The organism is Aurantimonas litoralis, assembly GCF_026153195.1.
Lineage (GTDB): Bacteria > Pseudomonadota > Alphaproteobacteria > Rhizobiales > Rhizobiaceae > Aurantimonas > Aurantimonas coralicida.
This window is the reverse complement of the sequence record NZ_JAPFBM010000006.1, coordinates 1-106,978: the sequence shown is the minus strand read 5'-3', so window position 1 is coordinate 106,978 and position 106,978 is coordinate 1. Positions and strand designations below refer to the sequence as shown.

General features: G+C 65.5%; 130 protein-coding genes, 1 tRNA gene and 1 pseudogene (1 of these 132 cut by a window edge). 54 read left to right on the top strand and 78 right to left on the bottom strand.

Annotated elements, in window-relative coordinates:
• Positions 1-34: the 5' end (the start) of an AI-2E family transporter gene (locus N7I30_RS14365; RefSeq protein WP_498639749.1), read on the bottom strand. The gene continues 1,127 nt to the left of window position 1, outside the view; 34 of the gene's 1,161 nt are visible here — the first part of the coding sequence; it begins with the start codon at positions 32-34; its stop codon lies beyond the left edge, outside the window.
• On the bottom strand, positions 31-636 hold the full coding sequence (locus N7I30_RS14360; RefSeq protein WP_498639747.1) for a CDP-alcohol phosphatidyltransferase family protein: 606 nt from the start codon (positions 634-636) through the stop codon (positions 31-33). Before N7I30_RS14360 ends, N7I30_RS14365 begins: the two co-directional genes overlap by 4 nt.
• A 92-nt stretch (positions 637-728) precedes the next feature.
• On the opposite strand from N7I30_RS14360, the gene purM reads away from it, so the two are divergent.
• The 4 genes from purM (at position 729) to N7I30_RS14340 (ending at position 4,337) form a co-directional block, all read left to right on the top strand.
• Positions 729-1,793, top strand: coding sequence for a phosphoribosylformylglycinamidine cyclo-ligase (gene purM, locus N7I30_RS14355; protein WP_498639745.1), 1,065 nt, complete (start codon positions 729-731; stop codon positions 1,791-1,793).
• Positions 1,790-2,491 carry a phosphoribosylglycinamide formyltransferase gene (gene purN, locus N7I30_RS14350; RefSeq protein WP_498639743.1) on the top strand — a complete coding sequence of 234 codons (702 nt, stop codon included), beginning with the start codon at positions 1,790-1,792 and terminating at the stop codon, positions 2,489-2,491. The genes purM and purN overlap by 4 nt, the downstream gene beginning before the upstream one ends.
• Positions 2,492-2,655: 164 nt before the next feature.
• Positions 2,656-3,093 (top strand): PACE efflux transporter, encoded by a 438-nt coding sequence (locus N7I30_RS14345; RefSeq protein ID WP_498639741.1) that lies wholly within the window; start codon positions 2,656-2,658, stop codon positions 3,091-3,093.
• Positions 3,094-3,518: 425 nt separating this feature from the next.
• On the top strand, positions 3,519-4,337 hold the full coding sequence (locus N7I30_RS14340; RefSeq protein ID WP_498639739.1) for an outer membrane protein: 819 nt from the start codon (positions 3,519-3,521) through the stop codon (positions 4,335-4,337).
• A 225-nt stretch (positions 4,338-4,562) separates the two neighbouring features.
• On the opposite strand, the gene N7I30_RS14335 is transcribed toward N7I30_RS14340, so the two are convergent.
• Together N7I30_RS14335 and N7I30_RS14330 are read right to left on the bottom strand one after the other, a co-directional pair.
• Positions 4,563-6,695 (bottom strand): molybdopterin-dependent oxidoreductase, encoded by a 2,133-nt coding sequence (locus tag N7I30_RS14335; protein WP_498639737.1) that lies wholly within the window; start codon positions 6,693-6,695, stop codon positions 4,563-4,565.
• Positions 6,696-6,836: 141 nt separating this feature from the next.
• Positions 6,837-7,949: an alkene reductase gene (locus N7I30_RS14330; RefSeq protein ID WP_498639735.1), complete on the bottom strand. Its 1,113-nt coding sequence runs from the start codon at positions 7,947-7,949 to the stop codon at positions 6,837-6,839.
• Positions 7,950-8,133: 184 nt separating this feature from the next.
• Between N7I30_RS14330 and N7I30_RS14325 the strand changes: the two genes are divergently transcribed.
• From N7I30_RS14325 to N7I30_RS14315, 3 genes are all read left to right on the top strand, one after another.
• A complete protein-coding gene (locus N7I30_RS14325) occupies positions 8,134-8,979 on the top strand; it encodes a 23S rRNA (adenine(2030)-N(6))-methyltransferase RlmJ (protein WP_498639734.1) in 846 nt (281 codons plus the stop codon).
• Between the two features lie 62 nt (positions 8,980-9,041).
• A complete protein-coding gene (locus tag N7I30_RS14320; RefSeq protein WP_498639732.1) occupies positions 9,042-9,575 on the top strand; it encodes a hypothetical protein in 534 nt (177 codons plus the stop codon).
• Between the two features lie 14 nt (positions 9,576-9,589).
• Positions 9,590-10,195: a glutathione S-transferase gene (locus N7I30_RS14315; RefSeq protein ID WP_498639730.1), complete on the top strand. Its 606-nt coding sequence runs from the start codon at positions 9,590-9,592 to the stop codon at positions 10,193-10,195.
• A gap of 18 nt (positions 10,196-10,213) precedes the next feature.
• On the opposite strand, the gene N7I30_RS14310 is transcribed toward N7I30_RS14315, so the two are convergent.
• Positions 10,214-10,885: an outer membrane protein gene (locus tag N7I30_RS14310; RefSeq protein WP_498639728.1), complete on the bottom strand. Its 672-nt coding sequence runs from the start codon at positions 10,883-10,885 to the stop codon at positions 10,214-10,216.
• Between the two features lie 369 nt (positions 10,886-11,254).
• Between N7I30_RS14310 and uvrC the strand changes: the two genes are divergently transcribed.
• The 4 genes from uvrC (at position 11,255) to N7I30_RS14290 (ending at position 14,824) form a co-directional block, all read left to right on the top strand.
• The gene (uvrC, locus tag N7I30_RS14305; RefSeq protein ID WP_498639726.1) at positions 11,255-13,327 is read left to right on the top strand and encodes an excinuclease ABC subunit UvrC; all 2,073 of its coding nucleotides are present in this window, start codon (positions 11,255-11,257) and stop codon (positions 13,325-13,327) included.
• A gap of 91 nt (positions 13,328-13,418) precedes the next feature.
• Positions 13,419-14,000 carry a CDP-diacylglycerol--glycerol-3-phosphate 3-phosphatidyltransferase gene (gene pgsA / locus N7I30_RS14300; protein ID WP_024350518.1) on the top strand — a complete coding sequence of 194 codons (582 nt, stop codon included), beginning with the start codon at positions 13,419-13,421 and terminating at the stop codon, positions 13,998-14,000.
• Between the two features lie 72 nt (positions 14,001-14,072).
• A complete protein-coding gene (gene moaD, locus N7I30_RS14295; protein WP_024350517.1) occupies positions 14,073-14,324 on the top strand; it encodes a molybdopterin converting factor subunit 1 in 252 nt (83 codons plus the stop codon).
• A 2-nt stretch (positions 14,325-14,326) separates the two neighbouring features.
• Positions 14,327-14,824 carry a molybdenum cofactor biosynthesis protein MoaE gene (locus N7I30_RS14290; protein ID WP_277022830.1) on the top strand — a complete coding sequence of 166 codons (498 nt, stop codon included), beginning with the start codon at positions 14,327-14,329 and terminating at the stop codon, positions 14,822-14,824.
• Between the two features lie 92 nt (positions 14,825-14,916).
• Here N7I30_RS14290 and ndk read toward each other — a convergent pair whose 3' ends face one another.
• On the bottom strand, positions 14,917-15,339 hold the full coding sequence (gene ndk, locus N7I30_RS14285; RefSeq protein ID WP_009209396.1) for a nucleoside-diphosphate kinase: 423 nt from the start codon (positions 15,337-15,339) through the stop codon (positions 14,917-14,919).
• A 127-nt stretch (positions 15,340-15,466) separates the two neighbouring features.
• Between ndk and N7I30_RS14280 the strand changes: the two genes are divergently transcribed.
• The 3 genes from N7I30_RS14280 to N7I30_RS14270 all read left to right on the top strand — a co-directional run bounded on the left by N7I30_RS14280 (position 15,467) and on the right by N7I30_RS14270 (position 18,977).
• Positions 15,467-15,976 (top strand): DinB family protein, encoded by a 510-nt coding sequence (locus tag N7I30_RS14280; RefSeq protein ID WP_498639723.1) that lies wholly within the window; start codon positions 15,467-15,469, stop codon positions 15,974-15,976.
• A gap of 99 nt (positions 15,977-16,075) precedes the next feature.
• A complete protein-coding gene (locus N7I30_RS14275) occupies positions 16,076-17,986 on the top strand; it encodes an ABC-F family ATP-binding cassette domain-containing protein (RefSeq protein WP_498639721.1) in 1,911 nt (636 codons plus the stop codon).
• A 322-nt stretch (positions 17,987-18,308) separates the two neighbouring features.
• The gene (locus N7I30_RS14270; RefSeq protein WP_498639719.1) at positions 18,309-18,977 is read left to right on the top strand and encodes a hypothetical protein; all 669 of its coding nucleotides are present in this window, start codon (positions 18,309-18,311) and stop codon (positions 18,975-18,977) included.
• A gap of 23 nt (positions 18,978-19,000) precedes the next feature.
• Here N7I30_RS14270 and N7I30_RS14265 read toward each other — a convergent pair whose 3' ends face one another.
• Positions 19,001-19,453 carry a DNA polymerase III subunit chi gene (locus N7I30_RS14265; RefSeq protein ID WP_009209392.1) on the bottom strand — a complete coding sequence of 151 codons (453 nt, stop codon included), beginning with the start codon at positions 19,451-19,453 and terminating at the stop codon, positions 19,001-19,003.
• Positions 19,454-19,465: 12 nt separating this feature from the next.
• Positions 19,466-20,965 (bottom strand): leucyl aminopeptidase, encoded by a 1,500-nt coding sequence (locus N7I30_RS14260; RefSeq protein WP_498639717.1) that lies wholly within the window; start codon positions 20,963-20,965, stop codon positions 19,466-19,468.
• 286 nt (positions 20,966-21,251) lie between these two features.
• On the opposite strand from N7I30_RS14260, the gene N7I30_RS14255 reads away from it, so the two are divergent.
• The 6 genes from N7I30_RS14255 (at position 21,252) to rsmA (ending at position 29,146) form a co-directional block, all read left to right on the top strand.
• Positions 21,252-22,430, top strand: coding sequence for an LptF/LptG family permease (locus tag N7I30_RS14255; protein ID WP_024350511.1), 1,179 nt, complete (start codon positions 21,252-21,254; stop codon positions 22,428-22,430).
• Positions 22,427-23,509: an LPS export ABC transporter permease LptG gene (gene lptG, locus N7I30_RS14250; protein ID WP_498639715.1), complete on the top strand. Its 1,083-nt coding sequence runs from the start codon at positions 22,427-22,429 to the stop codon at positions 23,507-23,509. The genes N7I30_RS14255 and lptG overlap by 4 nt, the downstream gene beginning before the upstream one ends.
• 143 nt (positions 23,510-23,652) lie before the next feature.
• Positions 23,653-26,100: an LPS-assembly protein LptD gene (locus tag N7I30_RS14245; RefSeq protein ID WP_370194912.1), complete on the top strand. Its 2,448-nt coding sequence runs from the start codon at positions 23,653-23,655 to the stop codon at positions 26,098-26,100.
• A gap of 205 nt (positions 26,101-26,305) precedes the next feature.
• Entirely contained in the window at positions 26,306-27,250 is a 945-nt protein-coding gene (locus N7I30_RS14240) for a SurA N-terminal domain-containing protein (RefSeq protein ID WP_024350508.1), read from the top strand.
• Positions 27,251-27,275: 25 nt separating this feature from the next.
• On the top strand, positions 27,276-28,310 hold the full coding sequence (pdxA, locus tag N7I30_RS14235) for a 4-hydroxythreonine-4-phosphate dehydrogenase PdxA (protein WP_498639712.1): 1,035 nt from the start codon (positions 27,276-27,278) through the stop codon (positions 28,308-28,310).
• Complete coding sequence (gene rsmA / locus N7I30_RS14230) at positions 28,307-29,146, top strand: 16S rRNA (adenine(1518)-N(6)/adenine(1519)-N(6))-dimethyltransferase RsmA (protein ID WP_498639710.1); 840 nt, start codon at positions 28,307-28,309, stop codon at positions 29,144-29,146. The genes pdxA and rsmA overlap by 4 nt, the downstream gene beginning before the upstream one ends.
• Positions 29,147-29,192: 46 nt before the next feature.
• Here rsmA and gmk read toward each other — a convergent pair whose 3' ends face one another.
• From gmk to fabD, 7 genes are all read right to left on the bottom strand, one after another.
• The gene (gene gmk / locus N7I30_RS14225; protein ID WP_024350505.1) at positions 29,193-29,858 is read right to left on the bottom strand and encodes a guanylate kinase; all 666 of its coding nucleotides are present in this window, start codon (positions 29,856-29,858) and stop codon (positions 29,193-29,195) included.
• Positions 29,855-30,742, bottom strand: a complete 888-nt coding sequence (locus tag N7I30_RS14220) for a YicC/YloC family endoribonuclease (RefSeq protein WP_498639707.1) — start codon at positions 30,740-30,742, stop codon at positions 29,855-29,857. Before N7I30_RS14220 ends, gmk begins: the two co-directional genes overlap by 4 nt.
• Before the next feature lie 40 nt (positions 30,743-30,782).
• Positions 30,783-31,874, bottom strand: a complete 1,092-nt coding sequence (mltG, locus tag N7I30_RS14215; protein WP_029703065.1) for an endolytic transglycosylase MltG — start codon at positions 31,872-31,874, stop codon at positions 30,783-30,785.
• A 103-nt stretch (positions 31,875-31,977) separates the two neighbouring features.
• Entirely contained in the window at positions 31,978-33,243 is a 1,266-nt protein-coding gene (gene fabF, locus N7I30_RS14210; protein ID WP_498639705.1) for a beta-ketoacyl-ACP synthase II, read from the bottom strand.
• A gap of 40 nt (positions 33,244-33,283) precedes the next feature.
• Complete coding sequence (locus N7I30_RS14205) at positions 33,284-33,520, bottom strand: acyl carrier protein (protein WP_009209380.1); 237 nt, start codon at positions 33,518-33,520, stop codon at positions 33,284-33,286.
• 184 nt (positions 33,521-33,704) lie between these two features.
• Entirely contained in the window at positions 33,705-34,442 is a 738-nt protein-coding gene (gene fabG, locus N7I30_RS14200) for a 3-oxoacyl-[acyl-carrier-protein] reductase (protein ID WP_188076882.1), read from the bottom strand.
• Positions 34,443-34,510: 68 nt separating this feature from the next.
• On the bottom strand, positions 34,511-35,443 hold the full coding sequence (fabD, locus tag N7I30_RS14195) for an ACP S-malonyltransferase (protein ID WP_498639702.1): 933 nt from the start codon (positions 35,441-35,443) through the stop codon (positions 34,511-34,513).
• 408 nt (positions 35,444-35,851) lie between these two features.
• Between fabD and rpsF the strand changes: the two genes are divergently transcribed.
• The 7 genes from rpsF to alr all read left to right on the top strand — a co-directional run bounded on the left by rpsF (position 35,852) and on the right by alr (position 42,690).
• Positions 35,852-36,292, top strand: a complete 441-nt coding sequence (gene rpsF / locus N7I30_RS14190; protein WP_009209377.1) for a 30S ribosomal protein S6 — start codon at positions 35,852-35,854, stop codon at positions 36,290-36,292.
• A gap of 6 nt (positions 36,293-36,298) precedes the next feature.
• Positions 36,299-36,547, top strand: a complete 249-nt coding sequence (gene rpsR / locus N7I30_RS14185) for a 30S ribosomal protein S18 (protein ID WP_024350500.1) — start codon at positions 36,299-36,301, stop codon at positions 36,545-36,547.
• 165 nt (positions 36,548-36,712) lie between these two features.
• Positions 36,713-37,678: a hypothetical protein gene (locus tag N7I30_RS14180; RefSeq protein ID WP_187391863.1), complete on the top strand. Its 966-nt coding sequence runs from the start codon at positions 36,713-36,715 to the stop codon at positions 37,676-37,678.
• 33 nt (positions 37,679-37,711) lie between these two features.
• Entirely contained in the window at positions 37,712-38,320 is a 609-nt protein-coding gene (rplI, locus tag N7I30_RS14175; RefSeq protein ID WP_024350498.1) for a 50S ribosomal protein L9, read from the top strand.
• A 214-nt stretch (positions 38,321-38,534) separates the two neighbouring features.
• On the top strand, positions 38,535-39,824 hold the full coding sequence (locus N7I30_RS14170) for a cyclopropane fatty acid synthase (RefSeq protein ID WP_498639697.1): 1,290 nt from the start codon (positions 38,535-38,537) through the stop codon (positions 39,822-39,824).
• A 212-nt stretch (positions 39,825-40,036) separates the two neighbouring features.
• Complete coding sequence (locus N7I30_RS14165; RefSeq protein ID WP_024350496.1) at positions 40,037-41,524, top strand: replicative DNA helicase; 1,488 nt, start codon at positions 40,037-40,039, stop codon at positions 41,522-41,524.
• Between the two features lie 38 nt (positions 41,525-41,562).
• Complete coding sequence (alr, locus tag N7I30_RS14160) at positions 41,563-42,690, top strand: alanine racemase (RefSeq protein WP_498639696.1); 1,128 nt, start codon at positions 41,563-41,565, stop codon at positions 42,688-42,690.
• Here the strand turns inward: alr and N7I30_RS14155 are convergent.
• A complete protein-coding gene (locus N7I30_RS14155; protein WP_498639694.1) occupies positions 42,687-43,004 on the bottom strand; it encodes a DUF1294 domain-containing protein in 318 nt (105 codons plus the stop codon). The two genes, alr and N7I30_RS14155, sit on opposite strands and share 4 nt — an antisense overlap.
• A gap of 173 nt (positions 43,005-43,177) precedes the next feature.
• On the opposite strand from N7I30_RS14155, the gene radA reads away from it, so the two are divergent.
• The 4 genes from radA (at position 43,178) to N7I30_RS14135 (ending at position 47,653) form a co-directional block, all read left to right on the top strand.
• Positions 43,178-44,566, top strand: coding sequence for a DNA repair protein RadA (gene radA / locus N7I30_RS14150; protein WP_498639692.1), 1,389 nt, complete (start codon positions 43,178-43,180; stop codon positions 44,564-44,566).
• Between the two features lie 120 nt (positions 44,567-44,686).
• Positions 44,687-45,301: a CvpA family protein gene (locus N7I30_RS14145; protein ID WP_475363827.1), complete on the top strand. Its 615-nt coding sequence runs from the start codon at positions 44,687-44,689 to the stop codon at positions 45,299-45,301.
• A gap of 122 nt (positions 45,302-45,423) precedes the next feature.
• Complete coding sequence (gene purF / locus N7I30_RS14140) at positions 45,424-46,875, top strand: amidophosphoribosyltransferase (protein ID WP_009209368.1); 1,452 nt, start codon at positions 45,424-45,426, stop codon at positions 46,873-46,875.
• A 37-nt stretch (positions 46,876-46,912) separates the two neighbouring features.
• Positions 46,913-47,653 carry an SDR family NAD(P)-dependent oxidoreductase gene (locus N7I30_RS14135; RefSeq protein ID WP_498639689.1) on the top strand — a complete coding sequence of 247 codons (741 nt, stop codon included), beginning with the start codon at positions 46,913-46,915 and terminating at the stop codon, positions 47,651-47,653.
• Positions 47,654-47,661: 8 nt separating this feature from the next.
• On the opposite strand, the gene N7I30_RS14130 is transcribed toward N7I30_RS14135, so the two are convergent.
• From N7I30_RS14130 to N7I30_RS14115, 4 genes are all read right to left on the bottom strand, one after another.
• Entirely contained in the window at positions 47,662-48,492 is an 831-nt protein-coding gene (locus tag N7I30_RS14130; protein WP_024350491.1) for a CDP-alcohol phosphatidyltransferase family protein, read from the bottom strand.
• 5 nt (positions 48,493-48,497) lie between these two features.
• The gene (locus N7I30_RS14125) at positions 48,498-49,196 is read right to left on the bottom strand and encodes a phosphatidylserine decarboxylase (RefSeq protein ID WP_187391868.1); all 699 of its coding nucleotides are present in this window, start codon (positions 49,194-49,196) and stop codon (positions 48,498-48,500) included.
• A gap of 111 nt (positions 49,197-49,307) precedes the next feature.
• Complete coding sequence (locus N7I30_RS14120; protein WP_498639805.1) at positions 49,308-51,122, bottom strand: ABCB family ABC transporter ATP-binding protein/permease; 1,815 nt, start codon at positions 51,120-51,122, stop codon at positions 49,308-49,310.
• 230 nt (positions 51,123-51,352) lie between these two features.
• The gene (locus tag N7I30_RS14115) at positions 51,353-54,091 is read right to left on the bottom strand and encodes a LysM peptidoglycan-binding domain-containing protein (protein ID WP_498639687.1); all 2,739 of its coding nucleotides are present in this window, start codon (positions 54,089-54,091) and stop codon (positions 51,353-51,355) included.
• Between the two features lie 258 nt (positions 54,092-54,349).
• Here N7I30_RS14115 and N7I30_RS14110 point away from each other — a divergent pair.
• From N7I30_RS14110 to N7I30_RS14095, 4 genes are all read left to right on the top strand, one after another.
• Positions 54,350-54,439, top strand: a tRNA-Ser gene (locus tag N7I30_RS14110).
• Between the two features lie 142 nt (positions 54,440-54,581).
• On the top strand, positions 54,582-54,857 hold the full coding sequence (locus N7I30_RS14105) for a hypothetical protein (RefSeq protein ID WP_498639685.1): 276 nt from the start codon (positions 54,582-54,584) through the stop codon (positions 54,855-54,857).
• Positions 54,854-55,087, top strand: a complete 234-nt coding sequence (locus tag N7I30_RS14100; RefSeq protein WP_498639684.1) for a hypothetical protein — start codon at positions 54,854-54,856, stop codon at positions 55,085-55,087. Before N7I30_RS14105 ends, N7I30_RS14100 begins: the two co-directional genes overlap by 4 nt.
• A 77-nt stretch (positions 55,088-55,164) precedes the next feature.
• On the top strand, positions 55,165-56,349 hold the full coding sequence (locus tag N7I30_RS14095; protein ID WP_498639803.1) for an acyltransferase family protein: 1,185 nt from the start codon (positions 55,165-55,167) through the stop codon (positions 56,347-56,349).
• A 141-nt stretch (positions 56,350-56,490) separates the two neighbouring features.
• Here N7I30_RS14095 and N7I30_RS14090 read toward each other — a convergent pair whose 3' ends face one another.
• The 15 genes from N7I30_RS14090 to N7I30_RS14020 form a co-directional block, all read right to left on the bottom strand.
• Positions 56,491-56,937, bottom strand: a complete 447-nt coding sequence (locus tag N7I30_RS14090) for a hypothetical protein (RefSeq protein ID WP_498639682.1) — start codon at positions 56,935-56,937, stop codon at positions 56,491-56,493.
• Positions 56,915-57,358 (bottom strand): hypothetical protein, encoded by a 444-nt coding sequence (locus tag N7I30_RS14085; RefSeq protein ID WP_498639680.1) that lies wholly within the window; start codon positions 57,356-57,358, stop codon positions 56,915-56,917. Before N7I30_RS14085 ends, N7I30_RS14090 begins: the two co-directional genes overlap by 23 nt.
• A 238-nt stretch (positions 57,359-57,596) precedes the next feature.
• Positions 57,597-57,953: a hypothetical protein gene (locus N7I30_RS14080; RefSeq protein WP_498639678.1), complete on the bottom strand. Its 357-nt coding sequence runs from the start codon at positions 57,951-57,953 to the stop codon at positions 57,597-57,599.
• Positions 57,954-57,956: 3 nt separating this feature from the next.
• Positions 57,957-58,271 (bottom strand): ubiquitination-like system serine protease family protein, encoded by a 315-nt coding sequence (locus tag N7I30_RS14075; protein ID WP_498639675.1) that lies wholly within the window; start codon positions 58,269-58,271, stop codon positions 57,957-57,959.
• A 2-nt stretch (positions 58,272-58,273) separates the two neighbouring features.
• Complete coding sequence (locus N7I30_RS14070; RefSeq protein ID WP_498639673.1) at positions 58,274-58,975, bottom strand: NlpC/P60 family protein; 702 nt, start codon at positions 58,973-58,975, stop codon at positions 58,274-58,276.
• Positions 58,976-59,066: 91 nt separating this feature from the next.
• Positions 59,067-59,843 (bottom strand): hypothetical protein, encoded by a 777-nt coding sequence (locus N7I30_RS14065; RefSeq protein ID WP_498639671.1) that lies wholly within the window; start codon positions 59,841-59,843, stop codon positions 59,067-59,069.
• Entirely contained in the window at positions 59,843-60,394 is a 552-nt protein-coding gene (locus tag N7I30_RS14060) for a DUF4376 domain-containing protein (RefSeq protein ID WP_498639801.1), read from the bottom strand. Before N7I30_RS14060 ends, N7I30_RS14065 begins: the two co-directional genes overlap by 1 nt.
• Before the next feature lie 5 nt (positions 60,395-60,399).
• On the bottom strand, positions 60,400-61,527 hold the full coding sequence (locus N7I30_RS14055) for a DUF2793 domain-containing protein (RefSeq protein ID WP_498639669.1): 1,128 nt from the start codon (positions 61,525-61,527) through the stop codon (positions 60,400-60,402).
• 39 nt (positions 61,528-61,566) lie between these two features.
• Positions 61,567-62,265: a baseplate wedge 1 family protein gene (locus tag N7I30_RS14050; RefSeq protein WP_498639667.1), complete on the bottom strand. Its 699-nt coding sequence runs from the start codon at positions 62,263-62,265 to the stop codon at positions 61,567-61,569.
• The gene (locus N7I30_RS14045) at positions 62,255-63,154 is read right to left on the bottom strand and encodes a hypothetical protein (RefSeq protein ID WP_498639665.1); all 900 of its coding nucleotides are present in this window, start codon (positions 63,152-63,154) and stop codon (positions 62,255-62,257) included. Before N7I30_RS14045 ends, N7I30_RS14050 begins: the two co-directional genes overlap by 11 nt.
• Positions 63,154-63,528 carry a contractile injection system sheath initiator gene (locus tag N7I30_RS14040; protein WP_498639663.1) on the bottom strand — a complete coding sequence of 125 codons (375 nt, stop codon included), beginning with the start codon at positions 63,526-63,528 and terminating at the stop codon, positions 63,154-63,156. Before N7I30_RS14040 ends, N7I30_RS14045 begins: the two co-directional genes overlap by 1 nt.
• Positions 63,525-64,193, bottom strand: coding sequence for a Gp138 family membrane-puncturing spike protein (locus N7I30_RS14035; RefSeq protein WP_498639661.1), 669 nt, complete (start codon positions 64,191-64,193; stop codon positions 63,525-63,527). Before N7I30_RS14035 ends, N7I30_RS14040 begins: the two co-directional genes overlap by 4 nt.
• 2 nt (positions 64,194-64,195) lie before the next feature.
• Positions 64,196-65,122: a baseplate hub protein gene (locus N7I30_RS14030; protein ID WP_498639659.1), complete on the bottom strand. Its 927-nt coding sequence runs from the start codon at positions 65,120-65,122 to the stop codon at positions 64,196-64,198.
• Complete coding sequence (locus N7I30_RS14025; protein ID WP_498639657.1) at positions 65,122-65,457, bottom strand: phage baseplate plug family protein; 336 nt, start codon at positions 65,455-65,457, stop codon at positions 65,122-65,124. Before N7I30_RS14025 ends, N7I30_RS14030 begins: the two co-directional genes overlap by 1 nt.
• Positions 65,454-66,065 carry a phage baseplate protein gene (locus N7I30_RS14020; protein WP_498639655.1) on the bottom strand — a complete coding sequence of 204 codons (612 nt, stop codon included), beginning with the start codon at positions 66,063-66,065 and terminating at the stop codon, positions 65,454-65,456. Before N7I30_RS14020 ends, N7I30_RS14025 begins: the two co-directional genes overlap by 4 nt.
• 2 nt (positions 66,066-66,067) lie before the next feature.
• Here N7I30_RS14020 and N7I30_RS14015 point away from each other — a divergent pair, with 2 nt between their 5' ends.
• Positions 66,068-66,472 (top strand): hypothetical protein, encoded by a 405-nt coding sequence (locus N7I30_RS14015; protein ID WP_498639653.1) that lies wholly within the window; start codon positions 66,068-66,070, stop codon positions 66,470-66,472.
• On the opposite strand, the gene N7I30_RS14010 is transcribed toward N7I30_RS14015, so the two are convergent.
• Entirely contained in the window at positions 66,405-66,851 is a 447-nt protein-coding gene (locus N7I30_RS14010; RefSeq protein WP_498639651.1) for a hypothetical protein, read from the bottom strand. The genes N7I30_RS14015 and N7I30_RS14010 overlap by 68 nt on opposite strands.
• 9 nt (positions 66,852-66,860) lie before the next feature.
• Entirely contained in the window at positions 66,861-68,792 is a 1,932-nt protein-coding gene (locus tag N7I30_RS14005) for a tape measure protein (RefSeq protein WP_498639649.1), read from the bottom strand.
• 59 nt (positions 68,793-68,851) lie between these two features.
• Here N7I30_RS14005 and N7I30_RS14000 point away from each other — a divergent pair, with 59 nt between their 5' ends.
• Positions 68,852-69,169, top strand: a complete 318-nt coding sequence (locus N7I30_RS14000; RefSeq protein ID WP_498639647.1) for a hypothetical protein — start codon at positions 68,852-68,854, stop codon at positions 69,167-69,169.
• A 184-nt stretch (positions 69,170-69,353) separates the two neighbouring features.
• Here N7I30_RS14000 and N7I30_RS13995 read toward each other — a convergent pair whose 3' ends face one another.
• The 7 genes from N7I30_RS13995 to N7I30_RS13965 form a co-directional block, all read right to left on the bottom strand.
• On the bottom strand, positions 69,354-69,770 hold the full coding sequence (locus N7I30_RS13995; RefSeq protein WP_498639645.1) for a phage tail assembly chaperone: 417 nt from the start codon (positions 69,768-69,770) through the stop codon (positions 69,354-69,356).
• 8 nt (positions 69,771-69,778) lie between these two features.
• Entirely contained in the window at positions 69,779-70,207 is a 429-nt protein-coding gene (locus N7I30_RS13990) for a phage structural protein (RefSeq protein WP_498639643.1), read from the bottom strand.
• Positions 70,208-70,222: 15 nt separating this feature from the next.
• On the bottom strand, positions 70,223-71,386 hold the full coding sequence (locus N7I30_RS13985; RefSeq protein WP_498639641.1) for a DUF3383 family protein: 1,164 nt from the start codon (positions 71,384-71,386) through the stop codon (positions 70,223-70,225).
• Between the two features lie 65 nt (positions 71,387-71,451).
• Positions 71,452-71,946 (bottom strand): phage neck terminator protein, encoded by a 495-nt coding sequence (locus N7I30_RS13980; RefSeq protein WP_498639639.1) that lies wholly within the window; start codon positions 71,944-71,946, stop codon positions 71,452-71,454.
• Positions 71,943-72,275, bottom strand: a complete 333-nt coding sequence (locus tag N7I30_RS13975; RefSeq protein ID WP_498639637.1) for a phage head completion protein — start codon at positions 72,273-72,275, stop codon at positions 71,943-71,945. The genes N7I30_RS13980 and N7I30_RS13975 overlap by 4 nt, the downstream gene beginning before the upstream one ends.
• Before the next feature lies 1 nt (position 72,276).
• A complete protein-coding gene (locus tag N7I30_RS13970) occupies positions 72,277-72,972 on the bottom strand; it encodes an HNH endonuclease signature motif containing protein (protein WP_230789415.1) in 696 nt (231 codons plus the stop codon).
• Complete coding sequence (locus N7I30_RS13965) at positions 72,969-73,625, bottom strand: hypothetical protein (RefSeq protein ID WP_498639635.1); 657 nt, start codon at positions 73,623-73,625, stop codon at positions 72,969-72,971. Before N7I30_RS13965 ends, N7I30_RS13970 begins: the two co-directional genes overlap by 4 nt.
• Positions 73,626-73,710: 85 nt before the next feature.
• On the opposite strand from N7I30_RS13965, the gene N7I30_RS13960 reads away from it, so the two are divergent.
• Entirely contained in the window at positions 73,711-73,917 is a 207-nt protein-coding gene (locus tag N7I30_RS13960) for a hypothetical protein (RefSeq protein WP_498639633.1), read from the top strand.
• Here N7I30_RS13960 and N7I30_RS13955 read toward each other — a convergent pair.
• Genes N7I30_RS13955 through N7I30_RS13925 form a run of 7 tightly spaced genes read right to left on the bottom strand, consistent with a single transcriptional unit; the run spans position 73,914 to position 77,906 of the window.
• Entirely contained in the window at positions 73,914-74,402 is a 489-nt protein-coding gene (locus N7I30_RS13955; protein ID WP_498639631.1) for a hypothetical protein, read from the bottom strand. The two genes, N7I30_RS13960 and N7I30_RS13955, sit on opposite strands and share 4 nt — an antisense overlap.
• Complete coding sequence (locus N7I30_RS13950; RefSeq protein ID WP_498639629.1) at positions 74,402-74,809, bottom strand: DUF4054 domain-containing protein; 408 nt, start codon at positions 74,807-74,809, stop codon at positions 74,402-74,404. The genes N7I30_RS13955 and N7I30_RS13950 overlap by 1 nt, the downstream gene beginning before the upstream one ends.
• Positions 74,810-74,811: 2 nt before the next feature.
• Positions 74,812-75,219 carry a hypothetical protein gene (locus N7I30_RS13945; protein WP_498639627.1) on the bottom strand — a complete coding sequence of 136 codons (408 nt, stop codon included), beginning with the start codon at positions 75,217-75,219 and terminating at the stop codon, positions 74,812-74,814.
• A gap of 12 nt (positions 75,220-75,231) precedes the next feature.
• Positions 75,232-76,155 carry a DUF2184 domain-containing protein gene (locus N7I30_RS13940; protein ID WP_498639625.1) on the bottom strand — a complete coding sequence of 308 codons (924 nt, stop codon included), beginning with the start codon at positions 76,153-76,155 and terminating at the stop codon, positions 75,232-75,234.
• 12 nt (positions 76,156-76,167) lie between these two features.
• Positions 76,168-76,626 carry a structural cement protein Gp24 gene (locus N7I30_RS13935; RefSeq protein ID WP_475365118.1) on the bottom strand — a complete coding sequence of 153 codons (459 nt, stop codon included), beginning with the start codon at positions 76,624-76,626 and terminating at the stop codon, positions 76,168-76,170.
• On the bottom strand, positions 76,627-77,739 hold the full coding sequence (locus tag N7I30_RS13930) for a DUF2213 domain-containing protein (protein WP_498639623.1): 1,113 nt from the start codon (positions 77,737-77,739) through the stop codon (positions 76,627-76,629).
• Complete coding sequence (locus N7I30_RS13925; protein ID WP_498639621.1) at positions 77,739-77,906, bottom strand: hypothetical protein; 168 nt, start codon at positions 77,904-77,906, stop codon at positions 77,739-77,741. The genes N7I30_RS13930 and N7I30_RS13925 overlap by 1 nt, the downstream gene beginning before the upstream one ends.
• Positions 77,907-77,941: 35 nt before the next feature.
• Here N7I30_RS13925 and N7I30_RS13920 point away from each other — a divergent pair, with 35 nt between their 5' ends.
• The gene (locus N7I30_RS13920; RefSeq protein WP_498639619.1) at positions 77,942-78,214 is read left to right on the top strand and encodes a hypothetical protein; all 273 of its coding nucleotides are present in this window, start codon (positions 77,942-77,944) and stop codon (positions 78,212-78,214) included.
• On the opposite strand, the gene N7I30_RS13915 is transcribed toward N7I30_RS13920, so the two are convergent.
• From N7I30_RS13915 to N7I30_RS13790, 26 genes are all read right to left on the bottom strand, one after another.
• A complete protein-coding gene (locus N7I30_RS13915) occupies positions 78,211-78,405 on the bottom strand; it encodes a hypothetical protein (protein WP_498639617.1) in 195 nt (64 codons plus the stop codon). The genes N7I30_RS13920 and N7I30_RS13915 overlap by 4 nt on opposite strands.
• Positions 78,405-79,208: a phage head morphogenesis protein gene (locus tag N7I30_RS13910; protein ID WP_498639615.1), complete on the bottom strand. Its 804-nt coding sequence runs from the start codon at positions 79,206-79,208 to the stop codon at positions 78,405-78,407. The genes N7I30_RS13915 and N7I30_RS13910 overlap by 1 nt, the downstream gene beginning before the upstream one ends.
• A gap of 27 nt (positions 79,209-79,235) precedes the next feature.
• Positions 79,236-79,463, bottom strand: coding sequence for an Acb2/Tad1 domain-containing protein (locus tag N7I30_RS13905; RefSeq protein ID WP_498639613.1), 228 nt, complete (start codon positions 79,461-79,463; stop codon positions 79,236-79,238).
• Between the two features lie 2 nt (positions 79,464-79,465).
• A complete protein-coding gene (locus N7I30_RS13900; RefSeq protein WP_498639611.1) occupies positions 79,466-81,292 on the bottom strand; it encodes an anti-CBASS protein Acb1 family protein in 1,827 nt (608 codons plus the stop codon).
• 141 nt (positions 81,293-81,433) lie between these two features.
• On the bottom strand, positions 81,434-82,720 hold the full coding sequence (locus tag N7I30_RS13895; protein ID WP_498639609.1) for a phage terminase large subunit: 1,287 nt from the start codon (positions 82,718-82,720) through the stop codon (positions 81,434-81,436).
• Positions 82,707-83,216, bottom strand: coding sequence for a terminase small subunit (locus N7I30_RS13890; protein WP_498639607.1), 510 nt, complete (start codon positions 83,214-83,216; stop codon positions 82,707-82,709). The genes N7I30_RS13895 and N7I30_RS13890 overlap by 14 nt, the downstream gene beginning before the upstream one ends.
• 148 nt (positions 83,217-83,364) lie before the next feature.
• A complete protein-coding gene (nusG, locus tag N7I30_RS13885; protein ID WP_498639605.1) occupies positions 83,365-84,000 on the bottom strand; it encodes a transcription termination/antitermination protein NusG in 636 nt (211 codons plus the stop codon).
• A 77-nt stretch (positions 84,001-84,077) separates the two neighbouring features.
• Entirely contained in the window at positions 84,078-84,470 is a 393-nt protein-coding gene (locus N7I30_RS13880) for a hypothetical protein (RefSeq protein WP_498639603.1), read from the bottom strand.
• 313 nt (positions 84,471-84,783) lie between these two features.
• A complete protein-coding gene (locus N7I30_RS13875; protein WP_498639601.1) occupies positions 84,784-85,083 on the bottom strand; it encodes a BstA C-terminal domain-containing protein in 300 nt (99 codons plus the stop codon).
• Positions 85,007-85,462 carry a KilA-N domain-containing protein gene (locus N7I30_RS13870; protein ID WP_498639799.1) on the bottom strand — a complete coding sequence of 152 codons (456 nt, stop codon included), beginning with the start codon at positions 85,460-85,462 and terminating at the stop codon, positions 85,007-85,009. The genes N7I30_RS13875 and N7I30_RS13870 overlap by 77 nt, the downstream gene beginning before the upstream one ends.
• Before the next feature lie 398 nt (positions 85,463-85,860).
• Positions 85,861-88,221, bottom strand: coding sequence for a bifunctional DNA primase/polymerase (locus tag N7I30_RS13865; RefSeq protein WP_498639599.1), 2,361 nt, complete (start codon positions 88,219-88,221; stop codon positions 85,861-85,863).
• A 2-nt stretch (positions 88,222-88,223) separates the two neighbouring features.
• Positions 88,224-88,607 carry a hypothetical protein gene (locus N7I30_RS13860; protein WP_498639598.1) on the bottom strand — a complete coding sequence of 128 codons (384 nt, stop codon included), beginning with the start codon at positions 88,605-88,607 and terminating at the stop codon, positions 88,224-88,226.
• Positions 88,591-89,061 carry a helix-turn-helix domain-containing protein gene (locus N7I30_RS13855; RefSeq protein WP_498639596.1) on the bottom strand — a complete coding sequence of 157 codons (471 nt, stop codon included), beginning with the start codon at positions 89,059-89,061 and terminating at the stop codon, positions 88,591-88,593. Before N7I30_RS13855 ends, N7I30_RS13860 begins: the two co-directional genes overlap by 17 nt.
• Positions 89,061-89,657 (bottom strand): hypothetical protein, encoded by a 597-nt coding sequence (locus N7I30_RS13850; RefSeq protein WP_498639594.1) that lies wholly within the window; start codon positions 89,655-89,657, stop codon positions 89,061-89,063. The genes N7I30_RS13855 and N7I30_RS13850 overlap by 1 nt, the downstream gene beginning before the upstream one ends.
• Entirely contained in the window at positions 89,657-90,340 is a 684-nt protein-coding gene (locus tag N7I30_RS13845) for a hypothetical protein (RefSeq protein WP_498639592.1), read from the bottom strand. Before N7I30_RS13845 ends, N7I30_RS13850 begins: the two co-directional genes overlap by 1 nt.
• Entirely contained in the window at positions 90,340-91,977 is a 1,638-nt protein-coding gene (locus N7I30_RS13840) for a DEAD/DEAH box helicase (RefSeq protein ID WP_498639590.1), read from the bottom strand. Before N7I30_RS13840 ends, N7I30_RS13845 begins: the two co-directional genes overlap by 1 nt.
• Complete coding sequence (locus N7I30_RS13835; protein WP_498639588.1) at positions 91,974-92,282, bottom strand: TSCPD domain-containing protein; 309 nt, start codon at positions 92,280-92,282, stop codon at positions 91,974-91,976. The genes N7I30_RS13840 and N7I30_RS13835 overlap by 4 nt, the downstream gene beginning before the upstream one ends.
• The gene (locus N7I30_RS13830) at positions 92,279-93,178 is read right to left on the bottom strand and encodes a DNA-methyltransferase (protein ID WP_498639586.1); all 900 of its coding nucleotides are present in this window, start codon (positions 93,176-93,178) and stop codon (positions 92,279-92,281) included. The genes N7I30_RS13835 and N7I30_RS13830 overlap by 4 nt, the downstream gene beginning before the upstream one ends.
• On the bottom strand, positions 93,175-94,596 hold the full coding sequence (locus N7I30_RS13825) for a helicase-related protein (RefSeq protein WP_498639584.1): 1,422 nt from the start codon (positions 94,594-94,596) through the stop codon (positions 93,175-93,177). The genes N7I30_RS13830 and N7I30_RS13825 overlap by 4 nt, the downstream gene beginning before the upstream one ends.
• Complete coding sequence (locus N7I30_RS13820; RefSeq protein ID WP_498639582.1) at positions 94,593-95,555, bottom strand: hypothetical protein; 963 nt, start codon at positions 95,553-95,555, stop codon at positions 94,593-94,595. Before N7I30_RS13820 ends, N7I30_RS13825 begins: the two co-directional genes overlap by 4 nt.
• Positions 95,555-96,100, bottom strand: a complete 546-nt coding sequence (locus N7I30_RS13815) for a winged helix-turn-helix domain-containing protein (protein ID WP_498639581.1) — start codon at positions 96,098-96,100, stop codon at positions 95,555-95,557. The genes N7I30_RS13820 and N7I30_RS13815 overlap by 1 nt, the downstream gene beginning before the upstream one ends.
• The gene (locus N7I30_RS13810) at positions 96,100-96,399 is read right to left on the bottom strand and encodes a hypothetical protein (protein ID WP_498639579.1); all 300 of its coding nucleotides are present in this window, start codon (positions 96,397-96,399) and stop codon (positions 96,100-96,102) included. Before N7I30_RS13810 ends, N7I30_RS13815 begins: the two co-directional genes overlap by 1 nt.
• Positions 96,400-96,496: 97 nt before the next feature.
• Positions 96,497-97,027, bottom strand: a complete 531-nt coding sequence (locus N7I30_RS13805; RefSeq protein WP_498639577.1) for a DUF669 domain-containing protein — start codon at positions 97,025-97,027, stop codon at positions 96,497-96,499.
• 11 nt (positions 97,028-97,038) lie between these two features.
• Entirely contained in the window at positions 97,039-97,866 is an 828-nt protein-coding gene (locus tag N7I30_RS13800; protein WP_498639575.1) for an ATP-binding protein, read from the bottom strand.
• On the bottom strand, positions 97,847-98,377 hold the full coding sequence (locus tag N7I30_RS13795; RefSeq protein WP_498639573.1) for a RusA family crossover junction endodeoxyribonuclease: 531 nt from the start codon (positions 98,375-98,377) through the stop codon (positions 97,847-97,849). Before N7I30_RS13795 ends, N7I30_RS13800 begins: the two co-directional genes overlap by 20 nt.
• Positions 98,378-98,827 carry a hypothetical protein gene (locus N7I30_RS13790; RefSeq protein ID WP_498639571.1) on the bottom strand — a complete coding sequence of 150 codons (450 nt, stop codon included), beginning with the start codon at positions 98,825-98,827 and terminating at the stop codon, positions 98,378-98,380.
• A gap of 83 nt (positions 98,828-98,910) precedes the next feature.
• On the opposite strand from N7I30_RS13790, the gene N7I30_RS13785 reads away from it, so the two are divergent.
• Complete coding sequence (locus N7I30_RS13785) at positions 98,911-99,063, top strand: hypothetical protein (RefSeq protein WP_498639569.1); 153 nt, start codon at positions 98,911-98,913, stop codon at positions 99,061-99,063.
• Between the two features lie 23 nt (positions 99,064-99,086).
• Here N7I30_RS13785 and N7I30_RS13780 read toward each other — a convergent pair whose 3' ends face one another.
• On the bottom strand, positions 99,087-99,281 hold the full coding sequence (locus N7I30_RS13780; protein ID WP_421461688.1) for a helix-turn-helix domain-containing protein: 195 nt from the start codon (positions 99,279-99,281) through the stop codon (positions 99,087-99,089).
• Positions 99,282-99,365: 84 nt separating this feature from the next.
• Between N7I30_RS13780 and N7I30_RS13775 the strand changes: the two genes are divergently transcribed.
• From N7I30_RS13775 to N7I30_RS13710, 14 genes and pseudogenes are all read left to right on the top strand, one after another.
• The gene (locus N7I30_RS13775; RefSeq protein ID WP_498639567.1) at positions 99,366-100,073 is read left to right on the top strand and encodes a S24 family peptidase; all 708 of its coding nucleotides are present in this window, start codon (positions 99,366-99,368) and stop codon (positions 100,071-100,073) included.
• A 389-nt stretch (positions 100,074-100,462) separates the two neighbouring features.
• Positions 100,463-100,762 (top strand): hypothetical protein, encoded by a 300-nt coding sequence (locus tag N7I30_RS13770; RefSeq protein ID WP_498639565.1) that lies wholly within the window; start codon positions 100,463-100,465, stop codon positions 100,760-100,762.
• A gap of 52 nt (positions 100,763-100,814) precedes the next feature.
• Entirely contained in the window at positions 100,815-101,135 is a 321-nt protein-coding gene (locus tag N7I30_RS13765; protein WP_498639563.1) for a hypothetical protein, read from the top strand.
• Between the two features lie 57 nt (positions 101,136-101,192).
• A complete protein-coding gene (locus tag N7I30_RS13760) occupies positions 101,193-101,426 on the top strand; it encodes a hypothetical protein (protein WP_498639561.1) in 234 nt (77 codons plus the stop codon).
• Between the two features lie 44 nt (positions 101,427-101,470).
• On the top strand, positions 101,471-101,788 hold the full coding sequence (locus N7I30_RS13755) for an XkdD/Y8K6 family phage-associated protein (RefSeq protein WP_498639559.1): 318 nt from the start codon (positions 101,471-101,473) through the stop codon (positions 101,786-101,788).
• Positions 101,788-101,922, top strand: a complete 135-nt coding sequence (locus tag N7I30_RS13750; protein ID WP_498639558.1) for a hypothetical protein — start codon at positions 101,788-101,790, stop codon at positions 101,920-101,922. The genes N7I30_RS13755 and N7I30_RS13750 overlap by 1 nt, the downstream gene beginning before the upstream one ends.
• Before the next feature lie 10 nt (positions 101,923-101,932).
• Entirely contained in the window at positions 101,933-102,697 is a 765-nt protein-coding gene (locus N7I30_RS13745; RefSeq protein WP_498639556.1) for a hypothetical protein, read from the top strand.
• Positions 102,698-102,745: 48 nt separating this feature from the next.
• Positions 102,746-103,450: a hypothetical protein gene (locus tag N7I30_RS13740; RefSeq protein ID WP_498639554.1), complete on the top strand. Its 705-nt coding sequence runs from the start codon at positions 102,746-102,748 to the stop codon at positions 103,448-103,450.
• Between the two features lie 23 nt (positions 103,451-103,473).
• Positions 103,474-103,815, top strand: coding sequence for a hypothetical protein (locus tag N7I30_RS13735; protein WP_498639553.1), 342 nt, complete (start codon positions 103,474-103,476; stop codon positions 103,813-103,815).
• Positions 103,815-104,141, top strand: coding sequence for a hypothetical protein (locus tag N7I30_RS13730; protein WP_498639551.1), 327 nt, complete (start codon positions 103,815-103,817; stop codon positions 104,139-104,141). Before N7I30_RS13735 ends, N7I30_RS13730 begins: the two co-directional genes overlap by 1 nt.
• Positions 104,138-104,290, top strand: a complete 153-nt coding sequence (locus N7I30_RS13725; protein WP_498639549.1) for a hypothetical protein — start codon at positions 104,138-104,140, stop codon at positions 104,288-104,290. The genes N7I30_RS13730 and N7I30_RS13725 overlap by 4 nt, the downstream gene beginning before the upstream one ends.
• A gap of 188 nt (positions 104,291-104,478) precedes the next feature.
• Positions 104,479-105,531, top strand: coding sequence for a tyrosine-type recombinase/integrase (locus N7I30_RS13720; RefSeq protein ID WP_498639547.1), 1,053 nt, complete (start codon positions 104,479-104,481; stop codon positions 105,529-105,531).
• Positions 105,532-105,672: 141 nt separating this feature from the next.
• A pseudogene (locus tag N7I30_RS13715) lies at positions 105,673-105,837 on the top strand (DUF6538 domain-containing protein); the annotation flags it as partial.
• Positions 105,838-106,111: 274 nt separating this feature from the next.
• Positions 106,112-106,780, top strand: a complete 669-nt coding sequence (locus tag N7I30_RS13710) for a site-specific integrase (protein WP_498639813.1) — start codon at positions 106,112-106,114, stop codon at positions 106,778-106,780.
• Positions 106,781-106,978 lie beyond the last annotated feature (198 nt).

Here is a 106,978-nt window from a genome sequence, read left to right as displayed (position 1 = left end):
CCTGCCGCCGGATGAGCGCGCTTCGATCGGTCATTGGGGGTCGCCTCTGCGGTCGGACGGATCGTCGTTGGGGTTCATGTGTCGAAGCCAATCAACGAGATAGGCGGCGGCCGACACACCGGTCAAGACCACGGTGACCGCCACCAGGAATTCGATTTCGGCGGCCAGCGACAGGCCGAAGGCCGGCTCGCCGAGGGCCACGCCGGCCAGCACAATCTGCGACACGGTATTGAGCTTGGAGACGAGCAGCGGCCGCACCGTGACCGGCCGCCCCATGACGTAGGACAGGAGCACCGCGGCGACGATCAGGAGGTCGCGGCTGACCACCGCGATCGCCAGCCAGCCTGGCAAGCGCTCCAGCAGTGCCAGGCCGACGAAGACCGAGACCAGCAGCACCTTGTCGGCAATGGGATCGAGATAGAGGCCGAGGTCGGATTGCTGGTTCCAGCGCCGGGCGATCACGCCGTCGACCGCGTCGGAGAGGCCGGCCACGACGAAGATCGCGAAGGCCAGCGTCCAGTCGCGTTCGATCAGCGCCCAGATCAGCACCGGCACGCCGCAAAGCCGGGCAATCGTGATGATGTTCGGCAGGGTCAGCGGGTGCCCGGGCCCGTGTTTTGGTCCGTCGCCGGTCATTGTCGTACCATGGCGACAATCCTTAGCATTGGAAGCCGGGTCTTGCTCACAGCCGGCGATCATGTCAACTCGACCAAAACGGTGCGGGGACCATGGCCGAAACGACTCCACTGACCTATCGCGACGCCGGCGTCGACATCGACGCGGGCAACGATCTCGTGCAACGCATCAAGCCGCATGTACGCTCCACGGCGCGGCGCGGCGCCGATGGCGAGATCGGCGGGTTTGGCGGCCTGTTCGACCTGAAGGCTGCCGGCTTCAACGACCCGCTGCTGGTCGCCGCCAATGATGGCGTCGGCACCAAGCTGCGGATCGCCATCGAGACCGGGCTGCACGACACGATCGGCGTCGATCTCGTCGCCATGTGCGTCAACGATCTCGTCGTGCAGGGCGCCGAACCGCTCTTCTTCCTCGACTATTACGCCACCGGAAAGCTCGATCCGAGCGAGGGCGAGGCCATCGTCAAGGGCATTGCCGAGGGCTGCCGGCAGGCCGGCTGCGCGCTGATCGGCGGCGAGACCGCGGAGATGCCGGGGCTCTACGCCGACAAGGATTACGATCTGGCCGGCTTTGCCGTCGGCGCGGTCGAGCGCGACCGCCTCCTGCCGGCCGGCAACATCGAGTCCGGCGACATGATCCTCGGCCTCACCTCGTCGGGCGTCCATTCCAACGGCTACTCGCTGGTCCGCCGTATCGTCGAGCGCTCCGGCGCCAGCTATTCCGATCCGGCGCCCTTCGATGCCGATCGCAGCCTCGGCGAGACCCTGATCGCGCCGACCCGCATCTATGTGAAGCCGCTGCTCGCCGCCTTTGCCGAGACGCGCGGCATCAAGGCCCTCGCCCACATCACCGGCGGCGGCTTCGTGGAGAACATCCCGCGCGTCCTGCCCGACACGATGCGCGCCGACATCGACCTCTTCGCGGTTCCCGTGCCGCCGGTCTTCAGCTGGCTCGCCCAGACGGGCGGCGTCGCCGAAGCCGAGATGCTGCGCACCTTCAACTGCGGCATCGGGATGATCGTGGTGGTCTCCGATGCGGACGCGGCCGCCGTCAGCGCCATTCTCCAGAGCGCTGGCGAGACGGTCGTGCCGCTCGGCCGCATCCGCCCGCGCCAGGACGCCGCGGTGACCTTCAATGGCGCACTGGCGCTGGCATGAACGCGGTGCGGCGCAAGAAGATCGCGGTGCTCATTTCGGGCCGCGGCTCGAACATGAGTGCGTTGATCGCCGCCTGCATGGACCCGGGCTACCCCGGCCAGATCGCCGGCGTCGTGTCCAACCGGCCGGACGCGCCCGGGCTCGACACCGCGCGGCGCTACGACATTCCGGCTGTCGCCATCGCCCAGACCGCCTATGCGGACCGGGCCGCCCACGAGGCAGCGCTGATCCGGGCGCTCGACGAGATGGCGCCGGACGTGGTGTGCCTCGCCGGCTACATGCGGCTGCTGTCGGCCGATTTCGTCCGTCGCTTCGAGGGCCGGCTGATCAACATCCACCCGTCCCTGCTGCCCCTGTTTCCCGGCCTCGACACCCACAAGCGCGCCATCAATGCCGGCATGCGCATCCATGGCTGCACGGTGCATTTCGTCACCGACCGCATGGACGAGGGCCCGATCATCGCGCAGGCGGCCATCGCCCTCGTGCCGGGCGACACGCCGGAGACCGTCGCCGAGCGGCTGTTGCGGGCCGAACACCGGCTTTATCCGCATGCCCTGAGGCTGGTTCTGGACGGCGCGGTGCGCATGTCCAACGGACGCGCCATCGTCAAGCCGGCGCCGCCGGTGGAAGACGAGACCATGCGCCTCGGCGATGGCGACCCGATCCTCGTGTCGCCGGATGCCCGCCGCAACGGCTGATCCGTCGCGACGCAACGCCGTGCCGATGACGGCCTGACCCGGTTCGTGCCGGGCATGCCCGTTGCGATCGGCGCGCCGCGGTGCCATATGCGCCGTGAAGGACGACCTTCCTTTCCTCCCATCATATCGCCGGGACGACCCGGCACAGGACAAGCAGGGTCGCCATGCGCTCAACTCCCGATCGTATCCGTCACGCCGTCAGCTTCGAGATCGTCGGGCTGGCCCTCGTCACCCCGGCGGGGGCCTGGCTCTTCCACGTACCCTTCGCCGATATCGGCGTCGTCACGGTCATCGGCGCGACCATCGCGACGCTGTGGAACTACGTCTACAATCTGGGCTTCGACCATCTGATGCAGCGCGTGCGGGGCACCACCCGCAAGACGCCGCTGATCCGGGTCGTCCATGCGATCGTGTTCGAGGCCTGCCTGCTCGCCTTCCTGCTGCCGGTGATCGCGCTCTATCTGGAGATCGGCATCCTGCAGGCGTTCCTGATGGATGCGAGCTTCGCGGCGTTCTATGCGGTCTACGCCTTTGCCTTCAACTGGGCCTATGACCGGATCTTCCCGCTTCCCGAATGGCGGGAGGCGGCGGCCGAAGGCTGAGAGCCGCGGCTGCGTGCCGGACCATTCGCGCGCGGATCGTCTGTGCGTCCGCGAAGCGGGATCGCCCCGGCACATCCGTCAGTCCCGACTATTCCCTGAGTTCCCGCCGCGCGACGACGGCGTGAGCATATGGCTGGCCGCGCAGTTCACGCCTTGGGCCACGCGGCCTTCGCTATGCGCCGTTACAAATATTGCTTAGGCAGGAACACTTCAGCTCACGCCTCGATAGCAAGAATGTGATCGCCGTTTTACTTTTCTTTCCGGTCTTCCGCCTTAGGGCGCAGCTCGGCATTCGAGTGCTTTATTTCCTCATCACACATCAGTGATGAATTTCCAGCTGGCGAATACATAGGTGTGGCAAAGCGGGCATAGGCGAACCAAGTACAACGCCGCATAAGCATGGACATCAACAAACGAGGAATTCCATGCGCACCTACCTTCTCTCGATCCTGACCGCCTCCACCGCCCTGACCTTCGCGACCTACGCCCAGGCCGCCGACGTGATCTACGAAGAGCCGATGGCTCCGGCCCCGATGGAGATCAGCCCGGTCGCATCCGGCTGGACCGGCATCTATCTCGGCGTCCAGGGCGGCGGCGCGTTCAACCCGCAGGATCCCGACAATGTCGACCTGCGCACCAACGGCTTCGCCTTCGGCGGCTCGGCCGTGCAGAGCGCCTTCGGCTCGAACTTCGACTCGAATGTCGACTCCAGCTTCCTCGGCGGTGCGCATATCGGTTACGACTACCAGATGGACAGCGTCGTCTTCGGTGTCCTCGCCGACATCAACGCCATCGACCTCACCCGCTCGTCCAACGCCGATTCCTCGACGCCGGCCTATTACCGGACCGACCGCGAGCTGAACTATCTGGGCACCGTGCGCGCCCGCGTCGGCTATCTCGTGACCCCGGGCGCCCTCGCCTATGTCACCGGTGGTCTGGCCTATGGTGACGTCGACTATTCGTTCTCGACCAACTCCCCGGCCGTGACCGGCGCGACGCCGGCCGTCGTCTCCGAGGACGAGGACAGCTTCGGCTACACCGTCGGCGGCGGCATGGAAGTGAAGTTCACCGACAACATGTCCTTCGGTGCCGAGTATCTCTACACCAACCTCGGTGGTTCGGGTTACACGCGCCTGAACGGCGGCCCGTTCGCCGGTGGCGTCGGTGGCTCGACCGATTTCGCCGTCGACGACGATTTCGACTTCCACACCGTGACCGCCAAGGTCTCCTACAAGTTCAACTGATTACGGCGGACCGTCCGGTCCGTCCGAACAGGAAAGCCGGCGCTCTTCGCGCCGGCTTTTTTGTGTCCAGATGAAACCGGGTGGCATCGAGAACGCAAGTATGGTCTGTATTTTCAGCGCGTTACCGGCATGAACGGACTCTGATTCAGAACCTCAGCTTCACTGCCCAAGCCACTGAAGACGGCGCGAGACTCTGGCCTCGACGCCGCGCGCCTACCCGGCCGGCTATGCCCGGGCGGTCCGCAGCCAGACCCGGTTGTCGTGGAACGCCGCGCCGCCGAAGGGGGCGACGGGATCGGCTCCGGTCAGGACGTTGATGCCCTCGCCGTCGAGAAAGTCGGTATTCGCCCACAGGCCCTCGTGGATCAGCACCCCGGGTTTGACCGTATCGCTGACCTTGACCGGCAGCCGGACAATGCCGCGGCTGTTGCCGATGGTGACGATCTCGCCGTCGCCAAGACTCTCGCGCAGCGCATCCTCGGGATGGACGAGCAGCTCCGGCGCCCCCTCGCGCGAACGCGATCCGCGGGTTTCCGCGAAGGTCGAGTTGAGGAACTGCCGCGCCGGCGACGTCGCCAGCCGGTAGGGATGCGTGTCGTCGACGGTTTCGATCAGCGTGACATGGTCGGGAAATTCCGGCAGACCGGCAACCGGCCCCTGCGGGCCCATGCTGTCCGGCGGCCGGTTCGGCGCCTGTCCCCCGGTCCAGTCCGGCCTGAAGCGGAACCTGCCGTCCGGCCAGGCGAAGCCGTTCAGGAAATGCGCTTCCTCGAAGGGCGGTTGCCGGTCGATCCAGCGCTCGCGCTGCAGGCCGTCGAAGCCTTCCGTATCGCCCGCGGCCTTCAGCATGTTGTCGATCAGCGTGCGCTCGTCCAGGCCGAAGCCCGGATGGTCGGCGACGCCGAGGCGCTTGGCCAGTTCATCGATGACGAAATGATTGGTGCGCACCGTCTCCGGCGCATCGACCAGCTTGGGCCCGAGAACGATATGGTTCTGCCCGCCGCCGCGATAGATGTCGTCATGCTCCAGGAACATCGTTGCCGGCAGCACCAGATCGGCGATCTGCGCCGTGTCGGTCATGAACTGCTCGTGGACGCAGGTGAACAGGTCCTCCCGCAGCAGCCCCTGCCGCACCAGCCGCTGCTCGGGGCAGACATTGGCCGGATTGGTGTTCTGGATCAGCATGGCCGCGACCGGCGGACCGCCGGCGAGCGCGTCGGCGTCGCCGGTCAGGACGGCGCCAATGCGTGACTGGTCGAGATAGCGGATCGAGGGATCGCGATCGGCTGCCCCCATGATCTCGGACTTGTCGAGGCCGAAGATATCGGAATTGGAGTGGAACGCGCCACCGCCCTCGTGGCGCCAATGGCCGTAGACCGCCGGCACCGACATGGCGGCGTGCATCGCCACCGCGCCGTTGCGCTGGCGGGTGAAGCCGTAGCCGAGCCGGAAATAGCTGCGCGGCGTTTGCCCGACCAGCGCGGCGAAGGCTTCGATGTCGGCGACGTCGAGGCCGGTGATCGCGGCGGCCCATTCCGGCGTGCGGGTCGCCAGATGCGCCTCCAGCCCGGCCGGATCGTCGGTGTAGCGGGCGAGATAGTCCCGGTCCGCCGTGCCGTCCCGGAACGCGATGTGCATCAGCGCGCAGGCGAGCGCCGCGTCGGTGCCCGGCCGCAGCTTCAGGGCCATGTCGGCCTGCTTCATCGTGGCGTTGTCGTAGATGTCGATGACGACGATCTTCGCGCCGCGCTCCTTGCGGGCCTTTGCGGCGTGGGTCATCACATTGACCTGGGTGGCGACCGCATTGGTGCCCCAGATGATGATGCAGTCCGACTTCGACAATTCGCGCGGATCGGCGCCGCGCATGGCGCCGGCACCGACGAACCAGCCGGTCCAGGCCATGTTGGTGCAGATCGAGTCGAACTGGCCGGAATAGCGCTTGGCATGGCGCAGCCGGTGAATGCCGTCGCGCTGCACCAGCCCCATCGTGCCGGCATACTGGTAGGGCCAGACCGCCTCCGATCCGTAGCGGGTCTCGGCCTTCACGAACTGTTCGGCGACGAGGTCGAGCGCGTCGTCCCAGGCGATCTCGCGCCAGCCGCCCTCGCCCTTCGCACCGACCCGCTGCCGCGGAGTCACCAGCCGGTCGGGATGATGGATGCGCTCGGCATAGCGCGCGACCTTGGCGCAGATGACGCCGGCCGTGTAGTCGTTCGCCGCCGCCCCGCGCACCCGGCCGATCGTCCGGTTTTCGAGGATCTCGACGTCGAGCGCGCAGGTGGAGGGGCAATCATGCGGACAGGCGGAATGTCCGATGGCGACGGGAAGCGGTTTGTTCATGGCGCGACGATACCGCAAGAGCGGGTCGCGCCCCAATTCATTTTCACGATCAAGACCATCGCCGCCGGCGATCGGCTGTGCCCCGGACGCAAGGAAGGGCCGGACCCGACGGCCCGACCCTTCTCTTGTCTACGTTCGCTGTGCTGAGTTCGGCGCCGATCAGGCCGCCTTGGCCAGTCGCGAACGCTCGTCCTCGCTCAAGGCCGGGTAGTCGATGAACCCCTTCTCGTCGCCGCCATACATCGTCGCCTGGTCCCATTCGGCCATCGGCGCGTCGAGCTTCAGCCGTTCGACGAGGTCCGGGTTGGAGATGAAGGGCCGGCCGAAGCAGGCGAGATCGGTCTCGCCATTCGCCACGCGCTCGATCGCCATCGTGCGGTCATAGGCGTTGTTGCCCATGTAGAGACCGTCGAACTTGTCCTTCAGCGACCAGGCCTTGAACTCCTGCGGATCGCGGGCCCCGCCGGTCTCGCCCTCGACGACGTGGAGATAGACCAGCTTGCGCTTCGACAGCTCCTCCACATAGCGGGTGAACAGCGGCTCGGGATCGCTGTCGGTCAGGTCGTTGGCCGGGCTGACCGGCGAGATGCGGATGCCGACGCGCTCCGCGCCCCAGACGCCGACCACGGCATCCACGACCTCGAGCGGGAAGCGGATGCGGTTCTCGATGGAGCCGCCATATTCGTCGCTGCGCTGGTTGGCGCCGTCCCGCAGGAACTGGTCGAGAAGATAGCCATTCGCCGAATGCACCTCGACACCGTCGAAGCCGGCGGCCTTGGCGTTCTCGGCGGCCTTGACGTAGTCGGCGACGACACGCGGCAGCTCGTCCTTGTCGAGCGCCCGCGGCGCCGGAATGTCCTTGAAGCCGTCGACCGTGAAGGCCTTCATGTCGGGCTTCACCGCAGAAGGAGCCACCGGCAACGCGCCGCCCGGCTGCAGATCCGGATGCGAGATGCGGCCGACATGCCAGAGCTGCAGGAACATCTTGCCGCCCTTCGCGTGGACGGCATCGGTCACCTTCTTCCAGTCCGCCACCTGGCGGTCGGTGAAGATGCCCGGCGTATAGGCATAGCCGCGCGCTTCCGCCGAGATGTTCGTCGCCTCGGTGATGATCAGGCCGGCGCCGGCCCGCTGGCGGTAATATTCGACATGGATGTCGCGCAGATCGCCTGCGTCGGTGGCGCGGCTGCGGGTCAGCGGCGCCATGACGACGCGATTGGCCAGATGGGTGGGGCCGAGATCGAGCGGCTCGAACAGTTTCTCGTCAGCCATTGCGGTGTCCTCTTCCGGATGCAAAGACGGCCGGCATGTGCCGGCGTTGCCGCGAGAGATGGGGACTTGCCGCAGCGCGGTAAGGCGGATGAACACAGCGTTCGCCAGGCGCGATCCGGCATCGCCCCACGCCGCTGGAGAGTGTTCGCGCGCGGGCACCTGCACCGAAGGAACACGACGCTCGATGAACTATCGCCACGCCTATCACGCGGGCAATTTCGCCGACGTGGTCAAGCACGCCCTGCTGACCCGGCTGATCGCCTATCTGAAACGCAAGGAGAAGCCGTTCCGCGTCTTCGACACCCATGCGGGCCGCGGCAGCTATTCGCTCACATCCGACGAAGCACAGCGGACCGGCGAGCATGCGGATGGCGTCGGCCGGCTGGTCCAGGCCGCGGCCGACGTCATGGACGATCCGCTCCTGGCCGAATACCGCGAGGCGCTGGCCTCCGATCTCTCCGAAGACCGCTATCCGGGCTCGCCGCTCATCGCCCGGCGCCTGCTGCGCCCGCAGGACCGGCTCTCCGCCTATGAGCTGCATCCCGCCGATGCCGCGGCGCTGAAGACGCTCTTTGCCGGCGACGTCCAGACCAAGGCGATCGCCCTCGACGGCTGGCTGGCACTCGGCTCCCACGTGCCGCCGAAGGAAAAGCGCGGCCTCGTCCTGATCGACCCGCCCTTCGAACGCACCGACGAGGTCGACGCCATTGCTGAAGGACTCGCCAAGGCCCTGCAGCGCTGGGCCGGCGGCATCTACGCCGTCTGGTATCCGCTGAAGCGTCCGACCCTGGTCGCGGCCCTGCACGAGCGTCTCGATGCCCTGCCCGTCAGCGAGCGCGTGACGGCGGAATTCTTCCGCGAGCCCTATTCGGCCGACGAACGCTTCGTCGGCACCGGCCTGACCGTCATCAACCCGCCCTTCGTCTTCGCTGCGGAGGCCGAAGCGGTGCTGACGACCCTCGCGCCGTTGCTGGGAAGCGGCGCCGCGGCAACATTTTCGGTTTTTACGTCGTCGTCGCCGCGCCCGTGAGGTCGCCCGCCGCGATTTCGTGCTACCGAACCCCAAACGGATCCGACGTGGAAGGCTGTCCCATGTATCGTGCCATCGCTGCCGCCCTTGCCCTGTTCGTCGCCGGTGTGGCGGCCCTGCCCGCCCAGGCGGCCGATCTGCGCTACGGGGAGCCTGCCCCCTTGCGCGCCGCGCTGGTCCCGGCCTGCGACGATGCCGACGTCCTCGGCCAGGTCGAGGACCAGTTCGAATACGGCGCACCGACCATGGTCGGCGTGAAGCTGGAGATCCTCGAATTCAGCGGCATGTTCGAGAAGGCCTATTTCCCGCAGCGCGCCGGCGAGCCGCTGCCGGCTGAGCCGATAGAGCGCCGCTACTGCCAGGCGACCGCCCTTCTGTCCGACCATGTCAGCCGCACGGTCTACTACGTCATCGAGCATCCGACGGGCTTTGCGGCAGCCGGCGAATATCTCGGCGGCTTCTCGCCGGTGGCGTCCTGGCGGGCCGAGGGCTGCGTTCTGGGTCTCGACGAATGGCACGTCTATGGTGCCAATTGCGAATCGCTGCGCCGCTTCCCGGAGGAGGGACGCACCGGGTATGGCTACGTCTCCAAATAGGATCGTCGAACAGCATGCGTCTCTATTATTCCGCACCGTCCCCCTTTGCCGCCAAGGTCCGCATGGCCGCCAGCCATTGCGGCATCGCCATCGAGACCGTGCCGGTCGACACCACCGCCGAGCCCGATGAGCTGCTCAAGGCCAATCCGCTCGGCAAGATCCCCGTGCTGGTCATGGACGACGGCGCGACGGTCTATGACAGCCGCGTGATCTGCGCCCTGTTCGACCGCATGAGCGGCAACCAGATGGTGCCGCAGGCGATCGAGCCCTGGCGCATCGCTGCCACCGTCGAGGCGACGGCCGACGGCATCGTCGATGCGCTGATCCTGTCGGTCTACGAGGTCCGCTACCGGCCCGAGGACAAGCGTCATCAGCCCTGGGTGGACAAGCAGCTGCGCAAGGCCGATCGCGGCTTGGCATCGCTGGAAGAGCAGATTTTGGCGCTTCCCGAAGACCTGACCATCGGCCACTTCGCCGTCGCGGCGCTGCTGGGCTGGGCCACCATGCGCTTCCCGGGCAAGATCGAGGGCGAGCGCCCGCAGCTTGCAGCCTGGCTGCAGCGCTTCGAGCAGCAGTTCCCGGCCTATGCCGATCTCAAGCCGTCCATGCCGGCCAGCTGATTCCGACCGGGCCGGCTGCTAGAATTTCAGCGCGATGCCGGCCCGGATCGAATGCTCGTCGAAGCCCGACGAGATACTGGTATTGCCGAGATCGTAGGTCTCGCTGCCGAAATCCGAATAGCGATATTCGAGGCGCGTCGTCACATCGTCGCTGACGCGCGCTTCGACACCGGCGCCGAGCGTGTAGCCGATGCTCGTCTGGCTGTCGGAAAACCCGTTGAGCGACAGCTCGTTGCGCGCCGCGGCCACGCCGCCCGTCGCGAACACCAGAAACGGATCGACCGCAACGCCGGCCCGTGCCCGGAACGAGCCGAAGATGTTGTTGTCGGCATCGATCTGCGCGCCGGTGGCCGCATTGGTGCCGCTGGCATCGACGTTCGACCCGCCGAGATCGGCTTCCAGACCGTAGACGAACTGATCGGTCTGCCAGTTGTAGCCGGTGTAGACGCCGCCGACGAAGCCGTCTCCATCGAAGCTCGCACCGGCGGACTGGTCGAAATTCGACGTGTTGTAGCCGACAAAGGCGCCCGCATACGGTCCCGACCAGACATAGACCGGCGTGGAGGGAGCCAGCGGCGCCACGACCGGCGGCTGTGGCTCTTCATAGATCACGTCGGCTGCGCGCGTGGCAGGCACCAGGGCAACGGCCGCCGCGGTTCCGACCGCGAGACTGCGAAGCAGGTTCAGCATGCGCCTTCTCCTTCCCGATCCCGCCGGCAAAGGTCCCGGCCGGCGATCGTGGCGCCTGCGGGCCCGTTCGGGGCGCGGCAACCACATGGCTCTCGATCCGATGTGGGGATCGTTCCAAAAGGAAACAGCCGACATCGCGATTGGCTGCATCGTTTCGGCGCGTTTTCCAGTGATAGTTGCCGAATCGCGACACCTGCCATGATGCGCTCTCGCCAGATGCGCGGAAGTGATCGCGCCCCCCTGCATTCTCGCCGGTGCGGAATCATATAGAAGGGGCGCAACCGCACCGGCATCCCTTGGCCGACGCATGGCGGACCCTGATTCTAGATATCCGGAAGCGGCGCCAAGCCCCTCTCCGGCCAGGATAAAATGATCGACGAGCCTGAAGAGACAGACGACGATTTGATCGACGCCGCCGAGTCCGATCCGTTGGACGGGGGCAGCGAAGCCCCGAACGGCGATACGGCCGCGGCGAGTGCCGCGCTGCTGGCCTCGATCGACTGGGACGATGCCGGCCAGCAGCTGGCGGGCGACCTCACCGGGGCCGAACTCATCGCCGCGCTCGCCAGGCGGCTGCCGAACCAGCCGGGCGTCTATCGCATGTTCGGCAAGGACGGCGACGTCCTCTACGTCGGCAAGGCCCGCTCGCTGAAGAAGCGCGTCGCCAATTACACGCGGCTAGGCGGCCACACCCAGCGCATCGCGCGGATGATCCGTGAGACGTGGCAGATGGAATTCGTGACGACGCGCACGGAAACCGAGGCGCTGCTGCTCGAGGCGAACCTCATCAAGCGCCTGCGCCCGCGCTACAACGTGCTGCTGCGCGACGACAAATCCTTCCCCTACATCCTGGTGAGCGAGGATCACGAGGCGCCGGCAATCATGAAACATCGCGGTGCGCGCTCGCGAAAGGGCAGCTATTTCGGCCCCTTCGCCTCGGCCGGCGCGGTCGGACGCACGATCAATTCGCTGCAGCGCGCCTTCCTGCTGCGCACCTGCACGGATTCGGTCTACGAAAGCCGCACCCGGCCCTGCCTGCTGCACCAGATCAAGCGCTGCTCGGCGCCCTGCACCGGCGAAATCTCGATCGCCGACTATGACGGCCTCGTACGCGAAGCCAAGGCGTTCCTGTCCGGCCGGTCCAACCAGATCAAGAACGGCATGTCGGCCGCCATGCAGGAAGCCTCCGACGACCTCGATTTCGAGCGCGCCGCGATCTACCGCGACCGCCTGGCCGCCCTCTCCCACGTCCAGAGCCACCAGGGAATCAACCCGACCGGGATCGAGGAAGCCGACGTCTTCGCCATCCACCAGGAAGGCGGCATGACCTGCATCCAGGTGTTCTTCTTCCGCACCGGCCAGAACTGGGGCAACCGCGCCTATTTCCCGAAGGCCGATTCCTCGCTGGAGCCGAGCGAGGTGCTCGGCGCATTCCTCGCCCAGTTCTACGACGACAAGCCGGTGCCGCGCCTCGTCCTGCTGCCGCTGATGGTCGACGACGGCCCGCTTCTGGCCGAAGCGCTGAGCCTGAAGGCCTCGCACCGGGTGCAGATCGGCGTGCCGGCCCGCGGCCTGAAGCGCGACCTCGTCGACCATGCCACCGCCAACGCCCGCGAGGCGCTGGGGCGCCGGCTGGCCGAGACCTCGTCGCAGGCGCAGCTCCTCAAAGGCGTCGCCGAAACCTTCGGGCTCAAGCGCACGCCGCGCCGGATCGAAGTCTACGACAACTCCCACATCATGGGCACCGCCGCCGTCGGTGGCATGATCGTCGCCGGCCCTCAGGGCTTTGCCAAGAATCACTACCGCAAGTTCAATATCCGCGGCGACGACATCACGCCGGGCGACGATTTCGGCATGATGAAGGAGGTCATGCGCCGGCGCTTCTCGCGGCTGATCAAGGAGCACGGCGACACCCCGGTGGACCTCTCCGCCCAGACCGAAGACGAGGAGGATCCGCAGGACGCCCTGTCCGACTCGTCCATGCCCGCATGGCCGGACCTCGTCCTGATCGACGGCGGCAAGGGCCAGATTTCCGCGGTCCGCGAGATTCTCGACGAGCTCGGCATCGCCGACCGGGTCACCACGATCGGCGTCGCCAAGGGCGTCGACCGCGACGCCGGCCGCGAACGCTTCGTTACCGGCGAGCGCGAGCCCTTCTCGCTGCCGCCCCGCGATCCGGTGCTCTATTTCCTGCAGCGGCTGCGTGACGAGGCCCACCGCTTCGCCATCGGCACCCATCGGGCGCGGCGCAAGAAGGAGCTGGTGAAGAATCCGCTCGACGAGATCGGTGGCATCGGTCCGTCGCGCAAGCGCGCCCTGCTCCACCATTTCGGGACGGCCAAGGCCGTGTCGCGGGCCGCCCTCAGCGATCTGCGCGAGGTCGAGGGCATCTCGGCGGCCATGGCGAAATCGATCTACGACCACTTCCACGAGCGTGGATGAACTGACCGTCATGTGTCATGCCGACAATGGCGGTTGACGAAAGCCCGGCTTGCGGGCTTGTACTGACACGCACAGCCGAAGCGGACTTTCCATGGCATCTCGCGCCTACAGCCTACCCAATCTCCTCACCTATGCGCGCATCGTCTGCGTGCCGCTCGTCGTCCTCTGCTTCTTTCTGGAAGGGACGCTGCGAAGCCCAGACTATGCGCGGTGGTCGGCGCTGTTCATCTTCCTGGCGGCCAGCGTCACCGATTTCCTCGACGGCTATCTGGCGCGCGCCTGGCAGCAGACCTCGACCATCGGCCGCATGCTCGACCCGATCGCCGACAAGCTGCTCGTCGCCGCGGCACTGCTGCTGCTGGCGGCCGACGGCACCATTGCCGGCTGGAGCCTGTGGGCGGCCATCGTCATCCTGTGCCGCGAGATCCTCGTCTCGGGCCTGCGCGAATATCTGGCGGAACTGAAGGTCTCGGTGCCGGTCACCCAGCTCGCCAAATGGAAGACGACCATCCAGATGGTGGCGATCGGTTTCCTGCTTGCCGGGCCTGCGGCCGACGATATCTACCCCCTCGCCACGGAGACCGGGATCGTGCTCTTGTGGATCTCGGCAATCGTGACGCTCTACACCGGCTATGATTATTTCCGCGCCGGTCTGAAGCACATCGCGGACTGATGCGGCGCGAGAGTAGCGCCCGCCGCGGCCGCTCGCGCGCCACAGCCCGATGTCCATTGCAGGAGGTTCCCCATGAAACTCGCCTATTTCGCATGGGTGCGCGAACGCATCGGCGTCTCCGACGAGGAGGTCGAACTGCCGGCGGGGATCGTCACGGTCGCCGATCTCCTGGCCTGGCTGAAGGGGCGTGGCGAGACCTACGCGGCGGCGCTCCAGTCGCCGGAATTCATTCGCGTCGCCATCGACCAGGAACACGCGGACCATTCCGAGCCCGTCGCCGGCGCCCGCGAGATCGCGCTGTTCCCGCCGATGACCGGGGGCTGAGAATGGCTGAGGGAACCGCCGCCCCGGCCTCGTCCGCCGACATCGAGCCGGTGGTCCGCATCCAGGCGGAGAACATCGACATCGCGGCCGAGATCGCGGCCATGACCGGCGGCGGCGCCGTCGGCGGCCTCGTCACCTTCTCGGGCTATTGCCGCGACGAAGGCGGCCGCCTCGCGGCGCTGGAACTCGAACACTATCCTGGCATGGCCGAACGTGAGATCGCGCGGATCGCCCGTGAGACCTTGGCGCGCTGGCCGCTCTTCGGCTGCCGTGCGATCCATCGCTACGGCCGGGTCGCGCCCGGCGAGGAGATCGTCTTCGTCGCCTGCTCCTCCGCCCATCGGCAGGCTGCCTTCGAGGCCGCGTCCTACCTCATGGACTTCCTGAAGACCCAGGCGCCCTTCTGGAAGCGCGAGCATCTGGTCGACGGCAGCACCGGCGGCTGGATCGAGGCGAAGGACACCGACGACGCCGCAACCGATCGCTGGCACCGGATCTGACGATCGGGACAACGAGCGCACCCCTGTCCTGAAACGAAAAAAGGGAGGCCATCGGCCTCCCTTCTTCATTCGGTCACCTGAAACGGCGGCGATCAGCCGACGATTTCGGTCTCGGAGAACCAGTAGGCGATCTCCTGCGCAGCCGTCTCCGGCGCGTCGGAGCCATGCACCGAGTTCTCGCCGATCGACAGGGCGAAGGCCTTGCGGATGGTGCCCTCGGCGGCGTCGGCCGGGTTGGTGGCGCCCATGATTTCGCGGTTGCGCGCGATGGCGTTCTCGCCCTGCAGCACCTGGACGACAGTCGGGCCCGACGACATCGACTCGACGAGCTCGCCGAAGAACGGGCGCTCCTTGTGGACGGCGTAGAAGCCCTCGGCCTCGCGGCGGCTCATCCACACGCGGCGCGATGCCACGACCGTCAGGCCGGCCTCTTCCAGCATGGCGGTGATCGCGCCAGTCACGTTGCGACGGGTCGCGTCGGGTTTGATCATAGAAAACGTGCGTTCGACCGCCATGTCCTAGTCCTTTTCGAATGGATCGGGGAAAGTGGGCGACCTATAGCGACGCGCCTTGGCCGGAGCAAGGCGCGGAATTCTCGACGGCCATCGTGCCCTGGCCACTATCCAATACCGGAGACCCGCGATGATCTCGACCGACACCGCCCGCCTGCTGGCTGGCTACAATCGCTGGTGCAACGAACGGCTCTACCGTGCCGCCGCCGATCTCACCGCCGCGGAACTGCGAACCGACCGCGGCGTCTTCTTCGGCTCCATGCTGGGCACGCTCAACCATCTCCTCGTCGCCGACCGGATCTGGATGCAGCGCTTCACAGGCACCGGCGACGCGCCGGACCGGCTCGATGCCATCCTGTTCGAGGATTTCGCCGAATTGCAGCAGGCGAGACAGGCCGAGGACGCTCGGATCGCCCACTGGATCGACCGCCTGACCGATCACGACCTCGACAGTCCGATCTCCTACCGCTCGCTTTCCGACCCGCGGGACTTCACCCAGAAGCTCGGCGCCGCGCTGCTCCACGTCTTCAATCATCAGACCCACCATCGCGGTCAGGCCCATGCGATCCTTACCGGATTTGGCCGGGCGGCGCCGGGGTTCGACCTCGTGACCTACCAGCGCGAGACCGGACATTCCTAGCGAGAGAGCCATCGCTGCGCCGATCGCGAACAGCTTGGCGCGCAACTGTCTCCCATCGTCCCCTTCCGCACTGCGTCATGGCGTGGCAAAAGCTGCGCCATGCTTCAGATCACCAATCTTTCCGCTCGCGTCGCCGGGCGCCTTCTCATCGACAATGCCAGCCTGTCGCTGCCGGCCGGCAGCAAGGTCGGCCTCGTCGGCCGCAACGGCGCGGGCAAGTCGACGCTGTTCAAGGTCATCACCGGCGAACTGGCGGCCGAGACAGGCAGCGTGTCGTTCCCGAAGAACACCCGCCTCGGTCAGGTCGCCCAAGAGGCGCCCGGCACCGAGGAGTCGCTGATCGAGATCGTGCTGAAGGCCGACCGCGAGCGCGTCGATCTCCTGGCCGAGGCCGATACGGCGACCGATCCGGGCCGGATCGCCGACATCCACACCCGCCTTGCCGATATCGAGGCCCATTCCGCGGAAGCCCGCGCCTCGTCCATCCTGTCGGGCCTCGGCTTCGACATGGCGGCGCAGGCCCGCCCCGCCTCGTCCTTCTCGGGCGGCTGGCGGATGCGCGTCGCGCTGGCCGCGGTGCTGTTCTCGCGGCCCGATCTGCTGCTCCTCGACGAGCCGACGAACTATCTCGATCTGGAAGGCACGCTCTGGCTCGAGAATTTCGTCTCGCGCTATCCCTACACCGTGATCGTCATCAGCCATGACCGCGACGTCCTGAACAACGCGGTGAATGCGATCGTCCATCTCGACCAGAAGAAGCTGGTCTTCTACCGGGGCGACTACGACCAGTTCGAGCGCCAGCGGGCCGAGAAGCTGGAGCTCCTGCAGAAGTCGATCGTCAAGCAGGAAGCCGCCAAGAAGCACATGGAGGCCTTCGTCGAGCGCTTCCGCGCCAAGGCGTCCAAGGCCCGCCAGGCCCAGTCGCGCCTGAAGGCGCTGGAACGCATGCAGCCGCTGCAGGGCATCGTCGAGGAGCACGTCACGCCCTTCGTCTTCGAGGGGCCAGAGAAGCAGGCCGCCTCCCCGATCATCCGCATGGAGCACGTGACGGTCGGCTACGAGCCCGGCCGGCCGATCCTGTCGGGCCTCGATCTGCGGATCGACACCGAGGACCGGATCGCCCTCCTCGGCCAAAACGGCAACGGCAAGTCCACATTCGCCAAGCTCCTGGCCCAGCGCCTGCGCGAGCAGAGCGGCACCATCACCAGGGCACCGGGTCTGAAGATCGCCTTCTTCGCCCAGCACCAGATCGACGATCTGCGCCCGGCCGAAAGCGCCGTGCAGCATGTGCGCCGGCTGATGCCCGACGCCACCGAGCCGAAGGTGCGCGCCAAGGTGGCGCAGATGGGCCTGCCGACCCAGAAGATGGACACCGCCGCCGAGAAGCTGTCGGGCGGCGAGAAGGCCCGCCTGCTGATGGGCCTTGCCACGCTGGACGCCCCCAACCTTCTGATCCTCGACGAGCCGACCAACCATCTCGACATCGAGGCGCGCGAGAGCCTGGTGCGGGCGCTGAACGACTATCCCGGCGCCGTCATCCTGATCAGCCATGACCGCCACATGGTCGAGGCGACGATGGACCGCCTGTGGATCGTCGCCGACGGCACGGTGTCGCGCTATGACGGCGATCTGGAAGACTACAAGAAGCTGGTCCTGTCCGGCGCGACCAAGGGCAGCGGCGCTCCGGCCGTGGGCAGCGCCGGCGAGGCCGCGCCTGCGCCCGCGCCGGTTTCCAAGGTCGACCAGCGCCGCCAGGCGGCCGAGCGCCGTGAGGCCCTGAAGCCACTGAGGAAGAAGATCAGCCAGCTCGAGATCCAGATCTCGCGGCTGCAGAAGACCATCGAGGCCTTCGACGAGAAGCTCGGCGATCCGGCGCTCTACACGAGCGATCCGGCCAAGGCGAGCGAGCTCAACAAGCAGCGTGCAGCGGCCGCCAAGACGCTTGCCGCCTGCGAGGAAGACTGGCTCGGCCTGACCGAGGAACATGATTCCGCAATGGCCGCCGAATAACGCCACCGACCGCCGCGAGACGCCAGCCGGTGAACGGATAGTCGTTGTCGAAAGCAACGTCCCCGGCTTGCGGTGGGCGTCACGAAAATGACATCTTGGCTGCACACGCCTGCAACACGTCGTTGCCGGCGTTCGGTCGGCGCTGGCTGTCCCCGCCGGGCGGCCCCGCCATGTCGAAGCCGCCCTCCGGCCGCCAGTCCTTTCGGACAGTCATGGAGAGCGCTTCAGGAAAGCACCTTGCATGCGCATCTCATATGCCGGCCTGTCAGGCCTCCCCGGAGACATTCTGCATGTCGTGCGACAACGGCTGCATTGGCGTGAGATGGCGGTTTTCGCCGCCATTGCAGCGGGAGCGATTCTGTTCGCTGTCGCCTGCAGCCTCCTGCTGGTGGGCGCCTCCGCCGGCGATGCGACGATCGCCGAGAACAGCCCGCATGAACTGCTGCAGGTCGCAACCGTCGCGCTGGCCGCCGTCGGCTTCCTGATCGCGGCGCTGCGGTTCGACTTCGAGACCTTCTACGTGACGTTGCTCGGCAGCTTCGGCTGCGCCATGGCCAGCATGCGCGAGACGCCGGCCTGCTCCAGCAGCTTCTACGAGGGCGGTCCGTGCCTGACCGGCACATACAAGGATGTCATCCCGTTTGCCCTGGCGCTCGGCGCCGTGGCGCTGCTGCTGTACCGCCGGGTGCCGCTGGCTCGTAGCATCCGCGAGGTCACCCTGTTCTGGCTCGTGCCGGTGGGTGCCAGCACGCTGATGCTCGTCGGCGCCGAATGGGCCGAGGCTCGCAACGCCGTCTGGATCGAGGAAACGCTGGAACTGGCGAGCTTCGCCAATCTCCTCGCCTTCGCCCTGATCGTTCATCTGCGACCGGGCTGGTACCGGGCGACGCTCACCGCGGCGAAGACGGTGCCGACCCATCTGGCGCGGCGGACCGAACCGGCCGACGCGCGCGACGAAGGCTGGCTCGGTGGTCACAGCAGCGAACGCTGACATCCGGCAGAGCTATCGCCGGCTCAGGCCTTCTTGATCCAGCGGCTGTCGTCGTTCTGCTGCCAGTAGGTGACGGCGTGCCCGGCGGCCTTCTCCACCTTCCAGCGCGAGCGCGCCAGGTCGAGCTGTTCGGCATCGTGGCCGTCGAAGAGGTAGACCGCCCGCACATAGCCCTCGAGGCTCGCCGGCACGGCTCCGTCGACGAGGAACCGCACCTGCGGGTCGTTGGCCTTCTGCTCGGCTTCGACGGTCAGCAGGATCGGCTGCAACGCGCCGCTGCTGTCTGAATCGCTGCCATGCGGCAGGAAGCTCTCGTCGCGATAGACCCAGAGATGATGGTCGAGGGCGTCGCGGCGTTCCTCCGAGGAGAACTGCACCACGACGCGCCACCCCCGCCCCAGGCTCTTCTCGAGAAGGTCGGGCAGCGCCTCCTCGAGCCGGCTCTGGGTCAGGTGGTAGAACAGGACCTCGGTCATCGGGCCGCGTCCCTAGCCGGCCTGGTAGTGGTCGGACACCAGCCGGTCCAGGAGGCGCACGCCGAAGCCCGACGCCCAGGACTGGTTGTACTCGGTGGCCGGCGAGCCCATCGCCGTTCCGGCGACGTCGAGATGTGCCCAAGGCACGTCGTTGACGAAGCGCTGCAGGAACTGCGCCGCGGTGATCGCACCGGCTGCCCGTCCGCCGCCGATGTTCTTGATATCGGCGAACTTGCCCTCGATCATCTTGTCGTATTCCGGTGCCAGCGGCAGGCGCCAGACCTTCTCGCCGGTGCCGATGCCCGCGGCGAGCAGCCGGTCGGACAATTCGTCATTGTTGGAGAACAGGCCGGCATGCTGGTTGCCGAGCGCCACGATGATGGCGCCCGTCAGTGTCGCCAGATTGACCATGAACTTCGGCTTGAAGCGGTCCTGGCAATACCAGAGCGCGTCGGCCAGAACGAGCCGGCCTTCGGCGTCGGTGTTCAGCACCTCGATCGTCGTGCCGGACATCGCGGTGACGATGTCGCCCGGCCGCTGGGCATTGCCGTCGACGGAGTTCTCGACGAGGCCGACAATGCCGATGGCGTTGACCTTGGCGGACCGGCCCGCCAGCGCGCGCATCACGCCGACCACGGCGGCCGCACCGCCCATGTCGCCCTTCATTTCGTCCATCGAGCCCGCCGGCTTGATCGAGATGCCGCCGGTGTCGAAGACGACGCCCTTGCCGACAAAGGCGATCGGCGCCTCGTCGTCGGGACCGCCGTTCCAGCGCATGATGGCCAGGCGCGGCGGTCGCGGCGAGCCCTGCGCGACGCCGAGCAGCGCGTCCATCTTCAGCGCCCGCAATTCCGTCTCGCCGAGGATCTCGACATCGATACCCTGCTGCGACAGCGCAGCGATGCGGTCGGCAAACTCGACCGGCCCGAGGACATTGGCCGGCTCGTTGACGAGGTCGCGGGCGAGCATCGTGCCGGCGGCGATCGCCTCCTGGACCGTGTAGGCGTCCTTTGCAGCGGCGATGTCGGCGACCGCCAGGGCGATCTTCGAGGCGATTTTGGGCTCGTCGTCGCCGTTCTTGCGCGACGATTTCGTCTTGTAGAGGTCGAAATCATAGGCGCGCAGGCTGGCGCCCGCGGCGAGCATCGCGGCTTCGGCGGCCGAGACGTCCCCGTCTGCCCGCTCGCAGCGGATCGTCACCTCGGAGGCACCCTTGGTCTTTGCGGCGATGACGCCGCCGAGCTTCAGCCAGTCCTCGTCGGTCAGCGGCTTGTCGGCATGCGTGCCGACGACCAGCAGCCGGTCGGCATCGACATCGGCGGGCGCCAGGACGTCGAGTGTCGCGAGGTGCTTGCCCTTGAACCTGGCGACGCCCGCGGCGCGGGATACGAGGGACCGAACCGCGTCGCCCGCACTCGCCGCCAGGCCGGCATCCTTGCCGGCGAGGACGACCAGCACACCCTTGGCTGGTGCATCCTTTGCGACGAACTCGATCGAGGGAAGGCTGGCCATGATGTCTCCTGCGGGTCGAATGAAATCGTGTCGCGGCGGAACAGCCGTCCGGGGGCGGCATGCGGCGACGCGGGCAATGATGGTCGGGACGGGGCGCATTGCAAGGCCCGCGACCGAAGATACGCCCTGTTCACCATCGTTCTTCGCCCTTCTTTAGCCAAGCTGGTGTAATCTTCCTTCCACGACGAGAGCCGGCCGCCGGCTGTTTCTCCAGGCCCGCGCCGGCCGCAAGTGAAAAATCGAGCGAGGCAATGGGCCAATCTGCAGCCGCGGGAACCGGAACCGCATGACGATTCTGGAACGCTACATCTTCAAGCGGGCCTTCGTGTATGCGGCTTCGTCGCTGACCTCGCTGGTGCTGATCGTCTGGATCGTCCAGGCGCTGTCGCGCATCGACGTGGTGAAGACCAGCGCCTCGGCCGCCAGCAATATCTTCTGGATCGCCCTGATGCTGCTGCCGGACCTGTTCGCCGGGGTCCTTCCCTTCGCGCTGCTGATCGGCGCGATCCAAGCGCTGAACTCGCTGAATTCCGATTCCGAACGGGCCGTCATCTCGGCCGCCGGGGCCTCCCAGGCCGTCATCGCGCGTCCCATCGTCGCCCTCGGCCTTCTGGGCGGCCTGATCATGCTCCTGATCGGCAATGTCGTCGGGCCGGCCTCGATGAGTGCGTTCCAGAACGGTATCCGCTCGATCAACGCCGACATGATCACCCTGTTTCTGAAGCCCGGCCGCTTCGAGCAGGTGCAGGACGGCATCGTCATCAGCATCGGCGACGTGAACGGCGCGACGGTCGAGAGCCTCGTGATCGCCGACACCCGCGACCCGGCCAGCGACCTCACCTATTTCGCCCGCGAGGCGAAGATCATCGACGAGGACGCCAATTCGCTGCTGCTCCTGTTCGACGGCCAGCTGCACCGTCGCAACACCGCCGACAACAGCGTCTCGGTGATCCAGTTCCAGACCTATGCCTTCGATCTCGCCGCGCTGCGGCCGGCGACCGATAACAGCTGGGTGCGCGCCTCCGAGCGCAGCACCGCCGCGCTGATATGGCCCGATCCCAATGACGGCCTCTACCAGGAACGGCCGCACAGCTTCACCGAGGAACTGACCGACCGCATGACCAACTGGCTTTTCGCCATCGCCTTCGTCCTGTGGGCGATCGTCGTTGCCGGCCAGCCCTCGACCAACCGCCAGGGTACCGGCCCGGCCATGACCCTCGGTCTGTGCGGCGGGCTGATGCTGAAAGCCGCCGGCTTCGTCACTCTCTCCCAGATCGAGCAGGGCGTCTTCTGGGTGGTGATCTCCTATCTGCTGCCGCTGGCCGCCATCGCTTTGAACAGCGCGCTGATCTGGCGCAATTTCGACCTCGCCGGCTGGGCGCCGCTGCAACAGGCGACGACCGCCCTGCAGGACGGCTATGCCGCCCTGTTCGGCCGGCGCCGGGCCGCGGGGGCCGCCCGATGAGGAACTGGACCCTCAACCGCTATTTCTTCCGCATGTATGTCGTCAGCTTCCTGTCGACGCTGCTGACGGTCTTCGCGCTGATCTACCTGATCGACCTGATCGAGGTCAGCCGTCGCAGCCGCTTCGAGGATCTCGGCTTCGGTGCGACCGCCCTCTTCTCGTTGCTGCGGGTGCCGAGCTTCATCGGCCAGGCCTTCCCCTTCATCGTCCTGTTCTCGTCGATCTACACGCTCCTGACCCTCAACCGGCGTCTGGAACTCGTCGTGGCGCGTGCCTCCGGCGTCTCGATCTGGCAGATCCTCCTGCCCTTCGTGGTGGGCTCGTTCCTGATCGGGATCGTGGCGACCTTCGTCTACAATCCGCTGACCGCCTATACGAAGACCCTGTCCGAGGACATGCAGACCACCATGACCGCCGGCGGCGACGTCTCTAGCTCGGACCGCGTGCCCTGGCTGCGTCAGGAGGGCGACGGCGTCCAGTCGATCCTCGGCGCCAAGACGGTGGCGCGCAGCGGCACGGTTCTCGGCGACATCACCGCCTTCGTTATGAACGACGAGGGCATCGTGAAGGAGCGCATCGACGCGGCGCGCGCGGTTCTCAACGACGAGTACTGGCTTCTGGAGAAGCCGCGGGTGACGCGGGTCGGCTACCGGCCGGAATTCCCGAAGGAATACAAGCTTCCCACCAGCCTGCGCCCCGAATATGTCGAACAGCGGATCGCCGATCCCGAGGCGATCTCCATCTGGCAGCTCGGCTCGAAGATCGACGTTGCCGCAAGTCTGGGCTTCAACACCGACGCCTTCCGGATGCAGTACCACACGCTGGTGGCGCAGCCGGCCCTGTTCATCGCCATGACTTTGCTCGCCGCGACCGTCGCCACGAGGTTTTCGCGCACGGGCCAGTCTGGTAGGACGATTGCGGGCGGTGTAATGGCCGGATTCGTGCTTTACGTCGTCACGTTCTTGGCGAAAGCTCTCGGAAGCAATGACGTGGTACCACCGGTTATGGCAGCGTGGTTTCCGGTCTTGGCGGCAGGATTGTCTGGGGTGACGATCCTGCTCCATCAAGAGGATGGTTGAGTATGGTTGCGAGGGGGGCCAGTCGCGCAGAACGCCGCGACGCGCAGGCCGGCATACGGGCGGTTCTCCTTGCGGGAACAGCCATTTGCGGCCTCGGCTTCGGGGGCCAGGCAGCGTGGGCACAGGCGGTCATTCCGGCCGACATGTCAGTGCCGGACGACGCCCAGATGTTCCTGGAAGCCGATACCGTCACCTACAATACCGACAACTCCATCGTCACCGCTTCCGGCGGTGTGCGGATCGACTATGGCAGCTACAAGCTGGTCGCGCGGAACGTCACCTACGACCAGAACACCCGTCGTCTGGTGGCTTCGGGCGATGTGGAATTGCAACAGCCGGACGGAAATAAGGTCTACGCGGACAGCATCGACATCACCGATGATTTCCGCGACGGCTTCGTCAAGGCGCTGCGGATCGAGACCCCGGACAACACCCGTTTCGCCGCCCGTGACGCCGTGCGTCAGGACGGCAGCGTCACGACTTTCCAGCAGGGTGTCTACACGGCCTGCGAAACCTGCCGCGAGAATCCGGATCGGGCGCCGCTCTGGCAGGTGAAGGCCCGCAGGATCGTCTGGGACCAGACCGAGAAGGAAGTGCGCTACTACGGCGCCAAGTTCGAGCTGCTCGGCGTGCCGATCGCCTACATGCCGTACTTCCAGTCGCCGGACCCGACGGTCAAGCGCAAGACCGGTTTCCTGACCCCGACCTTCAAGTCGTCGAGCAATCTCGGCTACGGCCTGCGCACCCCGTATTTCATCGACATTGCCGACGACAAGGACGTGACCCTGTCCGGCACCTACTACACCAAGCAGGGTTTCCTGGCCGAGGCCGAGTACCGCCAGGCCTTCGAGAACGGCTTCTTCACGCTGCAGGCCGCCGGCATCAGCCAGAACGACCCGGACGCCTTTGCCGGCGACAACGTCTACAACACGACGACCGGCGAACTCACCAGAGCCTCACCCGACTTCGACAACACCGAACGCGGCATGATCGGCTCGAAGGCGCAGTTCGCCCTCAGCGAGCGCTGGACGCTCGGCTGGGACGTCATGGTGCAGTCGGACGAGAACTTCTCCGCGACCTACGAGATCCCCGGCTACGGCGACACCGTGAAGACGTCGGAGATCTATCTGACCGGTCTCGGCGACCAGAGCTATTTCGACCTGCGCGGCCAGAAGTTCCAGTATCAGTCGGTCAACCCGGATGCCGCCGACACCCAGCCGCTGGTGGCGCCGAGCTTCGACTATGAACGCATCGAGCAGGAAAGCGTTCTCGGCGGCGAAGTGAAGCTGGAGATGAACGTCGCGTCGCTGCATCGCGACGACGGTTCGGTCGATCCGATCTGCGCGACCTCGCTCTACCTCGTCGACGACATGAACGAGGCCTGCCGGACGCCGATGAACGGCTACCAGTATCGCTCCGACCTTCTGCGCTACAACGCGCTGGAGGGCGACTATACCCGGGCCTCGGCTGATCTCGCCTGGCGTGACTCCTATACGCTGGAGACCGGTCTCGTCTTGTCGCCGACCGCCTCGGTGCGCGGCGATTTCTACACCGCCGACATGCGCTCCGACGGCTTCGCGAACTATTTCTACGAGCCCTACACCTATACCGACCCCGCGACCGGCCGGCCGGTGACGATCCCCAATCCGGTGACGCCGGCGGCCTACAATCTGGTCCCGAACGACCAGAAGGGCGACTGGCTGGCCGATTACTACCGACAGGGCGCCCTGTCGCTGGACGATACCGGCACGCGCGGCATGGCGACCGCGGCGATGGAAGCGCGCTACCCCTATCTGATCGAAACCGCCAATTCCTCGCATGTGATCGAGCCGATCGGCCAGGTTATCCTGCGGCCGGACGAGCAGAAGATCGGCCTTCTGCCCAACGAGGACGCGCAGACGCTGGTGTTCAACACCGCCAATCTGTTCGCGCTCGACAAGTTCTCCGGCTACGACCGGATCGAGGGCGGCTCGCGCGCCAATGTCGGCGTCAAATACGCCGGCAATTTCGACGGCGGCTACTCGGTCAACGCCGTGTTCGGCCAGTCCTACCATCTGGGCGGCGTGAACTCCTTCGCGCAGACCGATCTGGCGCTGGTCGGCTACGATTCCGGTCTGGAGTCCGATCGCTCCGACTATGTCGGCTCGATCGCCGTCGGCACGCCGATCGGCATCACCCTCGGCACCCAGGCCCGCTTCGACGAGGAGAGCTTCGCGGTCCGGCGCACCGACGTCTTCGGAACCTACGGCTCGTCCGATGCCACCGCGACGGTGACCTACACCAACATCGACGCCCAGCCGATCTATGGTTCGATCGAGGATCGCAGCCAGATCACCGGTTCGGGCACGCTGAAATTCGCCGAGAACTGGAGCGCCTTCGGTTCGGTCGGCTACGACATCAAGAACCAGTCGGTGGTCGAGAAGACTTTCGGCATCGGCTATGCCGACGAGTGCTTCAGCCTGCTCGTCTCCTACCAGGATACGGTGAACCGCTATTCGCAGGAATCGGATTCCTCGCGGCTGATGTTCACCATCGGGCTCCGCACGATTTCCGATTTCGGCTATTCCTACGATCTCGGCGACGACGGCTGACATCCGTTCGCCCCGCCGCCGGGCGAACGGCCGACCAGATCACGGTTTCGCCAAAGCTGCACGCTACGAGCAGTCCGGACTTGCAGGCGAAACGGCTTTGCGGGAGCCTTGCCCTGTGCGACATCCGGGCGGATGGTCGCCATGAGCGGGCGAAGGACAGGGCGCGGGAGCGGGACGCGCCGCCATTCAGGGAGTTGAAGCAGTCATGATCGTTGGAAACGTCGCCAGGCGCGCGGCCCTCGCATTCGTCCTTGCCGGGTCGGCCGCAGCCACGCTGCCCGCCACCACCGTATCGGTACAGGCCGCCAGCGAGATCAAGGCGGTGGTGAACGGCATGCCGATCACCAGCTATCAGATCCGCCAGCGGGCCGCCTTCCTGAAGCTGCGCCGCGTCGGCGGCAATGCCACGCAGAAGGCGACCGACGAGCTGATCGACGAGGCGCTGAAGAAGCAGGAAATCGGGCGCCGCGGCATCGCCATTCCGGACGAGGCCGTCGACGAGGCCTTCGGCCGCTTCGCCGCCGAGAACAAGCTGACCCGCGAGCAGCTCGGACAGGTTCTGTCGCGCGCCGGTTTCTCGTCGGACGGCTTCAAGGACTATATCCGCGTGCAGATGGGCTGGGGCCAGGCCGTCCAGGCAAACATGCGCAGCACCGAGCGGTTGAGCGAGCAGGATGTGGTCCAGCGCATGCTGGCCCAGGGCGGCGAGAAGCCGAGCACCACCGAGTACACGCTCCAGCAGGTGATCTTCGTCATCCCCGACGCCCAGCGTTCGGCCCTTATGGCCCAGCGCAAGCGCGAAGCCGAGAGCATGCGCTCGCGCTTCCGCTCCTGCGATTCCACCTATGAATTCGCCAAGGGCCTGCGTGACGTGACCGTCCGCGACCTCGGCCGCGTCGCCCAGCCGGAACTGCCGCCGCGCTGGAAGAAGGACATCCAGGCGACGTCCGTCGGGCGCGCCACTCCCGCCCAGGCCACCGAACGCGGTGTCGAGTTCATCGCCGTGTGCAACACCCGCAACATCTCCGACGACAAGGCCGCGGCTCTCGTCTTCCAGGCACGGGAGATGGAAAAGCTCGGCGAACAGGCCGAACCCGACGCAGCCTATCTGAAGAAGCTGCGCGACAGAGCCCAGATCGTTCGCCGCTAAGGGGCAGCTCATGCGGGACTTTGCGATGGATGCACCGATCGCGGTGACGCTCGGCGATCCGTCGGGCGTGGGCCCGGACATCGTGATCGCCATCCATGGCGACCACCGGGCCGACCTGCCGCCCTTTTTCGTGATCGGCGATCCCGACGTCCTCGCCTCGCGGGCCCGCCGCCTCGGTCGCGAGCTGGCCATTGCGATGATCCACAATCCGGCGGAAGCGCATGGTGTGCCCGCCGGCACCCTGCCCGTCCTGCCGCTGGTCAACCGCCAGTCCGATGCGCCCGGCAAGACCGACCCGGCCAATGCCGCCGGCACGATCGAGGCGATCGACCGGGCGACGGCACTGGTGCTGGAGGGTAGCGCCACGGCGGTCGTTACCGGACCGATCGACAAGAAGGCGCTCTACGACGCCGGCTTCCACCATCCCGGCCATACCGAATATCTGGCGCATCTGTGCCAGTTGCGGCTCGGACGTCCCTTCACGCCCGTCATGCTGCTAACCGGTCCGGACCTCTCCTGCGTCCCCGTGACCATCCATATCCCCATCGCCGACGTGCCGGCCCAGCTCACCGCGGAGCTGATCGAGACGACCTGCCGGATCGTTGCCGCGGACTACAGCGCCCGCCTCGGCATTGCGCGCCCGCGCCTCGCGATCGCCGGTCTGAACCCGCATGCCGGCGAGAAGGGTGCGATCGGCACCGAGGACGAGACGGTGATCCGCCCGGCCGTCGCGCGCCTTCGCGCCGCCGGCATCGACGCGGTCGGGCCGCTGCCTGCCGACACGATGTTTCATCCCGAGGCCCGGGCCCGCTACGACGTCGCCGTCTGCATGTATCACGACCAGGCCCTGATCCCGGCCAAGACGCTGGCCTTCGACCAGACGGTGAACGCCACACTCGGCCTGCCGATCATCCGGACCTCGCCCGATCACGGCACGGCCGCCGACATCGCCGGCTCGGGCGACGCCCGGCCCGACAGCTTCCTCGCGGCGATCCGGCTGGCCGGTCGCATGGCCGAAATCGGCACGGGTGCGGGCAGCGCCGCGACGGCCAACGCGTGAGCCCTATCGACAGCCTGCCGCCCCTGCGTGCGGTCCTGGAAGAGCATGGCCTCGATCCAAAGCGCAGCCTCGGCCAGAACTTCCTTCTCGATCTGAACCTCACCGGTCGGATCGCCCGCCAGGCGCTGCCGCTGGAGGGGGCGACAATCGTCGAGATCGGCCCCGGTCCCGGCGGCCTGACCCGTGCGCTGCTCGCCGAAGGCGCGTCGCGTGTCGTGGTCGTCGAGAAGGACAGCCGCTGCATTCCGGCGCTCGAGGCCATCGCGGCGCATTATCCCGGCAGGCTGGACATCCGCCGCGCCGATGCGCTGGATTTCGATCTTGCGGAGGTTGCACGCCCCGACGGCGCCGACACGCTGAAGATCGTCGCGAACCTGCCCTACAACGTCGGAACGCAACTGCTGCTCAACTGGATCGCGACGCCGCAATGGCCGCCGCTCTGGTCGAACCTGACCCTGATGTTCCAGCGCGAGGTGGCCGAACGCATCGTCGCGGTGCCCGGCTCGAAGCATTATGGCCGTCTCGGCGTTCTCGCCGGGTGGCGGACGCAGGCGAAGATCCTCTTCGACGTGCCGCCGGAAGCCTTCACGCCGCCGCCGAAGGTCACCTCCTCGGTGATCCAGCTCCGGCCGCGCGTCGAGCCCGAGCCGGCGAGCCTGGCAGCCCTCGAACGCGTGACCGCCGCCGCCTTCGGCCAGCGCCGCAAGATGCTGCGCCAGAGCCTGAAGAGCCTTGGCGGTGAAGCGCTTCTCGTGGCGGCGGACATCGATCCGCAGCGCCGGGCCGAAACCCTTTCGGTCAGCGAATTCGTCCGCCTTGCCAACGGCTTGGACTAGCCGGCTGACTCGGATTGTCAGCCGGTGACGGGCGCAAGCGCCGGTCTCAGCAGACGGTCTGGGAGAGAAGTTCGGCGGTGAAGTCGAACAGGCCCGGCCGCCGGTCGCGGCGCAACCGCTCGGCATTGATGATCGACCGCACGGCCGAAAACGCCTTGTCCAGATCCTCGTTGACGACGACATAGTCGTAGTCGCGCCAGCGCTCGATCTCGACCTTGGCGTTCTTCAGGCGGACCGCGATGGTCTCGCCGGAATCCTCGGCCCGCCGCAGGAGGCGGGTCTTCAGTTCGGTCATGGACGGCGGCAGGATGAACACCGAGACGACGTCCGCCTTGGCCTGCTCCTGCAGCTGCAGCGCGCCCTGATAGTCGATGTCGAACAGCATGTCGCGGCCGTCGCGCATGGCCTTTTCGGCCGCCGCCCGGGGCGTGCCGTAGAAATTGCCGTGGACCTCGGCCCATTCCAGCAGCGCGCCCCCGTCGCGCAGCCGCTCGAACTCGGCACGGTCGATGAAGCGGTAATGCACGCCGTCGATCTCGCTGGCCCGCCGTTTGCGCGTGGTCACGCTGACCGAGAGCTGGAAGCCGGGATCGGACTCCAGGAGATTGCGCGCGATGGTCGACTTGCCGGCGCCGGACGGTGACGACAGCACCAGCATCAGCCCACGGCGTGCGATCGGCGCCCCCGATTCCGTTTCGAAAATCGACGTCATTCTATGTTCTGCACCTGCTCACGGAATTGATCGACCGCCACCTTCAGTTCCAGTCCGATGGCGGTCAGCGAAGTCGCATTCGACTTGGAGCAGACCGTATTCGATTCGCGGTTCAATTCCTGCGACAAAAAATCGAGGCGTCGGCCGATCGGCCCGCCGTTCGACAGCAGCGCCCGCGCCGCCGCCACGTGGGTCTGCAACCGGTCGATCTCCTCGCGGATATCGGCGCGGGCGGCGATCATCGCCGCCTCCTGGTGCAGGCGCTGTTCGTCGAGCCGCTCGTCGGCGCCCATCAGTTCGGCCACTTGCGCGCGCAATCGCTCCCGGCAGGCCTCGATGCTGCGGGACGGGTCGGCCTCGGCCGCATTGGCCAGCCGTTCGATCTCGGAAAGCCGCTCGGAGAGAATGTCCGCAAGGGCGGCACCCTCGGCCTGCCGCGCGGCGGCAAGGCTCTCGACCGCGGCAACGTAGGTCGTCCTGGCGGCAGCGAGCTGCGCCTCGCGCTCCTCGGGGTCGAGACGGCTCTCGGCGACCTCGACGATCCCCTTGATCGCCAGGATGCCGTCGGCGCTCGGCGGACCGGCGTAACCATCGGCGACCAGCCGGCTGGACAGTGCCAGAAGCTGGCCGAGCATCGCATCGTTGATGGAAAAGGCGGGCGCCGTCTCGTCGCGTCGGATCTGGAGATTGGCCTGGATGTTGCCCCGGCTCAGCCAGGTGGCGGCCGTGCGCTTCAGATCCGCCTCGATCGCTTCGAAGCCCTGCGGCAGACGCAGCCGCAGGTCGAGCCCCTTGCCGTTGACCGAGCGCAATTCCCAGACGAACTCGGCGCCGGCCTGCGTCGACTCGTGGCGGGCAAAGCCCGTCATGCTCTGCACCGGCATCGCGGTTCTCCCCCTCGCGCCGCCGGGAACGGCGGCGTTGCTACTGCTCGGCCCGGTTCTGGCGCTCCAGCGCACGGTAGTCGCGGACGTTGCGATTGTGCTCGTCCAGCGTCTCGGCGAAGACATGGCCGCCGGTGCCGTCGGCCACGAAGTAGATGTCCTTGGTCTCCAGCGGATTGGCCACGGCCTCCAGCGCGGCCCGGCCGGGCAGCGCGATCGGACCGGGCGGCAGACCCTTGATCTTGTAGGTGTTGTAGGGCGTGTCGCTGTCGATGTCGGACTGGGTCACCGGCTTGCCGGACGGTTTGCCCGCGCCGCCATAGACGCCATAGAGGAATGTCGGGTCCGACTGCAGGCGCATGCCCTTGCGCAGGCGGTTGACGAACACCGAGGCCACGTGCGGGCGCTCGCCGGCGATGCCGGTCTCGCGCTCGACGATCGAGGCGAGGGTCAGGAACTGGCCGATATCGTCGATCGGCAAATCGTCCGCCCGCGTTTCCCAAATCTCTGCGACGAGCTTGTTCTGGGCCTCGCGCATCCGCCGCACGATTTCCTTGCGGGTCAGGCCGCGCTGGAACAGGTAGGTGTCGGGCATCAGCGTGCCTTCCGGCACCATCTCCGGCATGTCGCCGGTCAGGGACGGCTCGGCGGCGATCCGCTCGAAGGCCCGCTCCGCCGTCCAGCCTTCCGGAATGGTCACCGAATGCATGATGGAGCGTCCCTCGCGGAGCTTCTCCATCACCTCGCGCATCGAGGTGCCCGGGGCGAAGGCGTATTCGCCGGCCTTCAGGTCACCCGCGGTCCCGGCGAAGCGCACGCCGTATTCGAACACGGTGGCGTCGCTGATGACGCCTTCCCGCTCAAGCCCGCTGGCGATCGTCTGGAGACCGCTGTTGCGCGGCACGACATAGGTGGTTTCGGCCTGCAGCGGGCCTGCGCCCTCGAACTGGCCGACGCCCCAATAGATCAGCGCACCCGCCGCGAGCATTACGAAGAGCGCGGTCGACAGGCAGAAATTCAGGAAGATGACGAGCTGGTTGCGGGAAGCCCGCGAGCGTTTGCGCGCCGGAGCCGGACCCCGGCCACGACGGCCCTTGCCTGAGCGAGCGCCCTCGCCGCGTTCGTCGGTCACCGCATACCCCCGAATGAAATTGCCTCGTGGCTGCCGAAGCACCATCGGATTGTGGCGAAAGCCCGAACGGCAGCGGCGGCATCATGCGCCGCCGCCATCGTTGTCAGTCGGCCACGCGTCGCAGCACGAGCGAAGCATTGGTGCCGCCGAAGCCGAAGGAGTTCGACAGCGCCACGTCGATGCGCTTTTCGCGCTTCTCGTGCGGAACGAGATCGATCTTGGTCTCCACCGACGGATTGTCGAGATTCAGCGTCGGCGGTGCGACATTGTCGCGGATCGCCAGCGCCGAGAAGATCGCCTCGACGGAGCCCGCCGCGCCGAGCAGATGCCCGATCGCGGATTTGGTGGACGACATGGTGATGCCGCTGGCGGCATCGCCGACCAGCCGCTCGATCGCCCTGAGTTCGATCTCGTCGCCCAGCGGCGTCGAGGTGCCGTGGGCGTTGACATAGTCGAGCTCCGACGGCTGCACGCCGGCCCGCTTCATCGCCGCCGACATGCAGCGGAACGCGCCGTCGCCGTCGGAGGCCGGAGCCGTGATGTGATAGGCGTCGCCCGACATGCCGTAGCCGGTGACCTCGGCATAGATTTTCGCGCCGCGCGCCTTGGCGTGCTCGTATTCTTCCAGAACGACCACACCGGCGCCCTCGCCCATGACGAAGCCGTCGCGGTCGCGGTCGTAGGGCCGTGAACCGGCCGTCGGGTTGTCGTTGAAGTGGGTGGACAGCGCCTTGCAAGCGGCAAAGCCGGCCATAGCGAGGCGGCCGACCGGTGATTCCGCACCGCCCGCAACCATCACGTCGGCATCGCCGAGCGCGATCAGTCGCGACGCGTCGCCGATGGCATGCGCGCCGGTCGAGCAGGCCGTGACCACCGAATGATTCGGGCCCTTCAATCCGTTGCGGATCGACACATGGCCGGAGGCCAGGTTGATCAGGCTGCCGGGAATGAAGAACGGGCTGATGCGCCGGGGGCCCTTCTCGGCCAGGATCAGCGACGTGCGCTCGATCCCCTGCAGGCCGCCGATCCCCGAACCGATCAGAACGCCGGAAGCGATCTGGTCCTCGTAGGTCTCGGGATGCCAGTTGGCATCGTCGAGGGCCTCGGAAGCAGCTGCGACAGCGTAGATGATGAAGTCATCGACCTTGCGCTGCTCCTTCGGCTCCATCCAGTGGTCCGGATCGAAGGTGCCGTCCTGGCCGTCGCCGCGCGGAATCTGCCCGGCGATCTGACACGCCAGGTCGTCGACCTGGAAGTTGTCGACACGCTTCAGGCCGCTTTCGCCATTCAGCAGACGTTTCCATGTGACGCCGGCACCCGCCCCGAGGGGCGTGACCATGCCGACGCCTGTAATGACTACTCGTCTCATCAATCGCTCTTCGCCCAGGCGGTTAGGCCGCCCGATTGGGTCAGGCCTGGTTCTTCTCGATGAACTTGACCGCGTCGCCGACCGTCAGGATGGTCTCGGCGGCATCATCGGGAATCTCGACGCCAAACTCTTCCTCGAAAGCCATGACGAGCTCGACCGTATCGAGGCTGTCGGCGCCCAGATCGTCGATGAAGCTCGCGTTGTCCGTGACCTTCTCCTGCTCGACGCCCAGGTGTTCGACGACGATCTTCTTCACTCGCTCAGCGGTATCGCTCATTGTCAGTCCTCTATTGCGATTGGTTTCGCCGCTTTCGTTAGACGTGGCACGACGCATTATCAAGCGTTGTGGTCATCCTCGTCGCGGCCAGTCCGCAGGCAACGACAGCGGAAAATTCGAAGTGCCGGCGCATAGCATGCCCTGCCGCGGTGGCCAAGCGGCCAGCGGCGGGGCAGCCGTGCCCTCAGATCATGGCCATGCCGCCGTTGACGTGCAGGGTCTGGCCGGTGACGTAGCCGGCCTCGTTGGACGCCAGATACACCGCCGATGCGGCGATTTCATCGGCTTCGCCCATGCGCTTCATCGGGATCGCCCCCATGATCGCGTCCTTCTGCTTGTCGTTCAGCTTCTCGGTCATGGCGCTGGCGATGAAGCCGGGCGCGATGCAATTCACCGTCACCGAGCGCGAGGCGATTTCCTGGGCAAGCGATTTCGACAGGCCGATCATGCCCGCCTTCGCCGCACAATAATTCGCCTGGCCGGGATTGCCGGTGACGCCGACGATCGAGGTGATGTTGATGATTCGCCCGAAGCGGCGCCGCATCATCGGATGGGTCACGCCGCGCGTCAGGCGGAACGCCGCCGTCAGGTCGACCTCCAGCACCGCGTCCCAGTCCTCGTCCGACATGCGCACGAACAGCCCGTCGCGGGTGATGCCGGCATTGTTGACCAGGATGTCGACGCCCTGCATCTCGGCCTCGGCGGTTTCGGCCAGCCGCTTCTGCTCGGCCCGGTCGGACAGATCGGCGGGAAACACCATCGCCCGCTCGCCCAGCGAAGCGGCCAGGTCGTCCAGCTTCTCGCGTCGGGTGCCGTGCAGGCCCACGGTCGCACCGGCGCCGTGCAGGGCGCGGGCGATAGCCTCGCCGATGCCGCCGCTGGCGCCGGTCACGAGCGCCTTGCGCCCGGTCAGATCGAACATGTCGGATTCCCTCCGTTATGGTCTGCTCCGCAGCGCCAGGCGCCTGCGGCTCTCTCTAGATAGGATGATCAGCCGGCGGTGAAAGCGCGGACATCGTCCGCGGTGCTGATGGCGCGCCCTTCGAGGCTGCGATCGATTCGCCGAGCGAGCCCCGTGAGGACCTTGCCGCTGCCGATCTCGACCAGCGCATTCACGCCGTTGGCTGCCAGCCATTCGACGCTTTCGCGCCAGCGCACCTGGCCCGTCACCTGCCGCACCAGCCGCTCGCGGATCTCGGCGGGATCGGATGTCGGACCGGCCGTCACGTTGGTCACGACAGGAACGCGCGGAACCAGGATCTCGGCATCGGCCAGCGCCTCGGCCATGCGATCGGCCGCCGGCTGCATCAGCCGGCAATGGAAGGGCGCGGACACCGACAGCGGCAGCGCTCGCTTGGCGCCCCGCTCCTGCGCCAGCGCTATGGCCCGGTCGATCGCCGCGGCATTGCCGGAAATGACGATCTGGCCGCCGCCATTGTCATTGGCCGGCTCGCAGACCTCGCCCTCGGCAGCGTCCTCGCAGAGCTTGGCGACCGCCTCGGCATCGAGGCCGATGATCGCCGCCATGGAGCCCGCACCGCTCGGCACGGCCTCCTGCATGGCATTGCCGCGGATGCGCAGGAGCTTCGCCGTCTGCCCGATCGATAGCGCGCCGACCGCGGCGAGCGCCGAATATTCGCCGAGCGAGTGGCCGGCGACATAGGCCGCCGTCTCCACCGAGAAGCCTTCGGCCTCCAGGGCGCGGATCGCCGCCATCGACACCGCCATCAGGGCCGGCTGGGCATTCTCGGTCAGCGTCAGACGGTCCTCGGGTCCCTCGAAGATAAGCTCCGACAGCTTTTCGCCGAGCGCCTCGTCGACCTCGTCGAAGACGGCACGGCTGGCGTCGAAGCTGTCATAGAGAGTGCGGCCCATGCCGACGCTCTGACTGCCCTGTCCCGGAAAGACCAGTGCGGTGGTCATGCGGCTCTCCCTTGTGTTGCTGGTTGCAAAACGAGTGCAGGCAATGGTTTGGTCAAGCCCGTCCTGTCAAGCAGGCCGCCCGATCCGTGCTGGAGCCCGGGTGCGACAGCCCGGCCGAGACGCGGCGCCCGCGTGGCGAATGTCCGCCGGGACTTGCCAAACGCCGCACAAGCGGGTAGTGGCACCCTCCTCATTGTCCGGGTCTCAGCTGGGGGCTGAACGGAAAGCTGTCGATGTCGTCGACAACAGATGCCAAAAGGTATCGGTTTCCCGTGTCTCCGCTCTCGACCGTTCTTGTACTGACGCCTTTCCGATCGTCCTGCTTCCCGCGGGTTTCGCACGAAAGTCGTTGAGGCTTAGCCGCTGTACCCGGGCGAATGCGAACGTGAAACGGAAAGGCGATAGCGCATGGCTCTGTACGAGCACGTATTTCTCGCGCGCCAGGATATCTCGAACCAGCAGGTCGAGCAGCTCGTCGAGCAGCTCCGCGGCATTCTCGAGACCAATGGCGGCAAGATCGGCAAGGTGGAAAACTGGGGTCTGAAGACCCTCACCTTCCGCATCAAGAAGAACCGCAAGGCGTATTACACGCTGATGAACATCGACGCCCCGTCGGCGGCGGTGCAGGAGATGGAGCGCCAGATGCGCTTCAACGAAGACATCCTGCGCTACATGACGATCCGCGTGGAAGAGCACGAGGAAGGCCAGTCGGCCATGATGCAGAAGCGCGACGATCGTCCGCGCCGTGGCGATCGTGGCGACCGCCCGCGTCGTGACCGCGAAGACGGCCCGCGCCGCGACCGCGACGACGACCGTCCCCGCCGCCCCCGCGACACCGATTCGGAGTAAGCCAAGATGGTCGATATCGCCCAGCTTCCCACCCGCCGGCCCTTCCATCGCCGTCGCAAGTCCGACCCGTTCGCCGGCACCGATTCGCCGAAGATCGACTACAAGGACGTGCGCCTGCTGCAGCGCTACATCTCCGAGCGTGGCAAGATCGTGCCGTCGCGCATCACGGCCGTGTCGCAGAAGAACCAGCGGGCTCTTGCCCAGGCCATCAAGCGCGCGCGCTTCCTCGGCCTTCTGCCCTACGTCCTGAAGTAGGACCGACCACATCTCCGGCGGCGCTCATGGCGCCGCCGGCTTTCCGGACGCATCAGGCGGCGCCGGAATGATGGGACGAAAGCCGGCATGGTGCCGCGACCGTCCGCAAAGCCGAGTTGGGGCATCTGGCCTCTAACTGCCACGAGCAGGACAGCGAACGAGTTCATGCAGCCCACCGCCATCATCATCGCGATCATATCCGGCCTTGCCAGCGCGCTGCTGTTCGCCGGTATCGTGCTGCAGTCGAGCTCCGCCGTCAGCCTTGCGCTGGCCGCCCCCATTCCCATCGCCATTGCCAGCCTCGGCTGGGGATCGACCGCCGGTTTCGTCTCCGCCGCCGTCGCCACCGCGGCGATCTATGCCATCGCCCAGTCCGTGCCGAGCGCGCTGACGCTGCTCGCCTCCATGGCGCTGCCGACGGCCGTCGCCGGTCATCTCGTCGGGCTGGCCCGCCCGCTGGCCGACGATGCGCCGCGCCCGCTGGGTGCCGCGAACGCCGCCCCGCCCCTCGACTGGTATCCGCTGTCGCGCGTGCTCATGGCGATCACGCTGATGGCGGTCGGCTCCTGCATCTTTCTCGGCTGGTATCTCGGCTTCGACCCCGAGGACTTCATTCCCGCCGTCGTCGACGCCCTGCGCCAGAGCGGCGGCGCCATGGACACGGCGACCGACGACGAGCGCCGCGCCATCGCGCAGCTGATCATCGGCCTCGTTCCCTTCGTCCAGCCGGCCGTCCTGGCGATCTCGCTGATCGTCGGGCTGTATCTCGGCGCCGCCATCGTGCGCGTCTCGGGCCGCCTGCCGCGGCCGAAGGACGACATTCCGACGAGCGCGCAGCTGCCGCAGATCAGCCTCGTGATCTTCGCCGTGGCCGCCGGCGCCGCTTTTGCCGGCGGCACGATCGGCCTTCTCGGCGACGTGCTCCTCGGTGGCTTCGCCGCCGCCTTCACGCTGGTCGGCCTCGCGGCGCTGCATCGCCGAACCCGCGGACGCCAGGGCCGTTTTCTGGTCCTGTTCTCCAGCTATGCGGCGCTGATCCTGCTTTCCTTCCCGATCGTCCTGTTTCTGGCGATGGGGATCTACGAAACCTGGCGGCGCCCGGACGATCCGGCACCGACCGGTCGCAACTGATCCAAGAACCAAACCTCCTGAAAGGACAGACCAATGGACGTCATTCTTCTCGAACGCATCGCCAAGCTCGGCCAGATGGGCGAGACCGTGAAGGTTCGCGACGGCTTCGCCCGCAACTTCCTGCTGCCGTCGGGCCGTGCGCTGCGCGCCAACGAAGCCAATGCTGCGCGCTTCGAAGCGCAGAAGGACCAGCTCATCGCGCGCAACGAAGAGCGCAAGGCCGAGGCCCAGGGCGTCGCCTCGTCGCTCAACGGCAAGAGCTTCATCGTCGTGCGCCAGGCCGGAGAGACCGGTCAGCTCTACGGTTCGGTCTCCACCCGCGACATCGCCGACCTGCTCGCAGCGGCCGACTTCAAGGTCAACCGCAACGACATCCAGCTCAACCAGCCGATCAAGACCATCGGCGTGCACCCGATCACGATCGCGCTGCATCCCGAGGTCGACGTCAGCATCTCGATCAACGTCGCCCGTTCGCAGGACGAAGCCGAGCGCCAGGCGCGCGGTGAAGACCTGACCTCCGCCGATGCGATCTACGGCATCGACGAGGAAGAGGAAGAGCTGGACGAGGACGAGCTGGACGGCGAGGAAGTCGAAGCCGGCGAGACCGACGAAGCGACCGCAGAGTCCGACGAGACCAACTGATCGGCAGTCGCCGGCGGGCCCTGCCCGCGCCGGCGATCCTGCAGCGATCCGTAACGAGAGGGGCCGGCATTGATTGCCGGCCCCTTTTGCGTTGGGATCGCGCCTCTTCCCATCGCGCCGCAGGCTCATAAGATAAGGAAGGCAGTGCATACCAAGCGATAAGTTCCCGTGACGCCGCGAGCCGTCAGGCTCAGGCCGACGCAGGAGTGGTGACATGAACCGCATACTCGCGACGTATCTGAAGCATCTTCTCGTCTTCGGCGATCTCACCGTGACCGACAGTGACGGTCGCGTGACCCGCTGGGGCGACGGCACCGGCGATCCGGTGCATCTGCGCTTCAACACGGCGGCCGCCGAACGCGGCGTGGCGATCAATCCCGGCCTGAAATTCGGCGAAGCCTACATGAATGGCGGCGTCGACATCACCGAGGGCACGATCTTCGACATGCTGGCGCTGGTCTTCCGCAATGCCGGCAACAAGGCCCAGAACGAGCCGTGGATGCGGGCGATCGCCCGGCTGCGCCTGATCTATCGCCGGGTGATCCAGAACAACACGCCGCAGCGCGCGCGCCGGAACGTCAAGCACCACTACGATCTGTCGTCGGAGCTCTACGACCTGTTCCTCGACGTCGACCGGCAATATTCCTGCGCCTATTTCGACCGGCCAGGCGCCGGGCTCGACGAGGCGCAACTCGCCAAGAAGCGCCATATCGCCGCCAAGCTGGCCTTCGACCGGCCGGGGCTGAAGACGCTGGACATCGGCTGCGGCTGGGGCGGCATGGGCCTGTATCTCGCGCGCCATCTGGACGCCGACGTCACCGGCATCACCCTGTCCGACGAGCAACTGGGCATCGCCCGCTCAAGGGCCGACGAGGCCGGGCTCTCCGACCATCTGCGCTTCGAGATCGCCGATTACCGCGACACCGCCGGCCCCTTCGACCGCATCGTCTCGGTGGGCATGTTCGAGCATGTCGGGGTCGACTTCTACGACGATTATTTCCGCCAGTGCGCCCGCCTCCTGGACGAGGACGGGGTGATGCTGCTGCACACGATCGGGCGCTGGGACGAGCCGGCCAACACCAATGCCTTCATCAACAAGTACATCTTCCCCGGGGGCTATCTGCCGTCCCTGTCGCAGATCGCCCATTCGGTCGAGCGCGCCGGCCTGATCATCAGCGATGTCGAGGTGCTGCGGCTTCACTACGCCGAGACGATCCGCCACTGGCGCGACCGCTTCGCCGCCCGCCGCGACGAGGCCAAGGCGCTGTATGACGAGCGCTTCTGCCGGATGTGGGAGTTCTACCTCGCCGCGTCGGAAACCGCGTTCCGCTGGCAGGATTGCGTCGTCTTCCAGGTCCAGCTGACGAGGAAGGTCGACACCCTGCCGATTACCCGGGACTACATGCTGGAAGCCGAAGCCAGGCTGCGCGAACTCGAGCAGCGGGACACCGTCCGCCCGATCGCCGCCGGACGGACCGAAATGGACCGGCAGGCCGCGGAATAGTCATTCGGGCCGAAGGGACACCGGCGCACCCGTCAACAGCCGCGCCGGTTATCCCCGATCTTATCCACCGTCACGCCGCCCATCGTGGCGGTTTCGCCGATGCGGATCACTCACCGCCGGATCGGCGTCACGGCCGGTGCGAATCGCTGGCAGCGGACGGCCCTGTGGTGTAGTCAGAACGCTTCCTGAAGCGATGGCAGAGGTGACGCGGCATGGCGGATGCAGCGCGCAAGATGGACGATGACGCGGCGGCGCTCTATCGCGAGGCTCCGAGCAATATCGAGGCCGAGCAGGCGCTGCTGGGCGCCATGCTGGTCAACAACGACGCCTATTACGTCGTCCACGATTTCCTGAAGCCCGACCATTTCTTCGAGCCCCTGCACCGGGAGATCTTCGCCAAGACGTCCGAGATGATCCGGATGGGCAAGATCGCCAATCCGGTGACGATCAAGACGTTCCTGGCCGCCGGCGACAAGGTCGGCGACCTGACCGTGGCGCAGTATCTCGCGCGTCTGGCCGCCGAGGCGACGACGATCATCAACGCGTCGGATTACGGCCGGGCGATCTACGACCTCGCCATCCGGCGCTCGCTGATCCGCATCGGCGAGGATGTCGTCAACATCGCCTTCGACGCGCCCCTGGACATGGAGCCCAAGGCGCAGATCGAGGACGCGGAGCGCCGGCTGTTCGAACTGGCCGAGACCGGCCGCTACGATGGCGGTTTCCAGTCCTTCACGGAAGCCGTGACGCTTGCCGTCGAGATGGCGACCGCCGCCAAGGACCGCGACGGCGGCCTCTCGGGCGTCTCCTCCGGGATCAGCGCCCTCGACCGCAGCATGGGCGGCCTGCAGGCGTCGGATCTGATCATCCTTGCCGGCCGACCGGCCATGGGCAAGACCTCGCTTGCCACCAACATCGCCTTCAACATTGCCGCCGCCTACGAGCCGGCCGAGCAGGCGGACGGCTCCTTCAAGGCCAAGAACGGCGGCGTCGTCGGCTTCTTCAGCCTGGAAATGTCGGCCGAGCAGCTCGCCACCCGCATCATCTCCGAGCAGACCGAGATCTCCTCCTCGAAGATCCGGCGCGGCAACATCAACGATCAGGAGCTGGTCAAGCTCGTCGGCTGCTCCGAGACGATGCAGCGGATCCCGCTCTATATCGACCAGACCGGTGGTATCTCGATCGCCCAGCTCTCGGCGCGGGCAAGGCGCCTGAAACGCCAGCGCGGCCTCGACGTCATGGTCATCGACTACGTCCAGCTGATGCAGGGCTCGAGCCGCACCCAGGGCAACCGCGTGCAGGAGATCACCGAGATCACCACCGGCCTCAAGGCGCTGGCAAAGGAGCTGGCCGTCCCGATCATCGCCCTGTCGCAGCTCTCGCGTCAGGTGGAAAACCGCGACGACAAGCGGCCGCAGCTCGCCGATCTGCGCGAGTCGGGCTCGATCGAGCAGGACGCCGACGTGGTGATGTTCGTTTATCGCGAGGAATATTACCTCGCCAACCGCGAGCCCAAGCCCGGCACGGACGACCATCTGAAATGGGAGCAGGCGCTGAACGAGACCCGCGGCAAGGCCGAGGTGATCATCGCCAAACAGCGACACGGCCCGACCGCCACCGTGCCCCTCGCCTTCCAGGCCGAATACACCCGCTTCACCGATCTCGCCGACGACAGCTATCTGCCGGAACGGTTCGAATAGCCGGTGCGACCGTGACTGCTCCGCACCATTTTGGGCGCATGCCCGTGGTCGAGATCGACCGCGCGGCGCTGGCCGCCAACTGGACCCTGCTGGCCGCACGCAATCCCGGCGCGCGCACCGGCGCCGCGGTCAAGGCCGACGGCTATGGTCTCGGCGCCGCCGAGACCGCCCGCACGCTCCACGGCGCGGGCTGCCGCGACTTCTTCGTCGCCTGGGCCGAGGAGGGCCGGATCGTCCGGGCCGCGCTCGATGCCCTGAAGCGTCCCGATGACGGCACCACACAGCCGCGCATCTTTGTCCTCCAGGGGCTCGAACCCGCCAGCGTTTCCCTGCATCTCGACGCCGGTCTGATCCCGGTCCTCTCGACGCCCGGTGACATCGCCGTCTGGCGAGATGGTCTGAAGACGGCCGGACGGCGCGCCCCGGCGGCGATCCAGCTCGAAACCGGCATGAACCGGCTGGGGCTCGACCGCGCCGATGCCAAAGCCGCAGCTGACCTCGCCGCATCCGGCGAACTCGATCTGGCCCTGGTGATGAGCCATCTCGCCTCGGCCGACGAACCGACGGACCAGAGCGCCCGGCAGCAGGCCCGGTTCCGGGAACTGGCCGCGCTGTTTCCCGGCGTGCCGCGTTCGCTCGCCAATTCCGCTGCGGTGTTTCTCGGCGAAGAATTCGGCTTCGACCTCACCCGTCCGGGGATCGCCCTTTACGGCGGCGAGGCGGGGCCGGCTTCGCGCGGCGTCCTGCGGCCGGTCGCGCGCCTCACCGCCGCCATCCTGCAGGTCCGCACCGCCACTGCCGGCGAGGCCGCCGGCTATGGCGCCGCCGCACCGCTCACACGTGAGACGCGGATTGCGACGGTCGGCCTCGGCTATGCCGATGGTTATCACCGCGCCGCCTCGGGCGCCGGGGTGGCCGTGCGCGACGTGCGGCCCGGACCGCAGGCCGTCGTCGCCGGGCAGCGCGTGCCCGTACTGGGACGCGTCTCGATGGATCTGACCCTTCTCGATGTCACCGATGTTCCGGATGACGCGCTCGCGCCCGGCGATCGGGCCGAGTTCTTCGGCCCGAACCTGTCGATCGACGCGGTGGCCAGTGCGGCCGGCACGATCGCCTATGAATTGCTGACCGGTCTCGGTCCGAGGGTCGAGCGCCGCTGGTCCTAGCCGATCTGTCCCACGATCCATTGCTGCACCGTATCGGCCCCCAGCACGAGAACTGCCATGCCGAACCCCACGATCAGGAGCACCTGCATGGCCGCGATCGCCCAGAGCTGCGTGCGGAACGGCTCCTTGCGCATCTTGTGACGGATGATCTGCTGCGCCGCGATGGCCCCGACGCTGCCGCCCATCAGCGCATAGCGCAGCAGCGTGCTCTCCGGCGTGCGCCGCACCCCGGCCCGCGCTTTGGTCTTGTCGAACACGAAGGCCCAATAGGCGGCGATATTCACCGCCACGAGATAGAAACCGATGATCAGCATCGTCGCCTCGCGCTCAGGTTGCGGCAACGATCATCGCACCGCGGGATTGCCGAACCCTTGCCGTGCCAACCGTAGCTGGCCGGCCCGCAAATCACGGCGCAATGCCGGGCCAATCGCAGACTTGTTTTTGTTTTGTTCTTGACTGACGGGCGCCCGGAAACCAAGAAGGCGCCATGGCCAAAGCGAAACCTTCCTTCATCTGCCAAAACTGCGGCACGGTCTACACGCGCTGGCAGGGCAAGTGCGAATCCTGCGGCGAATGGAACACCGTCGTCGAGGAGAACGCCTCCGGCGGCATCGGCGGCGGGCCCCAGCGCGGTCGCCGCAAGGGCACGCCCTCGGCGCTGCTGCCGCTGTCGGGCGAGCTCGAAGAGGCGCCGCGCATCGTCTCCGGCATCGATGAGCTCGACCGGGCGACCGGCGGCGGCATCGTGCGCGGCTCCGCCCTCCTGATCGGCGGCGATCCCGGCATCGGCAAGTCGACCCTCCTGATGCAGACCGCAGCCGCCCTGTCGCGGCGCGGGCACAGCGTCGTCTATGTCTCGGGCGAAGAGGCGGTGGCGCAGGTGCGGCTGCGCGCCCAGCGGCTCAACGCGGCCGATACCGACGTTCAGCTCATGGCCGAGACCAATGTCGAGGACATCCTGGCGACCCTTGCCGAGGCGCGGCGTCCCGACCTCGTCATCATCGATTCGATCCAGACCCTGTGGAGCGACCTCGCCGAATCGGCACCCGGCACGGTGACCCAGGTGCGGGTCGGCGTACAGGCGATGATCCGCTTCGCCAAGGCGAGCGGCGCCGCCGTCATCCTTGTCGGCCACGTCACCAAGGAAGGCCAGATCGCAGGCCCGCGGGTGGTCGAGCACATGGTCGATGCCGTCCTCTATTTCGAAGGCGAAGGCGGCCATCACTACCGCATTCTGCGCACCGTCAAGAACCGCTTCGGCCCCACCGACGAGATCGGCGTCTTCGAGATGGGCGATCTCGGCCTGCGCGAGGTGCAGAACCCGTCCGAGCTGTTCCTGGGCGAGCGCAACGAGAAGGCCGCCGGCGCCGCCGTCTTCGCCGGCATGGAGGGCACTCGGCCGGTCCTCGTCGAGATCCAGGCCCTCGTCGCGCCGTCGGCCCTCGGCACGCCGCGCCGTGCCGTCCTCGGCTGGGACCAGCCGCGGCTGGCCATGGTGCTGGCGGTGCTGGAGGCCCATTGTGGCGTGCGCCTCGGCCAGCATGACGTCTATCTCAACGTCGCCGGCGGTTTCCGCATTTCCGAGCCGGCGGCCGATCTGGCCGTCGCCGCGGCGCTGGTCTCCTCGCTCAGCGGCGCGCCCCTGCCCGCAGATTGCGTCTATTTCGGCGAGATCAGCCTGTCCGGCTCGGTGCGCCCGGTCGGCCAGGCGGCGCAGCGGCTGAAGGAGGCGGAAAAGCTGGGCTTCCGGCAGGCCGTCCTGCCGTCGGGCAGCCCCGACCTGCCGCGCACCCGCGACATGGTTGCCAACGAGATCGAGGCCCTGCCCGATCTCGTCGCGCGGGTCGCGGCGGGCGGCAATGGGAGCGAGGCTTGATTTTCCGGCAAGTCCCTAGTGTAAAACTGTCATGAAAAGCGCTACAGCGTGGGCGAGCGGGGCAGCCCGGACGATCCCGCGCCCGCCCGCACGATCCATATGCCTACGGGGCCATCCTTCATGACCGTCACGCTTCTCGATGCGATTCTCTTCGCGATCATGCTGGTCTCGGCGCTGCTCGCCATGGTCCGCGGCTTCTCGCGGGAGATCCTGTCGGTCGTCTCATGGCTGGTCGCGGCGGCCGCGGCCTTCTTCTTCTACAAGCCGCTGACCCCCTATGCCGCCGAGTACATCGCCTCCGACACCGTCGCCATGGTGGCGGCCGCCGCAGCGATCTTCCTCGTCGTCCTGATCATCGTCTCCTTCATCACCCTGCGCATCGCCGACTTCATCATCGACAGCCGCATCGGTGCGCTCGACCGCACGCTCGGCTTCATCTTCGGCGCCGTGCGCGGCCTGCTCCTCGTCGTCGTGGCGATGCTGTTCTTCAACTGGCTTGCCCCCGAGAACCAGCCGGACTGGATCGCCGGCGCGCGCTCCAAGCCGTTCCTCGACAATCTCGGCCAGCAGCTCGTGGCCGCCCTGCCCGACAACCCGGAAGAGGTCATCCTCGACAGCATCCGCGGGCCGCAGGATGCGGATGGCGTTCCCGAGGGCACGGCGACGCCCGGCGAGCCGACCTCGATCGAAGGTGTCATCGAAGGCACCGACACCCCGACGCAGCCGGCGAACTAGCCGGCGTTGCGGCCGCGGCATGATCTCTTCGCTCACCGCCTCGCATGCGACGACATAAGCGCGTATAGGGTGGGGCATCTAACGGACGGCCGACCGACAACGGCAAACGGCGGATAAAATCGATGGATGACACGCCTTTCGGCGATGACTCGCTGCACGAAGAGTGCGGCGTTTTCGGCATTTTCAAACGGACCGATGCGGCCGCACTGACCACGCTCGGCCTGCATGCCCTGCAGCACCGGGGCCAGGAGGCGGCCGGCATTGTCTCCTTCGACGGGAGCCAGTTCCATGTCGAGCGCCACGCCGGCCTGATCGGCGATACCTTCACCAAGCAGGCGGTCCTCGAGCGCCTGCCCGGTTCCTCGGCCATCGGCCACACGCGCTACGCCACCACCGGTGGCGGCGGCCTGCGCAACGTCCAGCCCTTCTTCGCCGAATTGTCGGCCGGCGGTTTCGCCGTCGCCCACAACGGCAACATCACCAACGCCATGACCGTGCAGCGCGAATTGCAGCGCCGCGGCTCGATCTTTTCCTCCACCTCCGACACCGAGACGATCCTGCATCTGGTGGCCACCAGCGCCGCCCGGCTGTTCGTGGAAAAGCTCGTCGACGCGCTGACGCGGCTCGAAGGCGCCTTCTCGCTGGTCGGCCTGTCGTCGAAGAAGATGGTCGGCGTGCGCGACCCGCTGGGCATTCGCCCGCTGGTCCTCGGCGATCTCGAAGGCTCGCCCATCCTGGCATCCGAGACCTGCGCCCTCGACATCATCGGCGCCGACTTCGTGCGCGACATTGAGCCCGGCGAGATGGTCGTCATCAGCGACGACGGGATCGAGAGCATCTTCCCGTTCCAGGCGCGGCGCGCCCGCTTCTGCATCTTCGAATATGTCTATTTCGCCCGGCCCGATTCCACCGTCGAAGGCCGCAACGTCTACGAGATCCGCAAGAAGATCGGCGGCGAGCTGGCCCGCGAGAGCCATCCCGAGGCCGATCTCGTCGTGCCGGTTCCCGATTCGGGCGTTCCGGCGGCGATCGGCTACGCGCAGGAGTCCAACCTGCCCTTCGAACTCGGCATCATCCGCAATCACTATGTCGGCCGGACCTTCATCCAGCCGACGGACTCGATCCGCCACATGGGCGTGAAGCTCAAGCACAACGCCAACCGGCGCATGCTGGAGGGCAAGCGGGTCATCCTCGTCGACGATTCGATCGTGCGCGGCACCACCAGCCAGAAGATCGTCCAGATGGTCCGCGAGGCCGGCGCGACCGAGGTGCACATGCGCATCGCCTCGCCGCCGACGCGTGCGAGCTGCTTCTACGGCGTCGACACGCCGGAAAAGGCCAAGCTGCTCGCCTCGCGGATGACGGTCGAAGAAATGGCCGACTTCATCAAGGTCGACTCCCTCGCCTTCCTGTCGATCGACGGGCTCTACCGGGCCACCGACGAGCCGTCGCGCAACAAGATGGCCCCGCAATTCTGCGACGCCTGTTTCACCGGCGACTATCCGACCTCGCTGACCGATCAGGAGGGCGTCGAGAACGTCCGTCCCCTGACGCTGCTCGGCGGCGCCGGCTGAGACCCCAGACCATATCCATTCTACCGGCAGACAGCAGATGACAAAGCAGCTTCAGGATCGCGTCGCACTGGTCACCGGTGCCTCGCGCGGCATCGGCTACCAGATCGCCAAAGGGCTTGCCGCCGAGGGCGCGCATGTGATCGCGGTCGCGCGCACGGTGGGCGGTCTCGAGGAGTTCGACGACGAGATCAAGGCGCTGGGCGGCTCGGCCACCCTGGTGCCGCTCGACCTGACCGACATGGGCGGCATCGACCGTCTCGGCGGGGCGATCCACGAGCGCTGGGGCAAGCTCGACGTGCTGGTGGCCAATGCCGGCCTCCTGGGCGTCCTGGCGCCCATCGGCCACATCGAGGCGAAGGTCTTCGACAAGACGATGACGGTGAACGTCAACGCCACCTGGCGGCTGATCCGGACCACCGACCCGCTGCTGCGCAAGTCCGACGCCGGGCGCGCCATCATCATGTCCTCGGGCGCGGCGCATTCCGCCAAGGCCTACTGGTCGCTCTACGCGGCCACCAAGGCGGCCTGCGAGGCGCTGGTGAAGTCCTGGGCCAACGAGACCGAGAACCTGCCGCTGCGCGTCAACTCGGTCAATCCGGGTGCCACCCGCACCGCCATGCGCGCATTGGCCATGCCGGGCGAGGACGCCAAGACCCTGCCGACCCCGCGCGAGGTCGCGGCCAAGATCGTTCCCCTCGCCTTCGCCGACGTCACCGCGACGGGCAAGCTGTTCGACGTGCGGCAGGATCGCTTCCTGGACTATCGCGACCCCGCCTGAGGGTCGCGCTACAGCGACATGCCGGACATGCTGCGTCCGGCTTCGCGGCTCTGCCGCTGGCGATAGGCGCGGACCGAGAAGAAGATCGACGCGCCATAGACCAGCACCGTCAGCGTCGCCGTCGCCCAGAAGAAGCTCAACAGCACCGCGATATAGCAGACGACCGCCAGCATGATCGGGATGGCGTAGTCACGCCGCACCCGGATGCCGGCGCCCTTGCCCGACCAAGTCGGAATGCGGCTGGCCATCAGAAGCCCGATGAACACCAGATAGACCGAGGCGACGACGGCGGTGACCTCCGGCAGGCCGGATTCGAAGCCCGCGAGACTCAGATAGATCGGAAACATCGCCATGCCCGCACCCGCCGGCGCCGGCACGCCGACGAAGAAGGCCGACTGCCATTTCGGCCGCTTGGGGTCGTCGAGCATGGTGTTGAAACGGGCCAGCCGCAGCGCGCTGGCGCTGGCGTAGAGCAGCGCCGCGATCCAGCCGAGCGAGCCGGCGTCGTGCAGCATGTAGGCATAAAGCACGAGCCCGGGCGCCACGCCGAAATTGACGATGTCGGCAAGCGAATCCATCTCGGCGCCGAACCGGCTCTGCCCCTTGAGGAGACGCGCCACGCGCCCGTCGATACCGTCGAGCAGCGCCGCCCCGAGCACCATGCCGACGGCCAGTTCGAACCGGCCCTCGAAGGCCAGCCGGATGCCGGTCATCCCGGCGCAGATCGCCAGGATGGTGATGAGGTTGGGCACGATATGCCGGAACGGGATGCGCCGGCGAACCTTGTCGTCCTCGGCGTCCGGCTTGCCCGGATCGAAGGGCGGAAACGGCGACTCGATCGCCATCAGTCGCGCCTCGACGGCCACGTCTTCAGGTTCTCGCCGAACTCGGCGATGATCGTCTCACCGGCAACGGCGCGCTGGCCCTCGGCCACCCGCGGCACGAAACCGTCCGGCAGATAGACGTCGAGGCGCGAACCGAAGCGGATCAGGCCGAAGCGCTCGCCAGCCTCGATGCGGTCCTCGACATTCGACCAGCAGATGATGCGGCGAGCGACCAGCCCGGCGATCTGCACCACGCCGATCTCCCCGCGCGGTCCCTCGATCACCATCGAGGAGCGCTCGTTGACCTCGCTGGCCTTGTCGAGTTCGGCATTGCGGAACTCACCCTCGCGATAGGAGATCAGCCGCACCCGGCCGCGCATCGGCGCGCGGTTCACGTGGCAGTCGAAGACGTTCATGAACACCGAGATGCGCAGCATCGGCTCGGTGCCGAGGTCGAGCTCCGCCGGCGGCATGACGTGGCCGACCAGCGACACATGACCGTCAGCCGGGCTGATCACCAGATGTTCGGCGACCGGCGTGACGCGCTCGGGATCGCGGAAGAAATAGGCGCACCATGCGGTCAGGACGAGCCCGGCCCAGAACAGCGGCTCCCACAGGAAGCCGAGGACCAGCGAGACGACGAAGAAGCCCGCGATGAACGGATAGCCCGCCCGGTGGATCGGAACGAGCGCGTTGCGGATCGAAGTGAAGATGGTCACTGGCTGTCTGGTTCCTTCAAAACTGGCGACGCGGCTGCGCCTGCCGGTCGGATAAGGGGCAATGGCGGCAAAGCAAAGACGGTTCCTCTGCGCCAGATACGAGAACCGAAATCACGTCTCCGGCGTGCGCCAGCGATCGACGATCCCGAACTCGTCCGCCTCGCGGGCACGCCGCAGGGCTTCCTCGGCCTCGCTGGCCTCGCGCTGCATCGCCCACATTTCGGCGTAGAGCCCCGCATTTTCAAGCAGTTCGCGATGGGAACCGCGTTCGACGATCTCACCGGCCTTCAGGACGATGATCTCGTCGCAGTCGATGATCGTCGACAGGCGGTGGGCGATCGTCAGCGTTGTGCGCTCCCGCGAGACGAGATCGAGCGCCGTCTGGATTTCCTGCTCGGTATGGGTGTCCAGCGCCGAGGTCGCCTCGTCCAGGACCAGGATCGGCGGCGCCTTCAGGATGGTCCGCGCGATGGCGACACGCTGCTTCTCGCCGCCCGACAGCTTCAGGCCGCGCTCGCCCACCATGGAGTTGAAGCCCTCCGGCAGTTCGCGGATGAAGCCGGCGATCTGCGCCAGTTCGGCCGCCCGCAGCACTTCGTCCTCGGTCGCCGTGATCCGGCCGTAGCGGATGTTGTAGAGCACCGTGTCGTTGAACAGCACCGTATCCTGCGGGACGATGCCGATGGCGCCGCGCACCGACGCCTGCTGCACCTTGGCGATGTCCTGGCCGTCGATCAGGATGCGGCCGGACTTCACGTCGTAGAAGCGGAACAGCAGTCGCGAGATCGTCGACTTGCCGGCGCCGGACGGTCCGACGATCGCCACCGACTTGCCCGGCGGCACCTCGAAGGAAATGCCCTTCAGGATCTCGCGCGCCGGATCGTAGCCGAAGCGCACGTCCTCGAAGCGGATCGCGCCCTCGGTGACGCTCAGCGCCGGCGCGCCGGCCGGATCCTTCACCTCCGCATCGACCTCGAGCAGGCCGAACATCGCCTCGATGTCGGTCAGCCCCTGCCGGATCTCGCGATAGACGAAGCCGATGAAGTTCAGCGGCACCGAGAGCTGCATCAGCATGGCGTTGATGAAGACGAAGTCGCCCAGCGTCTGGGTGCCGGCCCGCACTTCCAGCGCCGACATCACCATGGCGATCGCCATGCCGACACCGAAGATCACGCCCTGGCCGAAATTCAGCCAGCCGAGCGAGGTCCAGATGCGCGTCGCCGCCGTCTCGTAGCGCGCCATCGAATGATCGAAGCGCTCCGCCTCCATGCCTTCATTGCCGAAATATTTGACGGTCTCGAAGTTCAGGAGCGAGTCGATCGCCTTGGTGTTGGCGTCGGTGTCGGAATCGTTCATGTCGCGGCGGATCGCGATCCGCCAGTCGCTGGCCTTGATGGTGAACCAGCCATAGAGCCAGACCGTCGCCGCGATGACCGCGAGATAGGACAGGCCGTAGGCGAAGCCGAAGATGATCGCGACCAGCGCGAATTCCAGGATCGTCGGCAGCGTGTTGAGAATGGTGAAGCGGACGATCGCCTCGATGCCCTTGGTGCCGCGCTCGATGATCCGCGACAAGCCGCCGGTGCGCCGTTCCAGATGGAAGCGCAGGGACAGGCGGTGCATGTGCACGAAGGTGCGGTAAGCGAGCCGCCGCACGGCATGCTGGCCGACCCGCGCGAACAGGGCGTCGCGCAACTGGTTGAGCCCGACCGAGATAATCCGCGCGACATTGTAGGAGACGACCAGCGTGATCGCGCCGGTGAGCGCCAGAGGCAGCCATTCCGTCGCCGTATCCGCGCCGTCGAGGGCGTCGGTCGCCCATTTGTAAAAATACGGGACGAGGACGGTCAGGAGCTTGGCAAGGACGAGGAAGATCGTCGCATAGGCGACGCGCATCCGCAGGTCCGGGCGCTCCGACGGCCACATATAGGGCCACAGATTGGCCAGCGTCTCGAAGGTCCGGCCGCTATCGCCGGACACGCGTTTACCGGGGTCTGACGCCACGTCGATCCTTTCCAACGAAGCGGCGCGCCGGGCTGTCCCGCCGCGCCGTCGACGTCTGGTCTGTGTCCGCCCGCGTCTAGATCACCGCCCGGCCGAATACAACGACGCCGCGCATCTTGCGGCCTTGCGCCGCCCTGCGCGGCGCGGCGCGATCAGCCTTCGCCGTCGCCCTTCGCCTCGGTGGCACCGGCATCGTCCCCGGCATCGCCGTCCGCCGGCGTCTCCGGCAGGCGGAAGACCTGCGCCGGATAGATCAGGTCCGGATCGCGGATCTGGTCGCCATTGGCAAGGTAGATGACCGTATAGCGCTGGCCCTCACCATAGGTCCGCCGTGAAATCTCCCACAGCGTATCGCCCTTGCGGATGATCACGCGCCCATCCGCATTGGCGAGCGCCGGCTGCCGGTTGACCGGCACATCGGCCTCATCGCCATCGGTCGCCGACTCGGCTTCCGGCTGATCCCCGACGCGGCTTCCCGCGGCATCGGTCTGCGGCGTCTGCGCGTCGGCCTGCTCCGGAGTGGTGGCAGCGACCGCACTCTCGGGAACCTCGGACGCCACGACCGTCGGCGAAGAACCGTCCAGCGAGCCCGACGCGGCATCGGCGGCGTCGGCAACGTCGGTTTCCTCACCGGTGGCGTCGCGCACGGCCACCCGGTTCTCTTCCGCCACGCCGGCCGCAGGTTCCGCCGGTGCTGCCGCGACTGCATCCGGCGTACCGGCACCAGTCTCATTGGCGTCCGCAACCGTCACCCGACCGGACTTCTCGGTCCCTGCCTCGGCAGAGGTCTCGCTCATATCCACCGGCCCGGCACTATCCGCCGCCCGGCTCGCATTCCCGGCATCCGCCATCGACGGCGTCACTTCCGGTTCGCTTGCCGGCGAAGCCTCTTCGCTGCTCCCGGCCGCGTCGGCAGCCGCCCTGTCCGCTGACGCTCTCTCCTGCGACGCGCCAACCTGCGCCGGTGCCACGGCGGCGGCCGTCGCGCCCTCGGGGCGCGTAAACGGCACCTCGGCGCGGGCCACGACGCGGCCGTCCGGCGAAATCTGGTCGGCGCGCACCAGATGCTCGCCGACGCTCATGCCGGTGTCGCCGGTGACCAGGAACCGATCGCCGAAGCCGGCCTCGTCCTCGGCCAGGAAGACGTTGTCGACATACACCCGCACGCGGGCCCCGCGCTCGGCGGCCCCGGCGATATAGACCTGCGAACCCTCGACCTCCACCGCCTCGACCCGCAGCAGCGGCACCGTGGACGGGCTCGACGGCACGGCGTCGGCACTCGTGTCGCGCGGCAGCATGACGGCGCCGCCCGGCTGCACCGGCGCATCGCTCCCGGCCACATCCGTTTCGCCCGGCGCGCCGGCGGCGCTGTCCGCTGCTCCCTCCGCCGGGACCGCCACCGACGCGGCACCCTCCGCGACCGTGTCCGCAGGCGCGGATCCGCCTTCCGCAGGCAGACGCGCAGCCGTCTGGCTCGGCGTCGGGGATGCCCCGGCCGCATCCGCCGTCTCAGGCTTCTTGGCCACGGCCTCGGACGGCGACGCCGCCTCCGCCGGCAGAGCCGGTTGCGCTGCTTCAGAAGCGGCGCCACTCGCGGCGGCCTCTGCGCCGGCGGCTGGCATCTCGATGAGCCGGGTCGGCGCATTCGGCGCCTCGACCATTGCCAGCAACTCGCCCGGACGATCGCGCGGCGGGACGCTGACGATCGCGGTTTCCTGCGAGCGCGTGACGCTACCGTCCGGTAACGTCGCGCGAATGGTGATCGCATGATCGCCCGGCGGAAGCGGCGCATCGAGCACCACCGCGAAATCGCCACCGATCCCGGCCGTATCGCCACCGAGCACCGTCTCGCCCGACATCAGCGCGATGCGGCTGTCGGCCGGCGCGCGCCCGGCAATGACGGTGGAGCCATCGGGCTCGACCCGGAGCAGATCGAAGCGTGGCGCATCCGCAGCGGCAGCAGCGTCGCCGTCGGCGCGACCCTCGTCACGATCGCTGGCATTCGCGGCAGCGGCAACCTCGGCCGAATCGGCCGCCGCCGGGTTCTCCACGGCGCCGGCCTCATTGGCGGCCGTCTCCGGATCGCCGCTTGCCCCGTCCTCCGTACGACCGTTGCCAGGCGTCTCCGATACATCGGCAGCGTCCTCACCGGCTGTCGGGTTCGCGGCCGCGTCGCCATTCTGCGCCGAACCGGTCTCGCTCGCCTTGGCGACCGTTCGATTCTCGCCGTCGGATGCGGTTCCGACGGGAAGCTCCGTTCCACCGGCATCGTCGCCTGTGCCCGTACTGCCAGCACCGGCCTCGCCCACATTCGCAGACGCATCCGCGACAGTCCCCGTAGCGCTCGCGTCCGAATCGCCGGCATTATCACTGGCCGATGACGTGGACGCTGCGCCGCTGGTGACATCCGACCCCGTATCCCCACCGGCTTCGGTGGAAACCGAGGGATCCTCGACAGATCCCTGATCCCCCTCGCCCGCAGTCGCGACCTCCGTCTGCGCCTGTGCCGTCTCCGGCTGTCGCTGCGCCTCGGCGTCTTGCCCTGCCTCTTCGTTCCCCGCGACGGCCGGCGCGACATCGGACGTTGCCGAAGCGGTCGCGTCTCCTTCGGTGACCGACGGTTCGTCCGCAACGTCTGCACCGGGCGACGCAGTCCCTGCATCCGCTTCGGAATCGGCCGCGGCCATTTCCGACGAATCGTCCCGGACCGCCCCGGCATCAACCGTCTCGCTGCCAGCGTCCGCACCGGCCGCCCCATCCGTCACCTCGGCCGGATCGCCGCGTTGCGCCACCCGCAGCTTTTCACTGCTCAGCATGTCCCAGTAGCCGGCGACGATCGCCGCCAGGAGCACGAGACAGACGAGGACGATTCCGAAAGCTTTTTTCTGCATGATCACACCATTGCCGCCGCCCCGATCGCACGGCCGCTGAACCCCGGGGACAACTCCCTGTGATCTTTAGCGAAGCACCGACCCGGTCACAAGCGAACCGCGCTGCGCCTCGTTTGCGCCGCCCGGCACGCAGGCACGCCGCCCCCCCCTTCGCCCCATGTCCGGGAACGAACGAAATTGCCGAAGACGGCGATTCCCCACGAGTTTTCTCGCCCACGCCCTTGCAAGCACGTGCCACGACGGGTAATCCGCGCAATTGGAGAGGTGGCCGAGTGGTCGAAGGCGCTCCCCTGCTAAGGGAGTATACGGGAGACCGTATCGAGGGTTCGAATCCCTTCCTCTCCGCCAGAAACAAGGCTTTGGCACTCCCCCGACATCTACGGTTCAGAACGGCTCGACCCGGAACATTCCGAGAAAATCCCCCTCGTTGCGGGGGAAAATCGGGGGACGTTGTTGTCGTTGCGTTCTCCATCCACGACTATCGCCGTCTGTGGACAGCCAAGTGATCGTGAGGGGGAAATACGTGCCCGACAGCCCATGGTCCGGCGACCCGGATCAGCCCCACGACGACCCGGCCGCGCGCTTCGCCTTGGAGCACGCCGATACCCGCGAGAAGGCCATCGCGGAGCTTCGGTTGATCGCCAGTGTCGCGGATCCTTCAGTCGCGCGCTCCGACAGCGCCCAAGTCATCGACGAATTGCTGCGGGCGATCGGCTATGGTGACGTCGCCGACGCATGGAACGCCGTGAACAGGGAATGGGATTGAGCGACGACCCGCACAAGATCGATACCCTCGGCAAGCTGGCCGACAACGGCATGGGGCTGGCCTGGTACTGTGGCGCCTGCAAACGGAAGCTCGGGCTCGATCTGGACGAGGCGATCCGCAGGTGGGGACGCTCGCAGGTTTTCATCAGGTGGTCGCCGCCGGTGAAGTGCTCCGGGTGCGGCAGCCGCGAGATCACAATGACCGTGCAGGCGAAGGTTCCGGGGCGCTGAACGAGAAAGCGGTCGCATCACTCAAGGTGACGAGGATGGTGTCTTCACTGCCAAGGGCTAGGATGCTAGGCAGCGTGATGAACTCGCCCGCATCAACTGACCGCGCCGTTTCCCTGGACATCGTCAGAGGTATCGCAGTAGTCGCGATATTGGTTTTCCATTACATCTGGGCCACTGGCGTTGTTCGAACGACCAGCGGGCTGCCTTGGCTGGTAAATCTGGTCATTTCGTCTGGCGCGTTCGCGGTCGACCTGTTCTTCGCTCTTTCCGGCTTCCTTATTGCCGCTTCGCTTCGTTCGACACGCGGGCAGGACGGATATTGGGGCGCCTATTTTTTGAAGCGTCTGGCGCGGCTAGCACCGCTCTACTTTCTGTGGCTCGCGCCATTCCTGCTCCTGCGCGCGGCGGGGGCGGCAAGTTGGGGAGGCGCATTCCCTGCTCTCTTTGGGTCCGAGCCGATTGAAAGTTGGGCTTACCTCACGTTCACACAGAACTGGCGGCAAGCAGCCTTCGGCGGCTGGGGGCCCTTGTGGATGGCCGTTACCTGGTCGTTAGCCGTCGAAGTGCAGTTTTACGCCATCGCGGCTGTTGTCGTCGCGTTGAGCCCGCCGCGCTACCTGGCTGCGGTCAGCCTTGCAATCGTCACTGCGTCCGCTGCGCTATTCGTCTGGCTCACCAGTAACGGTTATGCCTACGCGGCGCTCGTACTAACACCATCGCGGCTCGATGCCCCATTCGCTGGCGTGATTGCTTGCTGTTTGGCAAGCACGCCGGCGGTGCGACAAGCCATCGCAGCGAACGAGCGAACGGCGAAGTTTCTGAGCATCGCACTGCTGATGGGCGTCTATGGACTCTTCGTACTGGCGGCCGGAGGCTACCCTTTGGTTAGCCCGAGCGGTCATCTCATGGCCGCACTAAAGCCGATCTCGTTAGGCGCGATCGTTCTAGTTTTCGCAATTTGCCGCCAACCGCTGTCACTGGGATTGCTAGCGCGCGGGCTGCGTTGGGCCGGCGTTCGGTGCTTTGCGATCTACATCATCCATTACCCGATGATGCATGGTGCTGCACATCTTCTGTATGGGAGGCCGGCTTATTTCCTGCCGGGAGAAGGCATTCCCGCCCTCATTCTCGGGCTGGTCGCCACTTTCGCGCTCGTCACGCTGAGTTGGCGCTACGTTGAGGCACCCGTCATCCAGTGGAGCCACCGAGCGGCCAAGTTGCTGCCCCGCCGAAAAACCAGCAATGCTTCGGCAGTTCGATAACTAATAACGTCATGCGCCTTTTGCGTTCGCAAACGAGAAGCCCTGGGATACCTGCCTCTCCGCAAGGGAGGGACGATGAACGCAAAAAGGCCCGGCTACCCTGCGAAGGGCGGCCGGGCCGGTCTGTCTGATGAATGGTCGTCAGTCGCGCCGCATCGGGTCATCCTGCCCCCTCAGCTTGTCTCGAAGGCGAGCGACTTCGCGCTCCAGCGATTCCCGCTCGCGCCGCTCTCGTTCCTCCTCCTCGCGCTCCGTCAGCACGTTGCTGCGGTGGACATTCGAGGACAAATCCTCGACGGCGGAAACCATCGCCTTGAGCGTATCCACGCGCGCCTTCCCGATCGTCTCGCTGTCGCGATGGATGGTCAGGAGCGTGAGGTTGATCGCCTCGATAGAGGCCGCGAGGTTCTTCACCGACGAGCTATCGACTAGTGCCCCGGCGACCTGGGTGTAGCTCTCCGGCTCCCCTGCCGCTTTCCCCTTCTGCAAGCTCACCTTGGCGAAGAAGCCTGTGACGATCGTTGCGAGAACGCCCCCGATCCAGACGCCCCATTCGGCGAGGAAGTCAGGATCTGTTGGTGGCGCCATTACGACAGGCCCCCTTGTCGTGCAGGATCTGCGTCACGTTGTAGAGGGAGAGCATTGACATCATGAAATATGCCCACCAGCCCGTGGACAGCAGCCCGGTCAGGAAGAATGAAATGACGAACCCTGTCGTCAGCATCGCGTAGACGACGACCCCCATGCAGGCGCAGCAGGCGCGCACCGTCGATGTCAGGGTCTCCTTCCGCCCGTTGTACCAGAGCCCAAAGAGCCAGAACGCCGCGACCGCAAATGTGATGATGCCGGTTCCGGATTCGCCAATGGACTGGTCGAACGCCCTGTAACTGGAACTGTCGAACGTCCTGCTCGGGTGAAGGAGGGTGAGGCCGAATCCAAACATGAACACCGCCGAGAACCATTCAGGCGCTCGGCTGTGGTTCTTCCGGCTGATCGAGATGTAGATCATCGCGGCACCCAGAGCGACCACCGGACGCAACCGCGCCCGTCCCGCCAGGAGACTTCCATTCGCCCCTGCCGATCGAGCCGAATGGCCGGCATGGTTCCGGCGCGGTCACAGTCGAGGTCGGCCAGACGGAGCGGCTGCCTTGGCGTCGGCGCTGCTGGTACGGGCTGACTGGCAAGCGCGATGATGGCGATGGTCGTCAGCCCCGCCACCATGCCCCAGAACAGCCAGGACAGGACGCTCACGGCGCCACCCTGTCGATCTGCCGCTGGATATGCGGAACGACGAGATCGGCGATCTTGTTGTCGGATAGGCCCAGCGTCTTGACCGTGTCGGGCACTGACGCCTTCACGTAGGCGATCGCCGCGCCCGTGGCGTCCGAAGTCACCGCAGGCATGACACGTGCGCCCCCTGCCCGCGCAATGGCCGTCAGCGCCGCGTTCTCCAGTGCCGACTGCAAGAGCTTGGCCCGCGCCTCGTCCTTGATGACGTGGCTCGCCTTCAGCCATGCGATGGCCGCCGGAATGGCGATCGTCGTCAGCACCGTGGCGAGCAGCGGCAGGACGACGGCGAGCGTGATGTCGATGGCGTTTTCCATGGGTCAGGCCTCATCAAATGGCTGGAGTGGAACGGTCTGCCCGGCGAGCGGATGGGTGCAGTCGCCGAGGAATTGGATGCGGCCCTCGCGGACGAAGGAGTGGCACACAGCCGGGGGCGCACCGTCCACGCCCGCATCTGCGCCGGGATAGGAGACCATGACGGACGGCGTGAAGGTCGGCCGCGCATAGTCGTCGTTGAAGCCCCAACGCGGGCCCGGGCCATCGCCAACGGTCACCCTGTGGGCGCCATCGCAACCTGGACACCAGAACATCAGGCTGCCGTCCTCGCCGGCTCGGAGGATGCCTCGCGCGCCCATCGTCAGGCCTCGTTCTGGCTGATGGCGCCGGATGCCGTCTTCGCTACCGATCCGGTGGCGGTGGTGTCGGTCTCCGGCCAGCGGGCGCCGAGGAAGCGATCCTTCGCCATCCGCGTCACGCTGATCTGGTTTGACTGGTTGCCGCCGAGGACGTGGTAGGTGCTGGCGTCCTCGCCGACATAGAAGGCGACATGCCCGGAGATGCCGTTCCGCGATCCGCGCCAGAACACCATCACCGCGCCAAAGCGGGGCTTGGTCTCGACGCCGAACTTCAGCCAGTTGCGGGCCAGATAGGGGTTGGTCGGCATCGGCTCGTCGGGAAGCGTCAGCTTGATGGCCGTCTGAACGAAATCGCCACACCAGGGCAGCTTACGTGGATCGCCCAGCGTCGGGCCATCCGAGCGCAGCCAACTGGAGAGCGCGGTGTAATCCCTGACCTCGTGCAGGCCCATCCTCGAGCGCGCCTCGACCATCCAGGCCGGCTCGCCCGTGACGATCGTCTTGGCCTTGGTCTTCGCGTCCTCGTCGAACAGCAGGTGCAGGGTCTGGATCACCGGATAAGGCCGGGCCACGAAGCCGTGGGCGGCCTTGAAGTCCGCAAGGGCGGCTTCCGTGTTCGGGCCGGCGTCACCGTCGATCTTGCCGACGTAGTAGCCAAGCTCCTGAAGCCGGGTCTGGACGGACTGGACGATCTCTTTCGACATTGGTCGATCTCCACGAGAAAAGGCCCGCCAAGCAATGCCGGGCGGGCGCGTGAAAAAGGCGCCTCATGGGCGCCGGATCAGGATTCCTGGATTACGAGATCACGCCAAAGGCGTGCTGCCACCGCTGCCACTGATACCAGCGCATCTGGTCGTTGGGGTGGACGCCATCGACGCGCATGGAGACCGGCCACTCGTCGTCGTTCGGGCCGATGGACATTCCGGCTTCGACGGCTGCAACCGACTGGCCTCGAACGATGGCAAGTCTGTTCGCTTCGGTGCAGTAGAGCTGATAGGCACCCAGGCCGACGATCATGTTGTTCTGATAACCCGCCGCCTGCACATCGCGGATGAACCGCGCCGTCCGCACCGCAAACGCCTCGCTGGACGTGCAAGACCACATATCGGCCTGCCCCTGCATGTGAACCCATTCGGTCGGGTGCAGGCCCATGCAGGAAAGCATATCGAGCAAGTATTCGACCCGATGGAACAGGTCGCCGCCCTTCATCCAGCGGTGCGCGTGAGAGCCGCCGATGTTGAGGGAGCACAGCAGCACCCGAGCGGACTTGCCGGAGGATACGAGGCAATGGCCCCAATAGGGCAGAACGCTCAAGCGACCGGCCGAGCCATCGCAGTTCATAATCTGCCCGCCGTCGCTCTCGTAGATGTTTCCATCGTGGATCGACAGTTCGTAGACCGTCTGCGGGATATAGGCCGAAGGATCGAACATGGTCAGCGCGCCATAATTGGCGAGCATCGACTGACCGGTGGTCGCGAGAACGCGCGTCCCAGACTGTTGGAATATCGCGGGATCGACGGGCACCCGCCCACGCGCGTCCTTGTTCTCGCCGAAATCGGTGAGAGTGATCATTAATCATGCCACCCGGCTTCAGTGTCGATCTCATCGAGAGCATCGGCGTCGGATGCTTCGAGGATGGCGTTCTTCAAATTCCGAGCATGGACGATGACCCGGCTGTGCCAAACGCCCATGTCGTAGATCGCAGTGGCGGCGGTCGCAGCGCTCGTTTCGAAGACGGCGTTCGATTGATCGATCACCTCGACCCGATCGGTCTCCGACATGCCCCGCCATATTTCGCGCAGGGCCAACCACTGGACGCGGTCGCTGTCTGATCTGGTGTCTAGCGTCCGAATACCAGCCGAGCCGCCAAAATTGTGCCTGTAGCCAGCGACGATGATCGCATCCCGTTTGGCGTTGACCGCCGATGCCATCATCGTCTTTCTCTCATCGAGAGGCACAGGCGGGGGACTGAGTTCGCCGTCCGTATAGGTCCAGCCAGCGCCGGCAGTGGCGTGCTCGATCGCGACCTGCCCCTCGGCGTAGATTGCAGCCTCAGCCGAGGGCGCTTCGAGGGCCGTTATTGCAGCATCACCCTTGACGATGACAAAGCGTCGGTTTTCCATATCGCTCACCACTCGATCCAAATCTCACCTCGCGCGCCAGCGCCGCCAGCCCCATTGTTGCTGGACCCGCTGCCGCCACCTCCCGCTGCCGAGCCCGTGTTGCCTGTGCCAAAGGACGCAGGGCCACCAATCCCACCGCTTATACCGCCGCCACGGCCCCCCTCGCCGCCCTGCGCAATCTGCGGCGCCCCTTGGTAGCCACTCCCACCAGAGCGGATCAGCCCCTTAGCACTGAGTCCTGTGCCGCCCCCGCCGCTGCCAGGGACACCGGCCCCGCCGCTGAAAGCGCCGGTTCCGCCACTGCCGCCAATGGCTGTCCGGCCAGCAAACGTCGTGTTGCCCCCGGCCCCACCGGTTCCTCTTGGGACAGCGCCCCCGGCCCCACCGGCACCGATGTTGCCGGTAACAGGTGTGCCTGCGATGAAGTTTTCGTAATCCTCAACACAGCCACCGCCGCCGCCGCCAGCACCAGCGCCTGTTCCCTCGGCAGAGCCCCCGCCAGCACCCGGTGCGTAGAGTATGATGCGATGGCGACCTGTGAATGTTGGCGTGAACGAAACGGCACCAACAGTCGTCAGAATCACCCGGTTGGTGAATCGCTCTGCCGCACCCGCAGCGACACCGGCGGGGGTGACGGCAAGCGTTGTGCTCGTACCATCTCTGGCTTCCTCGATGGTCGCCAACTCGACCCGGCCCGCCGCAGTCTCGGTCGCCAGATCCTCGGCCCATGACGTGCCATCGAAGCGCAGAACAATCTGCCGAGTATCCCAGTATTGGACCTGCAGGCCGGCCACCGGATCCGCGAACACCCAATCGTCGCCGGCCCACATGGCGATCTGGTTGTCATGACCGGCGAAGTCCCCTGTGCCTGTCGGCAGCACGATGTAGCGGTCGCCGTCGGCGGGCGAGCCCGGAGGCGCGGATTGCCAACCGCTGACCGGGATGTCAGCGCGGCCGTTTCCGAGAGACAGAGCATTGATCGCCTGCTGGAGATCCTGAAACAGGCGGTTGTGCAGCTCCCGCAGTCCGGTCGCGCCGCACTCGAATCCCTGATCCAGTTCCGAGACAGTCGGCTCGCGCAGGTTCGGGCTGTTCTCTGCCCATACGGCCGGGAACGGCAACTCATATGCCATGAGGCACCTCGTTGGTTGTCATGATGTCGGGAGGCGCCGTTAGGCGCAGACGAAGGGATCAATGCGGACCGGGCAAAAATATCCGGCGTCTTCGCAATAGCCGGCCCAGCCGGCGCCGTAGCCGAAGATCAGACCGTCGCCGTCGTGGACATATGTTGTGATGCCAGGCGCAAACGGCAGGACGCGGAATGCGAGTGGAAGCTCGCGGATTTCCGCATCGCTCAAAGCCCGGCCCGGTGCCACGCAAGCCCTCGCCTGCCCCATGCTCACGGCATAGGCAGTGCTGCCCCAGATATGCCGGGCCGCAGCCTGTAGGTCGTCAATGCTGTATCGCTGCAGAGCCTGGTAGCGCCGCGCCTTGATGTAGCCGCGATAGACCTCGTCATCGTTCAGGCAGAGATCGCCGGACCCGGCGGCATAGCAGCCGTCGAAGACCGCATCCTCGCAGTAGCCGACGATCGTCAGGTTCGGGTTCGCGGGCTCGCAGGGATAGCCGAACAGCGGCGGGATGACGCACACACAGTGGCAGCGGGGCCAGCCCATTCGCTCACCGATGAGCGTCAGTTGATCCCCGACTGCTGTCTCGATGTCGAAGAATGATGGGATGCTGTCGATCTCGACCGCGACGTCCGCGATTTGCCCCACGTCGTACCGGATCATACCGAGAAGGCGCGGCGATTCCCGGTATTGCGTGAGGATTTTGTCGAGCGCTTCCTCGACGAAGGCGTCACGGTTCAAGGACATTGATCGTCACGTTCGCCAGGGTGATGAGCGGGATCTCGTCGAAGTCGAATGCGAGCGGCAGCGTCGCCACTGCATCGTCGTTCTTCGCGCCCCGCACGGCGACAACCTCGACGTTCGGCTTCGTGCAGAGCGCGGTAGCGATCATGTGCCGGGTCAGGGTGACGCCGTTGCGTGGCCGGGCGGCGCCGGTGAGATTGAGCACCAATTCCTCGGCAATCGCCTGCGTCGGGTCCGGCGGGCAGCCGCCGGCATCGGCCCACTTGTAGATGTCGACCTCCAGCGTGGTCGGCACCTCCACCGGGCGATCGATGTAGATGGTCCGGCAGAAGCCATCTATCTCGGTCTCGACGCGGGTATTCCCGAAGGAGGTAATCCCCGGCACGATATAGCGGCGCGCGACAAGGGCGATGTCTTCGTCGTCACCGCCGAGGGCGACGACAGCGACCGAATGGGCGTCAAGGCCATTGTCGTCCGCCACGGTCCCGTCGTTGGTGTAGACCTTCGCCCATGTGACGCCGGTCACACCGATGATCGCCCGGTAGAAGTCCGCGTCTCGAGTGTTGGCCACGCCGGCATTGGTGATGGCCTGCGCCAAGTCGGCGTCGGTCTCGCCAGGCTGGCGGGTGATCAGACGCAGCGCAGCGAGCCGTTCAAGTGGGATGCCTTCGGACTGGTTCGGGTCGTAGGACTGGTAGGCCGAGAGCGCGACCTCCCAGAGCACCCGTTCACGCTCTGCCCGAAGCCCGTTCATCTGACCAAACTTCGTCTGTGACGTCTGGATCAGCCCGGGCCCGAAGATGGCGACGTTCTGCTGCTCGATGTCGTTGAGGATTTCCGCCAGCGTCGGGAGGATGAAGCCGGTCGGCTGAACGCCTGTCGCCATTACACGGTCACCTCTTCATCGTATTCGGTTGCGAGCGTGGCGCGGGTGACGTTGAGCCCGCGAAGCCTGCGATTGAACGAGATCGAGAACGCCTCGATCGCCGTCACGCCGTCGGTCTCGATCAGCTCTTTCTTGATCACGCTCTCGGACAGCGCCGGATCGAACTGGCGGCCCATGATTTGGTCCAGCCAGGGCACGCCGCAGGTCGTGTCGAGGAACCACTCACCCTGGAATGTCATCACGCGCTGCCGGGCGTGCTGGCCAATCGCTTCGGCGTCATAGACGAATTCGAGATCGCCCTCCGGAGTCAGCGCGAGATCGTGGATACCGTCGGCGTTCGGGCGAGAAGCTGGGGCGAGACGGGTAACAGTCATAGCTGCATGGCCTCCAGCTTGTCGGCGATCGCCATCAGCGCCGCGCGGTTCTGCAGCGCATGGCCGGTGCCAGCGGACGAGCCGTAATTGATCTGCAACTGGTCCTCGGCGATCAGCCGAAGGGCCTCGGCGATCAAGGCGTAAATGTTCCCCTCAGCGCCTTCGATCGCGACCTTTCCGCTCTCGGAACCGCGGATGCCGTACTGGCCCGCTTCATCGAACCGGACATGATGGTTGGCCGGGTCGAAGTTCTGGATCGGATCGGAGAGGCTGTTGCCGCCGATCAGCGTGGCCCGCATGTCGGACAGAGAGAACGACCGATCGGAGCCGACCGCGAACGCGCCGCCGGCCTCGTCATAGTTGCTCGTATCTCTCATCATGGGAGATAGCCGGACCTTGTCGCCGACCTTCACCGGCGATGTGACCGCACCTCCGCCGCCGCGTGGAAACTCGATCGGCACATCCAAGAGGTCCGCCACCTGCGTCGGCTCGCCATTGAGCCGCTTGCGGTAATAGGGCCGGATGGTGGCTGTCTGGCGCTGGGGATCGAACGATACGATCTCCCCATCCATGTTGCCCCACATCTCCTCCCGTTCGGCCAGGATGGTCTGGCGAATGGCGTCTTCGAACGAGACGTTCGTCTTGTCGGGGTAGCCGAAGCCCATGATCAGTTCTCCGGTCGCGGTGTGGGGATCGGCGGACGCGCCGGCCCGACGTTGACCTTCTTGCCGGTGACGGATTCTGCCGAGATCGAGACCTTGAACTCGCCGTTCCGGTTGTTCCCCGTGTAGGTGCAGGAGCCGACCCGGTAGACGCCGCCCTCCGAGTTCATTTCCAACGTGTCGGACTCGATCCGCACCCGGCGCCCGGGCCGAATATCCGGCGCCATCATGCAGTCGGCCTTGACCCCCGCGTCGGTGATGGATGGCGCCCCGATCAGCCCGGTATCGAGCGTCAGGAGCGTCAGGCCCCCGAGAAAACCATCCGCGGGGATGACTTCGAATGTCTCGTTCTGGATGCTGGCGTGCAGACCGTAGGACCTGCCGATGTGGTCCAGTTCACGCATGCAGGATCCGCACATCGAATAGGGGCGCTTCGTCGGCGGCAGATCGTCCAGACCCTTCACCTCGCCGCGGCTGATGCCCTCTTTCTCGAGTTGGGCGCCGATGTCATCGACTATGGTCCCGACCTTTGTTCCGGCCGGATAGGTCTTGTTGATCGTGGCCCGGCGAATGGCGGCATCACCATCGCCGCATTGGACGGTGGTGATGATGTTGTCCTTCTGGTCCGGATTGTGCGTCACGTCTCGGAAGCTGGCCGCGAAGATCACACCGACGTTCGATCCACCCGATGGCGGGATATAGCCAGCTTCCAGGACAATGCCGTCGAACTCCCGGCCGAAGGCGTTGCGTGTTCCCTCGGCCAAATTCCATATGTCGACGAGGCCGGTGTTCGCAGAGCTCGAGAGGTTCTTGTCGATCGAGAACTGAACCTGAACCTGGTCGTTGGTATCGTCGCCCGGGTTGATGGTGTGGACGATCCTGCCGTTCTTGCGCAGGTACAGCCTGACCTTCCGAAGATAGAACTCGGACATCAGCCCCTCGCCGCGATAGCCGTTGCGATGTCCGCGTCGGTGAAATGGTAGAGCCGCACGACGCCGTTCGGCAGTTCGTCGCGACCGGGAACGGCGGTGCCGCCCTCCTGCGCCGTCGCTGCCACCAGATGCCCGATGCCGAAGTTGAACGCCGCCAGCAGGTCGACGCCCAGCACGACCCGGCGCCCATGCAGGACCGGCTCGTCATCGAGGGACAGATCCAGCGACCAGCGATCCGAGAACGGCGCATATCGCAGCCGGAACGTCGCCCGGCGGTTCAGAAGCACGACGGAGAACTCCTGATCCGCCGCGTCGATCACGGGAAGCTCGATCATTGTGTGAGCCCATAGAGGATGGAGGAGCCCCGGCCGCTGTCAGCCGGGACGGGGGTGGTGCGCGCGTCGCCACGGTTGACCGTGCCCGATGCCCGATCGACCGCTGCCGCGCCGGACGCTCGGGAAGCCGCAGGCGTGGCCGCACGGCGCGATTTCGCCCCGCCGGGGTTCTTCGCCCCACCGGATGATGCTTCGCTGCCCCTGCGCCCGCTCTCGCCGCTGGCGGATGCATCGCCGGGCACCGAAGCCGACGAGACGATCAGGACCTTCTGGAACTCGACCTTGCCACGGAAAACCCGGCTGAACTGCGATGTCCGCTCCGGAGCAATGCGCTTGATCAAGAGATCGGTGTGGACGTCGAAGCCGGAGACCACCGTGAACGGGACGCGCTCCGCCTGCCACGCCTTCAGCGCCTGCCATGTCACCGCCGCGTTGTCCGTCACGACGTTCCAGGCGAGGCGTTCCGGCTCCATGTGTGCGTGGTCTGTCGCCGTCGCACCGTTCTCCAGCGGGATCTCCGTGATCGACAGAACGCTTTCCGGCTGTTCGGATTCCACGACTGCAATCGGCACCGGCCCGATGGCGCGGGAGAAGAGGATCGCGCTCATGGATGGGCCTGCTCAAGGTTGCAGCGGTAGGGATCGGACAGCCGAAGGAGACCGAGATGGCGACGCACATCAAGAATAGGATCGAAGGCGAGACCGCGATCATCACCTCAGTGGACGGTGACCAAGAGATTGATGTTCGGATGACTGTCCGCGGTTCACAGGAGTTCGCGGCCTACGTGCTGGACGACTCACGACGGTCGGGCGTGGAAATGCCTGCCGATGGCAAGCCACTGTTTGAATTTCCAGCTACTGAGATGCGAGCCGGCATCCATCCCGGGCACACGGTTGAAATCCGAGTGCGCGTCGAAGGGCTAGCACCGATGATGTTTTCACTGCCTTCTAAGGCCGCTCTGGATCTCGCAATGGACCTTGCTGTCTTACTCGATCAGCGTGGTCGTAGTAACTAGGCCCCAGTTCGTAGAAGGCCGGGCCGACGAACCCCTCAGCTCGTGGGGTGATCCCGAGGTCGGGCCGGAACCGCCGTTCGCGCAGCGGCAGCGCCGCGAGGTGGCGCAGATGCGGGTTCGTCTCGTCCGGGCTTATCGAGTGATAGACGTTGCTGGCGATCTGCCAGAGTTCCTTCGCCAGCTCCGGGTTCGGAACCATCGGATCATCGACGGCGGCTGCTTTGCATGGGCCGTAGTCAGCGTACATGGCCATGCCGATCCGCCAAATCTCTTCGATCACCTCCGGGCTAGGCCCTGCCGGCTTCGCCGCGGCTTCAAGGTCGGCGGCTGTGAGATACCGCTCGTCCAGCCGCAGCCATCGGATGATCAGATTGCGCATATGTGCCTCCTATGGTGCCGCCGCCGACTGTGCGACCTGCGGACGGGACCGGACGGCGCCCGATGCCCCGCCGGCTGCTGCCTGCAGCGTCCGCAAGCGGGTCTCGGCCCTGTCCGCGTTCGCCATCCACTGGGTGATGTCGAGGTTCGCCACAGCGGTGAAGCCTCGGGACAGGTCAGCCTTGATCCGCAGCGCCTGGTTGGCCGGCGCCAGGAACTGCGACAGGTCGAGAGCCACCTTCATGATGGCCTCCTCTGTCAGCCCGTACTCCGCCTTCATGCCCTCGATGGTCTGGGCGCCAGAGCGAATGAGGTCCACCATGCCGGTGGAGCCGCCAGTGGTTGACGGGGCACGTGTCGTCTGACCGGTGGTCGCGACTTTCCCAGCGCCGGGGTTGGCCTGCGCCGTCCCGCCGGCGCCCGGCAGCATCGCATCAAGCGATGCCAGGGTGGCCTTCAGGCTCTCGATGGCCGACTTGATGGATTCGATCGGCGACGACAGCGCCGTGAGGACGGCCGCCACGTTCTCCATCGCCGCGGCCAGGTTGTTGATGCCCGTCGTCATCAGGTCGATCGCATATTGGCCGGGATCGGTGACCAACTGCTCAAAGCTCTTGAGCGTCCGGTCGATCATCTCCGCCGGGCGCGAGAGGATGCCTTCCATCTGCACGCCGAGATCCGGCATATCCGGCAGGGTCAGGGCTTCTGCGATGCGGTCCCGCACCGAACCAAGGCTGTCAGCGAAGCCGGTCGCCGCTGTCTCCAGCGCCGTGAACTTCTCCTTCAGGCCGTCGAGCGCCTGTTGGCCTTCGACGGTTGATCCGACAAGGCTGTTGTCGCCGTTCAAGCCTGAAACGATGTCATCGATCGCCAGAGCTGCTGCGACATACGGTATCCGCCGGGCCAGAGCCATGATGATGCCGCGGCCCATCGCCGTAGACGCGACCGCCCCCGCACCCAACCCGGCCGCGACCATTGTGTCAGACAGCCCTGTCACACGGCCGATCAACTCGCGGACGCCTGCGGCTGCATTATAGAACGCAGAGCCCACGCGCCATGCCTGGGTCGCCAGATGCGTGGTGGTGTTCAAGGCCGCGATCAGGCCGTCAGAGATGCCGCCAGCGACGTCAGCGACCATGCCGCTTTCAAATGCCGTGTTCACGAAGTCCAGCGTGCCCTGCAGCCGGCGCTTGATGTCGTCGTAGTAGCCTGCGTCACCGATCTCGCGAAGGAATTCCGTCCAGCTATCGGACAGGTTCGACGTCATGCCGACCCAGGTCTTCGACTGCTCGTCCATCGCGCCTTTGAACCGGCCGAAGATGCCCATCAGGGCCTTCTGGATCTGGACGGCATCCTTCTTAACCGTCTTGGTGAGGACCTTGCCGTTCTCGGTCCATGTGTACGTGATGTTGTCGCCTTCGGCGCTGGCGCGAACGCCGAACTCCTTCAGGCGCTCGTTCTCGCCGGTCACCGCGTCTGCGATGGCCTCGACGCCAGACATGAGCGATTTGCCCATGGCCGATGCCGCATCGCCGACCGTCCGAAGTGAGCCGTCCATCGGATCGATGCCATAGGACTTCAGCCGAACGAATGCCTCGGTGACCTGCCCAGCCTCGTAAGGCGTGGTGCGGCCGAACTCGGTGATCCAGTCCATCGACCGGCGGGCTTCCTCCGCCGACCCGGTGATGGTCTTGAGCGTGGCTTCGTAGGTTTCGAACTGCGCGTTGACGGTGGCGATCGAACTGACGAAGTCGCCGACCTGACGACCAATAGCCAAGCCACCAAGAGCCGCAACTGCCGCACCTCCAAGGGCGACGAGCGTTTGAGAAAAACTACGCGCCTTGCGCTCAGCCCCGTCGAGACCACGGTTGAACTTCCGAAGCTCGCCTTCTCCGCGAACGTCGAAGCCCAAAATTGCGACGAGTTCGTCGATCACGGCCATGCGTTGATCCTTTGGGCTCAGGCGTCGATATACGGGGCGAACTCAATGGAGGAAGACCGATGCGAAGCCTGATCACCGCGTCTGCGATGCTGCTTTCGACCGCTGCCCATGCCGACTGGAAAGACGCTGCTCTGGAAGAAATCAGAGCGGAGCCGAAGGTCGTCGAGGCCATGTTCCAGAACGGTGGCCGTACCCTGTGGGTGTCGATGCAGGATGATGGCTCGTCCAGAGACGGCTACGCCAACTATCTCTGCCTCGTCATGTCAGATGCAGGCTTGCCTGCCGGGGACCGTGTGAGGATTCGCATCTGGGATGCCGCCGTCATGCGGGACGAACTGCGACAGATCGGCGAAGGCTTTTGCGAGACCGGCAGCTAGTCCTTCTCCATCGCCCGTTCCTGCATGGCGCCCTTCAGGTCCAGCGCCTCGTGCATGTCGAGCAGGTCGGTCAGCGTCACCCACTGATTGAGGTCGCCCGGCGTGCACATCGGCGGCTCAGATATGACCGGCCGCCACAGAAACAGGTTCAGGTTCGGCGCGATCTTGCTGATCTCGGCTTCGCTCAGGCTTTTGCCGGAAGCTTTCGCGCTCCATTCGCCGTGAGTGCGGTAAAAAAATCACCGAACTGCTCCTGAAGGACGAAGCCGACGACCGGGAGGATGCCCTGCAGGTTGCCGGTGAAGTCCTGATCCATGATGACCCGTCGATAGCGGCCGCCATCCTGAACCTCGGCGAGTTGGACGATCTCCTCAACCAGATCGCCGAAGGCCTCCGGGTCGATGGTCGCAGCGATGGCGTTCAGAGCATCGATCGCCGCCTTCTGCTGTGCCGCCTCGTCCGTCCGGTTCGCCAGCGCAGTGATCAGCGCCGGCAGCGCCGGGCCGATCACCTTCGTCAGCTTCGCCTGCAGGACGACCGCCCGCTTGGCGAGGATCGGCGTCACCGAGTAGATGACGCCGTCGATCTTCTTTTCAGCCACAGATCACCTCAACCGTTCGGGATGCTGCGGTCATACTGCGACGTCCACAGCACCCATTCCCGCATGGTCGCGGCCTTGCCCTTCTCGGTGGCCGGCGCCTGCATGATGAAGCACTTGTCGGCCGTGCCGCCCTCGCCCGAGCGACGGTCCTGGACGGTGAACGGCACGCCATCAAGGCCGCCTTCCCGCTGCTGTTCCAGAAGCTGCGTCAGGTAGCGGTGCGTCGGCGAGGTATGCTGGAGCTTGATCGAGATCTGCGATGCCTTGCCCGCGTGCTGCGAGAAGATGCCGGAGCCGTCGGCGCCGGTGAGGCCAGTGCCGATGTCCTCGCTTTCGGTGATGGCGACTGCATCGTCGCCTTCCCACATGCCGAGGACCGCGCGCTGGTTCAGCGTGCAGGTAACATCAATGTACGAATAGCTGGAGGTCTGTGCCATGTTCCGAGGCCCCTATCAGTAGCGGACGTTGATCTGGGCCTGCGCGTAATGCACAGCGCCGGCAGCGCGATAGTTCACGACGATCGGCGGGGCGATGCGCGCCTTACGCTGCGAGGCCGGGACCGAGAACACGTCCGGGACGATGATCTCGTAGGGCGGCAGGCGCTCGTCGGTTTCCTCGTCGTAATCCACTGCCACGAGTCCGGCCCGGTCGGCCTGCTGCATGACCGTGCGGGCGCCCGAGGCCAGAAGGTTCAGGCCGGGATTGTCGAACGAGACGCGGGGATTGTTCAGAAGCACGCCCAGGATCTCCTCCTCCATGCGCGCCACCATCCAGTCGCCCGAATGGATCTCGTCGATGAAGACGTTGGGCGTCAGGGTCGTGCCGAACTGGGTATGGTTACGGCCGCCGATATCGACATAGGCATTGGCGACGTGGCCGCTGATCTCGTCCTCGCCGAGCGCCGGCACGAAGCCGGTGATCGCCTGGAGCGCTGCGGAACCGATATTGGACGCCGGCAGGCCACGGATGAACTTGAAGGCGCCGGTGTAGGCCGAGTTGGCGCTGTCGAAGCTGTAGGTGCCGAGAAAGGCTGCCAGAGCGAAGCCGGGGAAATAGGCGGCGTTGTCGTGCCAGAAGATCGCCGTGCGCTCAACGGTGCCCTTGTAGCGGGCCGCGACGTTGGTCGTGTCGGTCTCGTCCTTCATCAGCGCGTCGTTGGACGTGATCAGCGCCATCTTGCGATGCGCTTCGATCCACGGGATGACGCCGTCGAGCAGCGGACTGTCGCGGAGATCGGTCTCGACATCGAGCCAGTACCAGCCTGGGTCGACGTCCTGGATCGCGTCCAGTGCATCGGTGAGCAGCGCTGCCTTGGCCGGAGCATCGGCGCCGGCATCGACCGCGTCCGCGTCATAGTAGCCGGCCTTGATCTGGAGCGGCGACGGGCGCTGCGAGAACGCCTGCTGGGCGGCCAGATAGAAATCGTCGGCCGCATCCCAGTCGGCGGCGACCTCTTCCATCGATCCGTAGACCTTGGTCAGGTTCGTTGCGTCCAGTTCGCCGGCCACTGCCGTCGAAGTCAGGAACAGGGGGACACCGAAGCCGCGACGGCTCGGGAATGCGTCCTGCCGGGTGAGCTGCACGTTGACGACGCGCGAATACGGAAGTCGTGCCATGGAGGGAACCTCATGGTTGAAGCCCTAACCGGGCCAGGCTTGATGATGGGAGGGCGGTTGCCCGGTTAGACCCGGCTCACATCGACCGGGGCAGTCTCGGCGACGTCGATGACGAGGCCATCGCGGACGATGCCGCGGATTTCCAGATCCATCTGCGCCCGTGCCTGCCACTCCTCGTTCAGGAGCTCGGTCGCGTCACGGATCTGCGAGGTTTCGAAGAGAGACAGCGGAGCGAGGCTTTCCAGCGCCGTCGGCACGTGCTGCGCCGTCTTGATCTTGCGCAGGAGCGTCTTGCCTCCGTCTCCGTAGACGTTCAGCGAGAAGCGCCAGAACCAGTCGCGCACCGGCGCCTGGCGGATCGTCTCGTCTTCGGTGCCCTCGTCGGTCACCGGGTATTCGATATCGCTCGGGTGCTCATGCACGGCGTCGGCCATCGTCAGGTTGATGACGCCATAGGGTTCCGCCGGCTCCGGCCCGCCCTGGTAGCTGTCGATCCAGAGAATGCCCGTCGCGTCGGCGATCCAGTTGCGGGTGGCGTCCAGAACCTCGGCCTCGGTCATCGCAGCGCCCCGAGAATCGCCCGCGTGTAGCCGCCGAGCTTCTGCCAGTCGTCAGCCGAGAGCACCTTGTAGGTGGTCGCCCCGTCGATGATCCGGTCGCCAGACTGCACCGCATGGCGGGTGATGCACTTCGCCTGCGCCTCGTTGCGGATGGTGGACGGGAGGTTGTTATACTCGGAGCCGGAAAGGGGCTGCACAGAAGCCCTGATAGGCGTGACGACCGTTTCCCCCGGAACCCATTTCCCGTTGACGTATGCCCCTTCCTCGTCCCGCTCGTGACTTACCGCCGTGGTGGTCAGTGCGTTGAATGCGGGAGCGAGGTTGAGCAAATCACTGCGCCTTTGCCTTCGCCAAGAGATAGCGTCTGCGGTTGTCCGCCCGCTTCTTCTCGCGACGTTTCAGATCGTATTCGTTCCACCGAGCCCTATCCCGAGCGATCTGCTCGGGTGATCGCCTCGCCAGATGCGCTGCCGCATTGATCCGCCCGCAGGCTCTGCACCTACGGTCGCCGTTCGGGCAATAGCCGGTGTTCTCTGCGTCGAACGGATGCCCATTGACGCAATGCGTCTTGACCGCGTTCTCCGCCGCGAAGCCTTCCCCGCGAAGCACGTTCACCTGATGAGTGACCGGCTCCAGATGGGCCGGGTTCACACATCCTGTGTTCCGGCAGAGATGATCGAGGATCAGCCCGTCAGGAACCCTGCCCCGCAGCGCCTCATAGGCAAACTTGTGAGCCCGTAGGGTCTTCTCGTTCGCTGAAAACTGCGCGTAAGGGTTCCTCGTGAAGAACGTGCCGCGCCACTGCCAGCACCCGTTTTCCAGCACCTCAATGTTATCGAATAGGCGCTGCCGCGCCTTCCTCCAGTACGGTTCCTCCGACCACGGATCACTGGACTTCGGCTTCGGCGGTCGCCCGCCTTCCGGGTCGCCGTAGGTCTTCCACTTTGCGTAGTGATGCTCGCAGAGTTGGCGCTTCAGATTGACAACCGGCCTCTCGCATCCTTCGATGCGACACGTGCCGGTCATGCCTGACGTTCCGCTTCGATCGCATTGATGCCACTATCGGCAATGCGGTCACTGGATGGCAGGCTGTGAAAAACTTTGTGGGCGCGCTGGTAGTCGCCAGAAGACGGCGCGGTTCCGAACCGCCATCCCGACATCGTGGTGGCGTCAGGGAAGACGGCTTTGGCAAAAGGCTCCAGTGCGGCCAGCACATTGGCTATCGGGGTGACTACAAGAGTAGACCGGATGCGGCGCTCGTAGTCGGCCTGGGCGGCGGCTTTGGCTTCTTCGGGTCTGTCGCAACCTGCTGCGATCCGCGACCCGTCGAAGTCGCACCGAAACAACCCGCCGCCGGAGTCATAGACCTCATATTCTGCGTTCTGGTGCAGCGCGGTTTGCACGCTCCAGTATTCGACGACGCCGCTTTTCTCGAGTCCCTCCCACTCAAGCGGCTTCACCGCCACTGGCCCCGGCGTCCCCGCTGTGAGCGCCGCGTCGATGGCGTCCTCGGAAATCGGGACCTGCCTCTGCTCAACCATTGCGATCGCCGATCGAGCGTCATCGACCATGTATGAGGGAGCGCCTTCCTCGTAGAGCCTATCAGCGGCGATACGAAGCGCATGAACGAGAAAGCTCACCTGCGCCCCCAGCGAGCCCCTGCCTCTATAATCAGACATCGTTTTCTCCAATCGTATCTACGATTGAAGGTTTATCGTATATATGCTACCCCGTCAACGTATCGTACATACGAAAGGCGAGCCATTGATCGAATTTCATACCTATGCAAAGCCGTCTCGCGTGGGACGGAAGATGCAATACCCGGAGCGGATCACCTTGCCGCTCGCCGAAGGCACGACCGCGCGGATCGATGCGGTCTGCGCCGATGGTGAACCGCGTCTTGACGTGATCCGCGAGGCTATCGAGCGGGAACTGAAGAGGCGGGAGCGGCAGAAGCCCGCGAGCCCCTAGTCCTCGACTTTCCAAGTCACCTTCTGCCTCATTTCTCCGCTCGAAATTAGCGGGTTACTGCTACCCTTGAGCTTGATCGTCACCGGAGAGTTCGGCGGGCTCCGGAGGGACGTGATTTCAGCTTGAATGTCGCCCTGCGCCAGAATGCCGATCTGGTCGAGTGAATTGCGCAAAGGCGAGCCCGTCCTAAGCGCCAACCCGGATGACCCAGCCTTGAGCGTGTTCATCGCGGCCGCCTGCATGAACCTTCGGTATTTATCGCGGTTCGCCCGCATCGCATTCCGCATGAAAGGGCGTTCTGGAATGGGGCCGCCCCAGCCGCCGCCCTTCGTGCCGAATTCTTGCCACATCGCACGCTGGACGATGTCAGCTTCAGCCTCGCCCGCCGGGAATCCGACTTTCACCTTCGTCGGGCCGCGGTAGAGAGCAGCCAAGGCCTTGAAGCCGAGCCACTTCAGTCGCCGTTCAATTCGCGCCGTGAACATCAGGCGACCATCGGCCCGCCGAAATTGGCCCTGCGTAGCGCTAGGAAGCGCTTCCCGTACTCGGTGGCGGAAAGGCCCGACAGATCGCCTGACGCGGCTCCTGCCCCCTCTCCTGTCCCGGCGTAGCTGACCTGCACCTCGCCGACGCGATAGGACTTCACCGCCCCCGTCGTCGTCATGCTGGACGTGCCGTCGCCATCCGGGTTGGCCCGCTCGACCGCGCCTTCGGTGACCAGCATATGCGCCGTCAGGAGCATGATGGCCGAGGCATAGTCCCGCTCCAGCCATGAGGTTGAGACCGTGCCGGCCGCTTCGGTGATGACGAGCGTGACGAGGTCATCGGAGACCGCATCGAACTCGGGATACCGCGCCTTGAGATTGGCAACGGTCGGCACGGTGTAGGCCATGATCAGTCCTCGGCCTTGTTCGCCTCGACGAAGGCGGCCTTATCGTCGTCCGAGAACTCGTCGAACCCGGCCACGTCGTCCTTGCGCAGACCCTTGGTGACCTGCTCGTCGCCCTGGAAGACGGCGAACCAGCCCGGCGAGGTCTGCTTGACGGAATAGGCGCCAGCGGGAGCGTCTGCCGTCTCGGCCGGACCCGTAGCGAAGCCGCGAAGCTCGTCCCGCTTCAGGCCGGCAAGGGCTCGCTCTGCCGGCTCCTCGTCGGCCTCGATGACGCCCAGCTTCAGCCAGGTCCGCACGGCATTGCCGCCGGAGACCATCCGCCAGTTGTCGATCTTCGCCGTCTTGCCCGGCTGGACCGTGACGCCGCCCATCGTGAGCGGCGCCGTATGCTTGTTCGTGACGTTCGCCATGGTCCGCCCTCCTCAGATGCCGTCGCCGTAGCGAACTTCCTTCGGGCGGCGGATATCGAGGCCGCCCAGCCGGAAGACGCCCGGAACGACCCAGTGCAGCGGGCCATCCTGGAAGACCGGCAGGAACCGGTGCGGCATCGGGATATGCAGCTTCAGCACCGAAGGATCGCGGCGGTAGGCCACCATGCGCGCCGTATCGCCGGCACCAGCCGTGGAGAGGCCGCGCACCGTGCGGATCGTCAGTTCCTGGCCCGTCATCGCGGTGACGACGTTGTTGCGGCGAAGGAAGTCGAGGATCGTGCCCTGGGTATCGCCGAGACGGTTGGAGGCGAGGATGCTCAGCTTCTCGTAGGGAAGCAGGAGCGTGTTCGCCATCGCCATTTCCTTCGTGTCGGTGGTGATGCCGAGCAGCACCTCGTTCACGTCGGCGAGGATCTGATCCTCGGTGGCAGTCGCCCAGGCACCGGTCGTCACGCTCGCGGCGATGACCGCCGCATTATCGATCAGGCCCTTGAAGTTCTTGGTCGCGTCGCCGGCCAGAGCCACACGATCGACCATCTCCTCGTAGGCCCGACGCGCCGCCATGGCATCGTCGTTGGAGAGATTGCGGCCGGTCATCATGGCCACGTTGATCTCTTCCCAGCCGTAGCCGTAGCCGATCGCCGCGGTGTAGACGGCAGTCTTGTGCTCGTTCAGCTCGGAGCCGGCCATCGGGATGTCATCGGCATTGCCGTTGATCCAGTCGGCCCGACCGACCTTGTCGCTCGAGTAGTAGGTGACCGTCTGGGCGAAGGGGTTCGCCGAGGTGTCCACCGGGATGAGCGACGGATACTGAATGTCGGGATAGACGGTCTCGTTGACCCCCTGCTCGACATGGGTGGTCTGCGAGCGGACGAAGCCGGTTGCAGCCTGGGCGTCAAAGACGTGCTGGTTCATGATCGGGTCTCCTTAGCCCAGACGGAGCATGGCGAGGCCGGCACCAGAGGTGCTGGATTCCCACCGCGCATTCGGAATGGCCACGACGCCCGCGCCGACGGCAGTCTTGCCGATGACGCCAGAGGCGAGCGTGACGGTGACGATGTCAGCCGGGGTGACGGCGACGGCGACCTCGACCCAGATGACGCCCTTGCGCATGATCAGCGCGGACTCGTACTGGGCGAAGGCGTTCGGCGTTTCCGGCCGCACACCGCGCTCGCGCATGGTGATGCCGACGTAGGTCTGCGCCGTCATGCCGGAGAGATCGGACTTGCAGCCCTTGTCGGCGGTGCCCTGCTGGACGACCTTGCCGAAGCCGACCCCGGCAGCCGTCTCGACGGTGCGGGAGATCAGATCGACCGGCTCCATGTTCGCCCGCATACCGGCGCGGGCTGCATCCATCGTCTCGTTGTAGGTGGACTGGACAGCCATTTACTTCGCTCCCTTCCAGGCGTCGCCGAGGCGCGCTTCGTAGGCCGTCTGGCCGTTGTCGGTGACCGGGGCCGGCTTGCCATCGGCGAGTGCGCGGGCCACCGGATCGGTGCCCTTCTTCGCGTCCTCGGCGAGGATGTCGAAGCGGGCATCGACGTAGGCGGCGGACTTGCCCTCGACCGCGGCATCGCCGAGCTTGGCGACCACGACGGCCTTGCGAATGTCGGCATCGGAGACGCCGGTCGTCTTCACGTCCCTGGCGATGGCGCCGGCCAGCGCGACGAGATCGCCGCGGTCCTGGACGCGCTTGTCGAGATCGGCGTCGGACAGGATCTTGCCCTTCGCGTCGTCGAGCTCGGCGTCCTTCTTGGCGATCTCCGCATCCTTGTCGGCCAACGCCTTGGCGTGGACCTTCTCGGCGTCGGAAAGCTTGGTGGTGGTGTCGCCGAGCCGCTGCTGCAGCGTGGCGATAACCGTGGCTCCCTGATCGGTCACTTCGATCGGGATGCCATCGACGGTAACCGTCTTCAGGGCCATGGGAGGTTCCTTGTCCTCTACAGTGAGCGGGGCGATGCCCCAGTGGACCGCACCGTCACCGATGCGGCATTCCGATCCGGCTCGCCCGCGCTGGACGATCGCCAGGTGGTTGGCCCGGATGTTCTTCTGGATCGCGTCGTAGGCCTCGCCTTCGGGCGTGACGCCGTCCTCGAATGAGAGTTCGCAGGAATAGCCGGCGGAGAGCTCGCGCTTGCCTGACTGGATCGTCTTGACCGCGGCCGCGTCCTTCACAATGAGCGGGATGCGCAGGCGCTGGCCGTCCCGCAGCACCTCGTCGCCGGTCTCGCCCTTGGCCAGCGATGCCCAGTTGTCGGCCGTCACGGCTTCGGCTGGGTGATCGTTGGTGATCGGGATGTGCGAGAACGAGGCCAGGCTGTCGCGGTGGAAGACTTCCGCTTCCGGCCGGTAGACCCGGACCATCTGCATCTCGGGCTTGCCGACTTCGATGCCGGCGTAGATCTGGATGCCGGTGCGCACGATCCGGGCGTCGGCCACGAGGTAGCCGTCGGCGGTGACGCGAGGCTTCTCGACCTCGGCCGCGTCGATGAACTGCATCACATGTAATCCTTGGTGCCGTCCTCGCGGACCGTGTAGGGCCGGATGTCGATGCCGTGGGTGGCGATCCAATCGGCTGCCCGGTTCGGCCAAGGCAGCGGCAGGAACGTGAGCGCACGGACCCACCAGCGGACGCGGATGTCCGCGCCAAACTTCACACAGATCATGGCCAGAGCCCTCGATTGTGGTATTGTCCGCGCCGATGACGACCAATCCCGACCGCCTCAAAGAACTGGAAAGCCTCGTCCGCACGCTGCGAACCGACGTGCTGAACAGCGCCCTGAAAGTGCACGAGCTGGAGTTTCACCTGCGACGCCAGGACGAACGGCTGGAAGCCATCATGTCCAAGCTGTTCGAGTGGTGTGCGCCGCAGTCCTTGAAAGACGCGATCCTGAAAGACTTGATGTCCGAGCGCATAGACGCGCCGAGCGATGTGATCGGCGCGCTCGACGAGTGGATGAAGCGGAACGACTAGGTGTTCGGGTGATAGCGCCGGTAGAGCCCCTGATAGTAGGCGATGACCTTCATCGCAGCCATCATGTCCGGCCGCTCGCAGTTCGGATCGCCCTCGGGGATCTGGTGGATGTGCCAGTCGATCAGATCGAACGTGTATTGCAGGTGCGCCTCGTCGTAAGGCGGTAGCCTGTGGGTCGTCTTTACAGCCATCAGAACCGCTCCCCGTCCATCACCACGATGCCGCGCGCGACGCACCGGCACATAATGGGCTGGCCGGGCGGCAATCCCTGTTCAGCGCCGGTCGGCTTCCCGTATTCGTATTCCTTGCCGTCCAGTTCCTTGTGACGCGGCCGCACGCGCTCGTCCCGGCTCGTCATCCAGGTGTAGGACGTTACCCCCGCCTGAACGTGCCGCAGCCGGTTCAAGTCCGAGGTGGTCTTCGCAACCTGATCCCTTGCGATGATCTTGGCGCGGCGATCGGCAACCCCGAACTCGTCGGTGAGCCGCTTGCGTAGCTGCGCTGCCGTCTGACCCTGCAGAACCGCGTCGTAGGTGGCGCGCTCGATCTTCGCGACGGTGTCCCGCGCAAGGCTCTGGATCAGCCCAGCATTGCGCCGGTTCGCGTCGATCAGGTAATCCGCCAGATCCTCCTGGCTCACCACCGCGGCAAGGTCGATCCCGATGGTCGACCGGACCGAGGCCAGCCACTTCTTGGTGTGCCGCTCGCTCTCCAGCCGGAGGATGCGACCGACCATGCCCTCGGCAATGACGCCCAGCCGGACGGCCAACTGCTTCAGACCCTCGAACACGAACTCGCCCAGCGCGTCCTGCGTCATGGATGACCGCTGACGGGCGATCTCGGCTTCGGCGGCCGGAAGCACCTCGGAACGCACCGTGGCTGCCAGTGACCGCAGCATGGCACGGAGAGCGCGTTCGTACTCTTTGCGGGCCCCGATGCTATCCGTGATCGGCGGAAGCGTGATCGTCGGCCGCTTGGTCTTCGTCGCGGCCATGCGGGAGAGGCTGTAGGACTGCACCGGTCAGGCGGTGACGTGCTTCACCGCCCACATGACGGCTTCCTCGACCTTCGTCTTGGCGATCGAGACTTCCCGGCTGCTGCCGAGCGCGCCGATCCGGTCATGGAACGCGAGCCCCATGTCCTTGATCTCCTGCATCGACGCCTTTTCCTCGTCGCTCAGGACGCGGTAGGCGTGGCGCATGGTGTTGTTGACGGTGCGCTCGTCGCTAGTGCTGTCGACTTCGGACATGATCAGCTCTCCTTGATGCCCTTGGCCCAATCCTCTTGGACCTCTTCGAAGATCTCCGGCCCGAGCACGATCTCACCCTGATACGGCTCGATCTCGGCCAGCGGGCGCTTGTCGCCGTAGCTGATCGTGATGTGCGGTTGATACTCGGGATGATCCCAAGTCGCGCCGGCCTCGATGATGTCGCGATGACGCCAGCGAAGGTCGGAGGCAGTGAACAGCAGGACCGTGGCCTCGCCGAACCGCTCCATCTGACGCGGGCCACCGGCACCGATCTCCAGCTTGGGCGACCACGATTCCCCGACCGCGAACCAGTCCACCGGCTGGCGGGAGAACGCGATCGTCACATGCAGGTCGTCGGCTGGGAGCGTGGTATCGAACCCCTGCCCCTTGGCCCAAGCGATGATGTCGGCCGCGTTCAGCACGTCCCGCCGCACATACAGCGTCCGGGGTGCAGCATCGTTCGCCGCTGCCTGCATGCGGGCCACGGTAGCCGGCGCCTGCTGCGCTGCCCGTGCCGCCTCTTCCGCTGCCGTCGCCTTCTCGCTGAAGTCGATCGCGTCGCCTTCGGCCTCGGCTTCGTCCATGGCCGCCTCAAGGCCGGGGTAGGTGCCAGCCTCGACCAGTTGATTGACGCGGCCCTTGGCGAGTGCACTGTCGGGGATCAGGCCCGAGTTCGCATCGATCTGGAACGCTTGCGCGTGCTTCAGTGCGATCTCCGCGTGATCCTTCTCGTCGAGCTGGAACAGTTCGGACCAGCGGTAATGCACCTCTGCCGGACGCTTCCCGAGCGCGGACCAGATGATGCACTCGTCGAGCACGGACATGGCAGGCCGCATCTCCAGTTCCTGCATGGAACGGACGCGGTTGAAATAGTTCTTCTCGTCGTGGGCGCCGGTACTGTTCATGCCCGCAGGGCTCTGGCCCAGAAGCCGCGTCACCGGGATATCCGCGGCGCCGGCTGCGATCTGCATGAAGCGGTCCATCACGTCCGGCAGCGTGGCGAAGTCGATCTGCTTCTGCTGGTAGTCCTCGGCGCCGTCGATGATCAGCGCGTTGTAGAGTCCCTTGATCATCATCGACGTGGCCACGCGCTTGGTCAGCCGGGCCTCATAATCAGGCAGCGACGCCGAAGCAGTAAGTTCCGGGATCTTGATGACGTCGAGCTTGGCCTCGTGGGTCATCTCGGACACGTTCGCCGCGGTCGCCTCGGCATCCTTCAGTGCGCGGGACACGGCCTCCAGAATGCTGTCGCCCCACGTCGTGGCGACGGTGGTTTCCACGTTCGGCAGCGGGGCACCGATGAACCGCACCAGCCGGGACGGATGAACGATCACCTGCGCGCCTGTGCCGGTCTGCAGTGTGTAGACCTTCGGCGTGCCGTACCATGGGGAAGTTACGTCGGTCTCCAGCTCGCCGGCTGCCAGGCGGGTGCATGTCAGGACAGGGAGATAGCGGAGCCCCCCTCCGGCCAGCCGCTCCGGTCGCAACTCGTCGGACTGGTTGACCGACCCATCGCCGATGAACATCGCCGCGCCGCCGTACAGCCGCGCCTTGGTCTTGGCCTCCAGCGCCTTGCCGCGGACGTTCAACCGCTTTTCCTCGGCCTCGATCTTCTCGATCTCGTCGTTCTCAGCCTGCCAGTCGCGCCATTCCCGGCACATATCCATGGCGGGGATGTCAATGACCTTCCGGGCCAGCCACGACCCGCGATAGGCCGCCTCCAGTTCCATCGGGTCCATGGGGGCGAAGTTGTAAGTCGCGCCCTGCGATTTCCCCTTACCAAGCCCCTGGCCGGTGAAGATGTTGACGATGGAATCGAGAAACCGCACCGGCTACTTTCCTTTTTTCGGTGGGTTCTGGATCAGGTGGCGGCCGACTGCGGGGAAGGTTTTGGCGACTGCCATAGCGCCCTTCTTCCGGGCCTCGGCCAGCATTTTGCGGCGCTCAGCGCAGGATTTGCAGGGCATCGGTCACCCCCATGCGGCGAGGTTGTAGTTCGACCCCGTTAGCATCAGATCGGTCATCGCCCAGACAAGCGCATCAGCGCGATCCGGTGAGCCGCTGCCTTGGTATCCATCGGTCGTGAACATCGCCATCTGGTCTTCAAGCTCGACGAACGTGCCGACGTGGTGCGCCCGGGCCGGATAGCCATCGCGATCCTCATAGAGGCCGGCGATCGGCTCGGCCCGGACATGCTTGCCCCTGGACGCCGTCACCAGTTGGACCGGCACCGTGTTGTCGGCCAGTTTGATGGTGCTCTCGACCATCGCGCCGCCGTAGTTCGCTTCCGCGACCACCTTGTCGGCACGCCACTTGGCATGCATCTCGACCACTCGACGGCCCCATCCGGCAGGCGACAGACGACAGGTCGCGTCTTCCAGCACGTAGGCATGACCATCGACGCCTTTGCCGACGACGATGATGCCCTGGCTGTCGCCGCCCATGCCGTCCGAACCCGATGGGTCGACGCCGATCACGATGCGGGTCAGGTCTGGCGGTGAAGCCCGGCGCCCGGCATCAATGCGATCCTGCGGCCATAGTGTGCCCGGCACCTCCGAGAGGTATTTCCCCTCCTTGAAGCGCTGGCGCTGGCGCTCCGGGAGCGTGTCCAGCTCCTCGAGATAGGCAGCCGGCAGGTGCGGATTGTCATCCGGGTTCAGCGTGACGTAGGCGCGAGTGCCAGTCGGGAGTGGAAGCCTGTTCTCCGGCCGAACGCCCTCGACAAACTCGCGATAAGTCCAGTGGGATCGACCGACAGGATTCAGGTCGTAATAGGCCTTGAGCGGGAGATCTCGGCCGTCTCGGCGCTTCACGTTCTGCGCAAGGCGGGTGCGGAGCGTGAGGATCGTTTCGTAGGCGATCTGCGAACACTCGTTCGAGTAGATGGTGGCGAATTCCTTGCCGAGAATCTTCTCGACCCGCTCCTTGTCGTCCAAACCTCCGAACCAGATCTCGGCGCCATCCGGCATCGTGATGAACTGGTCCTGCTTGTTCTGGGTATACGGGACGCCGGGATAGGCGGCCCGCATCATCGCCGGCCAGGTGTCCATCATCACGGCCTGCCGCACGTCGATGTTGTGAAGCCGGGCGATGAGGTGGCGTGAGCTGGGAGCGGCGAGCGCACGCGTCGCGACGCAGTAGCAGAACCCGAACGTCTTCCCCGACCGCGACCCGCCATAGCCGAGAATATGGCGGGATGGCCCAGCGGCGGCGTTGCGCAGTTCCTGCTGTTTCGCCGTGAGGCTAAAGGTCGGCATCCGGGCCGGCGATGTTGACCGTCACATTCCCGCTTGTCTCGACCTGGTCCTTGAACGCCTGTACCTCGACGTGCTTGCCGATCAGCTCAAGGCGCTTGACGCGATCGGACAGCTTCAGCTTCCGGATCACGCCAACAGTCACGCCCTCCTCCTTCACCTCCTCGACATCGAGGCCGGCAACAAGGCCCTTGCGCCAAATCGGGGGCCAATCCTGGACCGACCGGAGTGATCCGTTCTCGTCATAGAGATCGGCCACGTCGGCCTCGGCTTCGTCGGCGAGGCGGCGGAGCAACCAATCGGCGTCGACCCGTGTGCGGGCCGATCGGGCAGTCTTGGCTCCGGCGATGGCGGCCGAAACCTCAACATCCTTCAACAGCCGCTGGCCTTGCGAATAGGCCGTCTTCTGGCTGTAGCCGGCCCTGATGGCCGCCTGGGTCGCGTTCAAGTCGTGGAGATATTCCTCGACGAAGCGTCCCCGCTTCTCGCCGAGCGCCATGACCATGTCCTTGGGTGATGAAAAAGAAAAGGGCCAGCTTCCGCTGACCCATAAGACCCCATCCATGCCGCCTAGCTATCGCTGGGGCTGGGTCCGAGCGTGCGCGTCATCATGCGCATCAAACCGGGGGCGTCCTGCGCGTATAGATTCATGCCGCCTCCAGCATGTCAAGCGCGATCTCGACGCCATCTACAGCACCCCCGAACAGCGTCATGCCCAATCTGGCGAACCCGCCCCCGATCGCTACGACCGGCACGACCATGCCATCGAAGGGGCCGTCCATGACCCGAACATCATCCCCTACTGAAAATTCCCTATGGGTGCGCATGTGCTTCTGCGCCTCGGGAGCGTTTAGGCCGGTCGCAGTGCGCCGGATCAGACGGCGCACCTCCTTGTTCGGAAGCAGCATGGGCCTTCCGTCCAAGCCGGCTACGACTCCCGTGATGCATGGTAGGTTGAACAACCTGAACCAGAGCGGCCTTCCCCTCTCGAACCCTGCCAGCACGTAACGTGGAGCAACCGCCATGCGGACTTCGCGTTTCGGCAGCCGAAGCTGTCGGGATTTTTTGCTGGAGTGCCGGTATTCCACACGCACCGGGACAAACGTCCGGAGCCCATACCGACGCAGGATCTTCTGCGCCACGAATTCCTTCTGTGGCGGCACCTGTAGCGCGTACCAGTTCAGACCTGCGGCGACTTCGAGAATGTCGGGGGAGACGTCATAGTCTGACATCCGGTCCCGCATTGGTGGCATGGATGTGGGGCTGATCTTGTCCTGCATCATGGCTCCTCGTGTGGCGGCGAGGAGCCCGGAACGGGGCGTCGTGAGCGGGGTGATTGTGTGGTGTGTTCGCTATCGGGTCAACTCGTTTTCAGGGCGAGCGTGTAGAAGATCGAGGGTCTGCCGCGGCGCCCCTCGCCCTCCCTGCGGATCCACACCTCGCCATCCTCCGCAAGCGACGTCATCACAGTCGTGATCTGCGCCGACTTCGCCCTGCCCTTCAGGCTGCGCACTAGGTCCGCATGACTGACCTCTCCGCCAGCCCGGATCAGCCGGACTGCCTCGACCGTGACTACCCTGCGGATGTCCGGATCGATCCCCCCCTGGGGATGAGGATCGAAGGCGTTGGCGAGGTTCCGGATTGCCCTCGCCCCACGCTCCCGACGCGCATCATCGACGATGGCACCAGCGAAACCTGCGAGCAAGGCTTCAAGCCTCTCGATGCGTGCCTCTAGCTGCGATACCCGGTCCATGGCGGTGTTCCCTCGCGCGCGTGAATATCTGTTCTGCGGCCCGATATTGCCGGGAAATCTGATAAACGGCAATAAGAGGTTATAAGAAGGATAGGACGGGAAAAAGCGGGAACACCGTGAACACTGAATAAATATATATATAGATTAGGTACTTAGACCCGGAACGGTGTTCACACCGGTGTTCACGGTGTTCACAAAATTTCCGGCCGGTGTTCACGGTGTTCACGTCGAATTGGGAACACCGTGTGAACACCGACTTGGACACGAAAAAGCCGCCCCGGAGGGCGGCTCTCGTGGCGTGAGTGTGGGGCAGTCAGGCTGCCTGCGGCGGTGCCGGAAGCAGCCTCGGGAGATACGCGAGGGCAGCGCTGTCCTTCCCGGAGAAATAGGCGATCGACCTGTTCGGCAGCCACTCGTCACGGAAGTGGCGGCGCCAGTCGGCCAAGAGGCTCTCCGGATAGGCCTTCGCCTGAACCCGTCGACCATCTTCGAACACGTGAGTGTACGTCGGCAGCGTGTCGGTATCGATGCCATGCTTATCCCGCAGCCATTTGCAGAACATCCGCCCATGGGAGATGTCCGGCATCAACCGCTCCGGCAGCGTGTAGCCCATTATCTCCAACGGGGGCGATGAGAGCTTGGGTCATCTCCGTCAGAAGCGAGAAATGACCGACCGGCACATTCCTCTGGTTCGCGACATACCGCCGGAGGTGATAAGGGACCGAGGGAGTGGCTGGTTTGGCTCTGCCAGCCATCCAGTCATAGACCCACTGGCTGACCTTGACGGCAAACTCCCCGGAGAGCCACTGGGCAAGATTGATTGCCACTTGGGGGTGGACCCAAGTGCCTTGGATGCGCACATCCCCACCCTTGATCGACTGGACAAGCGTCGAAGCCGGAATACCGGTTTCGATAGCCAGAGCGTCCAAAAAAGCTCTCGTGGAACTCACGACGGAGTAGTGGTTCCACCGCTTGCCTGCGGCCTGGCACATCGCTGTAGCGTTGATATAGCCGTCACCGGGTCGCTGATAGATGGTCGATCCCTGGGCCTGGTGAGGGATCAGTTCGAGATGCTGTTGCACTGAAATATCGCTCCTTGGCGAATGGAGCGGAGGCTTCAAAGATCGGTTGACATAATCCGGTGTTGGCCGACATATGGTCTCGTGATCACAACGAAGCCCCCGCAAGGTGGTTTGAAATACGGGCCGCACCTGTTGACGCAGGGCGGCCCGCCCCTTTTGACCTCGACGAATCGGGGCCAGAGACCAACATCACCGATTCCGTGCTGTTCGGCAACGGCCACACCTCATCCGTGCACGTATTCAGAGTCGGTCTCCGTCAGAACGCGGTCGGCGCTATGCGGCTGTGTATAACTTCGGGGATAAGCTGCTCACTCGAGTGTCCGGTACCACGTCACTGGCGTGCCACCCGCATCCGGCTCGACCTTCTGCAGCTCGAGTTCCTCGGCGTCGACCATTGATCCCAGCAGGTCTCGCAGATCCCTCGCCTTCATTGAGTGCTGCATTGCCCGTAGCAGCACCTTGTGTTGCACCCGACCGCCGCGCTCCTTGACAATACGGCGGACCCGCTGGGCGGCTGCCTGATTGTCCGTGTCGGCCATATAGTCCGCCGCGCCGGCGATCATCGTCTCGGCACTGTCGAGCGCGACCAACTTCCCGAATTCCATGTCCTCTACCGAAACGGAATTCAGGCTATTGAAGGGGTGGCGACCGACGGCGACGATCGTCGCGATCCGCAGCGCCATTTCGGCCGTCCTGGCATAAAAGCTCGCGCTGTCGGGGTCGGAAAGCTTCGCCTCCACCCGCTTGCTGAACTGGTCGTAGGTGTGTTTCGCATCGGGCCCAGACCATGAAACCACCTGCCGGTTCGGTGTCGGATCCATGTCGGCCTGGTTGCGCAGGGTCGCCTGCATAGCGCCGGACCGCTCATAGATGGCGAGCAGCGCGTCGACGATCGAAGCGGGGACTGTCGCAGGATCATGGGTCGGGTCCCGCTCCTCTGGACGGCCAGCCCCACCCACGAGCAGGAACCGGTTCAGCGTGCCATCCTCTACGCTCCCGCCCTCCATAGCGCGCCAGAACTGCTCCGGAGTCGATGCGCCATAGATCGAGATGGCAGGCGCGTGGATCGTCGCAGCCTCCTTTCCCGCCCATTCCGGCGTAGTGTAGTTGGCGAAGGACTTGCCCCACATCGTCCGCAGCACCTTCGAGATCGAGCGCTCGAAGCCCGACGCCCGCTTGTTGCCGATGCGCGCCATGAAGTCGCCGAACTCGTCCATGGCGCAGAGGGACAGTGGCGACCTGACGAGGAAGTTGACGACTGCCGGCATGGAAATGAATTCGGATGGGCCGATGTGATGCGACATCCTGGCGGCCGCGAGGATCCGCTCGATCTGCTGCAAGGCGAAATCCTTGCCGGCGCCCGTCGGCGCCAAGCCGAGAACGTAGAGGTGCGTGGCCGATCCGGTCGGACCGACGAACTGCCGCCCGGCCGCGGTACCGACGATCGTCAGCGCGGCGCCAAGGGCAAGCCCCGGCTGCGGCCGCCGGGATGTGTCGCAGATCCATTGCGCGATATCGCCCACCAGGCCGGGCGGAAATGTGGGGTGTGATGGCTGCGGTGGGGTGGTGGCAACGCTTGCAGTCGCCAACCCCTCACCCTGCCCACCGACATCGACGATCACCCCATCCTCATCCGTGACGGTACCGTCGGAGTGCTCGATCAGGCGGCGCGCACGTGAGAGGGCCGCCACGACCTTCCGACCATGGGCGAGCGCCTCCGGATCCTCCGGGGGCATGTGGGCGATACGGATCGCCGAGAGGTCGGCTCCGTACTGTTTTGCCAGCGCGGCGAGGGTCGCACCATTCACGCCAGTAGATCGGAACGACTTCCACTTCCGGGCAACCTCGCCGGCCTTGTACTTCGACCCGCCGGAGCTCCAAGCGTCGGCAAGGGAGAGGCCATGGCCGGATCCGCCCGTCGCAGCATGGACAGCCATGAGCGCCTGCACCCACTCGTCATAGCCGCAGTCGGCCGGGATGTGGCTGAGGAGGTCGGCGATCTCGTCGGGGCTGGTATTGGTCGATGGCGCAGATGGCGAACCCAAACCGGCCGGGTCTGGAGCCTTGCGTTGCAGGAGTTCGACGGCTCCACCGCCTCCCTCGCCGGCCACCCCCTCAAGCCACCCGGCCAGCCAGTCGGGGACCGGCGGCGCCTCGGCAGGATCGCCGTCACATTCATATCGCCGCCCATCGGCCATGATCGCGCCGGGCGCGACGATGTAGCCGCCGTCGCCCCGGACATCGACGCCCTTGGGAAGCCGGCCCTTGCGATTACCGAGGCCGCCCTCTTGCCGGAATATCCAGTGATTGCCCTCGTTCGGCGTGGCCACGATCGGGATGCCATAGGGGGACGCGTGGGCATCTTCCATGACAGCCGCCCATGCCTCGACGCCGTCATGCTCTGGATCGTGCCGGTCGGCATCGATGACGAAGAGACCCGACTTGCCGACGTCCAGCGCCGGCGCCGCATCGGGCCACTTCCGCCACCATTCGCGGATGACGGTAGGGTCCGAGCACGACTGATCACGCCACCGGAAGAACGGCATCGGCGCCTTGGCCTTAGGCCCGCCGGACTGCACCGGGAACACGGCAAAACCCTTGGCCGCGAGCGATAGCGCAACGGCGAGATTGGCCGGCTCGCCGGGTGGTGGTGGTGTGTCGATACCCACGGTCAGAATGGCGCCTCGTCCCGGAGTTTCACCTTCAGCGCGGTCCGGTATCCGGCCACGACCTGGCGGGCGAACTCGCAGCGCTGCGCATCGGTCATGTCGGCGAGATCGGCCGTGCCGATGCTGATGGCGAACGCCTTGCCCTGCTCCAGCCCCTCCTGCGCCGCAAGGCTCTCGATGCGGTTGAAGTCTTCGGACGACATTCCGTAGGTCTCCCTTGCGATGGCGAGGCAATCGGGGTCTTCGCAAACCCACATGACCGGCAGTGCCGGCTGGCCCCAGCGGGCCTTCGGCGCATAGCCGTAGCCGACAGCCTGCCGGGCGCAGACGCCGCAGCACTGGTCGTCGAATCGGGTTGGTGCTTGTGCGTCACAAGTCGCGGACATGGCGGCCCATCTCCCTGCGCTTGCCGGGGTAGGCCCGGACGCCGTGCAGCACGGTCGTGTGGTCTCGATCGCCGCAGAACCGGCCGATCTGAGGGAGCGACTTCGAGGTCAGCCGGCGCGCCCAGTAGAAGAACGCGTGCCGGGGGAGAGCTATCTTTCGGTCACGACTGGGGCCGAGGATCTCCTTCGGGCTGACCTCGTAAGCCTTAGCCACGCGATCCAGAATACGCCGAAGGGCCGGCCTGTACGGAGCGGGTGGCAGGAAGGACCGCTCGATCTGCCGCTCGTAGACGAGGCGGTATTTGAGATTGAGGCTGGCGGCGGGTGCGCGTGGCAGGGGCGTGGGCGCAGGTGGTGGAGCGAGTTGAATGAACCTGCCCTGCGTCCCTGCCAGCCTCTGGCGCTCCGCAATGCCCCGGGCGGTGAATGTGGAGTGTGCCGCGACAACGCCCATCAGGCTGCCCTCCTGGTGGTCGAGGGGGCGCGCTGCCGCAGGGCGTGGCAAACCATCTTAGTGACGGCCTGCCCCGACAGGGTCCGGGCAAGGTGATCGGTGACGGCTTCTGCTGGGATGTCAGCGCCCGCCGTGAGACCGCGTAGCTCCATCGCCGTCAGCAGGCGGAGCATCCGCAACGGCCATGGCGGTATCGGGGTGGGAAGCTGCCATTGATTGTGCGGCCAACCTCCAACCGGCCACTGCCAGAGGGTCCCGGCGCCGTGGAACTCGATGACCTTGCGGACATCGCAGTTCGGGTAGTTGGCGGCGCGGCCGCACCACTTCTCGTCGGCCACGATCACGAGACCATGGCAGGCAGGGTGGAACAGCTGCACCTGCCGGGAAAGACGGTGCAGCTTGTCCCGGCCGCTCTTGATCTCGAAGAGCCAGAGGTGATCCGTAGTCACAGCCGCAATGTCCGCACGCCCCGCGCCACCCTCGACGTCCAGTTCATGAATCACGTGCGCTGATGGGAGCAACGTGTTGATCCGCGCTACTACTGCTTCGCGGATTGGGCGTTCGTCTGTGGTGTGGTGGAGGGCGTTCAGCGCCATCAAGCAGCCCTCCCCATCTCGCTGACCGCGTAGCCGCACCACTGGGCGGCAGCGGCGGCCATCATTCCGGGATATGAGCGGCTGCGAAGACGCGTCCGGTCAGGTCCCGGCGGCATCCTGTGAACCGCGTTCCAGCGTTTCCATTCGTCCGAACCTCGCTCGGGCTCGGGCAAAAGGTCCGTCGCTGCCAACAGGGGAAGCCCGCGCAGATACCAGCCGGTCCCTTTGTAGGCCGGATCCCCGAACCAGAACGGCTGCACCATCTGAGGGCGCGGAAGTTCCGCTGGCATCCGGTCCCGTGCGAGATCGTTCATCTCCGGGTTCTCGATTGCCACCCGGTCGATCGGCGCATCCCAGCACGCAGTGAAAACGCTGACGCCTTCCTCGAACTCGGCACGCATGTCGTCGAGCGTGCGACCCTTGGGGAGTTGGCGAGGCTCGGTCCATTTCCCGGCGCCGCTCATCCACCGACTACCAGACCGGCAGAGGCGCGTGCACGGCGGGTGCATCACCGCCAGCAGGTCCCATCCTTCCGATAGGATGCCGTCTCGCACGTCGCAGCGGATATGCCGGTTGCTGCGGTCCTCGGCGGGGAGGATGTCGCAGGACCAGACGTCGTGCCCGAGTTCACTAAAGGCACGACGGGCGATCCCGCTCGTCTCACAAGCGACCAAAACCCGCATCACGCCGCCTCCCGCTCAGGAAATGTTCGCCCGACGATGTCGGTGAACTTCGGGTTCTGCTTCGATGGCCGCACCGAGATGGTCGACGGCGGGACAAGCTCTGACTTGCGTGCAAGCATCTCGTCCGCGCTCACCGGGAACGGCGACGCGCCGCCATGCATGACCCACCATTCGGCAGCCTTCCTGCCGGCATAGCCGTCATGTTCGGGGCAGACCCATTCCGGGTAGCGTTGCAGGCCGGCCAGATAGTCGATCCGGACGGAGTCCGGCGCTCCCGCCTTCTTCCAGCGGCGGAACTGCCAGTCGACAACCGGGACCATCTGCGGCGGTACCGCCTCGGTGGAGAGGATGCCGGTCGTGCCGTCGGCCTCTGCCTCGTGCCGTGGCTTCTCCTCGCGCGGCCACTCGTGGCCGCATGTCTTGCACGACTGCGCATTCAGGGCCGCGAGCGTCTCGCACTCGGGGCACGCCTTGGCGCGAATGTCTGAGACTTCGGCCTTGCCCCTCTCACCGGCACCGCCGCCCTTCGGCATGATGCTCACCGCATCGACCGGACCATGGCGCCGGACGTTGCCGGCGAAGTCCAGCACCAGGCAGTTCTCTTTCCCGGGGGCCAGCCTTGTTCCGCGTCCGACGATCTGGACGTAGAGGCCGGTCGAGAGCGTCGGGCGGAGCATCACAACGAGGTCGGTGGCCGGCGCGTCGAAACCGGTGGTCAGGACGTTCGCATTGGTGAGGCACCGAATTCGACCGGCACGGAAATCGCGGATGATCCGATCCCGCTCGCCGTTGGGCGTCTCGCCCGACACCATCTCCGCGATGACACCCCTCGCCCGCATCGCGTCCCTGACGGCCGCGGCGTGCTTCACGCCGGCGCAGAACACAAGCCACGACCGGCGGTCCTGCCCGTAGCGGATCGTCTCCTCCACGGCGGCCGTGGTCAGGCGATGCTCCATTGCCGCGGATTCCAGCGAGCCGGCCACGAACTCGCCGCCCCGCCGCTGGACGTTCGAGACATCGATCTCGGACGCCGAGGCCTTGGAGATGAGAGGAGTGAGGAAGCCATCCTCAATCCCTCGCCCAATGCCGTAGGAATAGACCGTGTTGTCGAACAGGCGGTCCGTGCCGTCGTCCAGGCGTCCTGTGTCGAGCCGGAACGGCGTGGCGGTGAACCCGCACACCCGCATGTCCGCCATCTCGCCGAGGTCGTCGAGGAGCTTGCGATACATGCCGGCGCCCTTCGCACCATTCGGAACGAGGTGGGCCTCGTCGATGATGACGAGATCGCGGGGGCCAAGCGCCCTCGCCTTCCGGTAGACGGACTGGATCGAGGCGAAGGTCACGCGATGATGTGTGTCGCGCTTGCCGAGCCCGGCGGAATAGAAGCCGATCGGCGCGTCCGGCCATGTCCGGAGCACAGCCTCATGGTTCTGGGCGACCAGCTCCTTCACGTGGACGAGCATCAGGACGCGCATCTGCGGCCAGGTCGTGAGAAGCCGGCGGACAACGTTCGCGATGACAACCGACTTGCCGGTACCAGTGGCGAGATCGACGAGTGCATTCCCGCCTCCGCCCGCCCAGTAATCGAACACCGCGTTCTCGGCCTCGGCCTGGTAGTATCTGGGTTGGATGATCACGACTGCCGCTCCTCGATCATGCTGACGATCTTGCCGGCCAGGCCTTCTGGAGCGCCGGTCTCGCTGGTGGTCAGGGATCGCCGCAGGACGCCGGGCGTGACGCCGTATTGGAGCGCGATGGACAGAAGGACAGCCATGTCGCGGACCGCAGTATCCATGGCGGTGCCGATCTTGCGGGTAGAGAGGAACACCTCGCCGATCCGGCCGTCGTCGTAGTATCCGAAGGTCACGGACACGGTGATGCCGCCGAAGACGATGTCCTCGTTCTCGCAACAGCGGCGCTGGAGAAGGGCTTCGCGGGTCATGCTGCAAACCCCGACAGAAGATCACCGGCGAACGTCGTGTCGGAGATGTTCGTGAGATTCTTCACGGCCTGCCGAAAGTAGGCCTCCTTCAACTCGAACCCGATGAAGCGGCGCTTGCATCGCATCGCGCCCCACCCTTCGCTGCCGATCCCCATGAAAGGCGAGAGAACGGTGTCGCCGGGGTTGGACCAGAGCCGGATGGCGCGCTCGATCAGGTCGATCTGGAGGGGGCACAGGTGGCGTTCATCGCGCTCGTCCTTGGCCATCCGCGCGTTCAGGACATTACCCTGCTCGATGTCCATCCAGACCGGGCTGGCCCACTGCTGCCACTGGTGGACGGGGAATTCGGAACGATCCTTCCCGACCGGATCGATGGTCTTCTCGTCCTCCGGCGTCTTGCGGAACACCAGGACGTAGTCTGGCAGGCCCTGTCGCGACCGGGCGCTATCCTTGCAGAGCGTCTTGTAGAGCAGCCCGTGCGCCTTCGTGCGCTGCATCTCGACCACGGGGTCTTTCCAGACGGTGATGCGGCTGTGATAGGTCCACCCGGCCGCCTCATGAGCAGCGATGATCTCGCCGGGCATGTCCCACAAACCGCCGCGCCCGTGTGTCGTCTTGGTACGTGGCATGTCAGTGCAGTGGACCGCAGTCAGGCGCCCGGGCTTGGTGACGCGGTGCATTTCGCGCAGCAGGAAGCCGTAGTGCTCCATGAACTCCGCGTCGTCGGCCGCGTTGCCCATGTCGCGCTCACTGTCCGAATAGACGAACAGGTGAGAAAAGGGCGGGCTGTAGATCGAAAAGCCGACGCTGTTTGCCGGAAGCTGCGACACGCCCTCGACGCAGTCAGCGTTGTAGGCCGAGAACTCGGCGCCGTGGTGAACGTCCAATACCTTCATGCCGTCAACCAGGCTGGCAGCCCGGCCTCCTTGGTTGGGGTGTAGGTGATTTTGCGTTGATGGGATTGGTGCGCGGCACGCATCGCGGCCTGCATCTCGCGCTTCATTGCGAGATGGTCGCCGGCCTTGCGGTCGATCACACGCTTGATCGCCGCCTCTGTGTCGGCCATGGCGATATGGACTTCGACGGGCCGCGTCTGGCCAAAGCGCCAGCACCGGCGGATGGCTTGGTAGTAATTCTCGTAGGAGAACGAGAGGCCGACGAACGCCATACGGGCGCAGTGCTGCCAATTCAGGCCGTATCCCGCGATGGACGGCTTGGTGACGAGGACACGAAGGGCGCCAGTAGCGAAAGCATCGAGCCTTGCCTCCTTGATGGCCAAGGGCATTGAGCCGCGCACCTCTTGGGCGTCTGGCACCCGCTCCATGACCGCGTCGGCCTCATAGTCGGTGTCGCACCAGACGATCCATGGTTCGCATGGGTCGCTATCGATGCACTCCGCTACCTTGTCGGCACGATCGTTGATCGTCAGACGCTTCTCGGCATGGATCGAAGTGGCCGAGGTATCAGGCATCCGGAAAAGTCGGTGCTGGCCAGCAAATTTGCCATTCTTCTCCTCGCCCGGGTCGAGGGTTCGATCGGCCTCGACGAGGTGCTCAAAGACTTGGATAGACGGCAGAACGTAATCGCCATCCTCGAAGCCGAGATCGGACGGCAGGGACACGCAACGCGACCATGACGCGACCCATCGCCAGAAGTCGGCCACAGCGTGACCCTTGATGCGCCAGTGCTGGGAGGCGGTGGCCGTATCGTTGATGAACCACCGGGGCAGCATCTCGTCGCGCCGCATCACGCCGAGGAACTCGGCATGGGTGCCCAGCTCGGTATGATCGTTCGGCGCCGGGGTAGCGGTGCAGCAGAGCCGATAGGGCGTTTTCTCGAACGTCTTGATCAGCTTCTTGGTCGTGACGCCGGCAAAGGATTTGAGGATGGAGCTCTCGTCCAGGATGATGCCGGCGAAGCGGGAGGCGAGGAAGTTGTCCACCCGCTCGTAGTTCGTGATGTAGATCCGGGCGCCGCCATCCACTTCGTCGGCGGTCCGGACGTAGCGGGCATCGATGCCAAACCGGTCCGCCTCGCGCTCGTGCTGTGGTCCGACCGCCAGTGGCGCGAGCATCAGGACCGGCTTGTTCGTCCGCTCCATCACGACACGGCCCCATTCGAGGGACGAGAAGGACTTGCCCAGCCCGGTATCGAGGAACATGGCCGATGATCCGGCGCGCAACGAGAACTCCGTCACGGCCCGCTGGTGTGGGAACAGATCGGGGTGAAGATCGAAATCGTGATCGAAGCCGCGCGGCGTGAAGGCGACGGCCTTGCGGGCGATGAGGTCGGCGTAGGTGGTGGAGAGGGTCACGCCGCCCTCCCGTCAATCCAGGTTGAGCCATCACCCATCCGGTAGGTCACCGACGACCCGTCACTCGCGGCATCGACCTGCTCACCCGGCACAAGGTCCGGAATGAACAAATGCTCGCCGCAGCCCGCCTGCTGATCTTGAACACTGAGTTCCCGTCCATGACGTTCGCAGCGCCACGCGGCATCACCGCCCATGACGGGGGTCGAGTGAAGGCAGGTCCGGCAATTGCGGAGGGCCATCGCGCCGCCATGGCACACGGAATGCGCAGGGCATCGCTTGCAGATCCAATGGTCGGGATCATCGCTGATGCGGGGCAGCGGACGAGCGGCGTCGAGGACGCGCTCCGCCTTCGCCATCAGCGCCCCCGCCTGGGCAGCGTCGTAGCGGATGCGCTCGCCGTGGAACTCGTTCGTGTCCTTGTTCTCGACGACGTAGAACGCACGCTCGAGGCCGAACAAATGCATCCCGAGTTGGATGGCCGGCATGCGCGCCGGCGCGGCTTCGGCAAGGCCGGCTTTCCTGATCTGCTGAAAGGCCTTGTCCCGCTGCCGGTCGGCATAGAGCAGGTGAACGCGCTTCGGCGCCTCGATGAGGCCAGTGACCTTCCCCTGCAGCCTCTGGAAGAAATGACCGTCCAGCGCCGATGTCTCGAATGGCCGGAAGGTCTGACTGTCGGCCTGCTCCACCACGAGCCCCGGAACTGACTGGCGCAGATCGGAGAGCGCCTGGACGATCTCCTGCACTGCCTGTTCGCGGGTGAAATTCGCCCGGACGGTATGGCCCTTGAATTCAGACGGCGGAGCCGACCACCGGAATTCGAGCCAGACGCGCCTGTCGCACTCAGCGGCAAGCATTCGCCCGGTCAGCCGCTGATTGTGCCGCGCGTCCTGGTGCGCCTCGTAATGGGCGTCGATCGCGGCGATGGTCGGGGACAGGAGGGTGGTGGGAAGGGCGACCATCAGGCAGCCCTCCGCTGCTGTTCGATCTTGTCGATCGCAGCCGCAACTGCGCGATAGGTGAGCTTCAGCCGGCGCGCGATTTCCGTCGACGGCCAGCCCTCGGCGCGGAGCCGCGCGACGTTCTTGATGTCGGCGTCGTCGATCGAGCTGCGGACGTTCCGCGTGGCATTGAAGCTCTCTGATTTGATTAGCGCGGCCTTGGCCTCATCGCCGATCTCCAAGTGGTAGCCGACGCCCCACTGCGTCGCGATCACGAGGCCCATCGGATCGATGAGCTTGCGAACGCGGCAGACCAACACGTCGACCAGCTTCGGCTCAGGCCAGTCATCCGGGTTCGGGCCGGTGGCGACCGCCGAGAGGAGAGTGTCTTTCGTCAGCGTGCGCGGATACGCATCCAGCAGCGCCTTGAGGAGACGGAATTGCTGGGCCGGAAGCCTGACCGTCACGCCTTCGTGCATGACGATCCCGGTGCTCTCGTCCATGACGAGATCAATCGGGGAGACCTTGGCCCCGCAGCATGGGCAGGTCGGGTGATTGTCGCCCATCACGCCGCCTCCGCCATCGCTGCCACAGCCGGCATGCAGACACTCTCGGCGACGCCGACCACGTCGAAGCGATATCCGGGGTTGGCAATTGCCAAGGCCAGGGCCTGCTTGGCAGCGGCCTCACGGCACGCATACTCGAACGGCCACCATGCGGGCCGGATCCGGCCGGTGTCGTCGCCGCGACGGAAGACGAACCATCCGCCGCCGATGGTCTCGCCCTTCCGGGCCAGCTTGGGGTTCTTGAGCCAGCCGGTGCGGCGCGGGCGTTTCCCCTTTTCAGGGCACACGTTTCCTGTCATCGCTGAAATCTCCTTCGAGCGACGTTGAAGATGTTGGTCGATGGGAAGTGCGGAGCGGTGTAGGTTCCTAGGCCGTCACCACCGCTCCGCCGCTAGGCTATGCCCGCTTCGGCCAGCCTCCGCTTGCGGCCGCCCCGGTATTGGCCGCAGTCTGGCCGCCGCCGAAGCCGGACCTCGCACCGCCGCCCGCGCTACCCGCGCCCGCCGCCGCACCAGCGCCGTTCAGGGCCTTCACGCCCTTCACCTCGTCGTACTGCGGGTTCTTCTTCTGCGGCCCGTAGCTGACCTCGCAGGGGATGTGGTGCAGCTCCTCGGTGTCCTTCGGAGCAAGCTTGCCGACTGCGTGACACACCGCCGAAAGCTGGCGGGCCGCGATGTCGCGGGTCTTGTCGCCCTTCTCGCCCTGCACGTTGTAGCCATGCAGGATGTCCTGCCAGATCAGGCGCCCTTCGAGCGGGCCGGTGATGATCTTCCACGTCAGCGAGAGCTTGACGCCGCTGCCGCCGTTCTCGCCGATGCCCTTCTCTTCCGAGTTGACGATTTCGGCGTGGTAACGGCCTTCCGGGATCCGCTCGAACTCGCCTGACGGCTCGTGATCGGCGGCGTTGTAACCTGCGATGTTGACCATGATGACGTTCCTTATGCCGCGGCCTTGGCCGGCTCTGCGTTTCCGATCTGGGGGAAGTACTGGGCGAGCGCCTGGTAGCCGGCGCCGCGGTCGAACCGCATGCTCTCCGGCAGGCCGTAGCGGTTCTTCGCCACGTAGGCGGGCTTACCCACGCCGTGCATCAGAACCGTCGATGCCGAGCCCTCGGCGCGGGTGCGGGCCGTGGTCTTGTCCGTCTTTGACAGGGCGCCCTGCTTCGTCTCGCCCTTCACGTTCACCGGCTTCTTCAGCAGCAGGATCGCGTCCAGGTCGCGGGTGATCTCGCCGTTCAAGTGCTTGTGCAGGTCGATCTCGTACCGGTCGTAGGACGCCGTCTCCGGGTCGTCGAACTTCGTCACCACGCTGTGTGCGATCATGACGATTGCCATGCCGCGATCCCGCCGAAGCAGATTGCAGCCGTCCAGGAACTCGCGGAGGACCACCTTCGCGTTGACGTAGCCCTTGCCGTAACCGAAGTCCTCGATCCGTGCCTTGGCCGAGCCATGCTCGTCGCCGCGCCGGCAGGTCTCGTCGAAGATGAGCCGCTGCAGCGCCGTGACGCTGTCCAGCACCATCGTCTGGAAGCTGTGGTCGTCGTTGTAGAGAGCCTCCATGGCTTCCATGACCGAATTGAACGTGGAAAGCGTACCGAACGACTGGAGCTCGAGCTCGCCCGGCGTGCCTTCCTCGGCCTGCAGGAAGACGGGGTTGGGGAATTCCGACGCGAGTGTCGTCTTCCCGACGCCCTCGTTTCCGTAGATGAGGACACGCGGGGGCTGGTCGGCCCGAACGGTCCTGAGGTCACTGAGGCTGATCGCCATCGTGGTCTCCTTCGTCACAAGGCGCTTCGATAAACCACCCGCCGGTCGCGCCGTTGGTCGAGGGGTGGAAGCTCACATCAAGCCGCTGCACCGGCAGCAGGCGGACGTGGGACATGCCGTTGGCTGATGGCAGCCAGGAAATCGCGAGGGCGGTCACGAAGCGGTCGTCGTCGATGGTCTTCGCCTCGACGATCGCGTCCAGCATCGCCTTGATGCGGTTGTCGATGTCGGCGCGATCGGACATGCGCTCGACGCCGAAGATCACGATCACAGGGCCGGAGATTGGCACGATGCCCTGCCGACGAATTGCAGTGACGGCCATCCGGACGAAGTCGTCGTAGTGCTTGGCCTTGACCCGGCCGACGCCCTTCACGTTCTTGAACAGGGCGTTCGCCGACGGCGGGGTCGGAATGGTGAAAGCGACCGGGGCGGGCTGGGAGGCTCCCTCCCCGGCCACTCGCTCACGGCGCCCCGCCACGGGCTCCGATTTGGTGATCTGGACCGCGGTCATTCAGGTTCGTTCCTGTCCCGCTCGGCAAAGCGGCGACGACGCCTGCGGAACAGGCCGACCAGCCAGTAGACGATCGCCTTCCACGCCGCTCTCGCGCCGCTCTTCGCCATGCGCTTCATTCAGGAGATCCTTCGTTTTGCGGTCGAAGTGGTCGCCCACCTCGTCAAGGCGGTCGCACTGGGCGTGATAGGCGATCAGCAGCGAGCGATATGCGCCGCCCGACACGTCCTTCATGTCCTGCCAGCGCTGCCACAGGCGGCGCGCATAGGACTGATCAAGGCCGATCTTGCGAGCGGTTCGATCCCGCGCGGCCGTCCAGGTATCGGTCGGGCCGCGGTGCTCGCATCTCGTCAGGAAGACGAGCCGCTCCCTCGCTTCCATCACAGCGACTTCACTCATGTCGCCCTCGTCACGCTTGATGTCGCGCGCGACACGTCTGGTGTCGGACATGCCAGTCCCTCCATGCCAAGTTCTTGGTCATGGACGGAGCGGCGAACGAAGGAGACGGGATTGAAGGGACCAAGAGGGCCACCATGGTGCCGGGAAGCGAAATGGTGGCCGTGAGCATCGGCGAAATCACCGAGAGAATAGTCAGACGACTGCGGATGGTGGACGGCGAAAGCCGGGCCACCACGCCGCGCGTCGAGGAAGATGCGAACAAGGGTCGCTCCCGCGCACGCCGCTGACGCAGTGAGGGCGAGCGCCGCAATCATGCTGCGGCCTCGACATCGCTTCGGTCGGACAGGCGGGAGAGGAGTTGACGGATCGGACCACTAATCCGGCCGCCGTTTTCAAGGCGCGAAACAGTGGACTGATCACAGCCGAGGTATTCGGCCAGACGGCCCTGCGACCAGCCGAGACTGGTGCGGACAGAACGGACATCGATTTCCTGGCGAGATTCCATGATCTGCGACGAGCTCTCTTGTTGGTTCTCCCTCATAATGCGTTACGCATAATGCATCGTCAATGCCATTCGCATAATTTTTCGATGCATTCTGCCGATATGGAAAAATCAGATCGCTTGAGGATGGCCCGCGAGGCCGCCGGGTTCACAACCGGAACAGACGCCGCCAGCGCGCTCGGGATGAAGGTCGCGACCTATCTCGGACATGAGAACGGATCGCGCGGCTACGGTGCGGTTGCAGCGGCAACATATGGGCGCCGCTTCAAAGTGGACCCGTCGTGGCTGCTCTTCGGCACCGGCAAGGGCCCGAGCGGCGATGCATCGATGACGATGGGGTTTACCACTCACCTCGAGTCGCCGCCCAACGCCGTCATCGACCCCAAGCCGGTCACCTTCGACCCGAACGAGAAGATCCCCGTGTACGGCCACGCCGTGGGCGGCAGCGAGGGCCAGTTCCCGCTGAACGGCAACAAGATCGAGGACGTCCTGGCGCCTCCCGCTCTTCGCGGCGTTCGCAATGCTTATGGTGTGATGGTGGCCGGCGACAGCATGGAGCCGCGCTACTATGCCGGAGAGACGGTCTACGTGAACCCCGGCGTTTCAGTGCGTCGCGGGGATTTCGTGGTCGCCCAGATCCGGGGCGACGACCCGGCCACCCCCGACGCATATGTGAAACGCTTTGTCCGGAAGAACGTCCAGAGCCTCACGCTCAGCCAGTTCAACCCCGAACAGGAACTGACCTTCGATGCCGACCGCGTCGTGTCGGTCCATCGCATCGTGATGGGCGGCTAAGCCCACCTCGGCCACAGCAGGACATTCGCTGCCTCCCCGCCCAGGGACAGACAGTAGCGACACCGCAGTCGCCGCCCCAGCTCGTTGACGGTGGCATGCGGAGGCAAGGCGCCGGCCAGGATTTCGGCCGCGGCGATTTCCCGCTCCCGTCCGCAATCATCGCATGAGATGCGCAGCGTAGAGACATACGCGATACACCGGTCTCCGTGCCTCAGCAGCATCCCCGCCTCCCCTTAGTTCATGTTTTGTTCTTTTAGGCCCTCGCCCGGATCGGAGTCGAGTCCCGTCGGAGGGTGATTCGTCCGCGCTCAACAATTTTATGCGTTATGCATTGACACCGCGTTATGCGTTACGCATTATCCGCTCATCGCAATCGATGGAGCCCGGAAATGCCAACCACCACCAAGAACCGCCACCCGGTCGACGAGCTGGCCGACATCAAGGCGCAGAAGGCTGAGCTCGACGAGCGCGAAAAGGCGCTCAAGGCGCAGATCATCGAGATGGCCGGCCCGCGTGATGCGGTAGGCGGCGACGAATTCATCGCCATGGTCTCCCTGCAGTCCCGAAAATCCCTGAACCGGAAGGCGCTCGAAGATCGCTTTGGCAAGGCCGCCGTCGCCGCATGCGACCGCGAGGGCGAGCCTTTCTTCGTCGTGAAGACCCAGCCGCGCGCCGTCGAGGCCGCCTGACGCCTGATCAATCACCCCGCCAATCGAAACGCACCGAACCCGGAGCCAACAGATGACCCGCTACACCGACGCATTCGGGCCGAACGTCCAAAACATCCTCTGCCAGGGTTCTCGCGTCATCCATGGCCGCATCCCGGCTGCGGTTCGCAAAGAACTCGCGGCAGCGGTCAAGGCAGGCGCGCTGGGCCGGCTCAAGAAGGACGGTCTGCGCCCCGAGATCTTCTTCCACCCCGACCACAAGCACGGTGCGCGCGAGCGTCAGGATCGTGAGGCGGCCTACGCCGTCTCCTGCATCGCCAATGTGATGGCCGGCCCTGCGGAATACGAGGCGGATCGAGCCGCTCTGGAAGCGCGACTGACAAGCGCCGCCTAACCCCTCGGGGCCAAGTGCCCCGCCCCTCCCCATCGAACGCCATACGGAGAGACGAAGATGAAGACCTTCGAAATCACGATCCCGATCGCCGGGCACGCTTTCAAGACGGTTCAGGCCGAGAGCAAAGAAGAAGCGATCTCCATCGCCTTCGAAGAAGTTTGCCGGGACGACATCGAAGAATGGGAAGCAGTCGATCAGTTCACGCAGGGGAACGTCTGCTACTGCCCGCACCCTTGGGAAGTCGAGGCAGTCGAGGTCGGCTCAGATGATGACGAGCCCGCCCGCGATTAACCCCCACCCCCAGCAGCCAAGCGCTGCCAACCGGAGGACAGAGCATGACGACGGAAGCGAAGCATACGCCCGGGCCTTGGCTTATCCGCGAAGGGTTCAGCACTGACACCCTCGAAGTCTACCCGCGGCGGGATGGCAAACCCGAGATCGGTTCTTGGGCAGAGCTTGCTACCGTCCGGTCTGATTACGGCAACGGTGATGGCGACACGGCAGAGGGCGAGGCCAACGCCCGCCTCATCGCCGCCGCCCCCGACCTGCTCGCTGCGCTGGAATCCCTCACCGCCAATCTGGACGAGGGAGACTTCATCAGCCTGACGCGCATCGACGCCGCGAAGGCTGCAATCGCCAAGGCCCGATCCTAATGCGCCGCCTCCTCCTGATCCTCCTCGACCGTGACGGCTTCGTCCTGGCGATGGAGCGCGAACACCAGAAGGCCGTCGCACTCGCAAACGAACTGCGCCGGCAACTCGCCGTAGCTCACACCAACCCGAATTGAGGACGAGCCGATGAGCCAGAACCGCATTGTGTGCCGATTTTCCTGCGGGGCTGCCTCGGCGGTCGCGACGAAACTGACGCTGGCGAAATACCCCCGCGAACGTGTCGTTATCACCTACAGCGATCCGGGCTCCGAGCACCCCGACAGCAAGCGGTTCCTGGCCGACTGTGTTCGGTGGTTCAACCACCCGATTGAGACGCTGAAGTCCGACAAGTATCGCGACACTTGGCATGTCTTCGAGAAGGAACGCTTCCTCGTAGGACAAGGCGGAGCCAAATGCACTGGCGTTCTGAAGCGGGCGCCGACCTACGACTTCCAGCAGCCCGGCGACGTTCTCGTCTTCGGCTACACGAAGGAAGAGGCGCATCGGGTTGCACAGTTCCGAGAACAGAACTTCGAGCAGCCGTTTCTGACGCCGCTCATCGACGCTGGGCTCGGCAAAGCAGACTGCCTCGCGATGATCGAACGCGCCGGCATTGAACTGCCTGCGATGTACCGCCTCGGCTACCACAACAACAACTGCATCGGCTGCGTCAAAGGCGGCATGGGCTACTGGAATAAGATCCGCCGCGACTTCCCAGATGTCTACGAACGCATGGCCGCATTGCAGCGTGAGCTCGGCCCGAACTCGTATTTCTGGCGAGAGCGGAAGACCGGCGAACGCATCAGCCTTGACGCATTGGCGCCGGATCGCGGCAACCACAACACAGAGCCGAGCATGGAATGTTCGCTGATGTGCGTCGCGGCCGAGGCCGACATCGAAGACGCGGCCTGACCCGGCAACTCGCCAGCATCCGATCAATCGAGCACTGAGGACAAGACGATGAGCGGCACCGACGCTCCGACATGGGGAAAGTGGTTCGACTATGCCAGTGCGCCAGCGGGCTCCTATGCCTGTCTTGTTAGCCTGAAAGAACGCGGCGACTGGGGTGACCCGTACATACAGTGGATGCCCCGCACGGGGCGGGTTCCAATCGGGAAGGAATGCCGCATCATGCCGTTCCTGATGCCGGGCGATCCTCTCGCGAATGGAGCCGCCCCCCAGCCCGCCGCATCCGACTTGCCCCATGACGTGGTGCGGGCGGACGAGAAGCTTGGGGCGTGGCTTGCCGCCGCGTTGGATGACGAGAACGTCTGCGCCGAGATGAAGGCCGATATCGCAGCTTGGTTCGCCGCACGTGAACCGCAAGGCTCCAGCCGGCAGTGGCCTGCATTCGTCTACGATAGCGAAGACACCCCCGCCCCATCCACCTCGACAGAGGAAGCGGATGACGAATTGTCTCCACCGCCAGACGGCTACGAGACGTGGGACGCCTACTTTGAGAACCCGCCGCCTCCGACCGAAGCATTGCGCCAGCTTTTCCGCGATTACCGCGCCAATCAGGCAAAAGGCACCTCGACAGAGGAAGCGCTGAGGGCAGAGAACGCGCGGCTTCTCGATGTTGTCGCCAATCTTCGCAACGAACTTCGCCTCGCCGACGCGATCAGCAGTCAGCAAGCCGAACGCATCGCCGCCCTATCCCGCTGAACGCCAGAGGAAGGAACCCGACCATGGCACATGACCCGCGTAAAGCCCTCGATACCGCGTTCGTCGATATGATCCAGGCGCTCCAGTTCGCCCATGCCGACAGCAAGCAGGCGGTCTTTTTCAGCGACCTGTCGCACGGCGAGAAGCACGCCAACCAGCGCGTCATTGCGCCGATGACGGCGGATCTGGTGCAGAGCTTCGGCAAGCTCGTCAAGGCGCTGTCCGAGGCCGGCTGCGACGACTTCGTGAGCCTTCTCGACATCATCCACCCGCTGACGGACGGCATATCCGACGCCCGCGATCGGCTGTGGATGCAGACCGAAGACATGGCGCTGTCCGAGATGCGCGAACGGAGGGCAGCGTAATGAGCGACCTGTCGAAGCCGCGCAACGCGGAGATCGATACTGCTTTGAACTGGCTGGACGCCGCGCTCAAGTGCGAAGGCTTCCTCTGGGACGTGGATCAGCGGGAAGCCGCGACTATGGACCTTGCCGCTGCCCGCGAAGCCGCCTCTCGCCTCCAGGCACCGGCAGTAGTCGAGATCGGAATGGCCGAGATCGAAACCGTCGCACGGTCTGACGCGAAGTGCGATGGCCGAGACTTCGACGGCTTGGGCCGGGCTGACAAGGAACGCTACCGATCCCGCGCTTGGGCTGGGCTTCGCGCTCTCCGCACTGGAGGCTCCGAATGAGCGCCGAGGAAAAGACCAAAGACATCGTCACCCGGCTTCGCAATCTCGCGAACTGGATCCGGCTCATCGCCCGGACGGAGGATCGCAACACCTGCGACGATGCGGCCGACGAAATCGAGCGGCTGCGGGCGCGGCAGCGGGAGGACTAGCGGATGGCGGACACCATTCTTGACCGCGCCATCAGCCCAGCGGAGGCTGTGGAAAAGCTGTTGATGCGCGGTGTGAAAGTCACCGAGCGCTCGCTCCGGGAGAAGGCCCGGCAGATCGGCGCGTATCGTAAGGTCGGTCGGGAGGTGTTCTTTCTGCCCGAGGACCTTGAGAAGATCGTGGAGCCTGCATGCTCGAGCCGAAGCGTCGCCCGAAAAGTCCGTACTGGGTCCTCCGTGGCACCGTCGACGGCAAGCGGGTCGAAGTCAGCCGGAAGTGGACAACCGCGGCGGCCGCGCGCCGTGCCCTCCCCGGCGTCCTCGCCGAGCTATCCTCCGATCAGATTGGTGAACGGGGACTGACCTTCACCCAGGCGGCGAACCTCTACCTGACCGCGAAGCCGACGGCCCGGTTCATCGCCCCTCTCCTGCGCTACTTCTCCAACACGCTCGTCTCCGAGATCACCAATGCCGAGATGCGCCGTGCTGCGAATGCGCTCTACCCGGGCGCCGCGCCGGCCACCATCCGGCGGCAGCTCTACACCCCGGTCAAGGCGATCCTGAACCTCGCCGCCGAGGATGATCTGTGCACCGTTCCGAAGATGCGGGCCCCAGCCGGCGGCAACAAGCGCACCGTCTTCTTCCTGCCCGAACAAGCCGATGCTGTGATCACCGAGCTCGGCCGGGACCGGAACGGCTTCCTGGCGCCGATGGTGACGTTCCTGTTCGGCCAAGGCTGCCGGATGAGCGAGGCGATCACCCTGGACGGGCACGACATCTCGCTCGATCATCGCTTCGCTATCCTGCGGGACACGAAGAACGGCGAGGAACGGCGCGTCTCGCTGATCCCCCGCGTCGTGGCCGCGCTCTCCACCCTTCCGACGATCGGCCAGACCGGACCCGTCTTCCGACGTGCCGACGGTCTCGGCTTTCGCCATGGCAAGGCCAGCGGCGGCCAGATCAAGAAGTCGTTCGACCGCGCCGTGGAGGCTGCGGAGCTGGACCCGGCCCGCTTCACGCCGCATGTCTGCAGGCACTCGTGGGCGACTTGGTTTCACGCGCAGACGAAGGACGTGCGCCGCCTGCAGGACGAAGGCGGATGGAAGTCGGGGGAGTGGCAGCGCTACACGAAGATCGGCACTCCGACGCTCGGTGCCGATGCCCTCAAGCGAGGATGGGATTTCCGAGAAGTGGGGGAAATTCGGGGGAATGCCGAAGCCGATGCATACGCATCAAGGGCTTAGGACGGGAAATGCGCCCCTGCTAAGGGAGTATACGGGAGACCGTATCGAGGGTTCGAATCCCTTCCTCTCCGCCAGCGCTACCCCATTGGTTAATTTACCGAATTTTCACGCGATTCCGGCTCCACACACAGGAGCCTACACATGCGTGCCCCGTCCTATGTCTGGAAGCGCGGATCGTCGTTCTTCTTCCAGTTTGCGATTCCCGCTGATCTGATTCCCGTTCTCGGCCGTACTCCGTTGCGCTCACGAATACCCACGGACGATCGGAGGCTTGCGTCGAAGATCGCACGGAGAGTTGCAGTCAGATTGGAGGACGTGATGTCGAGGGAGTTCTTCGTCGAATTCGGCGGTGCGCAGGTGAACCGGAAAAGCATCCTCGAAGGGGTCGAGAAGGAAATCGCGACCTTGGCGCGAATGCTCTCAGACGTCGAGAACCGACATTCGAAAAAGTCCGCACACGGCAGACTCACCGACGCGGACCGCGTTGCTGAATTGAAGGAGCGCTCAGAACTCTTATCGTCGTCGTTCCTAGCTCTTTGCGACCGAACGCGAACCCTTGCCGCAGACTACGAGCGCGATCTTGCAGCCTCTCAGTCGTCTCACTCACCTTCCAGAGCGGCATTCAATCGACCCGCATCTGAAAGGAATGCCGATCGGGCAGATTATCGACCTGGCGATATCAGGCTCGGATGTGATGCGCGGCAAACGGTTCATCACCGAAAATATGATCCTGACCGGATATATCGGACGCGTGAAATCGGCGATCAGATACGCATGTGCCGCGAACGGTATCCCTTTCCCGTATGAAAAATTTGGAAAGGTCCGGATAAAAGCGAAGAGTGCATCGGTTGTCCGTCACGAATTTTGGCCGGAGAAAGTGAATGTGATTCTGGCAAAAGCCGCCGAGCGGGAGAGGCCGGAGGAAGCGATCGTCCCGCTCCTAGCCCTTTTAACCGGCGCTCGCATTGGGGAGCTGGTGTGCCTTCAGAAAGCCACACTTGTGTCCACTGCCGGCAAGCACATTTTCAACTTAACCACGTCCCAGTATGCTTCCAGCAGATCGTTGAAGACGGAAAATTCCAGACGTTTTATGGTGGTGCATGATCTGCTCGTCGAGTTGGGGTTTGTCGACTGGGTGGCTTCATTTCGAAACGCAGAGGATTTTTGTTTCCTGGATTTCATCGAGCGGAAAATCCGTCCGGTGCCGCTTCAAAGCGATTTCAACGGCTTTTCAAGCAATGGGACTTGAAAGACGCAAGGGCGGAAGTATTCCATGCGCTTCGCCACACTTACAAGGACGTAGCGAGGGCCGCCGAGGTTTCTGAGCGCACGATTGCTCTGTAAACTGGTCATTCCCTCGATGGCGTCGCTCTAGAGCAGATCCGGCCTATTCCGGTTCATAGCCGGCAGCGGCGAAATAGTTGGCGCATTCGTCTGGCTTGAAGAG

What these genes read in the sequence shown, in the direction of transcription:
- N7I30_RS13735 (WP_498639553.1), top strand. Translation starts at nt 103,474, where the DNA reads ATGGCACATGACCCGCGTAAAGCCCTCGATACCGCGTTCGTCGATATG.
- N7I30_RS13740 (WP_498639554.1), top strand. Translation starts at nt 102,746, where the DNA reads ATGAGCGGCACCGACGCTCCGACATGGGGAAAGTGGTTCGACTATGCC.
- ndk (WP_009209396.1), bottom strand. Translation starts at nt 15,339, where the DNA reads ATGGCGGTCGAACGCACGTTTTCTATGATCAAACCCGACGCGACCCGT.
- N7I30_RS14010 (WP_498639651.1), bottom strand. Translation starts at nt 66,851, where the DNA reads ATGCGCAATCTGATCATCCGATGGCTGCGGCTGGACGAGCGGTATCTC.
- N7I30_RS14090 (WP_498639682.1), bottom strand. Translation starts at nt 56,937, where the DNA reads ATGGCGCCACCAACAGATCCTGACTTCCTCGCCGAATGGGGCGTCTGG.
- N7I30_RS13765 (WP_498639563.1), top strand. Translation starts at nt 100,815, where the DNA reads ATGACCCGCTACACCGACGCATTCGGGCCGAACGTCCAAAACATCCTC.
- N7I30_RS13845 (WP_498639592.1), bottom strand. Translation starts at nt 90,340, where the DNA reads ATGCGGGTTTTGGTCGCTTGTGAGACGAGCGGGATCGCCCGTCGTGCC.
- fabF (WP_498639705.1), bottom strand. Translation starts at nt 33,243, where the DNA reads ATGAGACGAGTAGTCATTACAGGCGTCGGCATGGTCACGCCCCTCGGG.
- N7I30_RS14155 (WP_498639694.1), bottom strand. Translation starts at nt 43,004, where the DNA reads ATGCTGATCATCGGTTTCTATCTCGTGGCGGTGAATATCGCCGCCTAT.
- N7I30_RS13790 (WP_498639571.1), bottom strand. Translation starts at nt 98,827, where the DNA reads ATGTCCGACACCAGACGTGTCGCGCGCGACATCAAGCGTGACGAGGGC.
- rpsR (WP_024350500.1), top strand. Translation starts at nt 36,299, where the DNA reads ATGGTCGATATCGCCCAGCTTCCCACCCGCCGGCCCTTCCATCGCCGT.
- N7I30_RS14115 (WP_498639687.1), bottom strand. Translation starts at nt 54,091, where the DNA reads ATGCAGAAAAAAGCTTTCGGAATCGTCCTCGTCTGTCTCGTGCTCCTG.
- N7I30_RS13775 (WP_498639567.1), top strand. Translation starts at nt 99,366, where the DNA reads ATGCATTCTGCCGATATGGAAAAATCAGATCGCTTGAGGATGGCCCGC.
- N7I30_RS14165 (WP_024350496.1), top strand. Translation starts at nt 40,037, where the DNA reads ATGGCGGATGCAGCGCGCAAGATGGACGATGACGCGGCGGCGCTCTAT.
- N7I30_RS13785 (WP_498639569.1), top strand. Translation starts at nt 98,911, where the DNA reads ATGGTGCCGGGAAGCGAAATGGTGGCCGTGAGCATCGGCGAAATCACC.
- N7I30_RS13750 (WP_498639558.1), top strand. Translation starts at nt 101,788, where the DNA reads ATGCGCCGCCTCCTCCTGATCCTCCTCGACCGTGACGGCTTCGTCCTG.
- N7I30_RS13930 (WP_498639623.1), bottom strand. Translation starts at nt 77,739, where the DNA reads ATGCAGTTCATCGACGCGGCCGAGGTCGAGAAGCCTCGCGTCACCGCC.
- N7I30_RS13730 (WP_498639551.1), top strand. Translation starts at nt 103,815, where the DNA reads ATGAGCGACCTGTCGAAGCCGCGCAACGCGGAGATCGATACTGCTTTG.
- purM (WP_498639745.1), top strand. Translation starts at nt 729, where the DNA reads ATGGCCGAAACGACTCCACTGACCTATCGCGACGCCGGCGTCGACATC.
- purN (WP_498639743.1), top strand. Translation starts at nt 1,790, where the DNA reads ATGAACGCGGTGCGGCGCAAGAAGATCGCGGTGCTCATTTCGGGCCGC.
- N7I30_RS13875 (WP_498639601.1), bottom strand. Translation starts at nt 85,083, where the DNA reads ATGGGCTACACGCTGCCGGAGCGGTTGATGCCGGACATCTCCCATGGG.
- N7I30_RS13835 (WP_498639588.1), bottom strand. Translation starts at nt 92,282, where the DNA reads ATGACCCGCGAAGCCCTTCTCCAGCGCCGCTGTTGCGAGAACGAGGAC.
- N7I30_RS14000 (WP_498639647.1), top strand. Translation starts at nt 68,852, where the DNA reads ATGCGAAGCCTGATCACCGCGTCTGCGATGCTGCTTTCGACCGCTGCC.
- N7I30_RS14280 (WP_498639723.1), top strand. Translation starts at nt 15,467, where the DNA reads ATGATCTCGACCGACACCGCCCGCCTGCTGGCTGGCTACAATCGCTGG.
- N7I30_RS13955 (WP_498639631.1), bottom strand. Translation starts at nt 74,402, where the DNA reads ATGTTCACGGCGCGAATTGAACGGCGACTGAAGTGGCTCGGCTTCAAG.
- N7I30_RS14040 (WP_498639663.1), bottom strand. Translation starts at nt 63,528, where the DNA reads ATGACTGTTACCCGTCTCGCCCCAGCTTCTCGCCCGAACGCCGACGGT.
- N7I30_RS14030 (WP_498639659.1), bottom strand. Translation starts at nt 65,122, where the DNA reads ATGTCCGAGTTCTATCTTCGGAAGGTCAGGCTGTACCTGCGCAAGAAC.
- N7I30_RS13920 (WP_498639619.1), top strand. Translation starts at nt 77,942, where the DNA reads ATGACGACCAATCCCGACCGCCTCAAAGAACTGGAAAGCCTCGTCCGC.
- N7I30_RS13805 (WP_498639577.1), bottom strand. Translation starts at nt 97,027, where the DNA reads ATGGTCAACATCGCAGGTTACAACGCCGCCGATCACGAGCCGTCAGGC.
- N7I30_RS14320 (WP_498639732.1), top strand. Translation starts at nt 9,042, where the DNA reads ATGTATCGTGCCATCGCTGCCGCCCTTGCCCTGTTCGTCGCCGGTGTG.
- N7I30_RS13870 (WP_498639799.1), bottom strand. Translation starts at nt 85,462, where the DNA reads ATGTGCCAGGCCGCAGGCAAGCGGTGGAACCACTACTCCGTCGTGAGT.
- N7I30_RS14085 (WP_498639680.1), bottom strand. Translation starts at nt 57,358, where the DNA reads ATGATCTACATCTCGATCAGCCGGAAGAACCACAGCCGAGCGCCTGAA.
- N7I30_RS14020 (WP_498639655.1), bottom strand. Translation starts at nt 66,065, where the DNA reads ATGAGCGCGATCCTCTTCTCCCGCGCCATCGGGCCGGTGCCGATTGCA.
- N7I30_RS13745 (WP_498639556.1), top strand. Translation starts at nt 101,933, where the DNA reads ATGAGCCAGAACCGCATTGTGTGCCGATTTTCCTGCGGGGCTGCCTCG.
- N7I30_RS13810 (WP_498639579.1), bottom strand. Translation starts at nt 96,399, where the DNA reads ATGACAGGAAACGTGTGCCCTGAAAAGGGGAAACGCCCGCGCCGCACC.
- pdxA (WP_498639712.1), top strand. Translation starts at nt 27,276, where the DNA reads ATGGATGCACCGATCGCGGTGACGCTCGGCGATCCGTCGGGCGTGGGC.
- N7I30_RS14265 (WP_009209392.1), bottom strand. Translation starts at nt 19,453, where the DNA reads ATGACCGAGGTCCTGTTCTACCACCTGACCCAGAGCCGGCTCGAGGAG.
- N7I30_RS13945 (WP_498639627.1), bottom strand. Translation starts at nt 75,219, where the DNA reads ATGGCGAACGTCACGAACAAGCATACGGCGCCGCTCACGATGGGCGGC.
- rpsF (WP_009209377.1), top strand. Translation starts at nt 35,852, where the DNA reads ATGGCTCTGTACGAGCACGTATTTCTCGCGCGCCAGGATATCTCGAAC.
- rplI (WP_024350498.1), top strand. Translation starts at nt 37,712, where the DNA reads ATGGACGTCATTCTTCTCGAACGCATCGCCAAGCTCGGCCAGATGGGC.
- N7I30_RS13905 (WP_498639613.1), bottom strand. Translation starts at nt 79,463, where the DNA reads ATGTCCGAAGTCGACAGCACTAGCGACGAGCGCACCGTCAACAACACC.
- N7I30_RS14245 (WP_370194912.1), top strand. Translation starts at nt 23,653, where the DNA reads ATGTCAGTGCCGGACGACGCCCAGATGTTCCTGGAAGCCGATACCGTC.
- N7I30_RS14330 (WP_498639735.1), bottom strand. Translation starts at nt 7,949, where the DNA reads ATGGCTGACGAGAAACTGTTCGAGCCGCTCGATCTCGGCCCCACCCAT.
- N7I30_RS14360 (WP_498639747.1), bottom strand. Translation starts at nt 636, where the DNA reads ATGACCGGCGACGGACCAAAACACGGGCCCGGGCACCCGCTGACCCTG.
- N7I30_RS14080 (WP_498639678.1), bottom strand. Translation starts at nt 57,953, where the DNA reads ATGGAAAACGCCATCGACATCACGCTCGCCGTCGTCCTGCCGCTGCTC.
- N7I30_RS14220 (WP_498639707.1), bottom strand. Translation starts at nt 30,742, where the DNA reads ATGCCGGTGCAGAGCATGACGGGCTTTGCCCGCCACGAGTCGACGCAG.
- N7I30_RS13985 (WP_498639641.1), bottom strand. Translation starts at nt 71,386, where the DNA reads ATGGCACGACTTCCGTATTCGCGCGTCGTCAACGTGCAGCTCACCCGG.
- N7I30_RS14095 (WP_498639803.1), top strand. Translation starts at nt 55,165, where the DNA reads ATGAACTCGCCCGCATCAACTGACCGCGCCGTTTCCCTGGACATCGTC.
- N7I30_RS14270 (WP_498639719.1), top strand. Translation starts at nt 18,309, where the DNA reads ATGGCGGTTTTCGCCGCCATTGCAGCGGGAGCGATTCTGTTCGCTGTC.
- N7I30_RS13950 (WP_498639629.1), bottom strand. Translation starts at nt 74,809, where the DNA reads ATGGCCTACACCGTGCCGACCGTTGCCAATCTCAAGGCGCGGTATCCC.
- N7I30_RS13800 (WP_498639575.1), bottom strand. Translation starts at nt 97,866, where the DNA reads ATGGCGATCAGCCTCAGTGACCTCAGGACCGTTCGGGCCGACCAGCCC.
- N7I30_RS13780 (WP_421461688.1), bottom strand. Translation starts at nt 99,281, where the DNA reads ATGGAATCTCGCCAGGAAATCGATGTCCGTTCTGTCCGCACCAGTCTC.
- N7I30_RS13970 (WP_230789415.1), bottom strand. Translation starts at nt 72,972, where the DNA reads ATGACCGGCACGTGTCGCATCGAAGGATGCGAGAGGCCGGTTGTCAAT.
- N7I30_RS13725 (WP_498639549.1), top strand. Translation starts at nt 104,138, where the DNA reads ATGAGCGCCGAGGAAAAGACCAAAGACATCGTCACCCGGCTTCGCAAT.
- gmk (WP_024350505.1), bottom strand. Translation starts at nt 29,858, where the DNA reads ATGACGTCGATTTTCGAAACGGAATCGGGGGCGCCGATCGCACGCCGT.
- N7I30_RS14315 (WP_498639730.1), top strand. Translation starts at nt 9,590, where the DNA reads ATGCGTCTCTATTATTCCGCACCGTCCCCCTTTGCCGCCAAGGTCCGC.
- moaD (WP_024350517.1), top strand. Translation starts at nt 14,073, where the DNA reads ATGAAACTCGCCTATTTCGCATGGGTGCGCGAACGCATCGGCGTCTCC.
- pgsA (WP_024350518.1), top strand. Translation starts at nt 13,419, where the DNA reads ATGGCATCTCGCGCCTACAGCCTACCCAATCTCCTCACCTATGCGCGC.
- N7I30_RS14345 (WP_498639741.1), top strand. Translation starts at nt 2,656, where the DNA reads ATGCGCTCAACTCCCGATCGTATCCGTCACGCCGTCAGCTTCGAGATC.
- uvrC (WP_498639726.1), top strand. Translation starts at nt 11,255, where the DNA reads ATGATCGACGAGCCTGAAGAGACAGACGACGATTTGATCGACGCCGCC.
- N7I30_RS13755 (WP_498639559.1), top strand. Translation starts at nt 101,471, where the DNA reads ATGACGACGGAAGCGAAGCATACGCCCGGGCCTTGGCTTATCCGCGAA.
- N7I30_RS14240 (WP_024350508.1), top strand. Translation starts at nt 26,306, where the DNA reads ATGATCGTTGGAAACGTCGCCAGGCGCGCGGCCCTCGCATTCGTCCTT.
- N7I30_RS14170 (WP_498639697.1), top strand. Translation starts at nt 38,535, where the DNA reads ATGAACCGCATACTCGCGACGTATCTGAAGCATCTTCTCGTCTTCGGC.
- N7I30_RS13815 (WP_498639581.1), bottom strand. Translation starts at nt 96,100, where the DNA reads ATGGGCGACAATCACCCGACCTGCCCATGCTGCGGGGCCAAGGTCTCC.
- N7I30_RS14065 (WP_498639671.1), bottom strand. Translation starts at nt 59,843, where the DNA reads ATGATCACTCTCACCGATTTCGGCGAGAACAAGGACGCGCGTGGGCGG.
- N7I30_RS13980 (WP_498639639.1), bottom strand. Translation starts at nt 71,946, where the DNA reads ATGACCGAGGCCGAGGTTCTGGACGCCACCCGCAACTGGATCGCCGAC.
- N7I30_RS14290 (WP_277022830.1), top strand. Translation starts at nt 14,327, where the DNA reads ATGGCTGAGGGAACCGCCGCCCCGGCCTCGTCCGCCGACATCGAGCCG.
- N7I30_RS13860 (WP_498639598.1), bottom strand. Translation starts at nt 88,607, where the DNA reads ATGTCCGCGACTTGTGACGCACAAGCACCAACCCGATTCGACGACCAG.
- N7I30_RS14180 (WP_187391863.1), top strand. Translation starts at nt 36,713, where the DNA reads ATGCAGCCCACCGCCATCATCATCGCGATCATATCCGGCCTTGCCAGC.
- N7I30_RS13925 (WP_498639621.1), bottom strand. Translation starts at nt 77,906, where the DNA reads ATGATCTGTGTGAAGTTTGGCGCGGACATCCGCGTCCGCTGGTGGGTC.
- N7I30_RS14070 (WP_498639673.1), bottom strand. Translation starts at nt 58,975, where the DNA reads ATGTCGAAAGAGATCGTCCAGTCCGTCCAGACCCGGCTTCAGGAGCTT.
- N7I30_RS14025 (WP_498639657.1), bottom strand. Translation starts at nt 65,457, where the DNA reads ATGATCGAGCTTCCCGTGATCGACGCGGCGGATCAGGAGTTCTCCGTC.
- N7I30_RS14045 (WP_498639665.1), bottom strand. Translation starts at nt 63,154, where the DNA reads ATGGCGACAGGCGTTCAGCCGACCGGCTTCATCCTCCCGACGCTGGCG.
- N7I30_RS14055 (WP_498639669.1), bottom strand. Translation starts at nt 61,527, where the DNA reads ATGGCATATGAGTTGCCGTTCCCGGCCGTATGGGCAGAGAACAGCCCG.
- alr (WP_498639696.1), top strand. Translation starts at nt 41,563, where the DNA reads ATGCCCGTGGTCGAGATCGACCGCGCGGCGCTGGCCGCCAACTGGACC.
- lptG (WP_498639715.1), top strand. Translation starts at nt 22,427, where the DNA reads ATGAGGAACTGGACCCTCAACCGCTATTTCTTCCGCATGTATGTCGTC.
- N7I30_RS13990 (WP_498639643.1), bottom strand. Translation starts at nt 70,207, where the DNA reads ATGGCACAGACCTCCAGCTATTCGTACATTGATGTTACCTGCACGCTG.
- N7I30_RS14205 (WP_009209380.1), bottom strand. Translation starts at nt 33,520, where the DNA reads ATGAGCGATACCGCTGAGCGAGTGAAGAAGATCGTCGTCGAACACCTG.
- N7I30_RS13895 (WP_498639609.1), bottom strand. Translation starts at nt 82,720, where the DNA reads ATGCCGACCTTTAGCCTCACGGCGAAACAGCAGGAACTGCGCAACGCC.
- N7I30_RS14275 (WP_498639721.1), top strand. Translation starts at nt 16,076, where the DNA reads ATGCTTCAGATCACCAATCTTTCCGCTCGCGTCGCCGGGCGCCTTCTC.
- fabD (WP_498639702.1), bottom strand. Translation starts at nt 35,443, where the DNA reads ATGACCACCGCACTGGTCTTTCCGGGACAGGGCAGTCAGAGCGTCGGC.
- N7I30_RS13940 (WP_498639625.1), bottom strand. Translation starts at nt 76,155, where the DNA reads ATGAACCAGCACGTCTTTGACGCCCAGGCTGCAACCGGCTTCGTCCGC.
- N7I30_RS14255 (WP_024350511.1), top strand. Translation starts at nt 21,252, where the DNA reads ATGACGATTCTGGAACGCTACATCTTCAAGCGGGCCTTCGTGTATGCG.
- N7I30_RS13795 (WP_498639573.1), bottom strand. Translation starts at nt 98,377, where the DNA reads ATGACCGCGGTCCAGATCACCAAATCGGAGCCCGTGGCGGGGCGCCGT.
- N7I30_RS14035 (WP_498639661.1), bottom strand. Translation starts at nt 64,193, where the DNA reads ATGGGCTTCGGCTACCCCGACAAGACGAACGTCTCGTTCGAAGACGCC.
- N7I30_RS14060 (WP_498639801.1), bottom strand. Translation starts at nt 60,394, where the DNA reads ATGGAAAACCGACGCTTTGTCATCGTCAAGGGTGATGCTGCAATAACG.
- N7I30_RS14135 (WP_498639689.1), top strand. Translation starts at nt 46,913, where the DNA reads ATGACAAAGCAGCTTCAGGATCGCGTCGCACTGGTCACCGGTGCCTCG.
- N7I30_RS14075 (WP_498639675.1), bottom strand. Translation starts at nt 58,271, where the DNA reads ATGGGCGCGCGAGGCATCCTCCGAGCCGGCGAGGACGGCAGCCTGATG.
- nusG (WP_498639605.1), bottom strand. Translation starts at nt 84,000, where the DNA reads ATGATGCAGGACAAGATCAGCCCCACATCCATGCCACCAATGCGGGAC.
- N7I30_RS13935 (WP_475365118.1), bottom strand. Translation starts at nt 76,626, where the DNA reads ATGGCTGTCCAGTCCACCTACAACGAGACGATGGATGCAGCCCGCGCC.
- N7I30_RS13720 (WP_498639547.1), top strand. Translation starts at nt 104,479, where the DNA reads ATGCTCGAGCCGAAGCGTCGCCCGAAAAGTCCGTACTGGGTCCTCCGT.
- N7I30_RS13770 (WP_498639565.1), top strand. Translation starts at nt 100,463, where the DNA reads ATGCCAACCACCACCAAGAACCGCCACCCGGTCGACGAGCTGGCCGAC.
- fabG (WP_188076882.1), bottom strand. Translation starts at nt 34,442, where the DNA reads ATGTTCGATCTGACCGGGCGCAAGGCGCTCGTGACCGGCGCCAGCGGC.
- N7I30_RS14015 (WP_498639653.1), top strand. Translation starts at nt 66,068, where the DNA reads ATGGGCCTGCTCAAGGTTGCAGCGGTAGGGATCGGACAGCCGAAGGAG.
- N7I30_RS13820 (WP_498639582.1), bottom strand. Translation starts at nt 95,555, where the DNA reads ATGGTCGCCCTTCCCACCACCCTCCTGTCCCCGACCATCGCCGCGATC.
- N7I30_RS14325 (WP_498639734.1), top strand. Translation starts at nt 8,134, where the DNA reads ATGAACTATCGCCACGCCTATCACGCGGGCAATTTCGCCGACGTGGTC.
- N7I30_RS13880 (WP_498639603.1), bottom strand. Translation starts at nt 84,470, where the DNA reads ATGGACCGGGTATCGCAGCTAGAGGCACGCATCGAGAGGCTTGAAGCC.
- N7I30_RS14310 (WP_498639728.1), bottom strand. Translation starts at nt 10,885, where the DNA reads ATGCTGAACCTGCTTCGCAGTCTCGCGGTCGGAACCGCGGCGGCCGTT.
- purF (WP_009209368.1), top strand. Translation starts at nt 45,424, where the DNA reads ATGGATGACACGCCTTTCGGCGATGACTCGCTGCACGAAGAGTGCGGC.
- N7I30_RS13965 (WP_498639635.1), bottom strand. Translation starts at nt 73,625, where the DNA reads ATGTCTGATTATAGAGGCAGGGGCTCGCTGGGGGCGCAGGTGAGCTTT.
- N7I30_RS13850 (WP_498639594.1), bottom strand. Translation starts at nt 89,657, where the DNA reads ATGGCGCTGAACGCCCTCCACCACACCACAGACGAACGCCCAATCCGC.
- N7I30_RS14120 (WP_498639805.1), bottom strand. Translation starts at nt 51,122, where the DNA reads ATGTGGCCGTCGGAGCGCCCGGACCTGCGGATGCGCGTCGCCTATGCG.
- N7I30_RS13910 (WP_498639615.1), bottom strand. Translation starts at nt 79,208, where the DNA reads ATGGCCGCGACGAAGACCAAGCGGCCGACGATCACGCTTCCGCCGATC.
- N7I30_RS14145 (WP_475363827.1), top strand. Translation starts at nt 44,687, where the DNA reads ATGACCGTCACGCTTCTCGATGCGATTCTCTTCGCGATCATGCTGGTC.
- N7I30_RS14340 (WP_498639739.1), top strand. Translation starts at nt 3,519, where the DNA reads ATGCGCACCTACCTTCTCTCGATCCTGACCGCCTCCACCGCCCTGACC.
- N7I30_RS13855 (WP_498639596.1), bottom strand. Translation starts at nt 89,061, where the DNA reads ATGGGCGTTGTCGCGGCACACTCCACATTCACCGCCCGGGGCATTGCG.
- N7I30_RS13760 (WP_498639561.1), top strand. Translation starts at nt 101,193, where the DNA reads ATGAAGACCTTCGAAATCACGATCCCGATCGCCGGGCACGCTTTCAAG.
- N7I30_RS14005 (WP_498639649.1), bottom strand. Translation starts at nt 68,792, where the DNA reads ATGGCCGTGATCGACGAACTCGTCGCAATTTTGGGCTTCGACGTTCGC.
- N7I30_RS13830 (WP_498639586.1), bottom strand. Translation starts at nt 93,178, where the DNA reads ATGAAGGTATTGGACGTTCACCACGGCGCCGAGTTCTCGGCCTACAAC.
- N7I30_RS13915 (WP_498639617.1), bottom strand. Translation starts at nt 78,405, where the DNA reads ATGGCTGTAAAGACGACCCACAGGCTACCGCCTTACGACGAGGCGCAC.
- radA (WP_498639692.1), top strand. Translation starts at nt 43,178, where the DNA reads ATGGCCAAAGCGAAACCTTCCTTCATCTGCCAAAACTGCGGCACGGTC.
- N7I30_RS14260 (WP_498639717.1), bottom strand. Translation starts at nt 20,965, where the DNA reads ATGGCCAGCCTTCCCTCGATCGAGTTCGTCGCAAAGGATGCACCAGCC.
- N7I30_RS13890 (WP_498639607.1), bottom strand. Translation starts at nt 83,216, where the DNA reads ATGGCGCTCGGCGAGAAGCGGGGACGCTTCGTCGAGGAATATCTCCAC.